General features: G+C 66.7%; 102 protein-coding genes, 2 tRNA genes, 3 rRNA genes and 1 pseudogene (2 of these 108 only partly in view). 63 read left to right on the forward strand and 45 right to left on the reverse strand.

The window, feature by feature from the left end; genetic code table 11:
• Both WHX56_RS26530 and WHX56_RS26535 read left to right on the forward strand, forming a co-directional pair.
• On the forward strand, positions 1-1,170 hold the 3' portion of the coding sequence (locus WHX56_RS26530) for an LLM class flavin-dependent oxidoreductase (RefSeq protein ID WP_338879433.1). 177 nt of this gene lie to the left of the window's left edge; the window shows 1,170 of its 1,347 coding nt (coding positions 178-1,347); the start codon falls outside the window, past its left edge; it ends in the stop codon at positions 1,168-1,170.
• Positions 1,167-1,808 (forward strand): GntR family transcriptional regulator, encoded by a 642-nt coding sequence (locus WHX56_RS26535; protein WP_338879434.1) that lies wholly within the window; start codon positions 1,167-1,169, stop codon positions 1,806-1,808. The genes WHX56_RS26530 and WHX56_RS26535 overlap by 4 nt, the downstream gene beginning before the upstream one ends.
• Here the strand turns inward: WHX56_RS26535 and WHX56_RS26540 are convergent.
• The 6 genes from WHX56_RS26540 to WHX56_RS26565 all read right to left on the reverse strand — a co-directional run bounded on the left by WHX56_RS26540 (position 1,798) and on the right by WHX56_RS26565 (position 8,386).
• Positions 1,798-3,303, reverse strand: coding sequence for a PepSY-associated TM helix domain-containing protein (locus tag WHX56_RS26540; protein ID WP_338879435.1), 1,506 nt, complete (start codon positions 3,301-3,303; stop codon positions 1,798-1,800). The genes WHX56_RS26535 and WHX56_RS26540 overlap by 11 nt on opposite strands.
• The gene (locus WHX56_RS26545; RefSeq protein ID WP_129241118.1) at positions 3,300-3,575 is read right to left on the reverse strand and encodes a hypothetical protein; all 276 of its coding nucleotides are present in this window, start codon (positions 3,573-3,575) and stop codon (positions 3,300-3,302) included. Before WHX56_RS26545 ends, WHX56_RS26540 begins: the two co-directional genes overlap by 4 nt.
• Complete coding sequence (locus WHX56_RS26550) at positions 3,569-6,067, reverse strand: TonB-dependent siderophore receptor (RefSeq protein ID WP_338879436.1); 2,499 nt, start codon at positions 6,065-6,067, stop codon at positions 3,569-3,571. The genes WHX56_RS26545 and WHX56_RS26550 overlap by 7 nt, the downstream gene beginning before the upstream one ends.
• Before the next feature lie 103 nt (positions 6,068-6,170).
• Positions 6,171-7,127, reverse strand: a complete 957-nt coding sequence (locus tag WHX56_RS26555; RefSeq protein WP_338879437.1) for a FecR family protein — start codon at positions 7,125-7,127, stop codon at positions 6,171-6,173.
• A complete protein-coding gene (locus WHX56_RS26560) occupies positions 7,124-7,639 on the reverse strand; it encodes a sigma-70 family RNA polymerase sigma factor (protein WP_287755857.1) in 516 nt (171 codons plus the stop codon). The genes WHX56_RS26555 and WHX56_RS26560 overlap by 4 nt, the downstream gene beginning before the upstream one ends.
• An 81-nt stretch (positions 7,640-7,720) precedes the next feature.
• A complete protein-coding gene (locus WHX56_RS26565; protein ID WP_338879438.1) occupies positions 7,721-8,386 on the reverse strand; it encodes a pyridoxamine 5'-phosphate oxidase family protein in 666 nt (221 codons plus the stop codon).
• 246 nt (positions 8,387-8,632) lie between these two features.
• On the opposite strand from WHX56_RS26565, the gene WHX56_RS26570 reads away from it, so the two are divergent.
• Complete coding sequence (locus tag WHX56_RS26570) at positions 8,633-10,033, forward strand: NfeD family protein (protein WP_422393676.1); 1,401 nt, start codon at positions 8,633-8,635, stop codon at positions 10,031-10,033.
• Between the two features lie 51 nt (positions 10,034-10,084).
• Positions 10,085-10,852, forward strand: coding sequence for a slipin family protein (locus WHX56_RS26575; RefSeq protein ID WP_129241113.1), 768 nt, complete (start codon positions 10,085-10,087; stop codon positions 10,850-10,852).
• 30 nt (positions 10,853-10,882) lie between these two features.
• Here WHX56_RS26575 and WHX56_RS26580 read toward each other — a convergent pair whose 3' ends face one another.
• Entirely contained in the window at positions 10,883-11,563 is a 681-nt protein-coding gene (locus WHX56_RS26580) for a GntR family transcriptional regulator (protein ID WP_129241112.1), read from the reverse strand.
• Between the two features lie 273 nt (positions 11,564-11,836).
• On the opposite strand from WHX56_RS26580, the gene WHX56_RS26585 reads away from it, so the two are divergent.
• From WHX56_RS26585 to WHX56_RS26665, 17 genes are all read left to right on the forward strand, one after another.
• Positions 11,837-13,063, forward strand: a complete 1,227-nt coding sequence (locus tag WHX56_RS26585) for a pyridoxal phosphate-dependent aminotransferase (RefSeq protein WP_287755860.1) — start codon at positions 11,837-11,839, stop codon at positions 13,061-13,063.
• Between the two features lie 29 nt (positions 13,064-13,092).
• A complete protein-coding gene (gene pxpB, locus WHX56_RS26590) occupies positions 13,093-13,815 on the forward strand; it encodes a 5-oxoprolinase subunit PxpB (protein ID WP_287755861.1) in 723 nt (240 codons plus the stop codon).
• Positions 13,812-14,813: a biotin-dependent carboxyltransferase family protein gene (locus WHX56_RS26595; RefSeq protein ID WP_338879439.1), complete on the forward strand. Its 1,002-nt coding sequence runs from the start codon at positions 13,812-13,814 to the stop codon at positions 14,811-14,813. The genes pxpB and WHX56_RS26595 overlap by 4 nt, the downstream gene beginning before the upstream one ends.
• Before the next feature lie 43 nt (positions 14,814-14,856).
• Positions 14,857-15,609: a 5-oxoprolinase subunit PxpA gene (locus tag WHX56_RS26600; protein ID WP_338879440.1), complete on the forward strand. Its 753-nt coding sequence runs from the start codon at positions 14,857-14,859 to the stop codon at positions 15,607-15,609.
• Positions 15,610-15,682: 73 nt separating this feature from the next.
• The gene (locus tag WHX56_RS26605) at positions 15,683-17,287 is read left to right on the forward strand and encodes an ABC transporter substrate-binding protein (RefSeq protein WP_129241107.1); all 1,605 of its coding nucleotides are present in this window, start codon (positions 15,683-15,685) and stop codon (positions 17,285-17,287) included.
• Positions 17,288-17,365: 78 nt separating this feature from the next.
• Positions 17,366-18,352: an ABC transporter permease gene (locus WHX56_RS26610; protein ID WP_287755865.1), complete on the forward strand. Its 987-nt coding sequence runs from the start codon at positions 17,366-17,368 to the stop codon at positions 18,350-18,352.
• 11 nt (positions 18,353-18,363) lie between these two features.
• Positions 18,364-19,203, forward strand: coding sequence for an ABC transporter permease (locus WHX56_RS26615; RefSeq protein WP_129241105.1), 840 nt, complete (start codon positions 18,364-18,366; stop codon positions 19,201-19,203).
• Between the two features lie 4 nt (positions 19,204-19,207).
• Positions 19,208-20,902, forward strand: a complete 1,695-nt coding sequence (locus WHX56_RS26620; RefSeq protein ID WP_287755866.1) for an ABC transporter ATP-binding protein — start codon at positions 19,208-19,210, stop codon at positions 20,900-20,902.
• Positions 20,899-22,185, forward strand: a complete 1,287-nt coding sequence (locus tag WHX56_RS26625; protein WP_338879441.1) for a Zn-dependent hydrolase — start codon at positions 20,899-20,901, stop codon at positions 22,183-22,185. The genes WHX56_RS26620 and WHX56_RS26625 overlap by 4 nt, the downstream gene beginning before the upstream one ends.
• Positions 22,186-22,197: 12 nt before the next feature.
• Positions 22,198-23,202: a hydroxyacid dehydrogenase gene (locus tag WHX56_RS26630; protein WP_129241102.1), complete on the forward strand. Its 1,005-nt coding sequence runs from the start codon at positions 22,198-22,200 to the stop codon at positions 23,200-23,202.
• The gene (hutG, locus tag WHX56_RS26635; protein WP_338879442.1) at positions 23,199-24,002 is read left to right on the forward strand and encodes an N-formylglutamate deformylase; all 804 of its coding nucleotides are present in this window, start codon (positions 23,199-23,201) and stop codon (positions 24,000-24,002) included. Before WHX56_RS26630 ends, hutG begins: the two co-directional genes overlap by 4 nt.
• Before the next feature lie 13 nt (positions 24,003-24,015).
• Positions 24,016-24,417 (forward strand): acetyl-CoA carboxylase biotin carboxyl carrier protein subunit, encoded by a 402-nt coding sequence (locus WHX56_RS26640; protein ID WP_165360161.1) that lies wholly within the window; start codon positions 24,016-24,018, stop codon positions 24,415-24,417.
• A 1-nt stretch (position 24,418) separates the two neighbouring features.
• Entirely contained in the window at positions 24,419-24,880 is a 462-nt protein-coding gene (locus WHX56_RS26645; RefSeq protein WP_338879443.1) for an acetyl-CoA carboxylase biotin carboxyl carrier protein subunit, read from the forward strand.
• Positions 24,870-26,228 carry an acetyl-CoA carboxylase biotin carboxylase subunit gene (gene accC, locus WHX56_RS26650; RefSeq protein WP_338879444.1) on the forward strand — a complete coding sequence of 453 codons (1,359 nt, stop codon included), beginning with the start codon at positions 24,870-24,872 and terminating at the stop codon, positions 26,226-26,228. The genes WHX56_RS26645 and accC overlap by 11 nt, the downstream gene beginning before the upstream one ends.
• 39 nt (positions 26,229-26,267) lie before the next feature.
• The gene (locus WHX56_RS26655; protein WP_338879445.1) at positions 26,268-27,491 is read left to right on the forward strand and encodes a pyridoxal phosphate-dependent aminotransferase; all 1,224 of its coding nucleotides are present in this window, start codon (positions 26,268-26,270) and stop codon (positions 27,489-27,491) included.
• 15 nt (positions 27,492-27,506) lie between these two features.
• Entirely contained in the window at positions 27,507-27,890 is a 384-nt protein-coding gene (locus tag WHX56_RS26660) for a RidA family protein (protein ID WP_129241096.1), read from the forward strand.
• Positions 27,891-27,937: 47 nt separating this feature from the next.
• Positions 27,938-28,873 (forward strand): dihydrodipicolinate synthase family protein, encoded by a 936-nt coding sequence (locus WHX56_RS26665; protein WP_338879446.1) that lies wholly within the window; start codon positions 27,938-27,940, stop codon positions 28,871-28,873.
• A 31-nt stretch (positions 28,874-28,904) separates the two neighbouring features.
• Here the strand turns inward: WHX56_RS26665 and WHX56_RS26670 are convergent, their stop codons facing one another.
• Positions 28,905-29,801: a LysR family transcriptional regulator gene (locus tag WHX56_RS26670; RefSeq protein WP_338879448.1), complete on the reverse strand. Its 897-nt coding sequence runs from the start codon at positions 29,799-29,801 to the stop codon at positions 28,905-28,907.
• A gap of 71 nt (positions 29,802-29,872) precedes the next feature.
• Between WHX56_RS26670 and WHX56_RS26675 the strand changes: the two genes are divergently transcribed.
• From WHX56_RS26675 to WHX56_RS26685, 3 genes are all read left to right on the forward strand, one after another.
• Positions 29,873-31,120 carry a CaiB/BaiF CoA transferase family protein gene (locus WHX56_RS26675; protein WP_287755875.1) on the forward strand — a complete coding sequence of 416 codons (1,248 nt, stop codon included), beginning with the start codon at positions 29,873-29,875 and terminating at the stop codon, positions 31,118-31,120.
• Entirely contained in the window at positions 31,117-31,596 is a 480-nt protein-coding gene (locus WHX56_RS26680; protein WP_129241092.1) for a MaoC family dehydratase, read from the forward strand. The genes WHX56_RS26675 and WHX56_RS26680 overlap by 4 nt, the downstream gene beginning before the upstream one ends.
• An 82-nt stretch (positions 31,597-31,678) precedes the next feature.
• Complete coding sequence (locus WHX56_RS26685) at positions 31,679-32,644, forward strand: tripartite tricarboxylate transporter substrate binding protein (protein WP_338879449.1); 966 nt, start codon at positions 31,679-31,681, stop codon at positions 32,642-32,644.
• A gap of 448 nt (positions 32,645-33,092) precedes the next feature.
• Here WHX56_RS26685 and WHX56_RS26690 read toward each other — a convergent pair whose 3' ends face one another.
• From WHX56_RS26690 to WHX56_RS26710, 5 genes are all read right to left on the reverse strand, one after another.
• The gene (locus tag WHX56_RS26690) at positions 33,093-33,467 is read right to left on the reverse strand and encodes a tautomerase family protein (protein ID WP_287752066.1); all 375 of its coding nucleotides are present in this window, start codon (positions 33,465-33,467) and stop codon (positions 33,093-33,095) included.
• A gap of 109 nt (positions 33,468-33,576) precedes the next feature.
• Complete coding sequence (locus tag WHX56_RS26695; RefSeq protein WP_129241089.1) at positions 33,577-34,833, reverse strand: quaternary amine ABC transporter ATP-binding protein; 1,257 nt, start codon at positions 34,831-34,833, stop codon at positions 33,577-33,579.
• Entirely contained in the window at positions 34,830-35,687 is an 858-nt protein-coding gene (locus tag WHX56_RS26700) for an ABC transporter permease (protein WP_129241088.1), read from the reverse strand. The genes WHX56_RS26695 and WHX56_RS26700 overlap by 4 nt, the downstream gene beginning before the upstream one ends.
• Before the next feature lie 232 nt (positions 35,688-35,919).
• Positions 35,920-36,921 carry an ABC transporter substrate-binding protein gene (locus WHX56_RS26705; RefSeq protein ID WP_129241087.1) on the reverse strand — a complete coding sequence of 334 codons (1,002 nt, stop codon included), beginning with the start codon at positions 36,919-36,921 and terminating at the stop codon, positions 35,920-35,922.
• Between the two features lie 459 nt (positions 36,922-37,380).
• Positions 37,381-38,643 carry a class I SAM-dependent methyltransferase gene (locus WHX56_RS26710; RefSeq protein WP_338879450.1) on the reverse strand — a complete coding sequence of 421 codons (1,263 nt, stop codon included), beginning with the start codon at positions 38,641-38,643 and terminating at the stop codon, positions 37,381-37,383.
• Positions 38,644-38,847: 204 nt separating this feature from the next.
• Between WHX56_RS26710 and WHX56_RS26715 the strand changes: the two genes are divergently transcribed.
• The 3 genes from WHX56_RS26715 (at position 38,848) to rpmG (ending at position 40,786) form a co-directional block, all read left to right on the forward strand.
• On the forward strand, positions 38,848-39,996 hold the full coding sequence (locus tag WHX56_RS26715; protein WP_287752599.1) for a Bcr/CflA family multidrug efflux MFS transporter: 1,149 nt from the start codon (positions 38,848-38,850) through the stop codon (positions 39,994-39,996).
• A 348-nt stretch (positions 39,997-40,344) separates the two neighbouring features.
• The gene (rpmB, locus tag WHX56_RS26720; RefSeq protein WP_006223506.1) at positions 40,345-40,581 is read left to right on the forward strand and encodes a 50S ribosomal protein L28; all 237 of its coding nucleotides are present in this window, start codon (positions 40,345-40,347) and stop codon (positions 40,579-40,581) included.
• 37 nt (positions 40,582-40,618) lie between these two features.
• Positions 40,619-40,786, forward strand: coding sequence for a 50S ribosomal protein L33 (rpmG, locus tag WHX56_RS26725; RefSeq protein ID WP_003810296.1), 168 nt, complete (start codon positions 40,619-40,621; stop codon positions 40,784-40,786).
• Positions 40,787-40,865: 79 nt separating this feature from the next.
• Here the strand turns inward: rpmG and WHX56_RS26730 are convergent, their stop codons facing one another.
• Positions 40,866-42,275, reverse strand: coding sequence for an MFS transporter (locus WHX56_RS26730; protein WP_338879451.1), 1,410 nt, complete (start codon positions 42,273-42,275; stop codon positions 40,866-40,868).
• Positions 42,276-42,342: 67 nt separating this feature from the next.
• Between WHX56_RS26730 and WHX56_RS26735 the strand changes: the two genes are divergently transcribed.
• The 4 genes from WHX56_RS26735 to WHX56_RS26750 all read left to right on the forward strand — a co-directional run bounded on the left by WHX56_RS26735 (position 42,343) and on the right by WHX56_RS26750 (position 46,820).
• Positions 42,343-42,741 (forward strand): helix-turn-helix domain-containing protein, encoded by a 399-nt coding sequence (locus WHX56_RS26735; RefSeq protein ID WP_338879452.1) that lies wholly within the window; start codon positions 42,343-42,345, stop codon positions 42,739-42,741.
• Positions 42,742-42,895: 154 nt separating this feature from the next.
• On the forward strand, positions 42,896-44,119 hold the full coding sequence (locus tag WHX56_RS26740) for an ABC transporter substrate-binding protein (protein ID WP_338879453.1): 1,224 nt from the start codon (positions 42,896-42,898) through the stop codon (positions 44,117-44,119).
• A complete protein-coding gene (locus tag WHX56_RS26745) occupies positions 44,119-45,996 on the forward strand; it encodes an ABC transporter permease (RefSeq protein WP_338879454.1) in 1,878 nt (625 codons plus the stop codon). Before WHX56_RS26740 ends, WHX56_RS26745 begins: the two co-directional genes overlap by 1 nt.
• A complete protein-coding gene (locus tag WHX56_RS26750; protein WP_422393624.1) occupies positions 45,993-46,820 on the forward strand; it encodes an ABC transporter ATP-binding protein in 828 nt (275 codons plus the stop codon). Before WHX56_RS26745 ends, WHX56_RS26750 begins: the two co-directional genes overlap by 4 nt.
• Before the next feature lie 12 nt (positions 46,821-46,832).
• Here WHX56_RS26750 and WHX56_RS26755 read toward each other — a convergent pair whose 3' ends face one another.
• The 4 genes from WHX56_RS26755 to WHX56_RS26770 all read right to left on the reverse strand — a co-directional run bounded on the left by WHX56_RS26755 (position 46,833) and on the right by WHX56_RS26770 (position 51,379).
• A complete protein-coding gene (locus WHX56_RS26755) occupies positions 46,833-48,593 on the reverse strand; it encodes a SulP family inorganic anion transporter (protein ID WP_287752586.1) in 1,761 nt (586 codons plus the stop codon).
• Between the two features lie 127 nt (positions 48,594-48,720).
• Complete coding sequence (locus WHX56_RS26760) at positions 48,721-49,593, reverse strand: phosphonopyruvate hydrolase (RefSeq protein WP_129241081.1); 873 nt, start codon at positions 49,591-49,593, stop codon at positions 48,721-48,723.
• 64 nt (positions 49,594-49,657) lie between these two features.
• A complete protein-coding gene (locus WHX56_RS26765) occupies positions 49,658-50,206 on the reverse strand; it encodes a hemerythrin domain-containing protein (RefSeq protein WP_338879455.1) in 549 nt (182 codons plus the stop codon).
• Positions 50,207-50,218: 12 nt separating this feature from the next.
• On the reverse strand, positions 50,219-51,379 hold the full coding sequence (locus WHX56_RS26770; protein WP_287752583.1) for a D-alanyl-D-alanine carboxypeptidase family protein: 1,161 nt from the start codon (positions 51,377-51,379) through the stop codon (positions 50,219-50,221).
• Positions 51,380-51,728: 349 nt separating this feature from the next.
• Here WHX56_RS26770 and WHX56_RS26775 point away from each other — a divergent pair, with 349 nt between their 5' ends.
• The 9 genes from WHX56_RS26775 to WHX56_RS26815 all read left to right on the forward strand — a co-directional run bounded on the left by WHX56_RS26775 (position 51,729) and on the right by WHX56_RS26815 (position 61,357).
• Complete coding sequence (locus WHX56_RS26775) at positions 51,729-52,211, forward strand: HU family DNA-binding protein (RefSeq protein ID WP_129241265.1); 483 nt, start codon at positions 51,729-51,731, stop codon at positions 52,209-52,211.
• 140 nt (positions 52,212-52,351) lie between these two features.
• Entirely contained in the window at positions 52,352-52,873 is a 522-nt protein-coding gene (locus WHX56_RS26780) for a MarR family winged helix-turn-helix transcriptional regulator (RefSeq protein ID WP_129241078.1), read from the forward strand.
• A 74-nt stretch (positions 52,874-52,947) separates the two neighbouring features.
• Positions 52,948-54,168 carry an MFS transporter gene (locus WHX56_RS26785; protein WP_287752393.1) on the forward strand — a complete coding sequence of 407 codons (1,221 nt, stop codon included), beginning with the start codon at positions 52,948-52,950 and terminating at the stop codon, positions 54,166-54,168.
• Positions 54,169-54,270: 102 nt separating this feature from the next.
• The gene (gene leuS / locus WHX56_RS26790; RefSeq protein ID WP_287752392.1) at positions 54,271-56,928 is read left to right on the forward strand and encodes a leucine--tRNA ligase; all 2,658 of its coding nucleotides are present in this window, start codon (positions 54,271-54,273) and stop codon (positions 56,926-56,928) included.
• An 11-nt stretch (positions 56,929-56,939) separates the two neighbouring features.
• Positions 56,940-57,602 (forward strand): LPS assembly lipoprotein LptE, encoded by a 663-nt coding sequence (gene lptE / locus WHX56_RS26795; protein ID WP_129241075.1) that lies wholly within the window; start codon positions 56,940-56,942, stop codon positions 57,600-57,602.
• The gene (holA, locus tag WHX56_RS26800) at positions 57,603-58,658 is read left to right on the forward strand and encodes a DNA polymerase III subunit delta (protein ID WP_338879456.1); all 1,056 of its coding nucleotides are present in this window, start codon (positions 57,603-57,605) and stop codon (positions 58,656-58,658) included.
• 117 nt (positions 58,659-58,775) lie between these two features.
• Positions 58,776-60,056 (forward strand): glutamate-5-semialdehyde dehydrogenase, encoded by a 1,281-nt coding sequence (locus WHX56_RS26805; protein ID WP_129241073.1) that lies wholly within the window; start codon positions 58,776-58,778, stop codon positions 60,054-60,056.
• A gap of 127 nt (positions 60,057-60,183) precedes the next feature.
• Positions 60,184-60,564: a hypothetical protein gene (locus WHX56_RS26810; protein WP_165360158.1), complete on the forward strand. Its 381-nt coding sequence runs from the start codon at positions 60,184-60,186 to the stop codon at positions 60,562-60,564.
• A gap of 4 nt (positions 60,565-60,568) precedes the next feature.
• Positions 60,569-61,357 (forward strand): 2-keto-4-pentenoate hydratase, encoded by a 789-nt coding sequence (locus WHX56_RS26815; protein WP_338879457.1) that lies wholly within the window; start codon positions 60,569-60,571, stop codon positions 61,355-61,357.
• On the opposite strand, the gene WHX56_RS26820 is transcribed toward WHX56_RS26815, so the two are convergent.
• Positions 61,354-62,769, reverse strand: a complete 1,416-nt coding sequence (locus WHX56_RS26820; protein ID WP_338879458.1) for an amidase family protein — start codon at positions 62,767-62,769, stop codon at positions 61,354-61,356. The genes WHX56_RS26815 and WHX56_RS26820 overlap by 4 nt on opposite strands.
• 96 nt (positions 62,770-62,865) lie before the next feature.
• On the reverse strand, positions 62,866-63,735 hold the full coding sequence (locus tag WHX56_RS26825; protein WP_338879459.1) for a LysR family transcriptional regulator: 870 nt from the start codon (positions 63,733-63,735) through the stop codon (positions 62,866-62,868).
• A 109-nt stretch (positions 63,736-63,844) separates the two neighbouring features.
• Between WHX56_RS26825 and WHX56_RS26830 the strand changes: the two genes are divergently transcribed.
• From WHX56_RS26830 to WHX56_RS26845, 4 genes are all read left to right on the forward strand, one after another.
• On the forward strand, positions 63,845-65,242 hold the full coding sequence (locus tag WHX56_RS26830) for an MFS transporter (RefSeq protein ID WP_338879460.1): 1,398 nt from the start codon (positions 63,845-63,847) through the stop codon (positions 65,240-65,242).
• A gap of 99 nt (positions 65,243-65,341) precedes the next feature.
• Entirely contained in the window at positions 65,342-66,289 is a 948-nt protein-coding gene (locus WHX56_RS26835) for a 3-hydroxyacyl-CoA dehydrogenase NAD-binding domain-containing protein (RefSeq protein ID WP_338879461.1), read from the forward strand.
• 79 nt (positions 66,290-66,368) lie between these two features.
• Positions 66,369-66,641 carry a GNAT family N-acetyltransferase gene (locus WHX56_RS26840; RefSeq protein WP_129241067.1) on the forward strand — a complete coding sequence of 91 codons (273 nt, stop codon included), beginning with the start codon at positions 66,369-66,371 and terminating at the stop codon, positions 66,639-66,641.
• 19 nt (positions 66,642-66,660) lie between these two features.
• Positions 66,661-67,065 carry a YchJ family protein gene (locus WHX56_RS26845; RefSeq protein WP_129241066.1) on the forward strand — a complete coding sequence of 135 codons (405 nt, stop codon included), beginning with the start codon at positions 66,661-66,663 and terminating at the stop codon, positions 67,063-67,065.
• Between the two features lie 10 nt (positions 67,066-67,075).
• Here WHX56_RS26845 and WHX56_RS26850 read toward each other — a convergent pair whose 3' ends face one another.
• Positions 67,076-67,948: a LysR substrate-binding domain-containing protein gene (locus tag WHX56_RS26850; protein WP_338879462.1), complete on the reverse strand. Its 873-nt coding sequence runs from the start codon at positions 67,946-67,948 to the stop codon at positions 67,076-67,078.
• A 108-nt stretch (positions 67,949-68,056) separates the two neighbouring features.
• Here WHX56_RS26850 and WHX56_RS26855 point away from each other — a divergent pair, with 108 nt between their 5' ends.
• On the forward strand, positions 68,057-68,773 hold the full coding sequence (locus WHX56_RS26855; RefSeq protein ID WP_129241064.1) for a haloacid dehalogenase type II: 717 nt from the start codon (positions 68,057-68,059) through the stop codon (positions 68,771-68,773).
• Positions 68,774-68,817: 44 nt separating this feature from the next.
• Positions 68,818-69,558 carry an aldolase gene (locus WHX56_RS26860; RefSeq protein ID WP_338879463.1) on the forward strand — a complete coding sequence of 247 codons (741 nt, stop codon included), beginning with the start codon at positions 68,818-68,820 and terminating at the stop codon, positions 69,556-69,558.
• A gap of 149 nt (positions 69,559-69,707) precedes the next feature.
• Here WHX56_RS26860 and rrf read toward each other — a convergent pair.
• The 6 genes from rrf to WHX56_RS26890 form a co-directional block, all read right to left on the reverse strand.
• A 5S ribosomal RNA gene (gene rrf, locus WHX56_RS26865) occupies positions 69,708-69,820 on the reverse strand.
• Between the two features lie 196 nt (positions 69,821-70,016).
• Positions 70,017-72,900, reverse strand: a 23S ribosomal RNA gene (locus WHX56_RS26870).
• A gap of 288 nt (positions 72,901-73,188) precedes the next feature.
• Positions 73,189-73,264: transfer RNA gene (locus WHX56_RS26875), tRNA-Ala, on the reverse strand.
• A 24-nt stretch (positions 73,265-73,288) separates the two neighbouring features.
• Positions 73,289-73,365 (reverse strand) — tRNA-Ile (locus WHX56_RS26880).
• Between the two features lie 133 nt (positions 73,366-73,498).
• Positions 73,499-75,029 (reverse strand): 16S ribosomal RNA (locus tag WHX56_RS26885).
• Together the 16S, 23S and 5S rRNA genes with 2 tRNA genes alongside form the textbook arrangement of a ribosomal RNA operon.
• An 875-nt stretch (positions 75,030-75,904) precedes the next feature.
• Positions 75,905-76,231 (reverse strand): hypothetical protein, encoded by a 327-nt coding sequence (locus WHX56_RS26890; protein ID WP_287754889.1) that lies wholly within the window; start codon positions 76,229-76,231, stop codon positions 75,905-75,907.
• 124 nt (positions 76,232-76,355) lie between these two features.
• On the opposite strand from WHX56_RS26890, the gene WHX56_RS26895 reads away from it, so the two are divergent.
• Complete coding sequence (locus WHX56_RS26895) at positions 76,356-77,294, forward strand: LysR substrate-binding domain-containing protein (RefSeq protein ID WP_338879464.1); 939 nt, start codon at positions 76,356-76,358, stop codon at positions 77,292-77,294.
• A 27-nt stretch (positions 77,295-77,321) separates the two neighbouring features.
• Here the strand turns inward: WHX56_RS26895 and WHX56_RS26900 are convergent, their stop codons facing one another.
• Positions 77,322-78,839, reverse strand: a complete 1,518-nt coding sequence (locus WHX56_RS26900; RefSeq protein ID WP_338879465.1) for an acetyl-CoA hydrolase/transferase family protein — start codon at positions 78,837-78,839, stop codon at positions 77,322-77,324.
• 245 nt (positions 78,840-79,084) lie between these two features.
• Here WHX56_RS26900 and WHX56_RS26905 point away from each other — a divergent pair, with 245 nt between their 5' ends.
• Together WHX56_RS26905 and WHX56_RS26910 are read left to right on the forward strand one after the other, a co-directional pair.
• Positions 79,085-79,993, forward strand: a complete 909-nt coding sequence (locus WHX56_RS26905) for a LysR family transcriptional regulator (protein WP_129246889.1) — start codon at positions 79,085-79,087, stop codon at positions 79,991-79,993.
• Between the two features lie 176 nt (positions 79,994-80,169).
• Positions 80,170-82,590, forward strand: a complete 2,421-nt coding sequence (locus WHX56_RS26910) for a DUF3772 domain-containing protein (RefSeq protein WP_338879466.1) — start codon at positions 80,170-80,172, stop codon at positions 82,588-82,590.
• Positions 82,591-82,626: 36 nt separating this feature from the next.
• On the opposite strand, the gene WHX56_RS26915 is transcribed toward WHX56_RS26910, so the two are convergent.
• Both WHX56_RS26915 and WHX56_RS26920 read right to left on the reverse strand, forming a co-directional pair.
• Entirely contained in the window at positions 82,627-83,301 is a 675-nt protein-coding gene (locus WHX56_RS26915; RefSeq protein WP_129246893.1) for a hypothetical protein, read from the reverse strand.
• A 44-nt stretch (positions 83,302-83,345) separates the two neighbouring features.
• Complete coding sequence (locus WHX56_RS26920; RefSeq protein WP_129246895.1) at positions 83,346-83,816, reverse strand: hypothetical protein; 471 nt, start codon at positions 83,814-83,816, stop codon at positions 83,346-83,348.
• Between the two features lie 477 nt (positions 83,817-84,293).
• Here WHX56_RS26920 and WHX56_RS26925 point away from each other — a divergent pair, with 477 nt between their 5' ends.
• Positions 84,294-84,584, forward strand: a complete 291-nt coding sequence (locus tag WHX56_RS26925) for an antibiotic biosynthesis monooxygenase family protein (protein ID WP_129246898.1) — start codon at positions 84,294-84,296, stop codon at positions 84,582-84,584.
• Between the two features lie 41 nt (positions 84,585-84,625).
• Here the strand turns inward: WHX56_RS26925 and WHX56_RS26930 are convergent, their stop codons facing one another.
• From WHX56_RS26930 to WHX56_RS26955, 6 genes are all read right to left on the reverse strand, one after another.
• Positions 84,626-84,976 (reverse strand): nucleotide pyrophosphohydrolase, encoded by a 351-nt coding sequence (locus WHX56_RS26930; protein WP_338879467.1) that lies wholly within the window; start codon positions 84,974-84,976, stop codon positions 84,626-84,628.
• A gap of 27 nt (positions 84,977-85,003) precedes the next feature.
• Positions 85,004-85,624, reverse strand: coding sequence for a 3'-5' exonuclease (locus tag WHX56_RS26935; protein WP_129246903.1), 621 nt, complete (start codon positions 85,622-85,624; stop codon positions 85,004-85,006).
• Between the two features lie 4 nt (positions 85,625-85,628).
• Positions 85,629-85,853: a DUF1653 domain-containing protein gene (locus WHX56_RS26940; protein ID WP_129246906.1), complete on the reverse strand. Its 225-nt coding sequence runs from the start codon at positions 85,851-85,853 to the stop codon at positions 85,629-85,631.
• Between the two features lie 107 nt (positions 85,854-85,960).
• On the reverse strand, positions 85,961-87,322 hold the full coding sequence (locus tag WHX56_RS26945; protein ID WP_338879468.1) for a methyl-accepting chemotaxis protein: 1,362 nt from the start codon (positions 87,320-87,322) through the stop codon (positions 85,961-85,963).
• 180 nt (positions 87,323-87,502) lie between these two features.
• A complete protein-coding gene (locus WHX56_RS26950; RefSeq protein WP_287755199.1) occupies positions 87,503-88,213 on the reverse strand; it encodes a glutathione S-transferase in 711 nt (236 codons plus the stop codon).
• Entirely contained in the window at positions 88,210-89,337 is a 1,128-nt protein-coding gene (locus tag WHX56_RS26955) for a GlxA family transcriptional regulator (protein WP_338879469.1), read from the reverse strand. Before WHX56_RS26955 ends, WHX56_RS26950 begins: the two co-directional genes overlap by 4 nt.
• 138 nt (positions 89,338-89,475) lie before the next feature.
• Here WHX56_RS26955 and WHX56_RS26960 point away from each other — a divergent pair, with 138 nt between their 5' ends.
• Genes WHX56_RS26960 through WHX56_RS26980 form a run of 5 tightly spaced genes read left to right on the forward strand, consistent with a single transcriptional unit; the run spans position 89,476 to position 94,278 of the window.
• Entirely contained in the window at positions 89,476-90,528 is a 1,053-nt protein-coding gene (locus tag WHX56_RS26960) for an ABC transporter substrate-binding protein (protein WP_338879470.1), read from the forward strand.
• Between the two features lie 13 nt (positions 90,529-90,541).
• Positions 90,542-91,594, forward strand: a complete 1,053-nt coding sequence (locus WHX56_RS26965) for an ABC transporter ATP-binding protein (RefSeq protein ID WP_129246914.1) — start codon at positions 90,542-90,544, stop codon at positions 91,592-91,594.
• The gene (locus WHX56_RS26970; RefSeq protein ID WP_338879471.1) at positions 91,591-92,439 is read left to right on the forward strand and encodes an ABC transporter permease; all 849 of its coding nucleotides are present in this window, start codon (positions 91,591-91,593) and stop codon (positions 92,437-92,439) included. Before WHX56_RS26965 ends, WHX56_RS26970 begins: the two co-directional genes overlap by 4 nt.
• The gene (locus WHX56_RS26975; protein WP_338879472.1) at positions 92,436-93,227 is read left to right on the forward strand and encodes an ABC transporter permease; all 792 of its coding nucleotides are present in this window, start codon (positions 92,436-92,438) and stop codon (positions 93,225-93,227) included. Before WHX56_RS26970 ends, WHX56_RS26975 begins: the two co-directional genes overlap by 4 nt.
• A gap of 37 nt (positions 93,228-93,264) precedes the next feature.
• Positions 93,265-94,278 carry a proline racemase family protein gene (locus WHX56_RS26980; RefSeq protein ID WP_287755196.1) on the forward strand — a complete coding sequence of 338 codons (1,014 nt, stop codon included), beginning with the start codon at positions 93,265-93,267 and terminating at the stop codon, positions 94,276-94,278.
• Between the two features lie 202 nt (positions 94,279-94,480).
• Here WHX56_RS26980 and WHX56_RS26985 read toward each other — a convergent pair whose 3' ends face one another.
• The 4 genes from WHX56_RS26985 to WHX56_RS27000 are packed head-to-tail and all read right to left on the reverse strand — an operon-like array spanning position 94,481 to position 98,769.
• Positions 94,481-96,076 carry a GMC family oxidoreductase gene (locus WHX56_RS26985; RefSeq protein ID WP_338879473.1) on the reverse strand — a complete coding sequence of 532 codons (1,596 nt, stop codon included), beginning with the start codon at positions 96,074-96,076 and terminating at the stop codon, positions 94,481-94,483.
• A gap of 29 nt (positions 96,077-96,105) precedes the next feature.
• Positions 96,106-96,909, reverse strand: a complete 804-nt coding sequence (locus WHX56_RS26990; RefSeq protein ID WP_338879474.1) for a shikimate dehydrogenase — start codon at positions 96,907-96,909, stop codon at positions 96,106-96,108.
• 15 nt (positions 96,910-96,924) lie between these two features.
• On the reverse strand, positions 96,925-97,911 hold the full coding sequence (locus WHX56_RS26995; protein ID WP_338879475.1) for a transketolase family protein: 987 nt from the start codon (positions 97,909-97,911) through the stop codon (positions 96,925-96,927).
• Positions 97,912-98,769, reverse strand: a complete 858-nt coding sequence (locus tag WHX56_RS27000) for a transketolase (RefSeq protein ID WP_338879476.1) — start codon at positions 98,767-98,769, stop codon at positions 97,912-97,914.
• 126 nt (positions 98,770-98,895) lie between these two features.
• On the opposite strand from WHX56_RS27000, the gene WHX56_RS27005 reads away from it, so the two are divergent.
• A complete protein-coding gene (locus tag WHX56_RS27005; RefSeq protein WP_287755190.1) occupies positions 98,896-99,600 on the forward strand; it encodes a GntR family transcriptional regulator in 705 nt (234 codons plus the stop codon).
• A gap of 9 nt (positions 99,601-99,609) precedes the next feature.
• Positions 99,610-100,680, forward strand: a complete 1,071-nt coding sequence (locus tag WHX56_RS27010; protein WP_338879477.1) for a glycerol dehydrogenase — start codon at positions 99,610-99,612, stop codon at positions 100,678-100,680.
• A gap of 44 nt (positions 100,681-100,724) precedes the next feature.
• Here the strand turns inward: WHX56_RS27010 and WHX56_RS27015 are convergent, their stop codons facing one another.
• The 3 genes from WHX56_RS27015 to WHX56_RS27025 are packed head-to-tail and all read right to left on the reverse strand — an operon-like array spanning position 100,725 to position 103,391.
• The gene (locus WHX56_RS27015; RefSeq protein ID WP_338879478.1) at positions 100,725-101,660 is read right to left on the reverse strand and encodes a 3-keto-5-aminohexanoate cleavage protein; all 936 of its coding nucleotides are present in this window, start codon (positions 101,658-101,660) and stop codon (positions 100,725-100,727) included.
• Entirely contained in the window at positions 101,653-102,609 is a 957-nt protein-coding gene (locus WHX56_RS27020; RefSeq protein WP_338879479.1) for a 3-hydroxyacyl-CoA dehydrogenase, read from the reverse strand. Before WHX56_RS27020 ends, WHX56_RS27015 begins: the two co-directional genes overlap by 8 nt.
• The gene (locus tag WHX56_RS27025) at positions 102,609-103,391 is read right to left on the reverse strand and encodes an SDR family oxidoreductase (RefSeq protein WP_129241622.1); all 783 of its coding nucleotides are present in this window, start codon (positions 103,389-103,391) and stop codon (positions 102,609-102,611) included. Before WHX56_RS27025 ends, WHX56_RS27020 begins: the two co-directional genes overlap by 1 nt.
• A 329-nt stretch (positions 103,392-103,720) precedes the next feature.
• Here WHX56_RS27025 and WHX56_RS27030 point away from each other — a divergent pair, with 329 nt between their 5' ends.
• The 6 genes from WHX56_RS27030 to WHX56_RS27055 all read left to right on the forward strand — a co-directional run bounded on the left by WHX56_RS27030 (position 103,721) and on the right by WHX56_RS27055 (position 110,179).
• Complete coding sequence (locus tag WHX56_RS27030) at positions 103,721-104,920, forward strand: ABC transporter substrate-binding protein (protein WP_287755185.1); 1,200 nt, start codon at positions 103,721-103,723, stop codon at positions 104,918-104,920.
• 112 nt (positions 104,921-105,032) lie between these two features.
• Positions 105,033-105,899, forward strand: coding sequence for a branched-chain amino acid ABC transporter permease (locus WHX56_RS27035; RefSeq protein ID WP_129241624.1), 867 nt, complete (start codon positions 105,033-105,035; stop codon positions 105,897-105,899).
• A 22-nt stretch (positions 105,900-105,921) separates the two neighbouring features.
• Complete coding sequence (locus WHX56_RS27040; RefSeq protein ID WP_129241625.1) at positions 105,922-107,703, forward strand: ABC transporter permease subunit; 1,782 nt, start codon at positions 105,922-105,924, stop codon at positions 107,701-107,703.
• Positions 107,696-108,400 carry an ABC transporter ATP-binding protein gene (locus tag WHX56_RS27045; protein WP_338879480.1) on the forward strand — a complete coding sequence of 235 codons (705 nt, stop codon included), beginning with the start codon at positions 107,696-107,698 and terminating at the stop codon, positions 108,398-108,400. The genes WHX56_RS27040 and WHX56_RS27045 overlap by 8 nt, the downstream gene beginning before the upstream one ends.
• Before the next feature lie 19 nt (positions 108,401-108,419).
• A complete protein-coding gene (locus tag WHX56_RS27050) occupies positions 108,420-109,415 on the forward strand; it encodes an NAD(P)H-quinone oxidoreductase (protein WP_338879481.1) in 996 nt (331 codons plus the stop codon).
• A complete protein-coding gene (locus tag WHX56_RS27055; RefSeq protein ID WP_129241628.1) occupies positions 109,412-110,179 on the forward strand; it encodes an SDR family oxidoreductase in 768 nt (255 codons plus the stop codon). The genes WHX56_RS27050 and WHX56_RS27055 overlap by 4 nt, the downstream gene beginning before the upstream one ends.
• Before the next feature lie 6 nt (positions 110,180-110,185).
• Here the strand turns inward: WHX56_RS27055 and WHX56_RS27060 are convergent, their stop codons facing one another.
• Both WHX56_RS27060 and WHX56_RS27065 read right to left on the reverse strand, forming a co-directional pair.
• Positions 110,186-110,845, reverse strand: a complete 660-nt coding sequence (locus WHX56_RS27060) for a thiopurine S-methyltransferase (RefSeq protein ID WP_129241629.1) — start codon at positions 110,843-110,845, stop codon at positions 110,186-110,188.
• A 115-nt stretch (positions 110,846-110,960) separates the two neighbouring features.
• Positions 110,961-111,528, reverse strand: a pseudogene (locus tag WHX56_RS27065) (YoaK family protein); its annotated part runs 212 nt beyond the window's last position; the annotation flags it as partial.

Consider the following 111,528-nt stretch of genomic DNA (forward strand, 5'->3'; position numbering starts at 1 on the left):
TTCCTGGCCTACACACCGCGCATCCGGCAAAGCATACGGTGGGAACTGGAACCCCTGACCCTGCTGGCCGGCGTCGCGGCGGTGACCGAGCGCATCGGCCTGGTGGCGACCGGCTCCACGCTCTATACCGAACCCTACAACCTGGCGCGCAGCTTCGCCACGCTGGACCATCTGAGCGGCGGACGGGCGGCCTGGAATATCGTCACCACCGGCGAAACCGCGACCGCGGGCGACTTCGGCCATGCGCAGGTCGTGCCCCACGATCAGCGCTACGCCCATGCGCACGAATATACCGCCTTGATCCGCGAGTTGTGGGATAGCTGGGACGATGCCGCGCTGGTGCCGGACCGCGACCATGGCCGCTATGCCGACCCCGCCCGGGTGCGGCCGCTGGACTACGACAGCGGGCGGCATCGTGTCGCGGGCGCCTTGAATCTGCCGCGCCCGCCGCAAGGGCATCCGGTGCTGGTGCAGGCCGGCTCGTCCGAAGACGGCCGCAACTTCGCCGCGGCCCACGCCGAGATGGTGTTCACGGCCCAGCCCACGCTGGATTACGGCCAGGCCTTTTACCAGGACATGCAGCGGCGCGTGGCGCTGGCCGGACGCAGCCCCGGCAGCCTGAAGGTCGTGCCGGGCCTGCTGACGGTGATCGGAAGCACGGATGAAGAAGCACGGCGCCTGCGCAATCAGTTGGACGATCTGCTGGTGCCGTCGGTGTACGCGAATCTGCTGGGTTCTTTCGGGATCGATCTTTCCAGGTTCGACCTGGATGATCCCGTGCCGGAAAACCTGGGCAGCGTGGCGGGCTTTGAAGGGATCAAGAGCCGCCTCGCCATCATCGAGCATCTGGTGCGCCATTGGGGCGACAAGCCGACGATACGCCAGCTCATCCGCCGCCTGGCCGGCAGCCGCGGGCATTTCGCCGTCACCGGCACGCCCGGGAAGATCGCCGCTTCCATGCAGACCTGGTTCGAGCAGGGCGCGGCCGACGGCTTCATCATCAAGTACTCGCACCTGCCGGGCGGCATCCGCGAATTCGTCGACGAGGTCGTCCCGCTGCTTCAGCGGGCCGGCATCTACCGCAATGACTACGAAGGCACTACCTTGCGTGAGCACTTGGGGCTGGCCCGCCCCGATCGCGCGCAGGCACGGGAAAGGCAGGTCGCTTGAAGCCCACCGTGGCGCTGGACCAGCAACTGCGGGACCGGATCGCCTCGCAGGAAATCCCTCCCGGCGCCAAACTGCGTGAAAGCGAGGTGGCCGAGCGCTTCGGCGTATCGCGTGCAGCCGTGCGCGATGCCTTCGGCATCCTGGCGCAGCGCGGCTTGATCGAGCGCATTCCGAATCGGGGCGCGGTCGTAAAGCGGCTGGGCCACGAACAGATCGTCGAGATCTTCGCCGTGCGCGAAGTGCTGGAAGGGCTGGGCGCGAGGCAGGCCGCGCAGAAGGCGCCGCGCGCATTCTGGGACCGGCACGTCGCGGCGCTTGGCGAGCCGATGGAGGACTATGTCCGCGACGGCGACTTCGAGTCCTTCCTGTCTAGCTACGACGCGTTCCGCCGGGACATCATCGTTGCCGCCGACAATCAGTTGCTGACCGACATGCTGGATGGCATGCGCGAGAAAATCATGGTGCTGGCGCGCCGCATCATCATTCTTCCGGGCCGGGCGGCCCAGGCCCTGCAAGAGCACCGCGCCGTGCTGGACGCGCTTTGCCGCGGGGATGCGGAGGCGGCCGAAGTCCTGCGCAAGGAAAATATGCGCAGCGGCCTGCGCTGGCTGGAGCGTTACCGGAATTTCATCCTGTAGGCAGCCGCGCGGGGCGGCAGCGCCTGGCGGCGTAGCGGCAAGCCAGGGCCGCGGCCGCGCACCCCGCCCAGACCGTCCAGTGCAGCGGCGCGGCCAGCGCGGGCCGCAGTTCGGCGTCGCCCGCCAGCGCCAGCAGGTCGGCGGGCATCACCGCCAGCCACAGCAGCGCCGCGGCGCGCCACTGTTCCGGCCAGAGCCTGCGCCCGCCGCGCATCAGCGCGTGCAGCCCGCAGGCGCCCCAGGCCAGGAAGAAGGCCGCCACCTCGCGTTCGTGCAGTCCCGGAGAGGCCGGCCATGCCAGGCGGTTGGCCAGCAGATACGCGGCGCAGGCGCATACCGGGCCGCAGACCATCGCCACGTTCAAACGATGCGCCGCCCGCCCGAACGGGGACGCGGCCGCCGCCGGCCTGGCCACATACAGCACCAGGCCCGTGGCGATCATCGCGGCGCCGGACAGCGCCAGGAGAAAATACAGCGCGCGCAGCAGCGGCGCGGCGTAGTAGCCGTAATGCAGTCCGCCCAGCGTCCGGATCAGCCGCAGGGATCCCGGATACTCCGTCCGGACGTCGAGGATTTCCGCCGTGCTCGCGCGCAGCGACACGCGGTCGGGAAACGCCAGCAGGCGGTCGTCGAAGCCGCGCCACGCGTCGGCGATCGACGCTTGCGTGCCGGGCCGCCTGATCTCGATCGCGGCGACCTTGCCTTCGCCCAATACGGACTCGGCCCGCTGCGCCAGCGACGCCAATGGAACCATGGCCGCCGCGGGGCCCGGCGCGGACAGCGGCGGAGGACGCGGAAAGACCTCGGCCACCATGGCCGCCACGTCCCCGCCGTAGCGGCTGTGCATGCCCGCCGGCAGATAGGCCAGCAGCAGCGTGCTCAACGCGGTCAGGACGATCATGCAGTGAAACGGCAGCGGCAGCACCGACAGCGCATTGTGCGCGTCCAGCCAGGCTCGGCCCGGCGAGGCGCGCGGCCGGAACGTGAAGAAATCCGCGAACAGCCGCCGGTGCACGATCACGCCGGACACCAGTGTCACCAGCAACGCCAGGCTACAGGCTCCCACCAGCCAGATGCCGGCCTGCCCGGCATGCAGGCTGTAGTGGAACTCCACCAGGAACTCGCCGCCTTCCGTATCGCGCGGGACTATCTCGTGGCCGCTGGCGGGGTCCAGCATCGCGCCGCCCTCGCCTCCCTCGCCATGCCACGACAGCGCCAGCAAGGGGTGGCGCGCGTCCGGCAATTCGACACGCCACGACGCAGCGTTGCGCGCATGGCGTTCCAGCCAGTCCTGCGCCGTGGCCAGGGCCTGGCTGCGGCTGGCCGGGCCGGCCGCCGCGCTCTCGGGCGTCATCCAGCGGCTGAGTTCCGGCGCATAGACGCTCAGGGCGCCGGTCAGGAATACCGCGAACGCGATCCAGCCGAACAGCAGGCCGACCCAGGTGTGCAGCCAGGCCATGCGCTGGCGCAGGCTTCCTTCCGGAAAAGGGCTCATGCCGCGAGTCCCCACCGCAAGCCCAGGGCGCCCAGGCAGCCGGCGGCGATGGCGACCCACACGCGCCGCGGGCTCGCCGCCGCGAAGCATCCTATCGCCAGGGCGACGTGCGCGGGAATCGCCAGCAGCGCCGGATAGAGAATGGCGTCCGCCGGCGCCCAGGGCAGGAGCGCCGCCGCCGCGACCGCGGCCGACACCAGCGCGTAGGCGCCCAGCGTGGCCGCAAGCGCGCGCGCCAGCGTCCCGCGCCAGCCGCCGCGCCGCGTCACCATGCGTACTTCAGCGTGGCCAGCACCAGCCGTCCCGCGCCGTAGGTGCAGGCGGTCGCCGTCACGCAAGTGCCCACGTAGGTCCGGTCGAACAGGTTGCTGGCGTTCAGCGCCAGGCTCACCCCCCGCAGCTCGGGCCGCATCTGGCCCAGGTCGTAGGACAGCGCGGCATCCACCAGCGTCACCGACGGGATGCGCAGCGTGTTCGCCGCGTCGCCCCAATCGGCGCCGATGTAGCGCACGCCCGCGCCCAGTCCCAATCCCTGCAAGGGCCCGTCCTGCACCTTATAGGCCAGCCACGCCGCCGCCTGGTGCGCCGGCGCGTAGAACTGTTTCTTGCCTTCGCGCGATTGCGGCGCGCCATCGATGACATCGACGTTGGCGCTCTTGGTCACGACGGCATCGACGTACGAATAAGAGGCGATGAGATCCCAGCCGCGAGCCAGGCCGGCCTTGCCTTCCAGTTCGATGCCGCGGGCGCGGGTCTCGCCGGTCTGCGCCTGGAAGCCCGGCGGCCGGCCCGGCGTGGTGTCGCTGGTCAGCACGTTGGTCTGCGTCAACTGGTACGCGGACAAGGTCACCATGCTGTCGCTGCCTGGCGGCTGGTACTTCAGCCCCGCCTCGATCTGCCGGCCCTTGGACGGCTGGAACGGATTGCTCTCGTAGTCGGTGCCACCGGTGGGCGCGAACGACGTGGAATAGGCCACATAGGGCGCCAGGCCGTTCTCCAGCACATAGGTCAGCCCCGCGCGGCCGGTGAAGGCGGAATCGCTCTGCGCCACCTTGCCGGAGGTCAACTGGTTGCGGGTGGTGCTGCGCGCCATGTCGTAGCGTCCTCCCAGCGTCAACAGCCAGTTGCCGTACGAGATCTGGTCCTGCGCGTAGACGCCGGACTGTTCGGTGCGCTGGACGGCGTCGATGCGCGGGATCAGGTCGCGCACGCCCGGCCGCGGCCGGCCGTAGACCGGGTCGTAGAGATCCAGCGGCGGCACCCCGGCGATGACGTTGGCGAATTTGTAGGTATCGCGCATGTCCAGGTAATCGAACCCGGCCAGGAACTCGTGCCCGACCGCGCCCGTGCGGAAACGCGCGACCGCCTGGGTATCGACGCTCAGCGTCGTGCCAGTGCCCTGGCCGCGCGCCATGGTGCGCGACCAGGTCCGCATGTCGACGGGGTCGAGCAGGTAGCCCACTGTGGTGCGCGCCTCGCCCCGCATGTGGCTGTAGCGCAATTGCTGCTTGACGGTCCAGGTGTCGTTGAACTGGTGCGAGAACAGGTAGCCGGCAGAATATTGCTCCCGGTCGTAGGCATCCCAGCCCGGTTCCCCCGCGAATCGGTCGCGCGGGATACGGCCGTTGGGATTGGAATAGAGCGTCCCCGCCGCCGGCAGGTTGCCGTACAGCGGCACCTGGTGGTCCTTCTGGTAGAAGCCCAGCAGGGTCAGCGAGGTGGCCGCCGAGGGCCGCCACGTCAGCGCCGGGGCGACGAAGGTCCGGTCCTCTTCGGAATAATGCGCGGACTGGGCCGCGTCGCGCTCAAGCGCGACCAGGCGGTAGCTCCACTGCCCCGCCTCGTCCACCGGACCGCCCAGGTCGAAGGCGGCTTGCGCCCGGCCGTAGCTGCCGGTCTGCAATTCGATCTCGCGCCGCGGCGTTTGCGTTGGCAGCTTGCTCACCATGTTGATCAGGCCGCCCGGCGTATTCTGGCCGTAGAGCACCGACGAGGGCCCTTTCAGCACCTCGATTCGCTCCAGCCCGTAGGGCTCGATCTGCAGCATGCCGAAACTGTAGGCGCCGTAGGGCAGCCGGGCGCCGTCCAGATTGTTCCGCGCCGCATAGCCGCCGCGCAGGTAGATGTTGTCGTAGCGCAGGTCCGCGCTGCCGCCCGGCGCATAGACGCCGGGCGTATAGGCCAGCGCCTCGACCACGCTGCGGGCTCCGCGCATCGCGATCTCGTCGCGCGTCACCACGTTCACGGTCTGCGGGATTTCCAGGATCGGCGTATCGGTCTTGGTGCCGGCGGCGCTGCGCCGCGCGACGATGCCATCGGCCTCGCCCCGGGCCGACTCGTCCGCGCCTTCCACGCGCACCGCCGGCAACAGCGCCGCCGATTCCTGGGGCAGCAGCCGCAGGGTGTAGACGTTCGCGCCGTCGCGCCGCGCCACCAGCGGCGTGCCGGCCAGCAGCCGGGCCAGCCCCGCGTCCACCGTCCAGGCCCCTTGCAGCCCCGCCGTGCGCCGGCCCTCGGCCAGCGCCGGATCGAAGGAAAGATTGATGCGCGCCGCGCCGGCGAACGCGGCCAGCGCCGGCCCCAGCGGACCGGCGGGAATATCGAATCGCGGCAATGCGGCGGCGCCCGACGAGGTGCCGGCGGGCTGCGCCAGGACGGCGGGCGCGGCCACCGCCCATCCCAATGCGGCGCATAACGCGCCCGCGGCCGCCCGGCGGCTCGCCCAGTTGGGCGGCCAGGCTACTGTGTGCTTGCTTGAAACCATGCTGATCCCGACAGAGTGCTAGCGAAGGTGCTATATGGACTTGTCGGCCGAGACAGAAAAAGGTGACAAAGGGTTGTTGCCCCCCCGGGGCAACCGCTCGCCGTCAGGCTGGAACGACGGTCACCCAGTACCGGCTGCGGAAGACCAGCCGCACCGGCAGGCTGCGCGATACGGCCAGCAGCACGGCGTCGGTGTCGTCCACCTGGAACCCGCCGGAAATGCGCAGGCCGGCGACCTCGGGATCGCAGCGCAGCAGGCCGGGGCGGTAGCGCGACAGTTCTTGCAGGAAATCCGCCAGCCGCATGCCGTCGGCGTACAACACCCCGTCGAGCCAGGCTTGCGGAGGATGCTGGCTGGCCTGCGGCGGCTGCACCTGGGTGGCGGAAAAATCGGCGTACTGCCCGGCCGTCAGGACGACGTCGGCTGGCGCCGCGCGCGGCAGCAGGCGCACCCGCCCTTCGATCACGGCGACCCGGCTGCGCGCATCCAACTGCCGGACGCTGAAGTAGGTGCCCAGCGCCTGCGCGCTGCCCTCGGCGGTGCGCACCAGCAAAGGCCGGGGATCGGGCGGCGAGGCGTGGGCGGTGCGCAACAGGATTTCCCCTTCCCTGAGCAACACCAGCCGCTGCGCGTCCGAATAGTCCAGGTCCACGGCGCTGGCCGTGTTGAGCACCAGCAGGCTGCCGTCGGGCAGCTCGATCCGCCGGCGCTCGCCGCTGCGCGTGGCGTAGTCGGCCGTCCAGGCCTGCCAGGGCGCCGCGCGCCATGCCAGCCAGCCGGCTGGCAGCGCGACGATCAGGCCGGTCAATACGCGCATCCCCGCCCTGCGCGACGCCCCCGCGCCCAGCGCGGCGCGCCCCAGGCCCGGCGGCAGGCCGCCGAGCTTGGCCAGCACGGCTTGCGCCCGCGTCCAGGCGCGGTCGTGCTCGTCGCTGCGCTGGCGCCAGCGCTCACAGGCCTGCCGGTCGGCTTCGGAAAACCGGCCCGAATGCAGCCGCACCAGCCAATCGGCGGCTTCGCCCGCTATCTTGGGATCGATGGTGTCCGGCACGGACGTCATGGCGCCGCCAGGATGCAGTGTTTGAAGGCGTCGGCCATGTAGCGCTTGACCGTGCGCACGCTGACGCCCATCTCGACGGCGATCTGTTCGTACGTCAGCCCGTCCAGTTGCGAGAGCAGGAACGCGGCGCGGACCTTGTCCGGCAGGGCCGCCAGCAAGGCGTCCACTTCGCGCAGGGTCTGCAGTACCGCCAGGCGCTGCTCTTCGGACGGGGCGTGCCGCGCCGGCATGGCGGCCAGCGCCTCCAGGTAGGCTTGCTCCAGCGCATGGCGCCGGTACAGGTCCACCATGAGGCGCTTGGCGATGGTGGTGAGGTAGGCCCGCGGCTCGTGCAGTTCCGGCATGGCGCGGCGCCGATAGGCGCTCAGCAGCCCGACGAACGTATCCTGGGCCAGATCGGCTGCGTCGGCGCTATTGCCCAGCCGCCGGCGCAGCCAGCCGAACAGCCAGCCGTGATGCGCGTCGTAGAGACGCTGCACGGCGACGGCGGAAGTCTGCTCGGGGAAAGGCATGGCAAGGCGCGGTCCAATTTTCAGTAATGGGAATTAATCGCAATTATCGCCACAAACCCGCATGCCGGCAATGCCGCGCCCTCAGTACAGGTTGCGCTTCGCGTCCTGCTTCAACGCGAAGTCGATCAGCCGCGCCGGAAAGACGGTCTTGAGCTGATCCCGGAACATCTGCCCCAGCGAGGGCAGCGCCGAGCGCGGCACGCGCTTGTCCGGGTTCCAGAGGTCGGCCCGCTTCAGCGCCTTGCTGCAATGCAGGTAGACCTCCCGGGCCTGCACCACGACCACCGAACGCGGCCGCCTGTCCTGCACCACGAAGCGCCGCATCAGGCCCTCCTCGACCGATACCCGCGCCACGCCATTGACCCGCAGCATCTCGTCGATGCCCGGAATGAAGAACAGCAGCCCCACCGCCGGCGCGTGGACCAGGTTGGTCAGGGTGTCCAGGCGGTTATTGCCCGGCCGGTCGGGAAATGCCAGGTGCCGGTCGTCCAGCACGTGCGCGAACCCGGGTTCCCCGCCGCGCGGGGACACGTCGGCCAGCGCCCCCGGCCGGCTGCTGCCGATGCAGAAGAAAGGCGACAGCGCGATGAAGCTGCGGGCGTGCTCGTCAAGCCGGTCGATCGTTTTGTTGACCACCGCCGCGGGCGGCTTGGTGTAGACGCCGCGCAGCGCGGCCTCCGATTCGAGATCGTGCTCGGCGGCAGGCGTCGTCGCCCCTTCGGGGCCGGCAATTGGCGATCCGTTCATCGACTGCTCCTGGTGTGGGCGTAGGCGGGAATCCGCCGCTGGTGCGGTAAATTATAAATGAGAACCAATATCGTTTGTTGTCCATCACACCCCTGGAGCCCTGAAATTCTTACGATTTTCTGAATCCGGGCGTAAAGGGTGTACCCTGGACAGGCAGGGACGGCGGTTCCGCCGCCGGCGCTGCCCGTCGGAGGAGACCCGCTCATGGCTGCCCTATTCCAGAGCCTGACGTCCGGAACCTGTTCGATGCTGCGCAGGCTTTGCGGCCTTGCCGCGCTATTGGCGGCGGCCGCCATCGCTGCGGCCGGCGTGCACGCCCAGCCCCCCGGCGACGGCCCCAGGGTTGCCGTCGTGCTGTCCCTGGACGGCATCGTCGGCCCCGCCACGGCGGATTACCTGATCCGCGGACTGGCCGCCGCGAGCCAGCAGAATGCGGCGGTGGCGGTGCTGCGCATCGACACCCCCGGCGGCCTGGACGCCTCGATGCGCGACATCATCCGCGCGATCCTCGCCTCCCCGATCCCCGTGATCGCCTACGTGGCGCCCAACGGGTCGCGCGCGGCCAGCGCCGGCACCTATATCCTTTACGCGAGCCATCTCGCGGCCATGGCGCCCGCGACGAATCTGGGAGCGGCCACGCCCATTTCGCTGGGCGGCAATCCTGCCCGGCCGCCGGACCCGGCCAGCGGGAAACCCGCGACGGACGACGACAAAAAGCAGCCGCCCTCGCCGCCCAAGGACGCGAGCGAATCCAAGGCGATCAACGACGCCGTTGCGTACATCCGGTCGCTCGCCGCGCTGCGCGGGCGCAACGCGGACTGGGCGGAGCAGGCGGTCCGCTCGGCGGCCAGCCTGTCGGCCGGCGAAGCGCGCGCGCAGAATGTGATCGACCTGATCGCCGACGACCTGCCGGACCTGCTGGACAAGGCGGACGGACGCACTGTCAAGGTGGGCAACAACGAGGTGACGCTGCATACCAAGGGGCTCACGCTCCAGGAGCGCGAGCCGGATTGGCGCACGCGCCTGCTGGGCGTCATCACGAACCCCAATCTGGCGCTCATGCTGCTGATGGTGGGGGTGTATGGACTGATCTTCGAGTTCATGAGCCCGGGCTCGCTGTTTCCGGGCATCCTGGGCGCGATCTGCCTGCTGATCGGTCTGTACGCCTTGTCCGCGCTGCCCCTGACTTATGCCGGCGTCGCGCTGGCGGTGCTGGGCATGGCTCTGATGGTGGCCGAAATCTTCACCCCCTCCCTCGGCATCCTGGGCATCGGAGGCGCAATCTCCTTCGTGCTGGGCGCGCTCCTGCTGATCGACACCGATACGCCGGCGTACGAGGTTTCGCTACCGATGGTGGCGGGCGTCGCCGTGGCGAGCCTGGGGATGACCTTCCTGATCGGCCGGCTGGCACTGCGTTCCCGCCGGGCCCCGATCGTCAGCGGCGTCGAGGCGCTGGCCGGCCAGCCCGCCAGGGTGCTGAGCTGGACCGGCGCGCAAGGCTATGTGTCCGCCGCCGGAGAACGCTGGCGCGCGGTCGGTCCGGCCGGGCTGGCGGCCGGCGACACAGTGGTGATCGCGTCGGCCGAAGGACTGACATTGCACGTGCGGACGGATGCCGGCCCGCCGCCGCCCCGGGAGCCCGCGTAGCGCCCCGCCCCTGTCCGGCGACGCCGAACCCTCACTTTTCAGGAGTCTGCCATGTTGATGAACCTTGCCTTCTACGGCCCCATTCTCGTGCTGGCCCTCGCGCTGTTCGCGCTGGCAGTCCGCATCCTGCGCGAATACGAGCGCGGCGTGATCTTCACGCTGGGCCGCTTCACCGGCGTCAAGGGTCCCGGGCTGATCCTGATGATTCCCGTGGTCCAGCAGATGGTGCGCGTGGACCAGCGCATGGCCGTGTTCGACGTGCCCAGCCAGGACGTGATTTCGCGCGACAACGTATCGGTCAAGGTGAACGCCGTCATCTACTTCCGCGTGATCGACCCGGAACGCGCCGTGATCCAGGTCGAGAACTTCCGGCAGGCGACCAGCGAACTGGCGCAGACGACCCTGCGCTCCGTGCTGGGCAAGCACGATCTCGACGAAATGCTCTCGGAACGCGACAAGCTGAACAACGATATACAGGAAATCCTCGATTCGCAGACCGACGCCTGGGGCATCAAGGTGGCGAACGTGGAGATCAAGCACATCGACCTGAACGAGGGCATGGTGCGGGTCATCGCCCGGCAGGCCGAGGCGGAACGCGAGCGGCGCGCCAAGGTCATCCATGCCGAGGGCGAAGAGCAGGCCGCGCAGATGCTGCTGAACGCCGCGCGCACGCTGTCGCAGCAGCCCGAAGCGATGCAGTTGCGCTACCTGAGCACGCTGGCCATGATCGGCACGCAGAACAACTCGACCATCGTCTTCCCCTTCCCCACCGAGCTCGGCCAGATATTGCGGAACCTCGCCGCGAAGGGCGAGGCGTAAGGGCGGCGCGGCCAGGCGCGGCCCGCCGCGCTACATGCCGGCCAGCTTGTCGATGATGGACTGCCGTATGTTGTCGATGTGGCGCATCGTTTCGGCGGAGGCGGCCTCGGCGTCTCCTCTGGCCAGCGCGTCGATCATCGCCATGTGCTCGCCACAGACGGGCACCATGCGTTTTTCGAGCCGCTTGAGCGAGAACATCCGCGTCTTCTGCCGCAGATTGGCGATCATGCCGGCCAGCAACTCGTTGCCACAGTATTCGGCGATCAGCCCATGCAGCTCCGCGTCCAACTGCTGGTGCAGCGGATCCGCCGGAGAATCCATGTTCATCAAGGCCTCTATGCGCTTGCGCAGGTCGGCCAGCTTGTCCGCCGGCACGTTGCCGGCCGCCCGGGCCGCCGCGTCCGACTCCAGCATCCTGCGTATATAGAGCCCCTCCATGAGCTCCTGCAGCGTGACCTGGCGCACGAACAGGCGGTTATTGGACTTGCGTTCGAGCATCCGCTCGCCTTCGAGCCGGTGCATGGCTTCGCGCAGCGGCGTGCGCGACACGCCCAGCCTTTGCGCGAGCATGCGCTCCTGCACTTGCTCGCCCTGTTTCAGCTCACGCGACAGGATCAGGTCGACCAGGGCGTCGTACGCCTGATTCGCCAATCCCTTGCCGTTGCTTTCGGCCTCCTGGCCATCTTGTTCTGTGAGTTGACCCGTAGTCATGGCTCCTGTTCGCGCCCGATTCCAAAAAATGCAGTTTGGCACATATTCGTCAAAAGCAATTCCAGCCCGCTCCGTCCCGGAAAGCCTGTGCCGGTCGGCTGCCCGGTGCCGCTGCGCGCAATGGGAAAAGCCATGCCCCCCCGTTTTTCAGCGCAAAACCTTAAAGCAACTCCAATGTTATCAAATATAGGTATATAGGTGGTATACCGGATGTACTTGTTCTTGTATACCACGCAAGATCAGGTTTCCATCCACGCCGTTCCCGGGTTCCACATGACCACTGCCCACCTCGATTTGCGTTTGTCCGACCGTCTTTCCGCGGCCAGCCCCTCGGCGACCGGCGCGGTCAGCGAACTGGCCCGCCGCCTGGCCGCCCAAGGCCGCTCCATCATCAGCCTGAGCGAAGGGGAACTGGATTTCGACACCCCCGCGCATATCCAGCACGCGGCGATCAAGGGAATCGTGGACGGCCATACCCGCTATACCGGCGTGGGCGGTTCCCCGGCCCTGAAGGCCGCGATCGTGCGCAAGTTCGCGCGCGACAACGGGCTCGACTACACCGAATCGGAAGTGATCGCGGCCACCGGCGCCAAGCAGATCCTGTTCAACGCCATGCTGGCGACCATCGACCCCGGCGACGAAGCCATCATCGTGGCGCCGTTCTGGGTTTCCTACAGCGAAATGGTGAAGATCGCGGGCGGCGAGCCCGTCGTGGTCACGCCCGGCGAAGGCCGGAACTTCAAGATCACGCCCGAAGAGCTTGCCGCCCGCATTACGCCGCGCACGCGCTGGCTGATCCTCAACGCCCCGTGCAACCCGTCGGGCGCGCTCTACACGCGCGACGAGCTGCGCGCCCTGGCGGACGTGGTCCGCCGGCATCCGCGGCTCATGGTCCTGTCGGACGACATCTACGAGAAGATCGTGTACGAAGGCGAATTCACCTCGTTCGTGCAGGCCGCGCCCGACATGCGCGAACGCACCCTGACCGTGAACGGGGTCTCCAAGACCTACGCCATGACCGGCTGGCGCTTGGGCTACGCGGGCGGCCCGGCCTGGCTGATCAAGGGGCTGGAATTGCTGCAATCGCAAAGCACCAGCAACCCATCATCGGTCAGCCAGGTCGCCGCGGCCGCGGCCCTCGACGGCCCGCAGGAATTCCTGGACGGCTGGCGCGACCGGCTCCGCGCCCGCCGGGACATGGCCCTGTCCATTCTGCAAGGGGCCGCTCCCCTGCTGACCGTCGCACGTCCGCCGGCGGCCTTCTACCTGTTCGCCAATTGCGCCGGCGCCATCGGCGCCCGGACGCCCAAGGGAGACCGGATATCGACCGACTCCGACCTTGCCCGCTACCTGATCGAAGAGGCGGGCGTGGCGGTCGTCCCGGGCACGGCGTTCGGGCTGGCGCCCTACCTGCGGCTGGCGTTCGCCCTGTCCGACGAACGCCTCAAGCTCGCCTGCGAGCAGATCGTCGCGGCGTGCGCGCTGCTCACCCGCGACTGACAGACATCGTGCTCCCCACAGCCCCCTCCATGAAACCCGCGGCCTTGCGCGATGCGCGGATCGAGCCGGTCGGCGACCGTTGCCTGCTGATCCGCCTGGGCGAACAGGCCGACGTCGAGACCAGCCGGGCCGTGCACGCCGTCGCCGCCCTGCTGGCCGCCAGCAAGCCGCCGGGTGTGATCGACGTGGTGCCCGCCTTCACCACCGTCGCCGTGCATTTCCAGCCGGCGGCCTTTCCGAAAGGCCCGGAGCTTCCTTCCGCGCAATTGACGCGCCGTCTCGAATCCCTGCTGGCGCAGGACTTGCCGGTGCTGTCCACCGAAGGCCGCGCCATCGAGATACCGGCCTGCTATGGCGGCGAGTTCGGTCCCGACCTGGAGGATGTCGCGCGGCATTGCGGCCTGACCGTGGACGAAACGATCGAACTGCATTGCGGCGCGCCGCTCACGCTCTATGCCTTTTTCTTCTCTCCCGGCAATCCCTTCGCCGGGCCGCTGGACCCGCGCCTGAAGATCGGACGCCGGAGTTCGCCGCGCACGCGCGTCGAGGCGGGTTCGGTCGCCATCGCCAACGGCCTGTCCTCGATTTACCAGGATGCATCGCCCGGCGGCTGGAACGTCATCGCGCGCACCCCGTGGAATCTCTTCGACGTGCGGCAGGATCCGCCGACGCGCCTGCGCCTTGGAGACCAGTTGAGATTCAGGCCGATCACTCCCGACGAATTCCGGGATCTGCTGGAGCCGCGTCCATGAGAACCATGCTCGTCGAACGCCCCGGCATGTTCAGCACGCTGCAGGACACGGGGCGCCTGGGACACCAGCAGTACGGCGTATCCGTCAACGGTCCGATGGACGAATGGTCGCATCGCGCGGCCAATGCGCTCGTCGGCAATCCCGAGGACGCCGCCGTGCTCGAATGCACCCTCAACGGGCCGCGCCTGTCCTTTTCCGAACATACGCTGATCGCCCTGTGCGGCGCCTCCATGAACGTGACCGCCGACGGACAGCCCGTGCCCTATGGGCAGGCGGTGCTGCTGCGCCGCGGGGTGGTCCTGGACATCGGCGCGCGCACCGCCGGCGCGCGCCTGTACCTGGCGGTGCGGGGCGGCCTGGCGCCCGAACCCGTGCTGGGCAGCCGCAGCACCAACGTGCGCGCCGGATTCGGCGGCTTCCACGGCCGGCCGCTGCGCAAGGGCGACCACGTGCCGCTGAGCGCCCAGCGCCGGACCGCCCCCGCCCTGCCCATCGAACGCCGGATGGTGCAAAGCGGGCTGCCCATGCTGTCGGCCCTGCCCGTGGACGTGTCGCCGCCGGCCAGGCCCGCAGGATTGCTGCGCGTCATCCCCGGCCCGCACTGGCAGGCGTTCACGGCGGCCGCCCGCGCGGACTTCGAAAGCCGGCAATACCAGGTCACGCCTCAATCCGACCGCATGGGAATACGCCTGCAAGGCCCGGCCCTCAAGCTCGAACAGCCGATGGAGCTGGTTTCGGAAGCCACGGTCTTCGGCACCGTGCAGGTCCCTCCCGACGGCCAGCCGATAGTCCTGATGGCGGACCGCCAAAGCGCGGGGGGCTACCCGAAGATCGGCTACGTCGCCAGCGCCGACCTGCCGCTGCTCGCCCAGGCCATGCCGGGCGACGGCCTGCGTTTCGAAACCGTCACGCAGGCGGACGCCGAAAACGCCTGGCGGGACTTCGAAGAACGCTTGCAGCACCTGCGCCACGCCGCCGCGCAGGCGCTGGAATCCTGACCCACCCGTTTCCGCGCCTCTGACGATCCCAGGAGAAACCACTATGCCATCCATCGATATCAACTGCGACATGGGCGAAAGCTTCGGGCCTTGGGTCATGGGCCAGGACCTGGAACTGTTTTCGCACGTCACTTCCGCCAACATCGCCTGCGGCTTCCATGCCGGCGATCCCGACGTCATGCTCAAGACCGTCCGCGCGGCCATCGCGGCCAACGTCGCCATCGGCGCGCATCCGGGGCTGCCGGACCTGCAGGGCTTCGGCCGCCGGGCCATGGCGATGACGCCGGACGAAGTCTATGCCCTGGTGGTCTACCAGGTCGGCGCGCTGGACGCCTTTGCCCGCTCCCAGGGCGGCCGCCTGCACCATGTGAAGACGCATGGCGCCCTCTACAACATGACCGCCCGCGATCCGGAGCTGGCGAACGCGGTGGCGCGCGCGGTGCACGACCTGGATCCGACGCTGCCGATCTACGTCGCCAACGCCGCGATCGCGCGGGCCGCCCGCGATTTCGGCCTGCCCGCGGTCTTCGAGGTCTACGCGGACCGCACCTATCAGGACGACGGCACGCTCACTCCCCGTTCCCAGCCCAACGCCATGATCGAGGACGTCGGGCAGGCCATCGCCCAGGTCAGGCGCATGGTGAAGGAAGGCGTCGTGCGCTCGCTCGCGGGCAAGGACGTCCCCATCGCAGCCGACACCCTATGCATACATGGCGACCAGCCCGGCGCCGTGCAGTTCGCAAGCCAGATCCGCACCGCCCTGGAGGCCGAGGGCATCGCGGTCAAGACAATCTGACGAAACGCAGCACCGGCCACATTCCGCTCATCCTGAAGGCGAAAGCCCAGTCCCCTCTCAAGGAAAGACCCGCATGTACTCTGCCCTGGCTACCTCATCCCTGGCTCCCTCCCGCGGCAAGCGCCCCCTCCTGGCGCTGGCGCTCGCGGCCGCCCTCGCCTTCGCCGGCAACAGCGCGCAGGCGCAGACCCAAGGCGGCACTCTGCGCGCCATCGTCCAGCCCGAGCCGCCCATGCTCATGCTGGGCCTCAACCAGCAAATCCCGACGCAATACGTCGCGGGCAAGATCTACGAAAGCCTGCTGACCTGGACGCCGGCGCTGGAACCCGCCCCGGGGCTCGCCAAATCGTGGTCGGTCTCCGACGACGGCAAGGTCTATGTCTTCGAGCTGCAATCCGGCGTCAAGTGGCACGACGGCAAGCCCTTCACCGCCGACGACGTCGTGTTCTCCATCGACAAGTTCCTGCGCGAGGTACACCCGCGCGCCCGCGTCATCATCACCCAGTTCGTCGAATCGGTCACCGCGGTGAACCCGGAAAAGGTGGAGATCCGCCTCAAGCAGCCCTTCGCCCCGTTCCTGAAGGCGTTCGTCAGCGACAACATGCCGATGGTGCCCAAGCACATCTACGACGGCACGGACTACAAGACCAACCCCGCCAACCAGACGCCCATCGGCACCGGCCCCTTCAAGCTGAAGGAATGGAAGCGGGGCTCGTACATCATCCTGGCGCGCAATCCCGACTACTGGCAAAAAGGAAAGCCCTACCTGGACGAGATCGTGTTCAACGTCATTCCCGACGCCGCCTCGCGCGCGGTGGCATTCGAGCGCGGCGACGTGCAGGTGCTGCGCAGCGGCGACGCCGACAGCGTCGACGTGCGCCGCCTGAAGGCCCTGCCGAACGTGCAGTACACCACCAGCGGCTGGGAGATGTTCTCGCCCCAGGCCTACATGCAGATGAACCAGCGCAAGCCGCCCTTCGACAACGTGCTGGTGCGCCGCGCCGTGATGGCGGCCGTCAACCGGAAGTTCGTGGTCGACAACATCTTCTTCGGCCTGGGCAAGATCGCCACGGGCCCGATTTCGTCCGGCACGCCCTTCTACGACGCCAAGGTCCCGCCGTACCAATATGACTTGAAAGCCGCCCGCGCGCTGATCAAGGAGTCCGGCGTGGATCTCTCGAAGACGCCGATCAAGATTCTTTCCTATCCCTACGGAGCGGTATGGGACCGGTTGGGCGAGTACACCCGCCAGAGCCTGGAGCAGGTCGGCTTCAAGGTGGAGATCGAGCCCGCGGACGCCGGCACGTGGTCCAAGCGCGTCTCCGACTTCGACTTCGATCTGACCTTCAGCTTCACGTCGCAGTACGGCGACCCGGCGCTGGGCGTCTCGCGCCTTTATCTGGAGCGCAACATCGTCAAGGGATCCGCCTTCGTCAACAACCAGGGCTACAAGAACCCGGCCGTCGACGCCCTGTGGGACAAGGCAGCGACCACCACGTCCAATGAAGAGCGCCAGAAGCTCTACGACGAGATCCAGCGCCAACTGGTCGCGGACGTGGCCAATGGCTACCTGTTCGAAATCGAGAACCCCACGCTCTACAGCAGCAAGGTCCACAACCTGGTGAAGTCCGCCATCGGCCTGCACGACACCTTCGCGGACGTGTACCTGGACAAGTAACAACCGGCGGCCGCGCGGTCCCGCGCCCGCCCCAGGGCGCGGGACCCCCGAACGCCAGAACACCGTGGAATCGAACGCATGCAGAAATTGTCCTTCCTGGTCTCGCGCCTGGGCAAAGCCCTATTCGTCATCCTGGGCGTGGTGATCATCAACTTCATGCTGATCCGCATGGCGCCCGGCGACCCGGCCGCCGTGCTCGCCGGCGAATCGGGGTCTTCGGATCCAGCCTACGTCGAGCAATTGCGCCAGCAATTCGGCCTGGACAAGCCCGTCTACGTCCAGCTCGCGACCTACCTGAAAGGCGTGGCGCAGTTCAACCTCGGCTATTCCTACCGCGAACGGCTGCCGGTCTTCGACCTGATCATGGACAGGCTGCCCGCCACCCTCCTGCTGATGGCCTGCGCATTCGTCTTCGCGCTGCTGTTCGGCGTGCTGTTCGGCATCGTCGCCTCGCGCTGCCGCTACCAGGGCAAGCATCCCTGGATCGACAGCGTGCTGATGACGGCATCGCTGCTGATCTACGCGACGCCCCAATTCTGGCTGGCCCTGCTCGCGATCATCTTCTTCTCGCTGCAACTGGGCTGGCTGCCGCCGTTCGGCATGGAGACGGTAGGCAGCGGCCTGGCGGGCTGGGCCAGGGTCAAGGACATCGCCACCCATCTCGTCCTTCCCACGGTCTCGCTGGGCTGCTTCTTCATGGCGGTCTATGCGCGCCTGACGCGCGCCTCGATGCTCGAGGTCCTGGGCATGGACTTCATCAAGACGGCGCGCGCGAAAGGCGTGCCCGTGAACCAGATCATCCGCCACCACGCGCTGCGCAACGCCCTGCTGCCCGTCGTCACCTTCGCCGGGATCCAGTTGGGACAGATGGCCGGCGGAGCCGTGCTGACCGAAACCGTTTTTGGCTGGCCCGGCATCGGACGCCTGATGTTCGACGCCCTGCTGCAGCGCGACTACCAGCTCCTGCTGGGCGTTTTCCTGATCACGTCGACCATGGTCGTGGTGTTCAACCTGCTCACCGATCTGATCTATCGCTTCGTCGATCCGCGCACCCAGGAAAGCTGAAGGACACCGCCATGAAGAAATTCCTGAACAGATTCCTTGCCAACCGCGGCGCCGCCGCCGGCACGCTCCTGCTGCTGATCGTCATCGCGGTCGGCGCGTCGGCGTCGGTCCTCTATGAAGAATCGCCGTGGATGATGGTGGCCCAGCCCCTCATCAAGCCCTTCACCGATCCCGCCTATCTCCTGGGAACGGACATGCTGGGCCGCGACATCGCCGCGGGACTGGCGTATGGCGCCCGCGTCTCCCTCATGATCGGCGTCATCTCGACCCTGGTGGCGGTGTTCGTCGGCATTCTGGTGGGCGCGCTCGCCGGGTACTACGGAAAGTGGGTGGACGACGCCCTGATGCGCGCGACCGAGTTCTTCCAGACGGTGCCTCAGTTGGCGATGGCCATGGTGCTGGTGGCGATATTCAAGCCCTCCCTGTATTCCATCGTCGGCGCGATCGCGATGGTCTCCTGGCCGCCCGTCGCCCGCCTGGTCCGCGCCGAATTCATGACGCTGAAGACGCGCGAATTCGTGCAGGCCGCCGTCGTGATCGGCCAGCGGCCCAGCCGCATCATCCTGACCCAGATCCTGCCCAACACGGCCTCGCCCATCATCGTGACGGCATCGCTCATGACCGCCACCGCCATCCTGACCGAATCGGCGCTGTCGTTCCTCGGCCTGGGCGACCGCAATCTCATGAGCTGGGGCTACATGATCGGCGCCGCGCGCACCATGCTGCGCGAATCGCAGTGGATGAGCCTGTGGCCAGGTCTCGCGATCATGCTGACCGTGCTGGCCATCAACCTGATCGGCGAGGGTCTGAACGACGCTCTCAACCCGCAACTCCGCAAGCGTGGAGCCTGACCCCGTGACCAAGCAAACATTGCCCCCTTCCGATCCGCCGCTGCTCTCCATCAGGAACCTGAGCATCGCCCTCCCCGCGGGCGGCGACCGCCCCTATGCCGTCCGGGACATCTCCTACGACATCCACGCGGGCGAAATCCTGTGCATCGTGGGAGAGTCCGGTTCCGGCAAGTCCATGAGCGCCAATGCCATCATGGGCCTGCTTCCCCACTATCTCCGTCCCGAAGGCGGGCAGATCCTGCTGGGCGGCCGCGACTTGCTGGCGCTGGACGAGGACGTCCTGCGCGGCATGCGCGGACGCGACATGGCCATGATCTTCCAGGAACCGCTGTCCGCGCTGAATCCCCTGCTGACCGTCGGCGAACAGATCGCGGAAGTCATGCGCGTCCACGGCGCCTACCCGGGCGAAGCCAGGGAAAAGCGCGTGCTCGAATTGCTGGAACTGGTGGGCCTGCCCGATCCCGCCGCCATCCGCCACGCCTGGCCCTTCCGGCTGTCGGGAGGCCAGCGCCAACGCGTCATGATCGCGATGGCGCTGGCGCTCGAACCCAAACTGCTCATCGCCGACGAACCCACCACCGCGCTGGACGTGACCACGCAGGCGCAGATTCTTGCGCTGATCGCCCGCATCCAGCGCGACAAGGGCATGGGCGTGATGTTCGTCACCCATGACTTCGGGGTCGTCGCGGAGATCGCCGACCGGGTCGCCGTCATGGAAAAAGGAATACTCGTCGAGCAAGGCACGGCGGAACAGGTTCTGAACCGTCCGCAGCACCCCTATACCCGCAGGCTCATCGGCGCCGTTCCCCGCCATCGCGCGTCGCCCTCCGAGCGCGCCGCGCCGGCGGGCGGCTCCGTCCTGCGGGTCCAGAACCTGCACAAGACCTACGCCGTGGGCGGCGGGCTGTTCCGCAAGGGCCGCGTCGTCCACGCCGTCAATGACGTGAGCTTCACGGTCCGGCGCGGCGAAACCCTGGGCATCGTCGGCGAATCCGGGTCTGGCAAGTCCACCATCGGGAAATGCCTGCTCAAGCTCCTGGACATCGACGGCGGCCAGATGCTCTTCGACGGCCAGGACATCGCGCCCTTGTCCGAGGCGCAGTTCAGGCCAAAGCGGCGGAACATCCAGATGATCTTCCAGGATCCGTTCGCCTCGCTCAATCCGCGGCAAACGGTGGGCCGGATCCTCTGCGACGGGCCTCTCGCCAGCGGCGTTTCGCGCCAGCAGGCCGAAAAGCGGGCCCGCGAACTGCTGCAACTGGTGGAACTGGATCCTTCCGCATTCGACCGCTATCCCGGGGAGTTCTCCGGCGGCCAGCGCCAGCGCGTGGGCATCGCGCGCGCCCTGGCAATGGAGCCGAAGCTGATCGTGGCCGACGAATCCGTCTCCGCGCTGGACGTCTCGGTGCAGGCGCAGGTGCTCAAGCTGCTGCACGACGTCCAGCAGCGGCTGCAACTGGCGCTGATCTTCATTACCCACGACCTGCGCGTGGCAGCGCAGATCTGCGACCACCTGCTGGTCATGCACCGCGGCCGGGTGGTCGAGCAAGGCCCTCCGGCGCAGATTTTCGACGCGCCCCAGGACGCCTATACGCGGCAGCTCATCGCGGCCATGCCCGGGCGCGGCTGGGATCCCGGCGCCGCCATCCTGAATTCCGAATCCCTGAACGACGCGGCCCTGGCCCCCCAACTCCCATGATAGAACCCGACATGGCCCTGGCCGCGCGCCTGTTCGAACAACTGCACGCATTGAGCTTCGACGGCACAGGCATCACCCGAGACACCTACGGCGCCGGCGAACAGCGCGCCCACGCCCTGATGGCGGACACCGCGCAGCGCCTGGGCCTGGAAATCCGCCGCGACGCGGCGCTCAACCTGTACCTGACTCTGCCGGGACGGCACCGGGACAAGCCCGTCGTCATGACGGGCTCCCACCTGGACTCCGTTCCCAGGGGCGGGAACTATGACGGCGCCGCCGGCGTCGTCGCCGGCCTGGCGGTCCTTGCCGGATGGATCAGGGACGGCGCCCAGCCCGACCGCGACGTCACGGTCATGGGCGTCCGGGCCGAGGAAAGCGCCTGGTTCCCGGTTTCCTACATCGGCAGCACGTCCGCGTTCGGCCTGCTGAGCCCGCAAGCCCTGTCCAGCCGCCGCGCCGACACCGGCCGCACGCTGTCGGAGCACATCGGCGAACTAGGCGGGCAGCCCGAGGCGATGGCCAGGGGCGAGGCCGCGCTGCGCCCGGAGGCCATCGACTGCTTTGTCGAACTGCACATCGAGCAGGGCCCGGTCCTGGAGGGAGAGGGCCATGCCCTCGGCGTGGTGACCGGCATCTGCGGCAGCCACCGCTACCGGCAGGCGCAGGTAAAGGGCCGGTATGCGCATTCCGGCGCCACGCCGCGCACCCACCGCCAGGATGCCGTCGTCGCGCTGGCGGCCCTGATCGAACGCCTCCAGCGCGAATGGCGCGACCTGGAAGCCGCGGGCCATGAGCTGACCTTGACCTTCGGCCAGGTGAATACGGATGCCCGGCAGGCCGATTTCAGCAAAGTGCCCGGGCAGGTGAGTTTTTGCGTCGACATGCGCTCCCGCAGCGTCGACACCCTGCGGCTGCTGGATTCGCTGCTGCTGAAGACGGCCGGCGAACTGGAAGCTTCGCATGGCGTGCGATTCGAATGGGGGCCGGTATCGGGCAGCCAGCCCGCGGTCATGGACGAAGCCCTGCAGCAGGCGCTGCGCGATGCCGCGCTCGCGTCGGGCGTGCAGCCCCGCCTGCTGCCCAGCGGAGCGGGGCATGACGCCGCGACCTTCTCCAACCGGGGGATTCCCACCGCCATGCTGTTCGTGCGCAACGCCAACGGCAGCCACAACCCGGACGAGGCCATGGATATGGATGACTTCGCCTCGGGCGTCCGGAGCCTGGGCCGGGTGCTCGCCCTCCGCGCCGGACTGGCCGGACCACACAACCGCTCCCCCATCTGAGGATCTTTCATCATGCCGATTTGCGTCATAGCGCAACCCATCCATCCCATAGGCGCGCAGATCCTGCGCGACGCGGGCGTGGAGGCGCGGCTATCCCCCGGCCCCGGCCTGGACTCCCTGCGCGAAGCCATCGCCGATGCCGACGCGGTCATCGTCCGCGACAGCCTGCCCGCGGCCCTCATGGATGCCGCGCCGCGCCTGTGCGTCATCGCCAACCACGGCACGGGCACGGACAAGATAGACGTCGCCCACGCCGCTTCGAAGGGCATACCCGTCGTTTTCACTCCCGAGGCGAACGTGCGCTCCGTCGCGGAGCATGCGCTGATGCTGATGCTCGCCACCGCCCGCCAGGCCGTGCAGGCCGATGCCGCGACGCGCGCGGGCCATTGGCGCTTCAAGTACGAGCAACCCATGTTCTCGCTCTGCGGAAAGACGTTGGGCATCGTGGGCTGGGGCCGCACCGGCCGCCTGCTGTGCGGCATGGCCGCGCAGGCGCTGGGCATGCGCGTGATCGTCTGGTCGCCCAGCCTGCCCGCCGACGGCTCGCAGCTCTCCGGCGCAACGCGGGTCGAAACGCTGCAGGAACTGCTGCGGGCGTCGGACGTCGTATCGCTGCATCGCCCGCTGCGCGACGACACCCGGCACACGCTGGACGCGGCCGCGCTGCAACTGATGAAGCCCGGCGCCATCGTCGTCAATACGTCCCGGGGCGGGCTCATCGATGAATCCGCGCTGGCGGACGCACTACGCGGCGGACGCCTGTTCGGCGCCGGCCTGGACGTCTTCGAAACGGAACCGCTGCCGGCGGGATCGGCGGTGGCAGGGCTTCCCAACGTCGTGCTCACGCCCCACGTCGCCGGCTCCACGCAGGAGGCCCTGGAGGCCACCGCCAGCCAATGCGCCGAACAGATTCTTTCCGTGCTTGCCGGCCGCCAACCGCCTCACCTCGTGCATCCACAGGCCTGGGACCGCCGCCGGCGCCCCGCCACTTCCCTCCTTTCCGAGCGCCAGCCATGACTCTCCCCATCGTCAGCCTGACCCAGGGCCATCTGCCCCTGCTCATTTCCATTCCCCACGGCGGCGAGTGCCTGCCCGAGCCGTTCAAGCGCCGCATGACCCCGGCCGCCCACAAGATCGCGGATACCGACTGGCATCTTGCCCGGCTCTACGATTTCGCCCGGGCGATGGGCGCTTCGGTGCTGCAGGCCAACTATTCGCGCTACATCATCGACGTCAACCGGCCCGCCGACGGCGCCAGCCTTTACCCCGGCACCACCACCACCGGCCTGTGCCCCACCGAGAGCTTTCTCGGAGAGGCCCTGTACCGCGACGGCGCCGATCTGCCGGATGAAGCAGAGACCGCGCAGCGCGTCGCACAGTATTGGCAGCCCTACCACGATGCGCTGCTGCAGGAACTGTCGCGCTTGCGGGAGAAGCATGCCCACGTCCTGCTCTGGGAAGCGCACTCGATCGCCAACATGCTGCCCCGACTGTTCGAAGGCCGGCTGCCCGACCTGAACATCGGCACATTCAGCGGCGCCGCATGCGCGCCCGCGCTGCGCGAAGCCGCGGTCGCGGCGGCCGGCGCCGGTCCGTTCAGTTGGGTGGCCGACGCGCGCTTCAAGGGAGGCCACATCACGCGCAACTACGGCCGCCCCGGGTCCGGCGTGCATGCCGTGCAACTCGAAATGTCGCGGCACCTCTACATGGACGAAGCAGAGCCGTACGCCTATCGCGAGGACTTGGCGGCCGCGGTGCTGCCGACCGTGGAAAGCATGGTCAGGAACACCTTGCGGGCGCTGGATGGCCTGCAATGAACGGACGGCTGCCATGACGACCCTTTCCGACATCCGCGCGTACGCGCGCCGGCTGCACCTGCGCGGCATCGAATCGGTGGAGATCCAGGAGGGAGACCGCCTGGTCAGCATCCGGATCGAGACCGGCGCGCCATGCGCGCCGGAGGCCGCCTCCAGCGCCGACGCCTCCTCCATCGCCGTGCGCAGCGCCACGCTGGGCCTGCTGCGGCTCGTCCACGACGACAGGCTGCCCGTCCGGATCGAACCGGGCGACGAGGTGGCGGAAGGCCAATTGCTCGCGCTGGTGGCGCTGGACGAAAGCCTCGCCCCCGTGCATGCGCCCGCGGGCGGCACGATAGACGCCGTGCTCGCGGCCGATGGCCAGATCGTGGATTACGGCATGCCCCTGTTCCAACTCAAGCCCACCCGACGCTGAGATGACCCAGAATACCCAATTGATCCACGACATGATCGACCTCGCCGCCGAAGAGCGCATCGCCGAGCTTTATGTCAGCGAGCCGGCCTTCAGCGTCCGCGTCCGGCGGCGCGCGGACGGCGCGTGCTCCGCGCAAGCCCGAGAGGCCGCCCCCCTTGCCGGCGGCCCGATTCCGGAAATGCCCGCGGCCGACGCGGCGAAGGCCCCGCATACGGTCGCCGCCCCGATGGCGGGCACCTTCTACCGGGCCGCCAGCCCGGGCGGCGAACCGTTGGCGCGCGAGGGAAGCCGGGTGGCGGCCGGCGCGCCCCTGTATGTCATCGAAGCCATGAAGATGTTGACCGAGGTTGCCGCCGGACAGGACGGCACGGTCGCGCGCGTGCTCTGCGAGGACGGACAGATGGTCGAACAGGGCCAGGCGCTGTTCATCGTCGAACCGGGAGAGGTGCCGCATGTTTCGTAAGATCCTCATCGCCAATCGCGGCGAAATCGCCTTGCGCATACAACGGGCGTGCCACGAACTGGGCATCCAGACCGTCGTCGTGCATTCCGAAGCGGACCGTGACGCGTCTTACGTGCGGCTGGCTGGAGAGGCGCTGTGCATCGGGCCCGCGCCCTCGGCGGACAGCTATCTGAATGCGTCCGCCATCCTCGCCGCCGCCAGGCTGACGGGCGCCCAGGCCATTCATCCCGGCTATGGGTTCCTCAGCGAGAACGGGGACTTCGCCGACGCCGTCGAGGCCGCGGGCATGGCCTTCATCGGCCCGACACCGGCGGCGATCCGCAAGATGGGCGACAAGGTCCAGGCCAAGCAGGCCATGCTGCGGTCGGGCGTGCCCTGCGTGCCCGGATCGGATGGCGTGCTGTCCACCGACGCCCCGGCCATCGCGCAGCAGGCGGAGCGCATCGGCTTCCCGCTGATCGTCAAGGCGGCGGGCGGCGGCGGAGGCCGGGGCATGCGGGTGGTCGAATCCGCAGACGCCCTGCAGGCGGCGGTCGAAACGACGCGCGCCGAAGCCCTGGCGGCCTTCGGCAACCCGGACCTGTATATGGAACGGTTCCTGCAGAAACCCCGGCACATCGAAATCCAGGTCCTCGCCGACCATCACGGCCAGGCCGTGTGGCTGGGCGAGCGCGACTGCTCCATGCAGCGGCGGCACCAGAAGGTCGTGGAGGAGTCTCCCGCCCCCGGGGTCGACCGCCAGGCGATCGAGACGATCGGCGAGCGCTGCGCCAGCGCCTGCAGGTCGATCGGCTACCGGGGCGCGGGCACCTTCGAGTTCCTGTATGAAGACGGCGAGTTCTACTTCATTGAAATGAATACGCGCCTGCAGGTCGAACACCCCGTCACGGAACTGACCACCGGCATCGACATCGTGCAGATGCAGATCCGCATCGCGGCCGGAGAGCCCCTGCCCTGGCGCCAGGACCAGATCCGCCGCCAGGGCCACGCTATCGAATGCCGGATCAATGCCGAAAACCCTGCCTCGTTCCTGCCCAGCCCGGGCCGCATCACCCATTGGCGGCCTCCGGGCGGGCCCGGCTTGCGGGTCGATTCCCATGCCTACGCCGGCTATGCGGTGCCGCCGCACTACGATTCGATGATCGGCAAGTTCATCGCGTTCGGCGACACGCGCGAGCAAGCCCTGGCCCGCATGCGCGTCGCATTGCGCGAGACTGTCGTGGACGGCATCGACACCAATCTCCCGCTGCACCGCGACTTGTTCGCGGATCCTGTATTTTGCCTGGGCGGCGCGGGTATCCATCACCTGGAATCCTGGATAGCATCACGGCAAGCCGCCCGGCATTAGTCACCGCACGCCATTTCCACTCTACTGAAAGGAAATCCCATGAGCTTGATCGAACAGAAATTCGCCCGACTGGCCACCGACAACGCGCCCGGCCAGGAAGTCCGCCAGCGCGGAGAGGGGCTGGATGCCCTGCTGAAAGGCGACGTCCTGCCCGGCACGCCGGTGGACTTTTCACACGGCGATGTGAACGAAAACGCGTTCGCGCCCACGCCGGGTTCCCTGGAAGCCTTCGTCGCCGGCGTGGAGAGCGGCGGCGAACAGGCCTATACGGAATATCGCGGACGCGCCGATCTGCGCATGCAGGTGGCGGAGCACCTGGCCCGGTTCACGGGCAGTCCGGTCTCGGGCGCGGACGAACTCATCATCACCCCGGGCACGCAGGGCGCCCTGTTCCTGTCGATCGCCTCGACCGTCGCGCCCGGCGACAAGGTGGCCATCGTGCGGCCCGACTACTTCGCCAACCGCAAGCTGGTCGAGTTCATCGGCGGCGAAATCGTTCCCATCGAAATGGATTACCTGAACCATGCCGACCGGGCGGGCCTGGACCTGGACCAGCTCGAGGCGGCCTTCAAGGCAGGGGTGAAGACCTTCCTGTTCTCCAATCCGAACAATCCGGCCGGCGTGGTCTATTCGAAGGACGAGATCGGGCAGATCGCCGCGCTGGCCAACCGCTACGGCGCGACCGTCATCGTCGACCAGTTGTACTCGCGCCTGCGCTATCCGGGCGTCGAATATACGCACCTGCGCGCAGCCGGCATCGACCCCGGCAACGTAATCACCATCATGGGGCCGTCCAAGACCGAATCGCTGAGCGGCTACCGGCTGGGCGTGGCTTTCGGCGCCCCGAAACTGCTCGACCGCATGGAAAAGCTGCAGGCCATCGTCTCGCTGCGGGCGCCCGGCTACTGCCAGGCCGTGCTGCGCACCTGGTTCGAGGAGCCCGACGGCTATATGCAGGAACGGATCCGGCAGCACCAGGCCATCCGCGACGACCTGCTGCAAGTGCTGCGCGCCGTCGACGGCGTGGCGGCGCGCACGCCCGAAGCGGGAAGCTACCTGTTTCCAAGGCTGCCCAGGCTGACCGTGGCCCCCCAGGATTTCGTGCGCATCCTGCGCCGCCAGGCCGGCGTGACAGTGACCCCGGGCACGGAGTTCAGCCCGGACGCCGGCGACAGCATCCGCCTCAACTTTTCGCAGAACCGGGCCGCCGCGCTGCACGCCATCGAGCGGACGGCCGAACTCGTCCGCCGCTACCGCGCTTGAATCCAGGAGACTTCCATGACACGCCAGGCTTTTTCCAGCGACCGCACCCCGCCGCCCGCCGGCACCTATAGCGTCGCCATCCAGGCCCAGGGCCTGGTTTTCCTCTCGGGGCAGACCCCGCGCGACATCCACAATGTCCGCCACGGCGACAAACCGTTCGCAGAACAGGCGCGGATGGCCCTGGACAATCTCCAGGCCGCGGCGGAGGCGGCGGGCCTGTCGCTGCGCGACGCGGTCAAGGTGAACGTATTCCTGAAGAACCCGGCGGATGCCAAGGAATTCGACGCGATCTACGCCGGCTACGTCGGCGATCCGCCCCCCGCGCGGACGCTGACCCAGTCCAATTTCGCGGGATTCGACATCGAAGTGGACGCGGTGCTGCTCGCCCGCCAGGCGTAGCCGGACGGCGCGGGCAGAACATTCCAATCCAGGAGGAATTTCCAATCATGAGCGCACCCAGCGGGCTCATCAACGAGACAACCAAAGGCGTCTACGTCATCGCCGCCACTCCGTTCGCCGACAACGGCGAACTGGACCTGGAAAGCGTCGACAGCCTGACCGACTTCTATCTGGAGAAAGGCGTAACCGGCCTCACGATACTGGGCATGATGGGCGAGGCGCCCAAATTGAGCGAGGCCGAAACCACCACGGTGATGCAACGCGTGCTGAAGCGCGTCGGCGGCGGCGTGCCCGTGGTCGTGGGCGTCAGCGACGCGTCGGACCGCAACGTCGAGCGCCTGTCGCGCGAGGCGATGTCGCTGGGCGCTGCCGGCGTCATGGTCGCGCCGGTGCCGAACCTGAAGACGGACGACCAGGTCTACGCGTACTACGCCAACGTCGCCACGCAGTTGGGCAGGGAGATTCCGATCTGCCTGCAGGATTTTCCCCAGTCCACGGGCGTGCACACTTCCGTGTCGGTGATACATCGCCTGGTCGATGCATTCCCGCAGATCGTCATGCTCAAGCACGAGGATTTTCCCGGCATGCGCAAGCTGAGCCAGGTCCGCGAACAAAGCGCGGCCGCTGGCAGGCGGCGTATCAGCATCCTGGTGGGCAACGGCGGCCTGTTCCTGCCGCAGGAAATGCTGCGCGGCGCCGATGGCGCCATGACCGGATTCGCGTATCCGGAAATGCTGGTGCAGGTCTGCCGGCTATTCCATGCCGGCGAGCCGGAGCAGGCGGAGGATCTGTTCAACCTCTACCTGCCCTTGCTGCGCCATGAGTTCCAGTACGGAATCGGGCTGGCCCTGCGCAAGGAAACGCTGCGCCGGCGCGGCGCGATCCGTTCCGCCTATGTCCGCCGTCCCGGTCCGGTGCTGGACGCCACGGACCATGCCGAATTGGGCCGCCTGATCGGCAGGCTGGAGGCCGCGCTGGGCTGAAGGGCCGGGGCTGACGCCGCGCCAGGCGTCGTCAGGCGGCGCGCGACAGCATGCTGTCGCGCAGCCGCAGCACCGACGCGCACGAGGTATCGCGGTGCGTCACCAGCGACAGCGACAGCGCGCCCCGCGCATCGGCGTCGGCCAGGGGCACGAACGCCACATGGGGCGTGGAATAGGCGCGCGTCACGCCCGGCACCAGCGCCAGGCCCATGCCGCTGGCCACCAGGCTGACCAGCGTCTGCACCTGGATCGCCTCCTGGCTGATGCGCGGGGAAAAACCCGCCCGGCGGCACAGCGCCAGCGCCACGCCATGCAGGCCCGGCACCTTGAGAGGCGAATAGAGCACGAAGTTCTCGGCGCGCGCCCGTTCCAGGCGGACCGGGCCGCCCGAGGCCAGCGGATGCCCCGCTGGGACCGCCAGGATCAGGTCGTCGCGCTCCACCACCCAGGAATCCAGCGCCGCGTCTTCCGCCAGAGGGCCCCGCACCAGGCCGGCGTCGATATCGTTGGCGCGCAGCATCGCCACCAGCCCGACCGTGCTGTCCTCGCGCAGATCGAGCTGCAAATCCGGATATTGGGCCCGGAATGCCGGCAGGCAGCGCGGCAGCAGCATGTACGTGGCCGACCCGACAAAACCCAGCCGCAGCGTTCCCCACTCACCCAGCGCCACGCGACGGGCCGCCTGGCGCGCCTGGTCGGAATGAAACAGCGCGCGGCGGGCATCGGCCATCAGCGCCTGTCCCGCGGGCGTCGGGGTCACGCCCTTGGCGCCGCGCACCAGCAGCGGCACGCCCACCGCATGCTCCAGCTTCTGGATCGAGACCGATAGCGCGGGCTGCGCGATGTGCAGCAGGTCGGCGGCGCGCCGGTAGCTGCCCTGTTCCGCAATGGTCACGAACTGCCGAAGCTGCCGTAAATCGATAGCCATAACAAATTCCATATCACCCAATACCTAAGCCATATTAGACGCGTATGCGTGAGGCCGATAGCATTTCCGCCATGACAGCCTCTCCCCTCTCCCAAGCCGGCGCGCTGGGCGGCGTGCGCATCCTGGACCTGACATCCGTGGTGTTCGGTCCCTATGCGTCGCAGATACTCGCCGACTACGGCGCCGACGTCGTCAAGGTCGAAGCGCCGTCCGGCGACTCCACGCGCCGCACCGGCCCTACGCAGGAACCGGGGCTGGCCGCCATTTTCCTGGGCCTGAACCGCAACAAGCGCAGCATCGTGCTGGACCTGAAGCAGGCCGCGGCGCGGCAGGCGCTGTTGACGATGGTGGACCAGGCCGACGTGCTGATGCACAGCATGCGTCCCGCCAAGATGGCCGCGCTCGGGCTGGATCCGGACACCCTGTGCGCGCGCAACCCGCGGCTGGTGTATGCCGGCCTGTACGGCTTCGGCGCGGGCGGCGCCTACGACGGCCGGCCCGCGTATGACGACATCATCCAGGGGCTGTCCGGCTTTGCCGATCTCGTGGACCGCCAGACAGGCACGCCGCGCTACCTGCCCACGGTGGCCGCCGACAAGACCTGCGGCCTGATCGCCGCGCACGCCATCCTGGCCGCGCTGTTCCAGCGCGAGCGGACCGGCGCCGGGCAGCGGCTGGAAGTCCCCATGTTCGAGAGCATGGCCTCGTATGCGCTGGTCGAGCATTACTACGGCAGGCACCTGTCCGACGAACCGGGCGAGGCCGGTTATCCGCGCGTGCTCACGCCCTGGCGCCGGCCGTGCCGGACGGCCGACGGCCACGTCTGCCTGATGCCCTATACCGACACGCATTGGCGCGATTTCTTCATCGCGGCGGACCGCCGGGATCTGGCGGAGGACGCGCGCTTCTCCGATATTTCCGCGCGTACACGGCACATCGAGGCGCTCTACGAACTGCAGGCCGAAATCGTCGCCGCGCACGACACCGCCTATTGGCTGGACCTGTGCGAACGGCTGGAGATTCCCGCCGCGCCCGTCAACCGGATCCAGGACCTGGAAACCGATCCGCACCTGCAAAGCGTGGATTTCTTCGTGCCGCTGGAAAGCGCGTCGGGCAGCCGCTACCGCTTTCCCCGCAACCCCGTGCGCCTGCAGCATTCCCAGGTGCAGGCCACGATGCCGCCGCGCCTGGGCGAGCACACGCTCGAGGTGCTGCGCCAGGCGGGCCTGGACGAGGCCCGCATCTCCACGCTGCTGGAAACGGGCGCCGCCCGCGCCGCGCATTCCGCCCCCATAGCCAACGACAAGGACCCCGCATGACCGCAGACCGCAACCCCGCCATCGCACAGCTCGGCCAGGGTTATTACTGGCAGGACCTGGCCGTGGGCCAGCGCTTCCACACGTTCCGACGCACGGTCACCGAGACCGACATCGTGAATTTCATCAGCGTCACCGGCATGCTGGAGACGATTTTCATCGACGCCACCTATGCGCACGGCGCCATCCAGGGACGCCCCGCCCCCGGCGCGCTGACCTATGGCCTGATCGAAGGCCTGATCATGCAGGGCATGGTGCAGGGCACCGGGCTGGCGCTGCTGGAAGTCCACAAGAAAATGCTGGCGCCCGTGGTCGCGGGCGACACCATCTGGGCCGAGATCGAAGTGACGGGCGTGCGCCCGACCTCGCAGCACAACCGGGCGGTCGTCACGTCCGCCATCGAAGTCCGCAACCAGCATGGCAAGCCGGTGATGTCCTACACGGCCACGCGCATGCTGGCGGGCAGGCCCGGGGCCTGAGCTTGCGGCAAAGCGCCCCTCGCAGAGGGCGCCGCCGCCTGGACGCGATCCGCGTTACTCGAAAAACACAAGGAGACAAACCATGAAGAAAGCATTGCTGGCGGCCAGCCTGGCCGTCCTGGCGCTGGGAAGCGCCGCAGGCGCCCAGGCGGCCTGGCCCGAGCGCCCCATCACGATGGTGGTGCCCTTCCCGCCTGGCGGGCCGACGGACCTGGTGGCGCGCGTGCTGGCCAAGCAGTTGACCGATCAACTGGGCCAGACCGTGGTCGTGGAAAACAAGGGCGGCGCCAACGGCAACATCGGCATGCAGTACGCGGCGGCCGCCAAGCCCGACGGCTATACGGTGCTGTACAACACGTCTTCCATCGCGCTGAGCCCGAACCTCTACCGGTCGCTGGCGTTCGACCCGGTCAAGGATTTCGCGCCGGTCTCGACCACGGCGGTCATCCCGCTGGTGCTGCTGGTCCATCCGTCGGTGCCGGCGCAAAACGCGCAGGCGTTCGTCGAGTACGCGCGCCAGCATCCCGGCAAGCTGTCGTATGGCTCGGCGGGCGCCGGCAACGTCACGCACCTGGGCGCGCTGCTCCTGCTGCGTTCGCTGCAGATCGACGCGGTGCACGTGCCGTATCGCGGCAGCGCACCCGCCATGACGGATCTGGTCGGCGGGCAGGTGCAACTGATGACCAACACCTTGAATGACTCGCTGGGCTTCATCCGCGAAGGCAAGCTGCGCGCGCTGGCGGTCACCAGCCCCGAGCGCAGCGATCAGCTTCCCGATGTGCCGACGGTGGCGGAAACGGTGGCTCCCGGGTTCGGGATGGGCGCATGGCAGGGCGTGGTGGCGCCGGCCGGAACGCCCGCGCCCGTGGTCGATAAGCTGAACGCCGAAATCCGCCGCGCCCTGCAATCGCCGGAAATGCAGAAGCAGCTCAAGGCGCAAGGCGCCCAGGCGCTGGGATCGACGCCGCAGGAGTATGCGGCTTATATCAAGAGCGAGATCCAGCGCTGGGGCGAAGTGGTGAAGGCCGCGGATGTGAAGCTGGACTGAGGTCGTTAGCCGCGCTGGGTGTCAGACACCCGGCAGCGCTGGCCTCGGCTCGCGCGAGCGTCTCGTATGGGTGTCTGACACCTGCATTAGCTGAGCCGCGCCGGGGTGTCAGACACCCGGCAGCGCTGGCCTCGGCCCGCACGAGTGTCTCGTACGGGTGTCTGACACCTGCATTAGCTGAGCCGCGCCGGGGTGTCAGACACCCGGCAGCGCTGGCCTCTGCCCGCACGAGTGTCTCGTACGGGTGTCTGACACCTGCATTAGCTGAGCCGCGCCGGGGTGTCAGACACCCGGCAGCGCTGGCCTCGGCCCGCGCGAGCGTCTCGTACGGGTGTCTGACACCTGCATTAGCTGAGCCGCGCCGGGGTGTCTGACACCCGGCAGCGCTGGCCTCGGCCCGTACGAGTGTCTCGTATGGGTGTCTGACACCTGCATAAGCCTTCTTTTTTCAGCGGCCGGCGGCCTTGGCGCTGATGCCGTTGGCCACGCCCATGTCGACCTTGGGCACGTCGCGGATCAGCACGCGCACGTCTTCGCCCGAAATATCGATGCTGGCGCAGACCGCCTGGTTCAGCGCGGCGATCAGCGCCGCCTTCTTGGCTTCGTCGCGGCCTTCGATCAGCGCCACGTCCACGCGCGCCATGCGCTTGCCGATCTCGCCGCCCACGATCACGTGCTCGGCGGGCACTTCCTGCAGCACGATGCGCACGCTGGGCAGCGGTGCGGCGATGCTCTCGACGACGGCGTTGGACGCCGCGTTCAGCAAGGTCGTTTTCTGGGCGGCCGAGTGGCCTTGCATGATCTGGACATTCAAAATGGGCATGACGGCTTCCGATATTCCGAATAAGGACGAACCGGCCATGGCGGCCGGCCGACCATCATATCCGGACTTTGCCCATGCACAGGCACAGTCCGGATACGGGTCTTCCCTGTCAAGCCGCCTTGTCGTGGTGCTCCAGTTCCGGCTCGGATTCCTGCGCGGCAGGCGTCTCGTCCACCGGCGCCGGCGTGTCGGCCAGGGCCGGCGTGACCAGTTCCACGACCTTCTTGCGCGACAGCATGCCGATGAACTCGTCGTCCTCGCCGGTCACGGCGACGGGCTGGTCGCTGTGCACCAATTGGGCCAGCACTTCGCCCAGGCCCGCCGTGGCCGGCACGGACGCCAGGTCCTCGACGTAGCGGGAGACGTCGCGCACTCCATCCTGGATGGCCTGTTCGGCCGCCTTGGCGGTCAGCACGCCGGCCAGGCGCTTGCCGTCCAGCACGGGCGCATATTCGTAGTCCAGCGCGCGCATGCGGTCCATGGCGTGCGCGGGACGCGAGCGCATGGTCAAGGTCAGGCGCGCCGGGTTCACGGCATGCGTGGCGTTGAGCACCTTGGTGCGGTTCACGTCCTGCAGGAACGACTGCACGTAATCGTTGGCCGGGTTCAGCAGGATGTCTTCCGGCGTGCCTTCCTGCACTAGTTCGCCGTCCTTCAGGATGGCAATGCGGTTGCCCAGGCGCAGGGCCTCGTCCAGGTCATGCGTGATGAACACGATGGTCTTGTTCAGCTTGGCCTGCAGTTGCAGCAACTGGTCCTGCATTTCGCGGCGGATCAGCGGGTCCAGCGCCGAGAACGCTTCGTCCATCAGCAGGATCTCGGCGTCGGTGGCCAGGGCCCGCGCCAGGCCCACGCGCTGCTGCATGCCGCCGGACAACTGGTGCGGATACTGGTTCTCGAAGCCCGACAGGCCCACCTGTTCCAGCCAGTCGCGGGCGCGGCGCTCGCGCTCGGCCCGGCCCACGCCCTGCACGGTCAGGCCGTAGGCGGCGTTGTCCAGCACGGTGCGGTGCGGGAACAGCCCGAAACGCTGGAACACCATGCTCATCTTCTTCTGGCGGAATATTTCCAGTTCGCGCTTGTTCAGGCTGACCACATCGACGCCGTCGACCAGGATGTGGCCGGCGCTGGGTTCGATCAGTCGATTGAAGTGGCGGATCAGCGTGGACTTGCCGGAACCCGACAGGCCCATGATGACGTAGATGCTGCCTTCTTCTATCGACAGGCTGATGTCGCGCAGGCCCAGCGTGTGGCCGCTTTCGGCCAGCAGTTGTTCCTTGCTCATGCCGCCCTGGGCGGCTTGCAGCCATTTCTTCGGATGCGCCCCGAAGATCTTGTAGATGTTCTTGACCTCGATCTTGCTCATCGCTGGCCTCCCATGCGCATGCGCTGTCCATACGATTGCGTGATCCGGTCGAACAGCACGGCCAGCACCACGATACCCAGCCCGGCCAGCAAGCCGCGGCCCACCTCCAGGCGATTGATCCCGAGCAGCACTTCATAGCCCAGGCCGCGCGCGCCGATCATCGACGCGATCACCACCATCGACAGCGCCATCATGGTGGTCTGGTTGATGCCGGCCATGATGTTGGGCAGCGCCAGGGGCAATTGCACCCCGAAGAGCTGCTGCCGCGGATTGGCGCCGAAGGCGCGCGACGCTTCCAGCACTTCGCGGTCGACCAGGCGGATGCCCAGGTCCGTCAGGCGGATCAGCGGCGGCACGGCGTAGATGACCGTGGCGATGATCGCGGGGATCTTGCCCAGGCCGAACAGCATGACGACAGGAATCAGGTACACGAAGCTGGGCATGGTCTGCATCACGTCCAGCACGGGCAGCATGCCGGAACGCAGCCAGTTGATCCGCGCCATCAGCACGCCCAGCGGGATGCCGATCAGCACGGACAGGCCGGCGGCCATGATCATCAGCGCCAGCGTCTGCATGCCGGCGTCCCACAGGCCCAGCACGCCGATCACGCACAGCAGCGCGCCCATCGCCAGGCTCAGGCCGATGCGGCGGCTCACGCCCCAGGCGATCGCGATCGTGGCCGCGACCACCGCCCACCAGGGCGAGTTGCGCAGCAACTGCTCCAGCCACACCAGCGCATGCAGGACGGGCTGGGACAGGGTTTCCAGCGTGTCCGCGTAGTTGGTGACCAAATGATCGACGAAACCGTCGATCGCCCCCCGGACCTGCCGGGCGGGAATAATTTCAGGAAACATTCGTTCTACTCCATTCTGGCGCGCTCACCGCCCGTGCCGCCGCCGCGGGACGCGGCATTGCGCAGGGCAATGAAACCAAAGGGCTTCCGGGCGGAAGCGGCCTGCCCAGCCGGCGGCACAGGCGCATCGGACCGGGCGCTCGCGCCCGGCCGGCGGCCATCCCGGCAAAGCAGTCCGGCCCGAGGGAGGGCCGGTACGCGCCGCTGCGGCGCGCAGCCAGGCACATGGCCGATTACAGCGCGCTCTGGACGCGCCCGGCGACGTCGGCGGGGACCCACTTGGTCCAGACGTCGGGCTTGTTCTTCAGGAACCACTTGGCCACGGCGCCGGCCTCGTCGCCGGATTCTTCCATGTGGGCCAGGGTTTCGTTGATCACCGGCAGCGGCACCGACACCTTGGACAGGAATTCGGTGAGCTTGGGAGCTTCCTCCGAGAACTTGGTGTTGACCGCGGTGAAGACGGGATTGTCGGGATAGGCGCTGGGCTCGGGATTGGCGCACTTGGCCGAGGTCAGGCACTTGTGCTTTTCCGCGTCGTAGGGCGGCATGTCCAGCTTGACCAGGTCCATCGAGCCGACCAGCGGCGTGGGCGACCAATAATAGAAAACGACGTTCTGCTTGCGCTTGTAGGCCGACATCAGGGCCGCCTTCTGCGCCGCGCCCGTGCCGGGCGAATACAGCGTGTAGGAGTCGTCCAGCTTCAGGGCATGGAACAGGTTGTTGCTGGTCACTTCGCAGCCCCAGCCTGCCGGGCAGCCGTAGAAGCGGCCCTTGCCGGGCTCTTCCGGATCCTTGAACTTGTCCTTGAACTTCGGCAGGTCGGCCGCGGACTTCAGTTCCGGCAGGCGCTCGGCCGTGTAGCGGGGGATGTACCAGCCTTCGGCGCCCATGTAGAGATCGCCGATGCGCTTGACCTTGCCGGTCTTCTCGGCGCGCTCCCAGGGATCGGCGACGCTGTTCAGCCAGATCTCGGTATTGATGTCCAGGTCGCCGCGCTCAAGAGCGGCCAGGGCGGGCAGGGTTTCGGTAGGCAGGGTCTCGGTTTTGCAACCGTAGCCCTTTTCCATGATGAAACGTTCGACGTCGACCAGGACCAGGTTGGATTCCCAGTTCATGGCGCCGAAATTGACTGGCCGCTTGAGCTCGCACTGGACGGCGTCGGCGGCCTGGGCCGAACCGGCGAATGCAAGGAACACGGCCGCGGCGGCCAGGGTCTTGACAGGGGTAAAACGCATTGGCTTTTGCCTCCATAGGTTCAGGGACACACGCTGGGCTTGGCCCGAGGGTGCCGTGGAGCTAAGGGGGGTGTGCGGAAGACGGGCAGAACCGCCAATACAAACCGACACTAGCAACAAGACCGTCCGCGAGGATGCGGGATCTTGCAAGACAGGAGTTTCAAAAACGCGGTTTTTGAAAACCCACAGAAAGTGAACAAACTGAACGAAGAAGCCAGCATCTTAAACGAAATTGATGCTCACCCCAACCCCTGCCCTGAACAAAACGGATACATTCCGGGGGAAAAACACCCGGGATAACCCCGATCGACCATGGGGAAATCGACGTTTTCCCCTACGGAACTTCAACTCGGAATTAAAGATACATTCAGTTAATAATATATTCTTATTAATACATTCTGGTGGTTTCAAAACCGCCGGAAATGCCCGTTCCGGCGGTTTGCATGGACGTAGCGCGCCCTAGCGGCCCGCTTCGTACATGTAGTCCCGCCGCCACGGATAGGCCAGGTCCGGCGGATTGTCGAGTTCGTCGGGGCGCCCGGTCGCGGGCGGCTGGGCCAGTATCTGGTGCAGCGCGATCCAGCCATGCTCGAACCCCATGGCGCATCCGGCCAGATAGAGCCGGTACGCCCGCAGCGAGCGCTCGCCCTGCTCGCCGCCGAGGATCCGCGCGGCTTCGGGCAAGCGGGCCTCCAGCGCATCGCTCCATGCCCACAGGGTGCGCGCGTAATGCGGCCGGAGGTTTTCCACGTCCACCTCTTCCAGGCCGCCGTTGGTCATGGCTTCCATCACGACGCTGATGTGGGTCAGCTCGCCGCCGGGAAAGATGTACTTTTCGATGAATTCGCCCATGCCGTTGCCCAGCTCGGCGTTGTAGACGCCGGCCGCGGTGATGCCATGGTTCATGATCAGCCCGCCCGGCTTGAGCAGGCGGCGCAGCTTGGCGAAGTATCCCTCCAGTTGCGCCCGCCCCACGTGCTCGAACATGCCGACCGACGCGATCTTGTCGTAGGGAACGGATTCGTCCAGCTTCCGGTAATCGAGCAGTTCGACGCGGACGCGCCCGGCAAGGCCCTTTTCCTCGATCAGCCGGCTGACGTGCGCATGCTGGTTGCGCGACAGCGTAATGCCCGTGGCGTCCACGCCGTAGTTCTCGGCGGCCCAGAGCAGCAGCCCGCCCCAGCCCGCGCCCACGTCCAGGAAGCGTTCTCCTTCGCGCAGCCGCAGCTTGCGGCAGATGTGGTCGAGCTTGGCCTCCTGGGCCTGCGCCAGCGTCATGTCGGGCCAGCGGTAGTAGGCGCAGGAATAGACCCGGCGCGGGTCCAGCCAGAGCCCGTAGAAATCGTCGGACAGGTCGTAGTGGAATTCGATCTGCTTCGCGTCGCGCTCCACCGAATGCCGCCAGACCGACACGACCTTGCGGACCAGCTCGGTCAGCCAGCCGCCCCGGGCCGCGTCCACCGGCGACCCCGGCAGCAGCGCCGAGGCCGCGGCCATGACGTCGCGCATATTGCCTTCGATATCGACGCGGCCTTCGACGTAGTCCTGCCCCAGGACGCCGACGGCGCCTTCGGCCAGGTGCGCCAGCGCGGCCTTGTCATGCGCCACGAAACGGACGCGGGGATCGGGCGGCCCCAGCACGGTGCCGTCGGGCAGCACCAATTGGGTGGTCACGGGCAAAGCCTGCAGCTTGCGTTCCACCACAGACAACAAAGGATTCACGGCTACTCCCCTGGATGCTTACGGACGCCAACGACTTTATCGGAAAACGGCCGAAACCTGCACGTCAGGTTATGCGTGATACAGTCGCTGACTTGGCCCAAAACATGCAACAAACCGCATCGGCGCCCTGTCCTGCGCTTTACCGCGATCCACATGCCCCCATCACATTCTTTCCGCAGCGGTCTGCCCGGCTGGCTCATTCTCATGGGCGCGCTGACGGCCATCGGCCCGTTCGCCATCGACATGTACCTGCCCGCGTTCCCCACGATCGCGGCGAACCTGGGCGTGTCCCGCGGCGACGTCGAGCGCACCCTGGCGGCCTATCTGATCGGGCTGGCGATGGCGCAGGTCTTCTACGGCCCCATGGCCGACCGCTACGGGCGCAAGCCGCCGCTGCTGGTGGGCCTGGCGCTGTTCATGGTGGCGTCCCTGGGTTGCGCGCTGTCCGGATCGGTCGAAACGCTGACCGGCTGGCGCGTCGTGCAGGCCATGGGCGGCGCAGCCGGCATCGTCATCCCGCGCGCGGTCATCCGCGACCACTATGAAACCCATGAAGCCGCCCGCGCCCTGTCGCTGCTGATGCTCATCATGGGCCTGGCCCCCATCCTCGCGCCGCTGATCGGCGGACAGTTGCTGGCCGTCGCCAGTTGGCGCAGCCTGTTCTGGGTGATGCTGGCGGGCGGGGCGATGCTGATGGTGGCGGTCCTGAAAATCATGAAGGAGTCGCTGGCGCCCGAACGCGCGGTGCCGCTGCGCTGGAACACGATCCTGCGGAACTACCGCGATCTGTTCGCGCATCGCGGCTTCATGGCGCACAGCCTGGCCGGCGGCTTCGGCCAGGCCGGCATGTTCGCCTACATCATCGGTTCGCCGCGCGTCTTCATCGAACTCTACGGCGTGCCGCCCCAGTACTACGGCCTGCTGTTCGGCACCAATGCGCTGTCGCTCATCGTGTGTTCGCAGATCAGCGCCCGGCTGCTGCGCAGCCACACGCCGCGGCAGTTGCAGCGCCGCGCGCTGACCTCGCTGGCCTGCGCCAGCCTGGCGGCGGTGGCGCTGACGCTGGCCGGCTGGATGACGCTGCCGCTGCTGATGCTGTGCCTGGTCGGCTACATGGGCAGCCAGGGCTTCGTGAATCCCAATTCCGCGGCGCTCGCGCTGGCGGACCAGGGCAAGCGGCTGGGCGCGGCGTCCGCGCTGTTGGGGACGCTTCAATTGTCCTGCGGCGCGCTCGCCGGCTTCGCGGTCAGCGCCTGGCAGGCGGACAGCGCCCTGCCCCTGACCACCACGCTCGCGGTCTGCGCCTGCCTGTCCTGGTTCTCCGGCCGCGTGGCGCAATTGCACAGCCACTAGCCGGGCCGCTTGATTTATTTACGTTTTTCGTATTAGAATCTACGTCTTCACATGAAGTTTCCCGTGCAGGACTACTATGCTTTGTAGTTCGGCACTCTGACCCCAACCGCGTAGGCGTCAAGAAATTCCAGCCCATTTTGAGAAATTTGGGAATCCAGGAATTTTTGCGGGTGGCAGGCAGCGGGTATAAGCACAGGGCGGGCCTGAATGGTCTTCCCCATCCACTAAGACTGGGTGGCCGGCAAAGCAGCATCGCGACAGGTTCGCGGTGCCCACAGCCCGGCGGCTGAACCCCCGTCTACTCCCCCCAAGCGATGCGCGTAAAGAACGACACAAAGAGGTGCATCCATGGCACGCGTATGCCAAGTGACCGGCAAAGGCCCGATGGTGGGCAACAATGTTTCGCACGCGAACAACAAGACCAAGCGTCGCTTCCTGCCCAACCTGCAATCGCGCCGGTTCTGGGTTGAAAGCGAAAACCGCTGGGTCCGCCTGCGTGTTTCGGCCAAGGCCATCCGCACGATCGACAAGAATGGCATCGACGCCGTCCTGGCCGACATGCGTGCCCGCGGCGAAATCGCCTAATCGGCCCTCCCGCCAATCTACATACTAGGAGCACGACATGGCCAAAGGTATCCGCGAAAAGATCAAGCTCGAGTCGACCGCCGGCACGGGTCATTTCTACACGACCACCAAGAACAAGCGCAACATGCCCGAGAAGATGCTGATCAAGAAGTTCGATCCCGTCGCTCGCAAGCACGTCGACTACAAGGAAACCAAGCTGAAGTAATTCAGCCGGTATCCCGGAAAGTCCGAAAAAAGGCCCTGCATCGCAGGGCCTTTTTTCATCGTCCCGCGCGGCCTCCCCGTCACAGGGGTTGATGGCCTCTTTGCCCGAAACGTCCGCCGATGGACACGACGACGGCAAACACAATCAGTCCGGCGCCGGCCAGGAATGTGGCGGTGAACGCCCTGGCGACTCCCTCCGCCGCCGCCCCCGCTATGCCCTGCGGCCCCAGGACGGCGGCAAACACGCCGGGCATGAGGGAGGCGCCGGCCATGAAGCCCAGGTTGCGCGACAGCCCCAGCAACCCCGACAGCATGCCGCGCTGCGCGTCGGCCGCGCCCAGCATGACGGCCGTGTTGTTTGCGGCGAGGAAAAGCTGGAATCCGGGCGTAAGCAGCATCAGGGCCACGGCATAGCCCGCGACGCCCAGGAATCTGGGAAGAAAGGCCAGGCAAACCAGGCCGACGATGGTCTGCAGCAGGCCGAGCAGCAGCGTGCGGGGCGCGCCGAAGCGATCGGTCATGCGTCCCGCGGGAATCCCCGAGACGGCGGCAACCAGCGGCCCCACCGCCATGACGAGGCCGGTCAGGACTTCGTTCAAACCGAGACCGAATGCCAGGAAGAACGGCCCGACGACCAGCACGGCCATCATGACCGTGGACATCAGCAGATTCATCGCCAGCGACGCAGCCGTCATCCGGTCGCGCAGGTGCGCGATGGGCACCAGGGGCAAAGCCGACCGCGATTCGACGAAAATGAAGAGCCCAAGCGCCGCGATACCCAGCGCCGCCAGCAGGCCGGGGTTCAGCGCTACGCCGGTCTTGCCTCCGACGGTGGCGAGCGCATAGAACACCAGCGCCATGACCAGCAAGACCGCGCCCGGCCAATCCAGGGATCGGGCCGGGGCAAGCTTGCGCGAGGCCGAGGCCGGGATCGCCCACGCGGCAAGCATCCCGACGCAGACGCCCAGGCAGGCCAGCAGGATGAACGCCGCCCGCCACCCCAGACCGGTAATCAGCACGCCGCCCAGGGAGGGACCCAACGCGGTGCCTATGGCCGACATCGTGCCGAACAGGCCCATCGCCGAGCCGATCCGTTCCTTGGCGACCACTTCCCGCGCCATCGAGAGCGGCAAGGCCATGAGGATCGCGCCGCCGATGCCCTGGATCGCCCGACCCGCGATCAGCGCGCCCAGGGTCGGGGCTGCCGCGCACAGCAGCGAGGCGGCCGCGAACGCCATCAAGCCGGCCATCAGCACGCGGCCGTGTCCGTAGAGGTCGCCCAGTTTTCCGGCCAGCACGATCATGACGGTGATCGAAATAAGATAGGCAAGCACCACCCACTGCACGGACGAGACCGATGCGGAGAATGCCTGCGCCAAGGTCGGCAGCGCCACGGTGACGATGCTGACCCCCAGCGATGCGAGCAGCATCGCGCCCGCGAGCGCCGCCAGCGCGGGCGGTGTCTTCTTCCTGTGAAATAGCGTTGCCATGGGGGTTTCCTTGCAGGGATAGGGGATGGCAACTACTATGCAACTTCAAGTCAACTTGAGGTCAAGCATGAGTCTTCTCGATATCGGCGTGCTGTCCAGGCGCAGCGGCGTGCCCGCCTCCACGCTGCGCTACTACGAAGAAGTCGGGCTGATCCAATCGCGCGCCAGGCGCGGCCTCAGGCGTCAGTACGGAGAGGAAACGCTGACCCAACTGATGTTGATCTTCCTGGGGAAAACAGCGGGCTTTTCCCTGCAAGAGATCGGGGAAATGTTCGACAAGGACGGCGCCCCCAACCTGCCCCGCCCCGTCCTGCACGAGCGGGCGGACGCGCTGGAGTGCCAGATCCGCCGATTGGCCGCCCTCAAGGACACGCTTCGGCACGTGGCCGATTGCCCGGCGCCCAGCCACATGCAGTGCCCGCATTTTCAGAAGCTCTTGCGCATCTCGCAAAGAGAGCTGGACTAAGCTATTGTGCTGTCAGGGTTTTTCCCGCGCCGCCGTTGCGGGGAATATTGAAAACGGACAGCGCGTTATTGCGGCACGGCAAAGACACATGCTTCAATTGGGCCGCCGCCCTCGCCCCGAGGCGCCCGATTCCCTCTCCAAGCGAATACCTGCCATGCTCCGTCCCTGCCTTACCCTGCTGCGCCGCGCCCTCGCGCCGGCTCTCCTGGCCCTGGCGCTGGCTCCGGCCGTCTCCGCCAAAGACAAGGAGCCGCCGATCCGCATCGGCGAGATCAACAGCTACAAGGCGATCCCCGCCTTCCTGGGCCCCTACAAGAAAGGCTGGCAGCTCGCGCAGGAACAGGTCAACGCCGGAGGCGGCGTGCTGGGCCGGAAACTGGAAGTCATCTCGCGCGACGACAACGGCAATCCCGGCGATTCGGTGCGCGCGGCCCAGGAATTGCTGGCCCGCGAGAAAGTCGACCTGCTGTTCGGGGGCTTTCTTTCCAACACCGGGCTGGCGCTGACGGATTTCGCCAAGCAGCAGCAGGTCTTCTTCCTGGCGGCCGAACCGCTCACCGACAAGATCACCTGGCAGGAAGGCAACCGCTATACGTACCGGCTGCGCCCGTCCACCTGGATGCACGTGGCGGCCCTGGCCCCCAAGGCGCTGGCCCTGCGCAAGAAGCGCTGGGCCATCGTCTATCCCAATTATGAATACGGGCAGTCGGCCGTGGCCACGTTCAAGGCCATGATGACGGCCTTCCAGTCCGACGTGGAATTCGTGGCCGAGCAGGCCGTGCCGCTGGGCAAGGTGGACGCCGGCGCTGTCGTGCAGGCCCTGGCCGACGCCAAGCCCGACGCGATCTTCAACGTGCTGTTCGCCGCCGACCTGACGCGCTTCGTGCGCGAAGGCAATACGCGCGGCCTGTTCGAGAACCGCGCGGTCGTCTCGGTGCTGTCCGGCGAACCCGAATACCTCGAGCCCCTGGGCGCCGACACGCCCACGGGCTGGATCGTCACCGGATACCCCTGGTACGCCATCGACACGCCGGCCAACACCGCCTTCGTCGAGGCCTACAAAAAACGCTACAACGAAACGCCCAAGGTGGGATCGGTGGTCGGCTATGCGTCGCTCATGTCCATCGCCGAAGGCCTGAAAGCGGCCGGCGCCGTGGACACCGAAAAGCTCGTCGACGCGTTCGCCGGCCTGAAGGTGGAGACGCCCTACGGCCAGATCCAGTACCGCAAGATCGACCACCAATCGACCATGGGCGTCTACGTGGGCGTGACCGCGCTCGAGGACGGCAAGGGCGTCATGAAGGACTTCGCCTATATCGACGGCGCCCGCCTGCAACCGCCCGACGAACAGGTCCGCAAGATGCGTCCGGCGCGCTGATGAGCTTTTCCGGACTGCTGCTGCAGCTACTCAACGGCCTGGCGGACGCCAGCGCGCTGTTCCTGGTGGCCGCCGGCCTGTCGCTGATCTTCGGCGTGACCCGCGTGGTGAACTTCGCGCACGGCTCGTTCTACATGCTGGGGATCTACCTGGCCTGGACCTTCACCGGCTGGTTCGGCGACGGCGCGGGCTACTGGGCGGGCCTGCTGCTGGCCGCGCTGGCGACCGGCGCCATCGGCGCGGCCGCCGAATGGCTGGTGCTCAAGCGCCTGTACCAGGCTCCCGAACTCTTCCAACTGCTGGCCACGTTCGCGCTGGTGCTCATCATCGGCGACGCCGCGCTGGCGGTCTGGGGCCCCGAGGACCTTTTCGCGGCCCGCGCGCCGGGGCTGTCCGGCGCCGTGCAGATCCTCGGCCGCCGCTATCCGCAGTACGACCTGCTGCTGATCGCGGCCGGCCCGGTGGTGCTGGGCCTGCTCTGGCTGTTGCTGATGCGCACCCGCTGGGGCCGGCTGCTGCGCGCCGCCGCGGAAAACCGCGCAATGCTGGCCGCGCTGGGCGTCAATCAGGCCTGGCTGTTCACCTCCGCCTTTACGCTGGGCGCCTTCCTCGCCGGCCTGGGCGGCGCGCTGGCCGCGCCGCGCGTGCCCGCCACGCTCGGACTGGACCTGGAAATCATCGCCAGCGCCTTCGTGGTCGTCGTCGTGGGCGGCCTGGGGTCCATTCCCGGCGCCTTCCTGGCCGCCCTGCTCATCTGTTCGGTCAAGGCCGTGTTCGTATTCCTGGGACAGGTGCAACTCGGCCCGTGGGTCTTCAACCTGTCCAAGCTCACGCTGCTGGCGGAATTCGCCGTCATGGCGGTGGTGCTGGTAGCGCGGCCCTGGGGCCTGCTGGGCAAGCCGCCCGCGCCGTCGTCCCACGCCGCCGCGCCCGAGCGTCCCATCGCGCCCGCGGGCCGGCGCCTGCGGCTGGCCTATGGCCTGCTGCTGGCCCTGCTGGCGCTCGCGCCGGTGGCGTCCATCCAATGGCCCTATCTGGGCATCCTGCTGACCGAAATCCTGATCGCCGCGCTGTTTGCCGCCAGCCTGCACTTCCTGACGGGACTGGCGGGCATGACGTCGTTCGGCCACGCCGCCTGGTTCGGCCTGGGCGCCTATGGCGCCGCGCTGCTGCTGAAACTGGCGGCCGTGCCGATGGAAGCGGCGCTGTTGCTCGGCCCCTTCGCCGCGGCGCTGGGCGCCCTGCTGTTCGGCTGGTTCTGCGTGCGCCTGTCGGGCGTGTACCTGGCGATGCTGACCCTGGCCGTGGCCCAGATCCTGTGGGCGCTGGCCTATCAATGGGACGACGTGACGGGCGGCAGCAACGGGCTGATCGGCCTGTGGCCGTCGGCCTGGCTGGCGCGCGGGCCGTGGTTCTACTACGTCACGCTGGCGCTGTGCGCCGCCGGCATCTGGTGGCTGCGCCGCCTGGTGTTCTCGCCGCTGGGCTACGCGCTGCGCGGCGTGCGCGATTCTTCCCTGCGCGCCGAGGCGCTGGGGATGGACACCCGGCGCGTGCAGTGGGCGGGCTTCGTGGCGGCATCCTTCGCCGCGGGCCTGGCGGGCTCGCTCTACGCGTTCTCCAAGGGCAGCATCGCGCCCGACGTGCTGGCCGTGAGCCGGTCGGTCGACGGCCTGGTCATGGTGCTGCTGGGCGGCTTGCAGACCCTGGCCGGCCCGCTCGTGGGCGCGGCGTCCTACACCTGGCTGCAGGACGCCGCCGCGCGCAGCACCGAGTACTGGCACGCCGTGCTGGGGCTGGCCATCCTGGCCCTGGTCATGGCCTTTCCCGAAGGCCTGGCGGGCGCCGCCGCGCGCTTGCGCGGGAGGCCGGCATGAGCCCGCCGGGCCGCCCCGAGGGCGAATACCGGAATGCGCGGCATGAAGGCAGCCCAGTGAACGCCGCCGATCCCTTGCTGCAAGTCCGCGGCCTGCGGAAATCGTTCGGCGGCATCGACGCGCTGGCCGGCGTGTCGTTCACGCTGGAGGCCGGCCGGATGCTGGCGCTGATCGGGCCGAACGGCGCCGGCAAATCCACCTGCTTCAACGTGCTGGGGGGCCAGTTGCGCCCCGACGCCGGCTCGGTCCGGATGGACGGCCGCGAACTGGTGGGCCTGTCCGCCGGCAGGATCTGCCGGCTGGGCGTGGGCCGGACCTTCCAGACCGCCGCCACCTTCCGTTCCATGACGGTGCGGGAAAACGTGCAGACGGCGCTGCTGTCCCGCGACCGGCTGCTCTTCAACCCCTGGCGCCGGGCCGGCCGGCACGCGGTCGACGAAGCCATGGCCCTGCTGTCCCAGGTGCGGATGGCGGACAAGGCCGCCGAGCCTTGCGGCACGCTGGCCTACGGCGACGTCAAGCGGGTCGAGCTGGCGATGGCGCTCGCGCACCAGCCGCGCCTGCTGCTGATGGACGAACCCACCGCGGGCATGGCCACCAACGAGCGCCACGCGCTGATGCGGCTGACCCGCCAGTTGGCCGACACGCAGCGCATCGCCGTGCTGTTCACGGAACACAGCCTGGACGTGGTGTTCAAGCACGCCGACCGCATCGCCGTGCTGGTGCGCGGCAGCCTGCTGGCGGAGGGCGATCCCGCGGCGATCGCGGCCGATGAACGGGTCAAGGCCGCCTACCTGGGCACGGACGCGCCGCAGCCGGCCTGAGCGCCGACCGCCTCAGCCCCCGCTTTGCGGGCTGTCCGGCTGGCATTCCCAGAAGATCCTGGCCTGGCAGCCCGCGCAGATGCCGCGGTCCAGCCTGGCGTAGATGGCATGCAGCGCCGTCGCCTTGTCGGGGAACACGTGATCCTCGCCCAGGCGGCCCAGGAATCCCGTGCGGCGCCACATCTCCAGCACCTCGGGCCGCGGCCGATGGAAATACAGGTCGCCGCCCATGGCCCTTCTCGCGGCCAGCTCGTCTTCCCAGACCTGCGCGCCGGCCAGGTCGATGAAATTCATGCTCTTGGCCATCACCAGCAGATGGCGAGGCGCGCCCGGCGCGGCGCGCAGTTCGTGCAGGCGCTGCGCCACGTGCGCCGCGGCGCCGAAATAGACGGAGCCTTCCATGCGCAGCAACTTCAACTGGGGACATTCCGGCAACGCGTCCCGCTGGTGCTCCAGCACGACGAAGCGCCGCTCCAGCCCGCGCGAATCGAACCCCATCGTGCGCATCGCGGGGCGCGAAGTACGGTGCAGGTAGACCATCAGCGACAGCACCGTGCCCAGCAGGATCGCCACCTCCATGCGGATGGTGATGGTGGCGGCCAGGGTCGCGCCGGCGATGACGCACTCGCTCGGCTGGGTGCGGATCAGTTGCCGCCAGCGGGGAATGTCCAGCAAGGTCCAGGCGACCAGCAACAGCAGCCCGGAGATGGCGGCATGGGGAATCCTGGCCAGCAGGGGCGCCGACAAGGCCACCAGCACCATCAGCAGCAGCGCCGAAAACACGGAGGCAAGCGGCGTCTTCGCGCCCGCCTCGTAATTGGGAACCGACCGGTTCAGCGACCCGCAGGACAGGTAGCAGGAAAAGAACCCGCCCACGATATTGGAGAGCCCCTGCCCCACGAACTCGCGGTTCGCGTCGATGCGCTGGCCCGAGCGCGTGGCCACGGCCTTGGCGATCGAAATCGATTGCGCCAGGGCCACGATGGTCAGCGCGAAGGCCAGGCTCAGCAGGTCGGGCAAGGCGCGCCAGTCGACGCTGGGCACATGGAAGGGAGGCCAGGGCTGGGCGATGGCGCCCAGCACCGACACCGGCTTGCCGTCGGCCAGCGCATTGAACGCCGCGGCCGCCAGCACGCCCGCCGCCAGCCCCGCCAGCATGTACGGCTTGCGCTTGTCCAGCCGGCGCACCAGCAGGGCCACCGCCAGCGTCGCCAGCGTCACCAGTACCGCGCCCCAGTGCGCCTGCCCGATGTTCGCGCCCAGGCTCGCCAGCAAGGCGCCCGCGCCGTGCGAGCCGGGCGCCGGCAGCCCCAGCGCGTCCTTCAAGGCGTGCACGGCAATCAACAGGGCAGCGCCGCTGGTAAAGCCGAACAGGGCCGAAGGCGAAATGAAATGCGCCAGAGATCCCAGCCTCAGGGTGCCCACCAGCCATTGCATCGCGCCGACCAGCACCGTCACGGCCAGGGCCAACTGGATGTACTCGGGGCTGCCGGCGGCCGCCAGGGGCGTCAGCACCGCATAGAGCGCCAGCGAATTGGCATTGGTGGGGCCGGACATGACGTGCCGGCTGGAGCCGAACAGCGCGGCGACGATACAGGGAACGATCGCGGAATACAGGCCGTACTCGGGCGGAAGGCCCGCCAGCATGGCGAATGCGACGCCCTGCGGCAGTACCAGCAATGCGCCCAGCAGGCCCGCGGCCAGATCGGCGCGCAAGGTCGGCGCGTTGACATCGTCGACCCACGGGCCGAACAACCGGCGCGCAACGTTCATCCCCCCCTGCATCATTCCTTCTCGTCCCCAGGCGTCTGCTCTTGAATCGGCCCCGCCTCCGGCCGGTCGGGCGGGAGGCAGGGCCGTCTAGCGTAATCGCTAGCCCCGGCGCGCGCAACGCGCCCGCCTACTTCAGATAGCGGCGCTCCAGTTCCCGCATGCCCGCATCGCCTTGCAACCCGATGATTTCCTTGACCGAAGGCAGGCCGGCGTCGACCTCGTGGATGCCGCCGTCGCGCCGGATGCGGGCGAAGACGTCGCGCATCGCGCCCACCGCGGCCCGGATGGCGTGGTTGCCGTAGATCACCAGCCCGACCTTGCCCAGCGCCTGGATGTCGGACTCGCGCAATTGCGGATAGGCGGTGGGCACCAGCACCAGCGGCACCCGCCCCCGCCATGCCGCCACGAAGGACAGGATCTCGCCGGGCTCGCTCTGCCTGGAATGGATCAGGATCGCATCCGCGCCCGCGGCCTCGTACGCCGACGCCCGAGCCAGCGCCTCCTGTTCGCCCGCCCCCGCGATCAGCGCCTCCGTCCGGGCGATCACGCAGAAATCCGCGTCGCGGCGCGCGCCGCAGGCGGCTTCGACCTTGCCCTGGAATTCCTCGATCCGCACCAGTTCCTGCCTGCCGGCGGCGCGCAGGCTGGTGTCCTTGGGAAAGGTCTTGTCCTCCATCACCACGGCCGAACAGCCGGCCGCTTCGTACTGCGGCACGATATAGGACACGTTGACCGCGTTGCCGAAGCCGGTGTCGATGTCGGCGATGACGGGAACGTCCACCGCGGCCGCGATCGCCCGCATCATGTCCAGGTGCTGCGAGTGCGAAAGGATGTTGGCGTCGGGCACCGCGTAGCTGGCCGAGAGCTCGAAGCCGCTGCCCCATATGGCGTCGAACCCGGCCTCGGCCGCCAGCCTGGCGGACAGGGGATTGTGCGCCGACATGGCGTGCGTCAGGACGGAATCCTGCAATTTCTGGCGGAAGCGGGCGTTGCGATTCATGGCGGACGTATCTGCGGAACGGGACACCCCGCATCGTAGCGCCAATCGGACTTGCGCCGCGGCCTCAGCCCGCCTCGCCCCCGCGCCGCGATTTCATGGCCTGGCCGATCGCGGCCAGCGCATCGTCCGATATCAGCCGTGCCGCCATGGGCAGCAGTTCGTCTTCCTCGCGCCGGATGTGCGCGGCGTAGGCATCGGTGAAATCCTTGATTTCATGCGCGGGCAGATCGGCGGGCCGCCCGTCGGCGATCTCGGAAAGCGCCCTGCGCAGCGGCTCCCAGCGCCGCGCCAGTTGCCGGTGCTCGGCGACCAGCCCGTCCACGAGCGCATGCAGGCAGACCGCGTCGGAGCCGGCCATGGAATCGATCAGGGCCGGGAACAGGTCCTCTTCCTCGTCCTCGTGATGATGGACGGCCGCGGTATCGAAGTACCGCAGGACGCTGGCCGCGGCAGTCTGGGCCGCCGCGTCGCTGCCGTGCGTGGGCAGGTGCGCGGCCAGCCGCCCGAGCGTGGCGCATTGGCGGGCGATGCGCCCGTGACAGGCCGACAGCAGGGCCAGCGGATCGTTCGCTCCCGGCGCCGGCGCCGGACCTCCAGGAAAACTCACCGCCATCGCACACCTCCGTTATCCCGCGTGGCCGCGCCACCACAAGCGGATGGAATCCCACGCGCGCCCCGCGAATCCCGCCTCGGCCACCGGCTCCAGCGCCACCACGGGGAACTGCATGGCGGGCTTGCCGTCGACCAGCACGCGCACGGCGCCCACCGTGGCCTGCGCCGCGATCGGCGCGACCAGCGGCTCCTGCGGCGTCCAGACCGGCTCCACCTTGGCGCCGGCGGGCACCGTCACGTAGGCGTCGCGCACGAACCCGGCCTTCAGGCTGTCGGCCTCGCCCTTCCAGACCTCGGGCGTCGCCACCGCTTCGCCGCGGGCGTAGAGCTTGATGGTATTGAACCCCTGAAAGCCCCACTCCAGCAACTCGCGGCTTTCCTGGGTGCGCAGCTTGTCGGACGCCGTTCCGACGACCACCGTGATCAACCGGCGCTCGCCCGCGCCGTTGGGCCGTTTCGCGCTGGCCACGATGCAATAGCCCGCCGATTCGGTATGCCCCGTTTTCAGGCCGTCCACGCTGGGATCCAGCCACAGGAGCCTGTTGCGGTTCGGCTGCGTGATCTTGTTGTAGGTGAATTGCCTGGCGGAATCGTAGGTCTTGTAAAGCTGGGGATAGTCGCGGATGAAGCGCGCGGCCAGGACCGACAGGTCGCTCGCGGTGGAATAGGTGCCCGGGTCCGGCAGCCCGTGCGGGCTGGCGAAGCGCGTGGCGTGCAGGCCCAGTTTCGCGGCGGTGTCGTTCATCCGGACCACAAAGGCCTCGACGCTGCCCGACACCGCCTCGGCCAGGGCGATGGCCGCGTCGTTGCCCGACTGGATCATCAGCCCGCGCAGCAGGTCGTCCACCGACACCTTCGAGCCGGGCTCGAGGAACATCTTCGAACTGCCCGCCGGCACTTTCCAGGCGCGCGTCGAAACGGTGACCATCTGGGCGGCCGACAATTCCTTCTTGCTCAGGGCCTCGAACACGACGTACGCGGTCATGATCTTGGTCAAGGACGCGGGTTCGATCCGCGCCGCCGCGGCATGCGAGGCGATGACCTGCCCGCTGGTCTCGTCCAGCAAGAGCCAGGCCTTCGCCGACAACGCCGGCGCGGGCATGGGCTGCGCCATGGCGCCCGAAACACACGCGGCCGCAACGATCAGGCTCGCCGCCAACTTCTTCATCGACATATAGCTGCTTCACTTCCATGCATGGTTTTCTCTCGCGCGGGAGCCGGCGCAAACGCCTTCAGGCAAGCCTCCGGCCGCCTGGCGCGCTCCCGCGCCGCCCGCAATTGGAACATGCGCGGCGCGGTTGGTTCACTGGCCGCGGCGCGTGAAAGAATGGGCCATGGATGTCACTACATCTTGCAGGAACCCTTGCAGAAAGCACTTTCTGCGCCGAAAACAACAAACAACGACTGAAAACCCGCTGGAAAGCCGCATTTACCGCCACTCTTCCGCTATCATCGGGCGCGTAGCGTCAAATGCCGATAACCGGCACGCGCTGCTCCATGTCCTCAACATACGGATTTTGACCATGGCCACGAAAGCAAAAGCTCCTGCCAAGAAAGTCACCAAGCCCGCCGCCAAGGCGCCCGCGAAGAAGGCAACTGCCGCCAAACCCGCTGTGAAGCCTGCTGCAAAGCCCGCTGTGAAGCCGGCAGCGAAGAAGGTCGTCGCCGCCAAGAAGGTCGCCGCTGCCCCCAAGGCCATCAAGGCTGCTCTGAACAAGACCCAGCTCATCGCCTACCTGGTTGAGCAATCCGGCGTCGAAGCCAAGGCCGTCAAGGCCGTCCTGGCCAGCCTGGAAACCTCGGTGCTGGGTTCCGTGGACAAGAAGGGCGCCGGCGAATTCACGCTGCCCGGCCTGTTCAAGGTCTCCGTGCAGAAGGTTCCCGCCAAGGCCAAGCGCTTCGGCAAGGATCCGTTCACGGGCGCAGAGCGCTGGTTCCCCGCCAAGCCGGCTTCGGTCAAGGTGAAGGTTCGCCCGCTCAAGAAGCTGAAGGACGCCGCGCAGTAATTCCGCGCGAGTATCCGGTCAAGCCGGAAGGGCCCGCCTCGCAAGAGGCGGGCCCTTCTTTTTTAATCGCGCGCATTGCGCGTTCCGGCATGCCGCTGGTAGAATTTATCTTCACGTAAAGATACTTTATATGGAAATAAATGGCGCCCGCGAACGACCTCGTCGATCTGGTGATCTCGCAATGGACCGAGGAATGTCCCGGCCAGGACTTCTCGCCCATGTCCGTCGTCACCCGCGTATTCCGCCTGAATGCCCTGGCCACGCGCAACGTGAACCGCGGCTTTCGGCGCCACACCCTGCACCAGGGCGAATTCGACGTGCTGGCCACGCTGTACCGCAGCGGCGCGCCCTATGCCCTCAATCCGCAGAAACTGGTCGAAGCCCTGCTCCTGACCTCGGGCGCGATGACCAACCGGCTGGATCGCCTGGAACAGGCCGGCCTGCTTGTCCGCAGCCCCAATCCGGACGACCGGCGCGGCGTCATCGTCTCGCTCACCGCCGAAGGCCTGCGCCTCATCAAGGCGGTGCTGAAGGACTATATGAAGGACCTGAACGAATTGCTGGAGCCGCTATCGGCCAGTGAGCGCAGGCAATTGGCCGGCCTGCTGAAGAAGATGCTGATCAGACTGGACCAGGAAACGCCCGGCGGCATCGAGGCCTGAGCCCGCCGCCCCCGAATGCATCCCGCCGCCGCCCGCGCCCTGGGCGCAACGCCGTTTTTCCCCGCCCGAGACCCATGAACTCCGCTTCCCGCTCCCCCCAGGCGCCAGCGCTGACCGCGCCGATCATTCTGCTGATGTCCGTCGCCACTGGCCTCGCCGTCGCCAGCAACTACTATGCGCAGCCGCTGCTGCACACCATCGGCGAACAATTCTCGCTGTCCACCGCCGCCGCCGGCGCCATCGTCACCACCGCGCAGCTAAGCTACGCGGTCGGCCTGATGCTGCTGGTGCCGCTGGGCGACATGTTCGAGCGCCGCGGCCTGATCGTACTGATGAGCCTGCTGTCCTCGGGCAGCCTGCTCATTTCGGCCTTCGCTCCCAATATCTCCGTCCTGATCGTGGGCACCGCCCTGACGGGCATGCTGTCCGTGGTGGCGCAGATCCTGGTGCCCTTCGCCGCCACGCTGGCCGCCCCCCACGAACGCGGCAAGGCCGTGGGCACGGTCATGAGCGGGCTGCTGCTGGGCATATTGCTGGCCCGCACCGTCGCGGGCGCGCTGGCCGACGTGGGAAGCTGGCGCACGGTGTACTGGGTGGCGGCCATCCTGATGCTGATCATGTCCGCCGCCCTGTGGCGCGTGCTGCCCCGCTACCAGAGCCCCGCGGGCCTGAGCTACCCCCGCCTGCTGGCCTCCATCCTCCGGATGTTCGTCGAAGAACCGCTGTTCCGCGCCCGCTCGCTCCTGGGCGGGCTGCTGTTCGCCGCCTTCAGCATGCTGTGGACGCCCCTGACCTTCCTCCTGGCCAGCCCTCCCTATCAATACAGCAATACGACGATCGGCCTGTTCGGGCTGGCCGGCGCCGCGGGCGCCTACGCCGCCAACCGGTTCGGGCGCCTGGCCGACCGCGGCCTGGGCAACCTGGCCACCCGCGTCGGGCTGCTCCTGCTGCTGGGTTCGTGGGGATTGATGGCGTTCGGCCAGGTATCCGTGATCGCCCTGCTGCTGGGCATCCTGGTGCAGGACCTGGCGATCCAGGGCGTGCACGTCACCAACAGCAGCGCCCTCTACCGGATGCGCCCCGAGGCGCGCAGCCGCCTGACGGCCGGCTACATGACCAGCTACTTCATCGGCGGCGCATCCGGTTCGCTGGTATCGTCCTGGCTGTACGCCCATTTTGGCTGGCCCGGCGTGGTCACGGCGGGCGCCGTTCTCGGAGGGATTACGCTGGCGTACGGCACCCTGGCGCCAAGCGCGCGCATCCCCGAAACGGCCCCGCCCCCTGCCCGCGCCTAGCACCTCCTATAATTAGGGGTTTTGACCGCTCCCGCATCCGGCCGCCCGCGCGCCCGGCGCGGCCGGGCGGCTCACCCTTTTTTTGCCACCGTGCACGAGCCCATGCAGGAACGTTACCTCCCCAATATCGTCGAAGCAGCCGCCCACCAAGACTGGCAGGCCCGCGACGTCTACCTGGTCCACGAACACGCGACGAACGCCGACGGCTCCGAAAAGCCGAAGTTCTACGCCTGCTCGATGCTGCCCTACCCCAGCGGCAAGCTGCACATGGGCCACGTGCGCAACTACACCATCAACGACATGATGGCGCGCCAGTTGCGCATGCGCGGCTACAACGTGCTGATGCCCATGGGCTGGGATGCCTTCGGCATGCCGGCGGAGAACGCCGCCATCAAGTCCAAGGTGCCGCCGGCGAAGTGGACCTACGACAACATCGCCTACATGAAGAAGCAGATGAAGGCGATGGGCCTGGCGATCGACTGGTCGCGCGAAATGTGCGCCTGCGATCCCCAGTACTACAAGTGGAACCAGTGGCTGTTCCTCAAGATGCTGGAAAAGGGCGTGGCCTACCGCAAGACCCAGGTCGTCAACTGGGATCCGGTGGACCAGACCGTGCTGGCCAACGAACAGGTCATCGACGGCCGCGGCTGGCGTTCGGGCGCGCTCGTCGAAAAGCGCGAGATCCCGGGCTACTACCTGCGCATCACCGATTACGCCGACGAACTGCTGGGCGCCGTCCAGAACGACCTGCCCGGCTGGCCCGAGCGCGTGCGCCTGATGCAGGAAAACTGGATCGGCAAGTCCGAGGGCCTGCGCTTCGCCTTCCCGCACAAGATCGCCGGCCCGGACGGCCAGCCGATCCAGGACGGCAAGCTGTACGTCTTCACGACCCGCGCCGACACCATCATGGGCGTGACCTTCTGCGCGGTGGCGCCTGAGCATCCCCTGGCCACGCAGGCCGCCTTGTCCAATCCGCAACTGGCCGCATTCATCGAGCAATGCAAGCTGGGCGGCACGACCGAGGCCGAAATGGCCACGCGCGAAAAGGAAGGCATGCCCACCGGCCTGTTCGTCACGCACCCCGTCACGGGCGCCGAGGTCGAGGTCTGGGTCGGCAACTATGTGCTCATGACCTACGGCGACGGCGCCGTCATGGGCGTGCCGGCGCATGACGAACGCGATTTCGCCTTCGCGAAGAAATACGACCTGCCCATCGTCCAGGTCGTGGACGTGGCCGGCAAGGCCTACTCCACCGACGCCTGGCAGGAATGGTACGGCGACAAGCAAGCCGGCCGCACCATCAATTCCGGCAAGTACGACGGTCTCTCGCACAAGGAAGCGGTCGACGCCATCGCCGCCGACCTGGGCGCGCTGGGCCTGGGCGAAAAGCAGACCACCTGGCGCCTGCGCGACTGGGGCATTTCGCGCCAGCGCTACTGGGGCACCCCGATCCCCATCATCCATTGCGCGGATTGCGGCCCTGTCCCGGTCCCCGAAAAGGACCTGCCCGTCGTCCTGCCCGACGACCTGATCCCCGACGGCAGCGGCAACCCGCTGGCCAAGAACGAAGCCTTCCTGTCCTGCGCCTGCCCCAACTGCGGCAAGCCCGCGCGCCGCGAAACGGACACGATGGACACGTTCGTGGATTCGTCCTGGTACTTCATGCGCTACACCTCGCCGGGCAACGACCGCGCCATGGTCGACGCGCGCAATGACTACTGGATGCCGATGGACCAGTACATCGGCGGCATCGAGCACGCCGTGCTGCACCTGCTGTACGCCCGCTTCTGGACCAAGGTCATGCGCGACATGGGCCTGCTCAACTTCGACGAGCCCTTCACCAAGCTGCTGTGCCAGGGCATGGTGCTGAACCACATCTATTCGCGCAAGACGCCCCAGGGCGGCATCGAGTACTTCTGGCCCGAAGACGTCGAAAACGTCTATGACGACCGCGGCGCCATCGTCGGCGCCAAGCTGAAGTCGGACGGCTCGGCCATCACCTACGGCGGCGTGGGCACGATGTCCAAGTCCAAGAACAATGGCGTCGATCCGCAATCGCTGATCGACACCCTGGGCGCCGACACGGCCCGCCTGTTCGTCATGTTCGCCAGCCCGCCCGAGCAAACCCTCGAATGGTCCGACTCCGGCGTCGAAGGCTCGAACCGCTTCCTGCGCCGCCTCTGGTCGATCAGCTACGCCCGCCGCGACGCCATCGCGCGCGGCCTGGCACATGGCGCCGACTGGTCGCAAGCCCAGGCCGCCGTCAAGGACCTGCGCCGCGAGGTCTACACGCTGCTCAAGCAGGCCGACTACGATTACCAGCGCATCCAGTACAACACCGTCGTGTCCGCCTGCATGAAAATGCTGAACGCCATCGACGACGCCAAGCTGTCCGAAGACGCCGCGTCCGACGCCGCTTGCGCCGAGACCCTTGGCGTGCTGCTGCGCGTGCTGTACCCGGTCGTCCCGCACATCACCTGGCACCTGTGGCAAGACCTCGGTTACGCCAAGGAGCTGGGCGACCTGCTGGACGCGCCGTGGCCGCACGTGGACGAAGCGGCGCTGGTCGCCGACGAAATCGAGCTGATGCTCCAGGTCAACGGCAAGCTGCGCGGCTCGATCCGCGTGGCCGCCAAGGCAGCCAAGGAAGACATCGAGAAGCTGGCGGCCGCGCAGGAAGAGGTCGCCCGCTTCCTGGAAGGCCGTCCGCCCAAGCGCGTCATCGTCGTCCCGGGCAAACTGGTCAACGTCGTAGGCTGATGAGGTCAAGCATGCACTTCGCCGGGCAACAAACGCACTCCTCCCGCCAACCCTGGCTGCTGCGCGGCGCCTGCCTGGCGCTGTTCATGCTGCTCTCCGCCTGCGGCTTCGCCTTGCGGGGAGTCACTCCCCTGCCGTTCGAAACGCTGTACATCGGCATCCCCGACAACACCCAGTTCGGCGCCGACGTGCGCCGCTCGGTGCGCGCGGCGTCGCCGAACACCAGGCTGGTCGAAGACACCAAAGAGGCCCAGGCCATCCTCCAGCAGGTCTCCGACTCGCGGACCTTGCGCGAGGTCTCGCTGAACGCGCAGGGCCGCGTCGAGGAATACGAACTGGGGATCAACTACACGTTCCGTCTCATCGACGCCAAGGGCCGGGCCGTGATTCCGGACACGACGCTGTCGATCTACCGCGAAATGCCCTACGACGACCAGGTCGTGCAGGCCAAGCAGGGCCAGATCGAGACGCTGTACCGCGCCATGCAGCGCGATCTGGTGTCCCGCCTGCTGCGCCGCCTGACCGCTCCGGACGTGAGCAGCGCCTTCGAGAACGCCGAGCGGCGCGGCGAAGAAGGCGAAATCCCGCTGTACGATCCGAACGCGCCCGAACCGCAAAGCACGCCGGCGCCCTGGCAGACGCCGTCCACCACCGACCCGGCCATCCTGCGCTAAATGGCACAGCTCCTGGACGCGGACCGCCTGGCCGAGCACCTGCAAAGGCCGGGCAACCGGCTGGCGCCGCTGTACACGGTGTCCGGCGACGAACCGCTGCTGGTGACCGAGGCCGTCGACGTGCTGCGCGCCTCGGCCCGCAACGCCGGCTATACCGACCGCCTGTCCATGGTGATGGATGCGCGCAGCGACTGGAGCTCGGTCACCGCCGCCACCCAAAGCGTGTCGCTGTTCGGCGACCGCCGCATCCTCGAAATCAAGATCCCCACCGGCAAGCCCGGCAAGGCCGGCGCCGATACCCTGGCCCGGCTGGCCGAACAGGCCGAGAAGCAGGCCGACCCGGACACGCTCGTCCTGATTTCGCTGCCCCGCCTGGACAAGGCCACCCGCGATAGCCGCTGGGCGCAGGCGCTGAGCCGCGGCGGCATAATGGTCGATATCGCCGGCATCGAGCGGGGCCGCCTGCCCGCGTGGATCGGCATGCGTCTCGCGCGCCAGAACCAGCGCGCCGACAACGCCACCCTGCAATGGATGGCCGACAAAGTGGAAGGCAACCTGCTGGCCGCCCACCAGGAAATCCAGAAACTGGGCCTGCTCTACCCCGAAGGCCAGCTTGCGGCGGAAGACGTGGAACGCGCGGTGCTGAACGTGGCGCGCTATGACGTCTTCGGCCTGCGCGACGCCATGCTCGCCGGCGACACGGGCCGCACCATCCGCATGATCGACGGCTTGCGCGCCGAAGGCGAGGCGCTGCCGCTGGTGCTGTGGGCGGTGGGCGAAGAAATCCGCCTGCTGGCCCGCGTCGCGGAGGCCCGCGCCCTGGGGCAGGACGTCAACGGCCTGATGCGCCGCCTGCGCATTTTCGGCGCGCACGAACGCCTTGCCCTGCAGGCCCTGGGCCGGGTCCAGCCGGGCGTCTGGCCGGCCGCGGTGCAGCACGCGCACGAAGTCGACCGCCTGATAAAAGGCCTGTCGGTGCCGGGCCGCCTGTCCGACCCCTGGGAAGAAATGACCCGGCTCGCGCTGCGCGTCGCCGCCGCTGGCGGACGACCGTGAAGGCGGCATAGCCGCCGCCTCCGCCTCGCCCCTCCGGCCGCCTGACCGGAGGTTCGCCCGGCCGTCCGGCCGGATATACACTGATTCTCCAGGCGGCTTCCATGCCGCCCCACATTCATGATCGACGCCGCCATGTCCTCGTCCTCCATCGAACAAGCCATGCTCACCCTGGGCGAAAACGCCCGCCGCGCCTCGCGCGCCATGATGCGCGCCACCGGCGCCGCCAAGAACCAGGCGCTGCTGGCCATGGCCGACGCCCTGGCCGCCAGCCACGACGAACTCAAGGCGGCCAACGAAAAAGACGTCGCCGCCGCCCGCGCCAACGGGCTGGAGCCCGCGCTGCTGGACCGCCTGACCCTGTCCGACAAGACGCTCGCGCACATGGCCGAAGGCCTGCGCCAGATCGCGGCCCTGCCGGACCCGATCGGCAGCATTACCGCCACCACGGTGCGGCCCAACGGCATGCGCGTCGCCCAGATGCGCGTCCCGCTGGGCGTGATCGGCATCATTTACGAATCCCGCCCCAACGTGACGATCGACGCCGCCGCGCTGTGCCTGAAGTCCGGCAACGCCGCCATCCTGCGCGGCGGCAGCGAAGCGCTGCACTCCAACATCGCGCTGGGCCGCATCGTGCAGAAAGGCCTGGCCGCCGCCGGTCTGCCGCAAGACGCGGTGCAGGTCGTGGCCACCGCGGACCGGGCCGCGGTCGGCAAGCTCATCACCATGACCGAGCACATCGACGTCATCGTGCCCCGCGGCGGCAAGGGCCTGATCGCCCGCCTGTCCCAAGAGGCCCGCGTGCCGCTGATCAAGCATCTGGACGGCAATTGCCACGTCTATATCGACGCGGCGGCGGATCCCGACAAGGCGCACGCCATCGCCTTCAACGCCAAGACCTACCGCTACGGCATCTGCGGCGCCATGGAGACCCTGCTGGTCGACGCGGTGGCCGCCGTCTCGCTTCTTCCCGGCCTGGCCGCGGATTTCGCCGAGCACGGCGTCGAACTGCGCGGATGCCCCCGCACCCTGGCCCTGCTGCCGCACGCCAAGCCGGCCACCGAGGAAGACTGGGCGACGGAATACCTGGGGCCCATCCTGGCGGTGCGCATCGTCGACTCGCTGGACGACGCCATCGAACACATCGCGCGCTGGGGTTCCGGCCACACCGACGCGATCGTCACCGAGGACCTGTCCGCCGCGCAGCGCTTCCAGCGCGAGGTCGACTCAAGCTCGGTCTACGTCAACCTGCCGACCTGCTTCGCCGACGGCTTCGAGTACGGCCTCGGCGCCGAGATCGGCATCTCCACGAACCGCCTGCACGCGCGCGGCCCGGTCGGCCTGGAAGGCCTGACCACGCTGAAGTGGGTGCTGAGCGGCGAAGGCCAGGTGCGAGGCTGAGTCCTCCGCGCGGAGACTGACGCGGCCCTGAACACGGGGCCGCGGTCAGCCTTCTACAATACGGCCAGGCAATCCGCCGGCTTCTTGTCATCCGAACGCGGCCTACCGCGCAACTCCGAGACCCCCCATGCATTCAGCCGCCATTTCCATGGCCTTCAGCCTTTTCGTGCTGTGCTTCATCACTTGCTCAATCAGCGGCATCGTCCTGTTCTTCCTCAAGAGCAAGCAGATCAACGCGACGCTGAAGCACCCCTACCTTCAGCATCGTCCGTTCAACCAGTATCCGCTGTCGATCCAGGCGGCGATCATGCTGGATTATTTCTTCCGGCTGATGTTCCCGGACACCCGCTTCTGGCTGATCGGCAACGCCAACGACCTGCTGGGCCACGTCGATCCGAAGAAGACGCCGCTGGCCCTGAAATGGCCGATCGTCGGCTTCTGGGGCTCTTGCTGGCTGGGTTTGATCGCCATGATCGCCCTCTGGATCATGCTGTATCTGGGAGTTTGATCGCATGCAGATCAGAATCGAAGACTATCCCGGTTGCCTGGAAGCCGCCCGCTACCTGATCGCCGCGCGCGAATCCGGCGTCGCCGGCCCCCGCCTGCCCGCCGGCTGCCGCCCGCAATCGCTGGGCCAGGCCTTCGCCGTGCAGCAACGCACCGCGCAGTTGCTGCTGGAAGACCGCCAGGACGGCATCGCCGCCTGGAAAAGCGCGCTGCCTTCGCCCGAGAAGACCGTCGTCGCTCCCATCTATGCGTCCACCGTCGCCTATGCCGAAGCCGGCCCGATCGCCGCGCGGACCGACGTGCTGCGCATCGAACCCGAGATCGCGTTCGAGATCGCTCAGGACCTGCCCGCCCGCACTCAGCCTTACACCGAGGCCGAAATCGACGCCGCGATCGGCGGCGCGCGCCTGGCGCTGGAAGTCCTGGGCTGCCGCTACGCTTCGCCGGAACACGCCAGCCTGCCGGAACTCCTGGCCGACCACATGTTCAACCTGGGGCTGGTGCTGGGCCCGCGCATCGCATCGCCCCATGCAGCGCCCGGCAGCATGAGCATCACGCTGTCCGTGGACGGCGCCGAGATCGAACAGCACGCGGGCATCCACCCGAACGACCGCCCCAAGGCCGGGCTGTACTGGCTGGCCAACTTCCTGCGCGGACAAGGCCTGGGGCTGCGCGCCGGCCAGCATGTCATCACCGGCTCGTACGCCGGCTTCCTGGACGTGCCGGCCAATCGCGACGTGGAGCTTGCCTACGGCGACATCGGCGTCCTGCGCCTGCGGTTCAGCAAGCCCTAGCGGGCCGCGGGCTCGGCGATGCCGACGGCTTCGCCGGCCGCCTCGATGATTTCGCCGACCGCCAGGCACAGGTCCTCGCGGTAGCGTCCCGCCACCACCTGCACACCGACCGGACTCGGGCCCGCGCCGCTCATGGCGGAACCCATCGCGACCGACAAGCCCGGCAATCCCATGAACGGCACGCCAATCTGCGTCATCTGCGCGCGCCAGACCCGGGCATAGGCCTCGTCGCCCTGCAGATCGAGCTTGTCCGGAAAGGGCAGCTCCGCGGACACCGGCAACAGCAGCACCGGATACTCCGCGAAGAACCGCTCCCACAGGCGCGTGAGCGTGGCGCGGCGCGTCAGTACCGCCGAGAAGCCGGCGAGGTCGATAGCGGCCGCGTTGCCGCGCTGGCCGGCCAACGCGACCAGCGCGCCGCGGTCGCCTTCTTTTTCAGCGGCCGCGACCAGGGCGTCGTAACCGTCCGCCAGCCACATGCGGATCTGCAGGTCCGCCGCCTCTTGCATCGGAGGCACGGCATCCAGGGTATCCACCGTCCAGCCGGCCTCGCTGAGCCGGCGCGCCGCCTCCTGCAAGGCCTTGACCACGGCGGGCTCGGTTTCCATGCCGTCGGGATTCAGGCATAGCGCGGCCCGGCGCGGCGCATCGGGCCCCGTCAACGGAGCCGGAACCCACCAGGGATCGCGCGGGTCCGGCGCCGCCAGCGCCGCCAGGCCCAGCCGCAGATCGGCGATGCTGCGCGCCAGCGGCCCCGATACCGCGGTCAGTTGCGCGCCGATGGCGCGTTCAGGCAGCGCCGCGTTGTAGGCCGCCACGCGCCCCAGCGAGGGACGCAGCCCGTGGACGCCGCAGGCATAGGCCGGATAGCGGATGGACCCGGCGATATCGGTGCCGTGCGCCAGGTGTCCGATGCCGGCCGCGACCGCGGAGGCCGCGCCGCCCGACGAGCCGCCCGGCGTGAGCGCCGGGTTGCGCGGATTCAGCGTGTCGCCATGCAGCAGGTTGCCGGTGAACCAGCGCAGCGAAAACGCCGGCGTGTTGGTGCGGCCCAGGATGACCGCGCCCGCCCGCCGCAGGTTGTCCACGACCGGGCTGTTCTCGGCGGCGATCAGGTCCTTCTGCAGGCCCACGCCGTTGGTGGTGGCGAAACCGGCCTGGTCCACGTTGACCTTGACCGTGACGGGCACGCCCGCCAGCGGACCGGCCTCTTCGCCGCGCGCCAGGGCCGCATCCACCTCGGCCGCCTGCGCGAGCACCGTTTCGGGCCGATAGTCCACCACCGCGTTGATGGCGGGGTTGACGGCGTCGAGGCGCTCCAGCGCGCTTTGCGCGGCTTCGCGGGCGGACACTTCACGCTTGCGGATACGGGCGGCAAGCTCAACTGCGGACAAACGCCAAAGATCGGACACGCGCGACTCCTGAGTCAGGGTTTTTGCAGGGTTCGCCCACCTTAGCGCCAGCCGCCGCCGCCCACAAGCCACCCACAAGCCGCCCCGGCCGCGCCGCTACTTGTCCTCTTCGAACACCTCGACGATCGCGTCCGCCACGGCGCGCACGCGGGCCGTGCGGTTCAGGTCTCCGTGCATCACCAGCCAGAGATCGTAGGATTCGCTGCGGGCCGGCCAGATGCGGACCAGATCCGGGTAGTCGGGCGCCATGTGCGTGGGCAGCTCGCCGATGCCCAGGCCCGCCACCACGGCCTCGATGATCATCAGGCCCGAATTCAGTTCCACGCCGAGGCGGCCGTTGCCCGTCGGCTCTCCGCAGAACGCGTCGGACCAGCCCGGCAGCACCGACTGCTGGTAGGTCACCAGCGTGTGCCCCGCGAACGCCGTGCCCGGACGCGGCTCGCCGTGCGCGGCCAGGTATGCCCGGGACGCGTACAGCCCCACTTCCTTGCGCGCCAGGTGCCGGCAGATCAGATCAGGGTTGTCCGGCCTGAGGTTGCGTATCGCCAGGTCCGCCTCGCGGCGCGTCAGATTGCTCATCTGGATCGCCGTGGACAGCGTCACGCGAATGTCGGGATGCTGGGCGTGCACGCGCCGGATGGCCTCCATGATGAAGTATTTGGCCACGGTTTCCGACGTCGCCACCCGCACCGCGCCGGACAGCCGGTGGTCCAGCCCCTGCATCTGGCGCTGCAACTGGTCGGCCGCCTGCTCCATGTGCTCCGCCGCGGCGAAGGCCAGCTCGCCCGCGGCCGTGGGCACGTAGCCGCCCGGGGTGCGCAGGAACAGCCGCGCATCCAGGGACGACTCCAGCGCCGCCAGCCTGCGGCCGGCCGTGGCCTGGTCGATCTGTAGCAGGGCCGCCGCGCCGCGCAGCGTGCCCACCCGGTAAATGGCCAGGAAAATCCTGGCGTTGTCCCAATCCATGCGGAATCCCATAGATGCACTTTTGCATCACTATAAAGCAGTTCTTCGGCTTTTTTGCATCACGCAGAACTCCTACGCTTCATCCCTCGAAAGCCGCTGAGCCCTCACCATGAATTCCGCCTGCCCCCATGCTTCCGCCCTGGATGCCAAACCCGCCGCCGTCACCGGATGGCTGCCGCTCGTCACGCTGGCGATCGGCTTCGTCATGGCCATGCTGGACGTCACCGTCGTCAACGTGGCCCTCCCCAGCATTGCGCTGCAATTCACGGTTCCGCTGACGGACCTGGTCTGGATCGTCGACGGCTATACGCTCACGTTCGCGGCCCTGCTGCTGGTGGCCGGCGCGCTGGCCGACCGCTACGGCGCCAAGACCATCTATCTGGCGGGCCTGGGCGTCTTCACCTTCGCGTCCCTGCTTTGCGGGCTGGCGCCGGACGCGGACATCCTCATCCTGGCCCGCATGCTGCAAGGCCTGGGCGCGGCCCTGTTCATGCCCAGTTCCCTGAGCCTGCTCACCCACGCCTACGACGACGAGCAGGTGCGCAATCGCATGCTGGCGGCCTGGTCGGCGATCGTGGCGGTCTCCGGCGCGGCAGGTCCGCTGATGGGCGGCATGCTGATCCACCAATTCGGCTGGCGCGGCATCTTCCTCATCAATATCCCGCTGGGGATCGCGGGCCTGTGGCTGGCTCGCCGCCGCATCCAGGCGGCGCCCCGCCGGCCGCGCGCGCTCAATCCGCTGAGCCACCTGCTGGGAGTCATCGCCCTGTCTTCGCTGTGCTTCGTGCTGATCCAGGGCAACGCCTACGGCTGGTCCTCCAGCCCGATCGCGTTCGCGGCCGCCCTGTTCCTGGGCGCGGCGGCGCTGCTGGTCCGCCGCGAACGCGGCCACGCCGAACCCATCATTCCCCGCGAGCTCTTCGCGACCGCGCAGTTCGCGGCGGCCAACGGCATCGGCTTTCTGATCAATCTGGCCGCCTACGGCCAGCTCTTTCTGCTCAGCCTGTTCCTGCAGCAGGCGCGCGGGGCGGACGCCCTGCAGACGGGCATCCAGTTGGTGCCGATGCTGGCGGTGTTCTCCATCGGCAACCTGATCTCCGGCCGCATGTCCGCGCGCTGGAACGTATCGGCCTCGCTGATCGGCGGCGTATCGCTCGCCGCGGCCATGAGCGCGGTCGCCATCTTCGCGGTCACGCCCGCGACCGCCTACTGGCCTTTCGCCATCATCATCGCGCTGGCCAACCTGGGCGTGGGCATCGCCGTGCCCGCGATGACCAGCGTGGTCATGCAAGTATCGGGCAAGCGCCACGCGAACAGCGCCGCGGCGGCGCTGAACGCCAACCGCCAGTCGGGCGCGCTGGTCGGCGTCGCCCTGATGGGGACCATCCTGCATCTGCTGTCCGATTGGCGCGATGCCCTGCCCGCCGCCTACGCCATCATCGCCGCAAGCTACCTGCTGGCCTCCGCGCTGGGATGGCGGCATCTGCGCCGCGCCCGCAATGCCTGAACGCCCGCGGGCGGCGCGGCCGGCGGCAGCGCCCGCGCGCATGGCAAGGGGCCGGCGTTTGCTTCACAATGCTCCTATTCACCCGACCAGGAGCCTTGCATGTCCAGTTCCGCCACGCCCCTTCCCGCCATCCGCAGGGTCGCCATCGTAGGCGCCGGCACCATCGGCGCCAGTTGGGCCGCACTGTTCCTCGCCCGCGGCCTGGAAGTGGTCGTCAGCGACCCGGCCGCCGACGCCGAATCCCAGACGCGCACCCGCGTACAGGAAGCCTGGCCGGTGCTGGCCGAACTGGGCCGCGTTGCGCCCGGCGCCTCGCCCGACGCCCTGCGGTTCGAACCCGACCTGGAGGCCGCGCTGGCCGGCGCGGACTTCGTGCAGGAAAACGCGCCGGAACGCGAAGACTTCAAGACCGGCCTGTTCGCGCGCATCGACGCGGCCCTGCCCGCGCACGTCATCGTCGCCTCGAGCTCGTCCGGCCTCATCATGAGCCGCCTGCAATCGCGCTGCGTGCACGCGTCCCGCTTCGTCATCGGACATCCGTTCAATCCGCCGCACCTGATCCCGCTGGTCGAGGTCGTGGGCGGCGACCAGACCTCGGCGGACACGATCGACCGCTGCATCGCCTTCTACCGCAGCATGGGGAAATACCCGATCCGGCTGAACAAGGAAGTGCCCGGCCACATCGCCAACCGCCTCCAGGCCGCGCTCTGGCGCGAAGCCATCCACCTGGCGGCCGAAAACGTGGCCAGCGTCGCCGATATCGACGCCGCGGTCTCACAGGGGCCCGGCCTGCGCTGGGCGCTGTTCGGCCCGCACATGACGTTCAACCTGGGCGGCGGCGCGGGCGGCCTGGCGCATTTCATGGACCACCTGCTCGGCCCGGTGCAGACCTGGTGGGACGACCTGGGCGCCCCGGACGTTACGCCCGAATTGCAGCAGCGCCTCATCGAAGGCGTCGACGCCGAAGCGGGCAAGCGCAGCATCGCGGACCTGGTCCAGGCCCGGGACGCCCAACTCACCGCCCTGCTCAAAACCCTGCAACGCTGACCCGGCGCGCAGGCCGCGCATCCGCAAATCCCGCCGGCGGCGCGCCGCCGGCGCACTCGAACCCGAGGAATCCTTCCGCATGATTTCAGTGACGCAAGACACAGAACGTTCCCGCTACACCGCCACCGTCGACGGCGTGCTGTGCGTGCTCGACTACCAGTTGCAGGACAACATCCTGACGATCACCCACACCGGCGTGCCCAGCCAGGTGGGCGGGCGCGGCATAGCCGCCGCGCTCACGCGCCACGCCCTGGATGCCGCGCGCGCCAACGGCTGGAAGGTGCGGCCCCTGTGCTCGTACGCCGAGGTCTACATGCGCCGCCATCCTGAATACAACGATCTGCTCGCCTGACGGCAACGGCGCGCTCATCGTGGCAAAACCCTCACAGAACGCGGCCGCGGCCTGCCCCTGTGGCGGCCCCGGCGCCTACCCCGAATGCTGCGGCCGCTGGCATGAAGGCCCGCTCGCCATGCAGGCGCCCAGCGCCGAAGCGCTCATGCGCTCGCGCTACAGCGCCTTCGTGCTGGACAAGCTGCCGTATCTGCTGGCCACCTGGCATCCCAGCACCCGCCCCGCCTCGCTGGAGCCCAATCCCGCCGACCTGAAATGGCTGGGGCTGGCGGTCAAGAAAGCGCTCGTCCAGGATGCCGACCACGCCACCGTGGAATTCGTCGCCCGCAGCCGCCAGGCCGGCCGGGGCCATCGCCTGCACGAGGTCAGCCGCTTCGTCCGCGAAGGCGGGCGGTGGTATTACGTGGATGGCGACCTGAGCTGAATCCGGTGCTTCAGGCGGCGGGCACGGCCAGGCTGTCGTGTCCGATGGCCTGTTTCAGCGCCATCACCAGATGCTGTTCGGCCGCGGTCAGCGCGCGCTGATTCCCGACAATTGCCAGTTCCGTCGGCGGCGCCGGCGCAAAACCCGCGTCCTCGCCCAGCACCTCATGCGTGTCCAGGCGCGCGAATGCCGGCAACAGGCTCACGCCCAATCCGGCCGCGACGGCAGCCTGCACCCCGGCCAGACTGTGGCTGTGGTAGGCGATATGCCATGGCCTGCCCGCGCTTTCCAAGGCGTAGATCGCGCGCTTGCGATAAATGCAGCCTTGCGGGAAAACGACCAGCGGCACCGCGGCGCCGTCGGGAACCCGCTGCCTGCCGCCCACCCAGACCAGGCGTTCCGGCCATGCGGCCAGGCAGGGCCCGTCGCCCGGCTCGCGCTTAACCAGCGCCAGGTCCAGCTCGCCCGAGGCCAGCCCGCCGCGCAGGTCCGTGCTCATGCCGCTGCTGGTTTCAAGGCGCACGTCGGCATGGCTCGCGGCAAACCCGGCCAGCAGCACGGTCAGCCGGGACACGTCGAAATCCTCCGGTATGCCCAGCCGCAGCACGCGGGCCGCGCGAGGCGCCGACAGCACGTGCTCGGCCTCGCCGGCGATGGCCAGCAAGCGGCGCGCATACGCCACCATGAGTTCGCCGTCCTCCGTCGCCGACACATTGCCGCCCGCGCGGTCCCTCAACAGCAGCGTCTTGCCGACGCTCTGCTCCAGCTTGCGCACCTGCTGGCTGACGGTCGATTGCGTGCGATGCACCCGGTTGGCCGCGCGCGTGAAGCTGCCTTCGTCCACGACGCACACCAAGGTCCTGAGCAATTCCAGATCGAGCATGGCGGGGATGATATTTGATAATCAACTGAGGTGAGTTCAATAATTAATTTTACAACTTATCTGCGCGCCCCTACGCTGGAAGCATCCCCATCCGTTCAAGGAACCGACATGCCCCTGGCCCAATTGCCTCGTCCCCAATGGCTCACCTTCGATTGCTACGGCACCCTCATCCAGTGGGACGAAGGCCTGCAGGCCGCCGTTGCCCGCATCCTGGCAACCGACAGCGATACGGGGCGGCATGCGCCCAGTCCCGCGCAGTTCCTGCACGTCTACGATGGCCACGAACACCGGCTGGAGCACGCGCGGCCGCATCGCAGCTTCGCCGACATCAGCCGCGAATCGCTGCGGCTGACCATGCAGGAACTGGGCCTCGAATACCGGCCCGAGCACGCGGAGATGCTGGTCGGCGGCATCTCCGCCATGCCTCCCTTCCCGGAAGTGGTGGAGACGCTGGCGGTACTGAAGCAGGCCGGCTTCCGGCTGTGCATCATCTCCAACACCGACGACGGCATCATCGCCGGCAACGTTGCGCAATTGGGCGGCCACATCGACCGCGTCGTCACGGCCGAACAAGCCGGCGCCTACAAGCCGTCGCGCCAGATATTCGCTCACGCCCACGACGGCCTCGGCGTCACGCCCGACGAGGTCGTGCACATTTGCGCCAGCCCCCATCTGGACCTTGCGGCCGCTCGCGATATCGGCTTTCGCTGCGTCTGGATCGACCGCGGCACTGGCCGCAAACCCTTGCCCGACTATCGGCCGGACGCTACCGTAGCAACTTTGGACCGCGTGCCCGACCTGTTCCGCGACGCCGGCTGGCTATGACGGGCGCGCGCCTTCCCTCAAATCTCCACTTCCGAAAGGCAGCCATGAACCAGGAACCCCATTTCGCCGATGCGCTCTTTCACGCCGAACCCGTCGCCGCGCTGCGCGCCGATCTGGCGCTCGCGCTGCGGGCGGCGGCGGCCCATGGATTGGGGGAAGGCGTCTGCAACCATTTCAGCGTGGCCCTGCCTGGCAACCCGGATCATTTCCTGCTCAATCCGCGCGGATTGATGTGGCAGGAAGTACAGGCCGACGACATCGTCCTGATCGACGCCCAAGGCAACAAGCTCGCCGGCCGCCATGAAGTCGAGCCCACGGCGATGTTCATCCACGCCGCCATCCACCGCATCGCCGGCAAGGCCTGTGTCCTGCACACGCATATGCCCTACGCCACCGCGCTGACGCTCATTTCCGATCGGGCGCTGGACACCACGCTTTCCCAGAACGCCATGCGTTTTCACGGGCGCCTGGCCATCGACGAACACTACAACGGCCTGGCGCTGGACGTCAGCGAAGGCGAACGCATCGCCCGCGCCATGCAGGGCGCGGACATCGTCTTCCTGGGGAATCATGGCGTCGTCGTCTGCGGCGACCGGCTGGATTACGCCTACGACGATCTCTTCTTCCTGGAACGCGCCTGTACGGCCCAGGTGCTGGCGCAGTCCACCGGACGGCCCCTGGCTCCGGCCGATGCCGGAATTGCCGCCAAAGTGGCCGCCCAGATCCAGGGCGAGCGCCTTCAATCCGAACTGTTCTTCGCCGCGCTGCGCCGGCAGCTACGTTAGGATCCCTTTCCAGCCTGCCAAAGCAAAACCCCTCGCGGCGCTATGGCCGCGAGGGGTTTTTGTTTGTGCATGGGGCTAGAGGCAATCCATTGCGGCGCCCCAAAGACAAAACCCCACAGGTATAACCTGTGGGGTTTTGCGGAATAAAAGCCTGACGATGACCTACTTTCACAGACGTCCGTCCACTATCATCGGCGCAAAGTCGTTTCACTGTCCTGTTCGGGATGGGAAGGAGTGGGACCAACTCGCTATGGTCGTCAGGCGTAACTGGTTGAGCGGCTGCTAACGCAACCGCTCCAATCTGGGAAGAAACACAACGCGTGGTGACCAGAGTCGAACTCGATGATCACGCACGAGGGGGTGTAATTGATGTTGGCTGGCTGCCGACGGTGCAGCCAGATTTTGGTTTGAACGACACTTGGAACGCTACATCACCAGGTCATAACCATCAGTGTTATAGGATCAAGCCTCACGGGCAATTAGTATCGGTTAGCTTAACGCATTACTGCGCTTCCACACCCGACCTATCAACGTCCTGGTCTCGAACGACCCTTCAGGGGGATCAAGTCCCCGGGATACCTTATCTTCAGACGAGTTTCCCGCTTAGATGCCTTCAGCGGTTATCTCTTCCGTACTTAGCTACCCGGCAATGCCATTGGCATGACAACCGGTACACCAGAGGTACGTCCACTCCGGTCCTCTCGTACTAGGAGCAGGCTCCGTCAAGTATCCAACGCCCACGGCAGATAGGGACCAAACTGTCTCACGACGTTTTAAACCCAGCTCACGTACCTCTTTAAATGGCGAACAGCCATACCCTTGGGACCGGCTACAGCCCCAGGATGAGATGAGCCGACATCGAGGTGCCAAACACCGCCGTCGATATGAACTCTTGGGCGGTATCAGCCTGTTATCCCCAGAGTACCTTTTATCCGTTGAGCGATGGCCCTTCCATTCAGAACCACCGGATCACTATGTCCTGCTTTCGCACCTGTTCGACTTGTCAGTCTCACAGTCAAGCACGCTTATGCCATTGCACTATCAGCACGATTTCCGACCGTACCTAGCGTACCTTCGAACTCCTCCGTTACACTTTGGGAGGAGACCGCCCCAGTCAAACTGCCCACCATGCACTGTCCCCGATCCGGATAACGGACCAAGGTTAGAACCGCAAACAAACCAGGGTGGTATTTCAAGGTTGGCTCCACGCGATCTAGCGACCACGCTTCAAAGCCTCCCACCTATCCTACACAGGCCGGTTCACAGATCAATGCAAAGCTACAGTAAAGGTTCATGGGGTCTTTCCGTCTAGCCGCGGGTAGATTGCATCATCACAAACACTTCAACTTCGCTGAGTCTCAGGAGGAGACAGTGTGGCCATCGTTACGCCATTCGTGCAGGTCGGAACTTACCCGACAAGGAATTTCGCTACCTTAGGACCGTTATAGTTACGGCCGCCGTTTACCGGGGCTTCGATCAAGAGCTTGCACCCCATCACTTAACCTTCCGGCACCGGGCAGGCGTCACACCCTATACGTCGACTTTCGTCTTTGCAGAGTGCTGTGTTTTTAATAAACAGTCGCAGCCACCGATTCTCTGCGACCCCATCATGCTCAGCGCGCAGGCGCGTCACACTACCGGGGTATACCTTCTCCCGAAGTTACGGTATCAATTTGCCGAGTTCCTTCTCCTGAGTTCTCTCAAGCGCCTTGGAATATTCATCCCGTCCACCTGTGTCGGTTTGCGGTACGGTCTCGTACAGCTGAAGCTTAGAGGCTTTTCTTGGAACCACTTCCAATCACTTCGCAAGCCATGCTCGCTCGTGCCATACCCTTGATTTACGCGCCCGGATTTGCCTAAGCGCCATCTTCGATACAGCAACAGGGACATCCAACACCCTGATGATCTTCCGCAATCCGTCCCCCCATCGCACTGTACGACGGTGCTGGAATATTAACCAGCTTCCCATCAGCTACGCATCTCTGCCTCGCCTTAGGGGCCGACTCACCCTGCGCCGATGAACGTTGCGCAGGAAACCTTGGACTTACGGCGAGGGGGCTTTTCACCCCCTTTATCGCTACTCATGTCAGCATTCGCACTTCTGATACCTCCAGCAGCCTTTACAAGCCACCTTCGCAGGCTTACAGAACGCTCTCCTACCGCGTGCACAAAGTGCACACCCGCAGCTTCGGTTTATCGCTTAGCCCCGTTACATCTTCCGCGCAGGACGACTCGATCAGTGAGCTATTACGCTTTCTTTAAAGGATGGCTGCTTCTAAGCCAACCTCCTGACTGTCTATGCCTTCCCACTTCGTTTCCCACTTAGCGATAATTCGGGACCTTAGCTGGCGGTCTGGGTTGTTTCCCTCTTGAGTCCGGACGTTAGCACCCGGTGCTCTGTCTCCCAAGCTGTACTTGCGGGTATTCGGAGTTTGCCATAGTTTGGTAAGTCGCCATGACCCCCTAGCTATAACAGTGCTCTACCCCCCGCAGTAATACTTGAGGCACTACCTAAATAGTTTTCGGAGAGAACCAGCTATTTCCAGATTTGTTTAGCCTTTCACCCCTATCCACAGCTCATCCCCTAATTTTTCAACATTAGTGGGTTCGGTCCTCCAGCACGTGTTACCGTGCCTTCAACCTGGCCATGGATAGATCATCTGGTTTCGGGTCTACACCCAGCGACTAAAATCGCCCTATTCGGACTCGCTTTCGCTACGGCTTCCCTATTCGGTTAACCTTGCCACTGAATGTAAGTCGCTGACCCATTATACAAAAGGTACGCAGTCACCCCACAAGGAGGCTCCTACTGTTTGTATGCATACGGTTTCAGGATCTATTTCACTCCCCTTCCGGGGTTCTTTTCGCCTTTCCCTCACGGTACTGGTTCACTATCGGTCGATCACGAGTATTTAGCCTTGGAGGATGGTCCCCCCATCTTCAAACAGGATTTCACGTGTCCCGCCCTACTTGTCTTACGCTTAGTTCCACACACAAGATTTCATCTACAGGGCTATCACCTGCTACGGCCGGGCTTTCCATCCCGTTCGACTATCTTGCATGCTAAAACGTAAAGGCTCTTCCGATTTCGCTCGCCACTACTTTCGGAATCTCGGTTGATTTCTTTTCCTCGAGCTACTGAGATGTTTCAGTTCACCCGGTTCGCTTCCACTGACCTATGTATTCAGTCAGGGATACCGCATTGCTGCGGTGGGTTTCCCCATTCGGATATCTGCGGATCAAAGCTTGTTTGCCAGCTCCCCGCAGCTTTTCGCAGGCTACTACGTCCTTCATCGCCTGTGATCGCCAAGGCATCCACCATATGCACTTAGTCGCTTGATCCTATAACGCTGTAGGCTATAGGACCTGAGTATTAGCGTTTGTGCCGTTCATAAGTTTCAAAGCAGTCTGAGGTTATTCACCCCAGTCTTGAGAACTTGGAACAAAATTAATGCAATCACAACCCGTACTTATCTTCTTCGACTTGCGCCGAGTACTCGATAAGTACATTTCGTTGTGCTTCTTCCAGATTGTTAAAGAACAAATATAGCTGTTGGGTAAAACCCAACTCATAAGACTGCAAGCAGCATTATGAGTTGGCCTCTACGGCACCACCAGGTGTTAGGTACTTGGTGGAGGTGAACGGGATCGAACCGATGACATCCTGCTTGCAAAGCAGGCGCTCTCCCAGCTGAGCTACACCCCCATACCCTGCTTGACGCAGAATACCTGGTGGGTCTGGTTGGATTCGAACCAACGACCCCCGCCTTATCAAGACGGTGCTCTAACCGACTGAGCTACAGACCCAAAACCTTCTCGGATCAGCACTCAGGAGTCATGGGCGCAGGGAGGAGTCCCTCTACCCAAGCCCACAACCGATCCCAGCTATATATCAAACAACCGATAAGAGTGGACGCTTAACACGAGCACTTGAGCTCTGAAAGGAGGTGATCCAGCCGCACCTTCCGATACGGCTACCTTGTTACGACTTCACCCCAGTCATGAATCCTACCGTGGTAATCGCCCTCCTTGCGGTTAGGCTAACTACTTCTGGTAAAACCCACTCCCATGGTGTGACGGGCGGTGTGTACAAGACCCGGGAACGTATTCACCGCGACATGCTGATCCGCGATTACTAGCGATTCCGACTTCACGCAGTCGAGTTGCAGACTGCGATCCGGACTACGATCGGGTTTCTGGGATTGGCTCCCCCTCGCGGGTTGGCGACCCTCTGTCCCGACCATTGTATGACGTGTGAAGCCCTACCCATAAGGGCCATGAGGACTTGACGTCATCCCCACCTTCCTCCGGTTTGTCACCGGCAGTCTCATTAGAGTGCCCTTTCGTAGCAACTAATGACAAGGGTTGCGCTCGTTGCGGGACTTAACCCAACATCTCACGACACGAGCTGACGACAGCCATGCAGCACCTGTGTTCCGGTTCTCTTGCGAGCACTCCCAAATCTCTTCGGGATTCCAGACATGTCAAGGGTAGGTAAGGTTTTTCGCGTTGCATCGAATTAATCCACATCATCCACCGCTTGTGCGGGTCCCCGTCAATTCCTTTGAGTTTTAATCTTGCGACCGTACTCCCCAGGCGGTCAACTTCACGCGTTAGCTGCGCTACCAAGGCCCGAAGGCCCCAACAGCTAGTTGACATCGTTTAGGGCGTGGACTACCAGGGTATCTAATCCTGTTTGCTCCCCACGCTTTCGTGCATGAGCGTCAGTGTTATCCCAGGAGGCTGCCTTCGCCATCGGTGTTCCTCCGCATATCTACGCATTTCACTGCTACACGCGGAATTCCACCTCCCTCTGACACACTCTAGCCCGGTAGTTAAAAATGCAGTTCCAAAGTTAAGCTCTGGGATTTCACATCTTTCTTTCCGAACCGCCTGCGCACGCTTTACGCCCAGTAATTCCGATTAACGCTTGCACCCTACGTATTACCGCGGCTGCTGGCACGTAGTTAGCCGGTGCTTATTCTGCAGGTACCGTCAGTTCCGCGGGGTATTAGCCCGCGACGTTTCTTTCCTGCCAAAAGTGCTTTACAACCCGAAGGCCTTCATCGCACACGCGGGATGGCTGGATCAGGGTTTCCCCCATTGTCCAAAATTCCCCACTGCTGCCTCCCGTAGGAGTCTGGGCCGTGTCTCAGTCCCAGTGTGGCTGGTCGTCCTCTCAAACCAGCTACGGATCGTCGCCTTGGTGAGCCGTTACCCCACCAACTAGCTAATCCGATATCGGCCGCTCCAATAGTGCAAGGTCTTGCGATCCCCTGCTTTCCCCCGTAGGGCGTATGCGGTATTAGCCACGCTTTCGCGTAGTTATCCCCCGCTACTGGGCACGTTCCGATACATTACTCACCCGTTCGCCACTCGCCACCAGACCGAAGTCCGTGCTGCCGTTCGACTTGCATGTGTAAGGCATCCCGCTAGCGTTCAATCTGAGCCAGGATCAAACTCTTCAGTTTAATCTCTGTATTTGTTCGTATTTCTTAACCCCCGAAAGGGTCGAGTCATACGTCGCTACTCAAAGGAAGTGAGGTATGTGCTTAGACTTGACATCTAAGGTACTTCACTTCTAGTGAGCACTTGATTTCATTGTGCTTGTGATAAAGCTGAGGTTTAAATCCCAACCCATCACCGCACCCGCATCAAGCGCCCACACTTATCGGTTGTTTAATTGTTAAAGAGCGGTACTGCTAAGTTCTTTACTGCCTGCCGACTGGCCCGGCGCTTTCGCGTCGTTCGCTGTGTCAGCAGCAGAGAAACGAGATTATGAAGAAGTTTTTATCGCTTGTCAAGTCAGCTTCGCGGGGTTCGCTACGCTTTCTTGCCGCGGCCTCTTCAAGACCCTTTCCTCTTTAGCAGCTATCGAAACATCAGGGTAAACCCTGAATTTTCGGCAACCGCCAAGCCCGAAACTATAACACGACTTTTGCAGATTATGCAACCGGCTTTTGCCTAATTTGCATCCTATCTTGCAACCCGCGGCGCCGCTGAACCTCCAGCCTCGCCATCGCCCTGAAACCAGGGGCCGGTCACTTCAGGTGGCTAATGATTCGTAAGGGTAAACCCTTGGTTCGCTTCACCAGCCAAGCCCAAGACTATAGCATATTGTTTCGAACGGCGCAACTGACTTCTGTCTGATTCGCACTATCCATGCAATGATGCCTGCCTGGCCCCGCGCTTCGAAAAACTGCCCGAACCGCGAAGGAGCGAGACTATAGCACAAGTTTTCACAACGGACGCGGCCCCTTCCGCTGGGCCCACCTTCTATATATATATATATAGAGAGAGAGAGGGGAACGGAAGGGGCCGCGGCACGGCGGCGGCAGGCCTGCGTTTACCAGCGCAGGTAGTTCACGTCGCGAAGCCGCGTCAGGTCCCGGTCCACGGCGGCTTCGTTGACCAGCCAGTTGGGCGCGCCTACATCCCGCAGCATGTGTTCATCCAGCTCTTTCGCCAGGCTGCGCAGCCGTGCTTCGTTGCGATGTTTGCGATAGGCGGCCCATATCCGGCCGAGGAAACCGCCGCCGGAGGACGCCGCCTGTTCCAGATCCGCGCGGGCCGCCGTGGCGGCAATGCCGTTGCCGTGCAGGGCGGGCTGGTTCCGCTCGGTGGGCAGCGGCATGAATGAAGCGGAAGATGAGGGGCAGGTTTGCGCTGACATGGTGGGCTCCGTATGGAATACGCGTTTGGTAAGCGTAATAGCCCAACCTTCTGATGAAAATCGAATTGTTCTCGGGTTATCGGTAAGGTATGCTGACCAATCAAGTCATCCTCGGATCGCCCCCATGCGTTTGCCTCTGAATACCCTCCCCGCTTTCCGCGCGGTGGCCGAATTGCAGAACCTGCGTGCGGCAGCGGAACGGCTGCACCTGACCCACAGCGCGGTCAGCCAGCAGATCAAGGGGCTGGAAGAACAACTGGGCTTTCCGCTGTTCGAACGCAGCGGGCGGGGCATCGTCCTGAATACGGCCGGAGCCGCCCTGCTGTGCGCAGTCCAAGGCGCTTTGGCTCAATTGGATGAAGGGGTGCTTGCGGCGTCGGCCGCCGCCACCGGCAGCGAACAGCGCTTGCGGGTGTCGGTGCTGCCTTCTTTCGCGCAGCGCTGGCTGCTGCCGCGGATGGCCCGGTGGCGGACCCGCAATCCCGGCCTGGCGCTGGAGATCGACTCTTCCCAACAGGTCGCGGATCTGCTGCGCGACGGATTCCACGCGGCGCTGCGTTTCGGACGCGGCCCCTGGGCGGGCGTGGAATCGGAACCCCTGTTCGACATGCCGTTGCCGCTGATTGTCCTGGCGTCGCCGGAAACGGCGGCCGCGCTTCCCGACAATACGCCGGAAACCCTCGCGCGGCAGCCCCTGCTGGGCGAACGCGAGGTCTGGCAACACTGGTTCAACGCCGCCGGACTGCGCACGCCCGTCACGCCGGTGGCGTCGTTCAATGACGCGGGCATGATGCTGCAGGCCGCCGAGCAGGGACTCGGCATCACGCTGGGACGCGAACTGCTCGCCGCGGACGCGCTGTGCGCCGGGCGGCTGGTGCAGGTTTCCCCGGTGAGCGTCCATTATGAACAGGCGCAGACGTATCACCTGGTCTATCGCCCCAGCCTGCGCGACTGGGGGCCGCTGGTCGCGCTGAAGCAATGGCTGCGCGACGAGCTGGAAATGTCCCGCCGCAGCCTGGTCACTCCCGATCCCGGGCCGGACCAGGAGCCACGGGCAAAGTAACGGCGGCGCCAGCCGCCGGGCCTGGCCTCAGGCCACCTTGCGCGCAGCCGGCTTCGAAGGCTGCATCGAGTCCGTTTCGTTGAACCGCTGGTGCCACGAGAACGCTTCCTCGAGCAGGTGCGGGGTCTGGCCGCCACATTCACAGGCGCGATCGAAATAGTCCTGCAGGGCGTCGCGATAGGACGGGTGCACGCAATTCTGGATGATGGCGCGCGCCCGTTCGCGCGGCGCCAGCCCCCGCAAGTCCGCCAGCCCGCATTCGGTGACCAGCACGTCCACGTCGTGCTCGGTGTGGTCCACGTGGGACACCATGGGCACCACGCTGGAAATGTCGCCGTTCTTGGCCATGGACTTCGACACGAAAATCGCCAGATGCGCGTTGCGCGCGAAGTCGCCCGACCCGCCGATGCCGTTCATCATGTGCGTGCCGCCCACGTGCGTGGAATTCACGTTGCCGTAGATGTCGAATTCCAGCGCGGTATTGATCGCGATGATGCCCAGCCGGCGAACGATCTCCGGCGCGTTGCTGATCTCCTGCGGGCGCAGCACGATGCGCTCGCGGTAGTGCTCCATGTTGGCCAGGATCTTCTCGTAGACGGGCTTGGACACCGTGATGGAGGACGCCGAGGCGAACGCGAGCTTGCCTTGGTCCAGCAGTTCGATCGCGCTGTCCTGCAGCACTTCCGAATACATGGTCAGGTTCTGGAAGCTGGACGATTCGAATCCATGCAGCACGGCATTGGCGATGGTGCCGATGCCCGCCTGCAGCGGCAACAGGGAATCGGTCAGGCGGCCGGCATCGACTTCACGCCGCAGGAAGGCATTGATATGGCCCGCGATGGCATTGGTTTCCGCGTCGGGCGGCAAGGCGTTGGATGGGCTGTCCGGTTCGTGCGTGATGACGATGGCGGCGATCCTGGCCGGGTCCACCTCGATGAAAGGCTGGCCGATGCGCTGGTCGGCCGACACCAGCCCGATGGGCTGGCGCGCCGGCCTGTCGCCGGGCACGTAGATGTCGTGCAGGCCTTCGATGGAGCCGGGCATGCCCATGTTCAGTTCGATGATGATCTTGTCCGCCTGTTGCGCGAACGAGGCGGAATTGCCCACCGACATCGTCGGCACGATCGCGCCGGTCTCGGTGATCGCCGCGGCCTCGAGGATGGCCACGTCGATCGGGCCGATATGGCCCGCGCGCAGTTGTTCGACGGTCTCGGACAAGTGCTGGTCGATGAAGGCGATTTCGCCCTGGTTGATCTTGCGGCGCAAGGTCGTGTCGACCTGGAACGGCATGCGGCGCGCCAGGGCGTTGGCCTGCGCCAGCATCTTGTCGGTGTCATGGCCCAGCGAGGCGCCGGTGATCAGGGTGATGGAGAGCGGCTCGCGCTCGGCGCGGGCCGCCAGCGCCGCGGGCACCGACTTGCAGTCGCCGGCGCGCGTGAAACCGCTCATTCCGACGGTCATGCCGTCCTGAACCAGCAGGGCCGCCTGATCGGCGGAGGTGATCTTGGCGCGCAGCCCAGGGTGGCGGATACGGTCGAGATGCATGGTGTCTCCAGATTTAAGGGCCAACGGCTCGCGGCCGGGCGCGGCGATGCCGCCTCTGCGCCCAGGCACCGTCTGACGCGGCGTTTCCCGAGGTCCCGCGGCCGGATCCTGCCGGCGCCGGGACGAATTTTCCGCAGTATAGGAAGGCCGGCTCAAATCTCGTAATGACTTAAAATCATCCAAATCAGTCGTTTTTTTCATCGTTTGCTTGTTTGCGCGCATCGCGCGAAGGGAGGCCGCCGGCCATGGACGTGCGCGCATTGCGGTATTTCGTGGAAACCGTCAGGCATGCCAGCTTCACCCAGGCGGCCAAGGCGCTGTTCGTGACGCAGTCGACCGTCAGCAAGATGATTCGCCAACTGGAGGAGGAAGCGGGCACCCCGCTGTTGATCCGCGACGGCCACACGGCCCGTCCCACCGACACCGGCCAGGTCATGTACCAGCGCGGCTTGCAGGTGCTGGAGACCATGCGCCAACTGGCCGAGGAATTGCGCCAGACCACCGACTTGCGCCGCGGCGCGCTGGAAGTCGGCATCCCGCCCATGATCAACCTGCTGTTCACCCCGGTTGTGAAACGCTTCCGCGAACGGCACCCGGGCATACACCTGACCTTGCGCGAAGGCACGGGCCAGGCCGTCGAAGGCCTGGTCGCCAGCGGCGAACTGGAAGTCGGCGCGACCATCCTGCCGATCGCGCCCGACGGCGGACTGGCCGCCCAACCCTTCGGCAGCTACCCCATCTGGGTGATCGGTCCGCCCGATGCGCCCTGGGCGGGCAAGACTTCATTGCCGCTGAGCGCGCTGCGCGACGCGCGGCTCCTGATCCCCACGGACGACTTCGCCATGACGCGCCGCTTGCGGCAAGCCTTCGCCGACGCCGGCTTCCAGCCCGGCATCGCGGCGCAGAGCGCCCACTGGGATTTCCTGGTGGCCATGGCTTCCGCCGGCCTGGGCGTGGCGCTGCTGCCCGAACCGCTGATGCAACGCATGAAGACGCGCGGGCTGAGCACGGCGAAACTGGCCAAATCGGGCCTGCAATGGGAAGTGGGCCATATCTGGCAGCACGCCGGCTACCTGTCTTTCGCCGCGCGCGCCTGGCTGGAAGTGTGCGACGAGGTGCTGGGCAAGCCGAAAAAGGCGCCGGCCCGGGCCTGAGTTGAATCCAAACGTTGGCCTCGTAAACTTGGATTGCGGGCAACGGCGCCCGCAAAGCGGCCTTTCGCCGGGATCGCGGGCCGATTCAAATGGGGCCAAAGCAGCAGTTTTGTTGCAACGGGCGGGACGGCGGCTTGTTATGCTGCCGCCTCGATGCGAGCCACTCGCCCAAAAACATGACACCGACCACCCATCTCCTGCCCTTGCGGGCCCGACGCGCGCGCGCGTCTTTCTTTGCCGCGTCGATCGCGGCATTGCTGCTGGCGCTGTTCCTGATGCCCGCCTTCGCGGCGGCGCCGCCCACGCCCGCCGACACGGAAACCATGCTGGCCTCGGCGCGCAAGCAGATCGACGACATCCGCAAGCGCGTCGCCGACGAAACCGATGACGCCAGCCTGGTGAAACAGCGCGGCGATGCGCTGGACATCCAATCCAAGGCCGATGCGGCGGCCGAGGCCCTGACGCCGCAACTGGCCAGCGTAACGGCCAAGCTGAGCGAATTGGGTTCGCCGCCGGAAGGCGTCAAGGAAACGCCCGACGTGGCTGCCCAGCGCATGCAACTGGAAAAAAGCAGCCGGGCGCTGGATGCGCAGATCAAGCTGGCCAGGCTGCTGTCCGTGGACGCCGGCCAGGCCGCCGAACAGATCTCCGCCCAGCGGCGCACGCAGTTCCAGGCGCGCCTGGGAGAACGGCGGGACTCCTTTCTCTCCGACGCGTTCTGGACGGAATTCCGGGAAGAATTCCCGCGCGATCTCGATCGTTTGAAAGCCCTGGGCGACGACCTGTCGGCCGCCGTCGGGCAAACGCCGAAATGGGGCTGGCTGCTCCTGGCGACGGCGGCCGCGCTGGCGATCGCCCTGCGCGTCTGGATCGGCCGCATCCTGCTGCGCCTGACCGCCACTCGCGTTCCCCCCGGCCGCCTGCGGCGCTCGTTCCTGGCGGTCGCCCACGTGGTCCTGGCCGTGGCCACGCCCGGCGTCATCGCGCTGCTGATCCACATCGGGCTGGACTGGAACTCGCAGTTGACCGACAACACCTCGTCCCTGCTGGCGAACCTGGTGGCGACGGTCTGTTTCGGCGGATACGTATCGGGACTGGGCTATGCCCTCTTGTCCTCGAACCGGCCGTCGTGGCGCCTGCCCCCGATCAGCGACGCCGTGGCGACGCGGCTGCGCTGGCTGCCCGGCGTGCTGGGCGTGCTGGTGGTGATGATCTGGCTGGCCGAGCGCCTGCCCGTGCTGCTCAACGCCAGCCTGACCACGACGATCACGCTGACCGGAATCGTCGCCGTCATGACCATGGCGATGATAGGCGCGGTGCTCGCCATCGGCCGCCGGCTGCGCCGGCAGGCGATGCAGGAAAACGATGCGCCCATCCCGTTCTGGCTGTCGCTGCTGCTGACCGCCATCTGGACCGTGCTGGTCCTCAGCCTCGCCAGCCTGCTGGCCGGATACGTGGCGTTCGGCAGTTTCCTGGTCAAGCAGGTGCTGTGGGTGCTGATCGTATTGGCTTCCGCCTACCTGGCGTCCACCTTGATCGAAGATGGTTTCGGCACGCTGCTGGGCAGTTCGCACCGCGACGGCGGCGAACAGGAAGCGCCCAGCATGCGCGACCAGGCCGCGGTGCTGCTGTCGGGCGTCGGACGGGTGGCCGTCGGTCTGCTCGCCATCGTCCTGCTGCTGGCGCCTTTCGGCGAAGCGCCGATGGATCTGCTGCAGCGCTTCGACCAGTTGCGCAAAGGCCTGGCGATCGGCGAAGCGCAGATCCGCCCCGGCGCCGTCCTGCAGGCGCTGCTGGTTCTGGCGCTGTCCCTGCTCAGCGTGAAGGTGCTGAAGCGGTGGCTGTCCAACCGCTACCTGCCCACCACCGAACTGGATCCGGGCATGCAGTTGTCGGCCGCCACGCTGTTCGGCTATGCGGGCTTCGTGGTCGCCGTGGCGCTGTCGCTGTCGGCCGCGGGCATCGGGCTGGAACGCGTGGCGTGGATCGCCAGCGCGCTGTCGGTGGGTATCGGTTTCGGCCTGCAGGCGGTCGTCCAGAATTTCGTTTCCGGCCTGATCCTGCTGGCCGAACGTCCGGTCAAGGTGGGAGACTGGGTCTCCCTGGGCGGCGTGGAGGGCGACATCCTGCGCATCAACGTCCGCGCCACGGAAATCCAGATGGGGGACCGCTCGACGGTGATCGTCCCGAATTCGGAGTTCGTCACCAAGACCGTGCGCAACGTCACCCGCTCGAATCCGCTGGGCCTGGTGCAGATCAAGATGCCCCTGCCGCTGTCCACCGACGCGGAACACGTGCGCGAACTGATCCTGCAGGCCTTCGCGGACCACGAGGACGTGCTGGACGCGCCGGCGCCCAATGTGTTCCTCGACGGCATCGAAGGCGGCCACCTGATCTTCAACGCCAAGGGCTACGTATCCTCGCCCCGGGCGGCCTACGGCGTGCGCAGCGCCTTGCTGTTCACCGTGCTCAAGCGGCTGCACGACGCGGGACTGGAAGTGTCGTCCCCGCCCACCATGCTGCTCGCGCCGGCCCCGCAATCGCCGGCGGCGCAGGCGGCGGCTCCCGCGGCGGTTCCGCCGCCGGCCGCCCCCTAGACGCCGCGCGGTTCCGGCCGGACATGGCGTCCGGCCTCAACCGGGGGAATACAGGTCGGCGAAGGTCTGCCTGTCGAGCCGGGGATTGCGCAATGGCGGCGACGCCAGCGCGGCGCTCTGGACGGACCGCACCGGATAGGCCTGCGCCGTGGGCTGCGAGGGCGGGGGCGTCTCGGCCAGGACCGGCGCCGACGGCGCGACCTGGGCGACCGCGCCGTTGTCGAAACGATGATCGGCGGTGGTCAGCGCGGGATTGGTGCACAGCCCCTGCGCCACCAGCGCGGCCTTGGTGCGGTCGTCCGTCTGGCACAGGATGTCGATGGCGGCGGTTTCCAGGCGGCGCGCGCGGTCGGCGTCCTTGGTGGACGCGGCGGCCTGCATGGTGCGTTCGAAGTTGCGCCGCAAGCTGCACTTCTGGTCCTCGATCGGGACGGCGACGTTCATGCCGAAGCCCACCACGGAACCGCCTCCCCCGGCGGACACCATGCAGCTATCGGATGAAAAAGAACCATAGAAACTCTGGCCGCCCACGGGCGGCGCCGAGCGCAGGGTGCTGGATCCGCTATTGTTGGAGTTGAGCGTAATGCCCTGGTTGTTGCCGGCATTGGTCGAACCCGACGATGCCGAGGTCGTGGCGCTGGAACTGCTGGTCTGGGCCCCGGCGGAAAACGCCGCCAGCGACAGGGAAATGGCAAGCACTATAGTCTTCATGATGTTCCCTCGCCCGGACGGCCGAAGCCGTCCGGATAATTGGGTCAGTGATGGAACCCTGCGACATGGCCCACCGCGCCAATGCCGTGTATCGACCCGAACCCACCCACATTCGCCGCATGGAACGACCCCGTGGCCGACGCGCTGGTTTCCGTCTGCCCGAACGTGGCGCCGCCGTTGGCGATGCTGTCGCCGACCATGATGGGGGCATTGCCCGATACATGGCCGTATGACTCGCTATTGGCGTACTGGCGCGTGCTGGTCACGACTTGCGTGCCGTCGCGGCTGAAGGTTCCGCCGACTTCCGCGATGCCGCCCGTGCTGCCGAACGATGTCTGGCTCGAAAAGCCGTAGCCGTTGATCTGGGTGGACACCGCGGAACTCCCGGTGGAAATGGATGACGCGGTGCCGTTGATGGCGCCGGCATGGCCCGTCACGGACCCGCCGACCGGGCCGGTGGCATAGGCCGTGGCGGCAAACAAGGACAACGCGGCGATTGCTGCGAGCTTTTTCATTTGAGCTCCTCCTGATCCGTGCGGGCACGGATACACGGTTGCCGGTGGCCGACCGGCGCGGACCGTTACCTCCCAGCCATGCGTGCAATGACGAAAGGCTTGGGACTTTCGTATTGGTACGGAATGATTGCGCCGTCCTAGGCATGTCGATATCGGCTAAACGGGCGACCGAATCCTGCTGGACGAGCGGAGGCGGTAACACTTCCGGCCAAATGCGCGGATAACGCGCGCCGCGCCATGCATATGGACGACGCGCAATGCGCGGGACGAATCGCGCACGCGGAGGAACTCAACTTTATGGATGGGAACGGCGGCCCGCGGCTCGGGCAACTTCCCTAGCGCGCCCGAGCGACTCGGCCCGGCGGAATCGGCGCCCACCGGGCTCCAGCCTTTCGGCGGGCTGAATGCGGATTTTTAGGCCATACTATCCCCGCCGCCGGGCGCTACCCGGCCCATTCGTCGCACGGAGACAGAATCATGATCCAGGAGATTGCCGGCATCCACGTCCGCGAAGGACAGGAAGCGCTGTTCGAAGCGGGCGTCGCGCAAGCGAAGCCGCTATTCTTGCGGGCCCGCGGATGCCACGGCATGGAGCTGTACCGCAGCATCGAGCAGCCGCAGCACTACACGCTGGTCGTGGACTGGGAAACGGTGGAAAACCACATGGTGGATTTCCGCGAGTCCACGGATTTCCAGGAATGGCGCAGGCTGGTGGCGGGCTTTTTCGTCGAGCCGCCGCAGGTGCATCACGAACAGAAAGTGCTCTGACGCCCGGGCCTGCGCGCAACCCCTTTCAGCGTGAACAGGCCCTAGAGCGGATCGTTGTATTTGCGCGCGCTGCCGCGAAAACGATCCGCCGGATATTTCCGCGCGTTCTTCACCATCTTGCCCGCCACGGCATCGGCGATATCGATGCCCAACTGGTCCGCCAGCGCGACCAGGTACATCTGCACGTCCGCGATCTCGTCGGCCGCTTCAGCCAGCCGCTCGGGCGGCATGCCGCGCGATTCGGCCTCGCTCAGCCACTGGAACAGCGACACCAGTTCCCCCGCCTCGCCCGCCAGGGCCATGGCCAGGTTCTTCGGCGAATGGAAGGGCTGCCAATCCCGTTCCGCCGCGAAGCGGCGGACGGCAAGCCTGATCTGTTCCAGGTCGGACATCGCGGCTCCTGAGTTGAAATGGGCGCGTCAGGCCGCCGCCAGCCGCGCGCTGGCCGCCAGCGCGACGGCGACCGTGGTGCGCACGTCGGCCAGCGCCCGGTGGGTGGGATCCGAGGCGCCGACGTGGCGAGCCAGGATCTCCAGCTTGTGCGAAGGCAGTTCGGGCCAGGCGCGCCGCGCCAGCGCCAGCGTGCAATGGGTGGCGTTCGAAAACGGCAGGCCGGTCTGGTCCGCGGCGGCCCCCAGGAAGCGCCGGTCGAAAGAGGCATTGTGGAAAAACACGGGCAGGTCCTCCACGAAATCCAGGAAGGACGAAAACGCCTGCACCACGGGCACGCCGTGGCGGTCGACTTCCGCCTGCGTGATGCCGGTCAACCGGGTAATGAAAGACGGGACCGGGCCGCGCGTGCGCACCACCTGCGTGTATTCCCGCTCGTGCGCGCCCGACGCGTCCACGCGGACGGCGGCGAACTCCAGGATCTCGCAGGTGGCCGTGGACAGGCCGGTGGTTTCCAGGTCGGCCACGATGAATGGGCCGCGCAAGGCCCGCAGCGCCTCGGCCAGCGCCTCGGTTCCCGCCTTGCGCCCCGCCGCCGCGCGGACGGGCCCCGCGCCGCTTGCGCGCGGCCGCCGGTAGAAGAACGTCACGGCCTTACTCCGCCGGCCGCAAAGGCGCGAAACGGGGCGAGCCGTCGGCCAGTTGGCCGAAGAACAGCGCCGCGGGGCGCACCCACAGCCCGCGCTCGTGAGGCCACAGATGTTCGTACACAACCATCGATTCCTCGGTTTCGGAATGGCGGGCGGTGCCCTGGTAGAGATAAAGGCCGCCCTTGTAATGGCGGTGCGAGGCGAGAGCCAGGGCTTCGGATTCGGTCATGGACGGTTGCCGCAAATGGCGCGGCCCGGGCGGTAGGGTTCCTGCCCGGGCCTGCGGGTTCAGACAATACCGTCTTTATAGCGCATCGGGCCGGCGCGGTCCGGCCGTCAGCAGCGCACGTACTGCAATTCGGGCGGCGCCGCGCGCCCCGGCTCGCCGGCCCGCTGGGTAATGTCCTCCGTGACGTCGCCGAGCTTGGCGGACTGGGCCAGGGATTCCTCCACCACCGCCGCCATGATTTCGGTGACGCGGCGGGACGAGGCCACGATATCGTCCATGGTAGTGCCCGCCGATTGGACCTGGCGCGCCCCGCCCTCGATCTGCTGGACCGACGACGTGATCAAGCCCTTGATTTCCTTGGCCGCCGCCGCGCTGTTCTGCGCCAGGCTGCGGACCTCGGCCGCCACGACGGCGAACCCCTTGCCATGCGAACCGGCCCTGGCGGCCTCGACGGCGGCGTTCAACGCCAGGATGTTGGTCTGGAAGGCGATCCCGTCCATGACCCCGATGATTTCCGAGATGCGCCGCGAGCTTTGGGTGATGTCGCCCATCGTCTTCACCACCTCCTGCACGGTATGGCCGCCCTGTTCGGCCACCCGGCAGGCGTCCAGCGCCAGTGTATTGGCTTGCCCGGCGCGGTCGGCGTTCTCGGTCAGCCCCTGGACGGCGACGCGCAAGGTCTGGGCGGCGGTAAAGCGCCTGGTGATGTCGGTGGCGTACTTCACGATCTTGAACGGGCGGCCTTCGGCGTCGAAGATCGGGTTGTAGCTGGCCTCGATCCAGACCTGGCGGCCGCCTTTGCCAAGGCGCAAGTACTGCCCGGTGTCGTATTCGCCGCTGCGCAGCTTGCGCCAGAATTCCTTGTACGCGGCGCCGCGCGCCTCCTCGGGCGGGACGAACATGCTGTGGTGCCGCCCGCGCACCTCGTCGGCCCGGTAGCCCACCGCGTCCAGGAACAATTCGTTCGCGCGGATGATGGTGCCGTCGAGCTCGAATTCGACGATGGCCTGCACTTTGGAAATCGCCGCCAACTGGCCTTCGACGTCCGCCTGCCGCTGCTGCTGCCCGGTGATGTCGACGGCATACTTGACTACTTTCATCAACCGCTGGCGATTGTCGAAAATAGGGTTGTAGGACGCCTGCAGCCAGACGTCGCGCCCGTCCTTGCAAATCCGGCGGTAGCGCCCGGCATCGTGCGCGCCCTGCCTCAGCTTGTTCCAGAATTCCGCGTAGCCAGCCGACTCGCGCTCGTCGGGATCGACGAACATGCGGTGGTGGCGCCCCACGATTTCGTCGAGCGTATAGCCCAGGGTGTCCAGGAAATTCCGGTTCGCGGCCAGCACGTGGCCGTCCAGATCGAACTCCACGACGGCCTGGACATTATTGATCGCCGCGATCTGCCCATGCATGTCCGCCTTCTGCAGGCCGCGGTCCGCGCGGAACAATGGGCCGAGGGTGATCCATTTCATGGTGGCGTCTCCTGCCGGGGTCTGCCAGGCCGGCTGCCGCCCGACCACGCCGTTATGACACAAATGGATATATTGGCGTATCAATTAGCAAACATTTAATCCTAAAAATGAACGGCCCTCAAGGTATTCCAGACGTCTCATGAAAAAACGGCGTCCGGCAACACCAGGGTTAACACGGACTCAGGCCGCGTCCAATTCGCGATAGCGGCGAAAAATACCTTCCCCGAAAGGCAGGCGCCTGCCGCTTCCGAAGTAGGCCTGCAACGCTTCCAGCGCCGCCACGCGCGCATGCAGCGCCATGACGTTCGGATAGCGCACCGCCAGGGTGGCCATGCGCTTGGGGAAAGCGTAGAGCAGGCCGTCGACCAGGTGGAACAAAGACAGATCCACGTAGGTCCAGCGCTTGCCGCCGGCCAGCCAGGCCTGGGGCCCGTCCAGCACCCGTTCGAAGTACTCCAGGAATTTGGGCATCCGCTCTTCGCGAAAGCCGCTCGCGCGCCGCGCCGCCTCTTCCTTCTGGTCTTCGTAGTATTCGCTGGCGGAGATGGGATGATGGGTATCGTGCGCTTCGGCCACCATGTCCGCGATGGTGAGCTGCAACTGGTTCACCCATAGGCGGCCTTCGAGGGAATCCGGCGCCAAGCCGTGCTTTTCCCCGAGGAACAACAGAATGTTGGCGGTCTGCCCCAGCGTCATTTTTCCCGCGACCAGGTAGGGCGGCGCGAACGGCGGATGCCTGCGGTCGGAACGCAAGTCCTCGACCAGCGTGTTTTCGTCCGCGCCGGGCTCGCGCGCGCATTCCCGGTACGGAATGCCGCCCGCCTCCAGCGCCAGGCGCACGAACTCCCCGCGCCCGGGAATGCCGTCCCAATACCAAAGGTCGTAAGTCATGCCGTCTCCTTCCTGTCGATGAAGGCCTGGGTTTGCTCGTCCTGGGTGGGAAATACGCTGATCTCGCCTTCGTGTCCGGCCGCCAGCACGCCGCGTGCCTGCTGGTACTGCCTGGGGGACAGGCCGAAATGCGCGCGGAAGTCGCGCGAAAAATGCGCGCCGTCCGCGAACCCGCAGTCCAGCGCGATCTGGGTGATGCTGCCGGGATTGTTCAAAAGTAGCCAGCTACCGTACTCCAGCCGCAACTGCCGCTGGAACGCCATGGGCGACATGCCGGTGGCCACGCGGAACGCGCGCTCTAGCTGCCTGCGCCCCACGCCGACATACCGGGCGATCGCGTCCAGCGGCGGCGGGCTGTCGATGCGCTGCTCCATGAAGTGCGCGGCCTGGCGGACCCGCAGGTCCTGGATGCCCGACAGGTCCGTATGGAAATGGGCCTGCGGCACGCGTCCGGACCGCGCGCCCTGCAGCATCATGTGCCGCACGGCCTGCTGGGCCTTGTCGCGCCCGCAATGCCGGGCCACCAGATACAGGGCCAGGTCGATGGCGGCCGTGGATCCCGCGCAGGAAATCAGGTCGCCCTCGTCCACGAACAATCGGTCCACTACCGCGCGGGTCTGCGGAAACCGCTCGCGGAAAGTGTCCAGCACATTCCAATGCACGCAGACCGTGCGCGGCCCGATCACATCGGCCTGCGCCAGCGCGAACGTGCCGGTGCAAATGCCCAGCAGCCGCACGCGTTGCGCGGCCGCCCGCCGCAGCCAGTCGCGCAGGCGCTCGGGCATGCGTTCATTGAAATAGTCGTTGCCGCCGCAAACCGCCACGTAGTCGAACTGGGACAGATCGTCGGGCAGGCTGTCGGCGACGTCTATCGTCAGGCCCGCGCTGGAGCGGCGCGGCTTGCCGTCCCAGCTCATGACGCGCCATGCCGTGTGGATCTGGCGGCTGCGCCCGCCGTGGTCGCCCGCCAGCCGCAGCACGTCCACCAGTCCCGCGAAGGCCGCCAGCGTGAACTGGTCCAGCAGCACGATGCCGACGGTCAGTGCGGGTTTCCCCTGGGATGGCTCGCGGGCGCCGTCGTCATAGGGAAAAGGCGCGGGCGCGGCGAATGTGGCGGTATCCATGTCGCAATTATTCAAGTTTATGTCCCGCGCCTTCAAGCTGGTTTTCCCTGGGATCGCCCAAGATGCGCTTGTAGCACCGTATCCGCGCCCGCCGGGAAGCACCGGAGCGGGCCGGCAAATTCACAAGGGGATACCGACATGACAACACTTACCCGCAGCGCCGTCCGCGCCGCCCTGATGGGCGCCGGACTGCTGGTGGCCAGCCAGGCGCTGGCGCAGCAGCAGAAAATCACCGTCGCCTGGTACGGCGGCAATTGGGGCGACGCCTTCCGCACCTGCGTCGCCGAACCCTACACCAAGGCGACGGGCGTGGCCGTCGTGCCGGAGGTCGGCACCTCAACGACGACGCTGGCGAAATTGCAGCAGCAGAAGGGCGCGCCCACCATCGACGTCGCCTGGATGGATGGCGGCATCAGCGAACTGGCCGCCGAGGCCGGCGTGCTGGATGCGCTCGACCCCGCCGCCATCCCCAACCTGAAGAACGTGATCGATCAGGGCGTGTACCGCGGCGGCGACGCGGCCTACGCCGTCAGCACCGGCTACTACTCGCTGGGCGTAGCCTACAACACCAAGGAAGTGCCGCAGCCGCCGACCAGTTGGAAGGACCTGTGGAAGCCCGAGTACGCCGGCGCCGTCGCCATTCCCTCTCCGGCGAATTCGTCCGGCGTGCCGTTCGTGTTCTTCCTGGCCCGGGTCTTCTCCATCGACCCGTCCAACCTGGCGCCGCTGTATACCAAGCTCGCCAGCCTCGACACCGCGCTGTTCTTCGACAGTTCCGGCGCCGCCACCAACGCCTACCAGAGCGGCGAAGCCATCATCGGCGCGCACTTCAACGTGGGCGCCTGGGACCTGATCGACAAGGGCCTGCCCATCGGCTTTGCCGTGCCCAAGGAAGGCGCCTGGGCCACGGATGCGCGCCTGCACCTGGTCAAGGGCGCGCCGAACAAGGCCGCGGCGCAGAAGTTCATCGACGCCGCCCTGACGCAGGACGCCGCCGCATGCCTGGCCGCGCGCCTCTACCTGGGCCCGGCGGTCAAGGACGTGCAGGTGCCCAAGGACGTCGCCCGCAAGCTGCCCTGGGGCGCGGACGGCTCGGTGAAGAACCTCAGCCTGTTCGACTGGAACCTCATCAACAGCCGCCGCGCCGAGGTCACGGACGCCTGGAACCGCCAGGTCGCCCGCAAGCGCTAGACCGGGGCCGAACATGTCCGCTTTGCTTACCATCGAAGCCGTGTCGATGCGCTTTGGCGCCTACCAGGCGCTGGACCGCATCGACCTGGAAATCCAGCAGGGTGAATTCGTGGCGCTGCTGGGCCCCAGCGGCTGCGGCAAGACCACCCTGCTGCGCTCGATCGCCGGATTCCTGCAGCCTGAGTCGGGCCGCATCCTGATCGAGGGCCGGGACATCAGCCGCCTGGCGGCCCATCATCGTCCGCTGAACACGGTATTCCAGAACTACGCGCTGTTCCCGCACATGAGCGTGCTGGAGAACGTGGCCTACGGGCCGCGCCGCCGGGGCGCCTCGCGGCCCGAGGCGGCGCAGCGCGCCCGCGCGGCGCTGGACATGGTGGGCCTGGCGGACTTCGGGGCGCGCTATCCCCGCGAAATGTCCGGCGGCCAGCAGCAGCGCGTGGCCCTGGCCCGCGCCATCGTGAACCAGCCCAAGCTGCTGTTGCTGGACGAGCCCCTCTCCGCGCTGGACCTGAAGCTGCGCAAGCGGATGCAACTGGAACTCAAGCACCTGCAGGCCAGGCTGGGCATCGCCTTCATCTTCGTCACGCACGACCAGGAAGAGGCCATGACCATGGCCGACCGGGTGGTGGTCATGCACGCGGGCAAGATCGAACAGACGGGCACGGGCACCGATATCTACCGGCAGCCCGCGACGCGTTTCGTGGCCGAATTCATCGGCGACGCCAATTTCATGCCCTATACCGCCAGCGGCGACGACACCCTGCTGCTGGATGCCCAGGGACTGCGGGTGCCGCTGCGCGGCAAGGCGGCGCCCGCGCGCGGCGTCGCCGTCCTGCGGCCGGAAGACCTGCGCCTGAGCGACGACCCGGCGGCGGCCAGGCTGACCGGCATCGTGACCGACGTGATCAACGTGGGCAGCCACAGCATGATCCACGTGGACATCGGCGGGCAGACCGTGGTGGCCCGCCACGGCGGCATCGCGCCCTCCGGACTGGTGCCCGGCGCCCCGGCCGGCCTGGCGTTCGCGCCGGAAAGCCTGCACCTGATCGGTGAACGGCCATGACCGCCCGCGCCTGGCGTTCGCCCGGCCTGCTGCTGGCGGCCCCCGTGCTGTTCTTCGCGGCGTTCTTCCTGGCGCCGCTCGCGGTGGTGGCGCTGGCCAGCCTCACCGGCGGGCCCGACGGCCTGACGCCGACCGCGCAGCAGTACCTGCGCGTGCTGGCCGACCAGTACCACTGGGACGTGATCCTGGTGACCTTCCGGCTGGCCTTCTTCACCACGGTCGCCTGCGTGGTCCTGGGCTATCCGCTGGCCTGGTACCTGGTGCGCGTGGTGCGCTGGAAGGCCTGGCGCCGCTTCTGCGTGATCCTGCTGGTGGTGCCGCTGTTCACCAGCAACATCGTGCGGGCCTTCGGCTGGATGGTGCTGCTGGGCCGCAACGGGCTGGTCAACCAGGCCCTGGTCGGCGTGGGCGCCGCGGACCGTCCGGTGCGCTTCATCGGCACGGAAACCGGCATCCTGATCGGCATGGTCTACGTGCTGCTGCCCTTCGTGGTGCTGGCGGTGGGCAATGCGCTGGCCCGGGTCGACCCCGCCTGCGAACAGGCCTCGGCCGACCTGGGCGCCAGCCCCGCGGCGACGTTCTTCCACATCACCTGGCCGCTGACGCTGCCCGGCGTGGTGTCGGGCGCCATCATCGTCTTCACCCTGGCCGTCAGCGCCTACGTCACGCCGGCCCTGCTGTCGGGCGGACGCGTGTCGGTGCTGTCCATGCTGATCTTCCAGCAGTACAGCACGGTGTTCGACTTCCATTACGGCGGCGCCCTGAGCATGGTGCTGCTGGTGTTCACCCTGATCCTGGTCGCGCTGGCGAACCGCGCCGCCGTCCTGCCTGGAGCCGCGCGATGATCCTCCGCCACCTGATCCGCCTGTTCGCGCTGGGCGTGCTCGCCTACCTGGCCCTGCCGCTCGTGGTCATCCTGGGCTCCTCGTTCACGGCCACGCCCTATCTGGCGTTCCCGCCCCAGGGCTGGACGCTGGAGTGGTACCGCACGCTGCTGATCGAAGCCGGCTACGTCGCCGCGTTCACGACCAGCACCGTGCTGGCGCTGGCGGCCACGGCCGCGGCGGTGCTGCTGACGGTGCCGGCCGCCCTGGCGCTGGCGCGGTACGAATTCCCGGGCAAGGCCGCGCTGGCCTCCGTGCTGATGTCGCCGCTGGTGCTGCCGCACATCGTGCTGGGCGCGGCGCTGCTGCAATACGGCGCCTACTTCGGCCTGACGCGCAGCTTCCTGTCCCTCCTGATCGGGCACGTCGTCATCATCGCGCCCTTCGTGCTGCGGTCCACGCTGACCCTGCTGACGCCCGAACAGCGCGCCCTGGAAGAGGCGTCCGCCGACCTGGGAGCCAACCCCTGGACCACGTTCTTCCTGGTGGTGCTGCCCCAGATCCGGCCGGGCATCGTCACCGGCTCGATCTTCGCGTTCATCTCTTCCTGGATCAACGTGGAGCTGTCCATCTTCAACACCACGGCGGACCTGAACACCATCCCCGTGAAGCTCTTCAACTATGTGCAATACACGATAGATCCGACCATCGCGGCCGTATCGGGCGCCACGATCGTGGCCGCGGTGATCGCCATCGTCATCCTGGATTTGACCGTCGGGCTGGACATGCTGTCCGAACGCGGCAAATAAACCTTCTTCTCTTTCCTACTTGTCTGGAGCCACAGTCATGCGCAAGCAAGACGCGTTCGATGTCATCTATACCCATACCGAAGGCGAGCCCCTGTGCATCGTGCACAGCGGCATTCCCTATCCTCCCGGATCCACCATCCTGGAAAAGCGGACGTTCCTGGAACAGAACTACGACTGGCTGCGCAAGGCCTTGATGCGCGAGCCCCGCGGGCACAAGGATATGTTCGGCGTGTTCCTCACGCCGCCGTCCAGCCCGGAATACGACGCCGGCCTGATCTACATCGACGGCACCGAGTACTCGCACATGTGCGGCCACGGCACGATCGCCGTCAGCATGGCCATGGTCGCGCACGGCCTGGTGGCGCGCGGCAAGGACGGCATTACCAAGATCCGCTTCGAAACCACCGCCGGCCTGGTCGTGTCGGAAGTGGCGTCCGAAGGCGACAACGTGCTGTGGACGCGCTTCGAGAACGTGCCGGCGTACGTGGCCGCGCAGGACATTCCCGTGGAACTGCCCGGCTACGGCAAACTGTCGGCCGACATCGTCTGGGGCGGCAACTACTTCGGCATCGTCGACCTGTCCGGCTGCGACCTGCGGATTTCTCCCGACAACGGCACCGAGCTGTCCCGCATGGGCCTGATCGTGCGCGACCAGTTGAACGCCCGCCAGCGCATCCAGCATCCGACCGAGGCGCATATCAACAACCTGAACTTCATCACCTTCTGGCACCAGCCGACCATCGAAGGCGCGTTCTACAAGAACGTGCACGTCTTCAGCGCCGGCCAACTGGACCGCTCCCCCGGCGGCACCGGCACCAGCGCGATGATGGCCATGTTCGAGGCGCGCGGAAAGATGGGCCTGAACCAGCCGATCAAGTCGGAAGGCCTGCTGGGCAGCGGCGTATTCGAAGGCTGCCTGCTGGGCGAGGTGGACCTGAACGGCACCCGGGCCGTGCGCCCCACTGTCAAGGGAACGGCCAGCATCCTGGGCACGGCGCGCTGGGTCATCGACAAGAACGACCCGGTGGGCGCGGGGTTCCTGATCCGCTGAACGTTCGGCTCGATCCGGGTGTCGGGCACGACGGACATGCCGGCATGCCAGTGTCTGACACCCGTACGAGATGCTCATCAAGCTGAAACGGCGTACCCGGGTGTCAGACACCCACGCGGCACCGGAGCAGAGTGCGGGCCATCTCCTCGGGTGTCAGACACCTGGCATCATCTCGCACGGGTGTCAGACACCGGAATAAGCACTACCGTGCGGCATCCTCCAGGATCATCTCCGCGCCGCGCTCGGCCACCATCATGACGGCGGCCTGTGTGTTGCCGGACACCATCTTCGGCATGACCGACGCGTCCACCACCCGCAGGCCCGACAGGCCGTTCACGCGCAGGCGCGCATCGGTGACCGCGGCGGGGTCCGAACCCATGCGGCAGGTGCCGATGGGATGGTAGATGGTCTGGCCGTTGCGCCGGGCGAAATCCAGCCATTCGTCGTCGCTTTCGACGCCCGCCCCCGGGCTGACCTCCGCTTCCACATAGGGCCGCAGGGCCGGCTGGCCGACGATGCGCCGCGCCGCCCGCATTCCGCCCACCAGACTGTCGCGGTCCACCTGGGCGGACAGGAAGTTCGGGCGGATCGCCGGCCCGGCAAGCGGATCGGCGGACTTGATGTGGATGGATCCGACCGATTCGGGCCGCAATTGCGCCACGCCGATCGTCATGCCCGGATGCCGGTCCAGGATGCGCTCGGCCGCGTTCGCGTAGCTGGCATGCACGAAGAAGAACTGCACGTCCGGCGCGGGCAGGTCCGGCGCGCTTTTCACGAAGCCGTGAACCAGCCCCGTGCCCAAGGTCAGGATGCCCTTGCGGCAGGCGTAATAGCGCGCCACTTGCCGCGCCAGCCGCCAGCCGCGCGACATTTCGTTCAGCGTCACCGTCCCCTTCACGCGCCAGTTCATGCGCGTGGCGAAGTGGTCGATGTAGTGCTCGCCCACCTGCGCCTGCGCATGCACCAGCGGAATGCCGAAGGATTGCAGCAGCGCCGGATCGCCCACGCCGGACAGCTCCAGCAACTGCGGCGACTGCACCGCCCCCAGGCACAGCAGGGTCTCGCGCGCCGCCCGGACCGTATGCTCCCGCCCGTTCTTGCGGTACGCCACGCCCACGCAGCGCTTGCCCTCGAAGAGCAGCCGCGTCACGTGCGCCCCGCATTCCACGCGCAGGTTCTTGCGGCCGGCGGCGGGCCGCAGGTATCCGTCCACCACGCTCCAGCGCCTGCCCCGATGCTGCAGCACCTGGTAGTAGCCCACGCCCTCCTGGCTGCCGCTGTTGTAGTCGGCGTTCAAAGGCTGGCCATCTTCCTGCGCGGCGCGCAGGAACGCGTCCGACACCGGAAATCGCTCCGCCACCTCTTCCAGGCGCATGGGGCCGTTCTTGCCCCGCCCCTCTCCTCCGCGCTCGTAGCATTCGATCTTGCGGAACACGCGCTCGGCCTGGCTGGCGCCCCAGCCGGTGGCACCGGCGACTTCCCAGCCGTCATAGTCCCGCGGCGTGCCGCGCACGTAGATCATGCCGTTGATCAGCGTCGACCCGCCGACGCCCTTGCCCCGGGGCACGGCTATCGTCCGGCCGTACACGTTGTCCTCCGGCTCGGTGGCGAAACGCCAGTTGTAGTCCGGGTTCACCAGGAGCTTGGAAAAGCCCGCCGGGATCGAAATCCACATGCTGCGCGCTTCGTGCCCGGCCTCCAGCATCAGCACGCGGTACTTGCCGTCCGCGCTCAGCCGGTTGGCCAGGATGCAGCCGGCCGTGCCGCCGCCCGCGATGATGAAATCGTAGTCGCCCATTTTTCTAGAGTCCGGATAGCTGCGCGGCCTTACTCGGCATCCGCCACGCCCAGCATCTGCGCCATCAGTTCGATCTGGCAGGCCAGCATGGGCGCGCCGTAGTGCACCTTGCAGCCACGGGCCTGCGCCGCCAGCAGCAGCGCGGTATCGCGCGGCTGCATGATGACTTCGCACACCAACTGTTCCGGCGTCAGCCGGCCGGCGTCCAGCGGCAGCGCGTCGTCCGGCTTCATGCCCAGCGACGTGCCGTTGACGACCAGGTCATGCCCCGCGGGGTCGGGCGTGCCGATGGCGATGTCGGCGCCGGGATGCAGGGACAGGATCCGCGCCTTCAGGTCTTCGGCCTTGGCCACGGTGCGGTTGGCGATGGTCAGCCTCGACACGCCGGCCTGGACCAGCGCGAAGCCGATCGCGTTGGCCGCGCCGCCCGCGCCCGCCAGGTAGGCGCTTTTGCCTTCCAGGGACACGCCGGCCGTCTGCAGGCCGCGCACGAAGCCCTCGCCGTCCAGCATGTGCGCCACCAATCGCCCGTCCGCCTCGCGGCGCACCACGTTCGCGGCGCCGATCTTGCGCGCCACCGGCGTCGCGTCGTCGACCAATTCCAGGATGGCGGTCTTGTGCGGGATGGTGACGATGACGCCGCCCAGGTTTTCCAGGCGGCGCAGCCCTTCGACCACGGCCGCCAGATCGTCCGGCCGGGCGTGGAACGGGACGCACACGCCGTCGAAACCGATCCTGGCGAAATGCTCGTTCATGCGCTGCGGCGTCTTCACATGATGGATCGGGTCGGCCAGGATGCCGAACAGGCGGGTATTTCCGGTGATTTCCTTCATTGTTTTCTCCGTCGTTCAGGCCTTGAGCAGTTCGCGGGCGACTTCGCCGATGCCCGCGGCATCGAGTTTGTAGTGGGCATACAGCGTGGTGGGCGGCGCGATCAGGCTGTACTCATCGTAGATTCCGTGGCGGCGCAGGCGCGTGCCGGCGCCCGCGTCGGCCAGCACTTCGGCCACGGCCGAGCCCAGCCCGCCCAGCACGTTGTGCTCTTCCACCGTCATCAGCATGCCCGAGCTGCCCGCGGCCGCCAGCACGGCATCGCGGTCCAGGGGCTTGATGGTGGGCATGTCGATCACGCCCACGGACAGCCCCTCCGCGCGCAGTTGCCCGGCGGCGGCCAGGGCGGCGTGCACGGTGATGCCGCAGGCGATGATGTTCAGGTCGCTGCCGGTGGAGTGGACGATGGCGCGGCCGAACTCGAAGGGCGCGCCGTCTTCATAGACCTGCGGATCGCGGCCGCGGCCGATGCGGAAATAAATGGGTTCCGGCCAATCTACCGAGGCCTTGATGGCGGACGCCAGTTGCGGCCCGTCGGCGGGCGACACGACCGTCAGGCCGGCCAGCGCGCGCATCGTCGAAATGTCTTCCGTGGCATGGTGCGAGGTGCCGTAGAAACCCAGGCTGATGCCGGTGTGGTGGCCGATCAGGCGCACCGGCAGCCTGGTGTAGGCCACGTCCATGCGGATCTGTTCGCAGCACAGCAGGCCCAGGAACGAGGCGAAGGTCGCGACGAACGGCATCATGCCGGTCGTCGCCAGGCCGGCCGCCGCCGACACCATGTTCTGCTCGGAAATGCCGAACTGGATGTAGCGGTCGGGGTAGGCCTGCGCGAAACGATTCAGCCCGTTGGAATATTGCAGGTCGGCCGACCCGGCCACCACGGGATGCCCCTCGGCGGCCAACGCGATCAGCGCGTCCGAAAGATAGGAAAGCCCGGGATTCACCGCGTTCAGCGCGCGGTACTGCCAGGAATCGGGGGAAAGCGTCTGTGAATGTGCCATTCAGATCTCGCGGGACATGATTTCGTCGATGGCGCCCTGCGCGTCTTGCGGCGCCAGGTAACCCAGGTGCCAGCCGGGTTCCGTCTCCATGAAGGAAACGCCCTTGCCCTTGACCGTCCTGGCGATCACGCAGGCCGGCTTTTCGCGCCCCTCGTCGGCGCGCAGGCGGCGCAGCAGCGCGGTCAGCGCCGGCAGGTCGTGGCCGTCCACTTCGTGCACTTCCCAGCCGAAAGCCTGCCATTTTTCCCGCAGCGATTCCACGCCCATGACGTCGTCGACCTTGCCGTCGAGCTGATAGCCGTTGCGGTCGACGATGGCGATCAGGCGCGACAGGCGGTTGTGCGCGGCGAACAGCGCTGCCTCCCAGACCTGGCCTTCCTGCATCTCGCCGTCGCCCAGCATGACGAACACGTTGAAATCGCGCTGGCCCATGCGGCCGCCGACCGCCATGCCCACGCCGTTGGACAGCGCGTGGCCGATGGAGCCGGAACTGAAATCGATGCCCGGCACCTTGCTCATGTCCGGGTGGTCGCCCAGCGGGCTGCCCAGCCGGGTGTAGCCGTCCAGCAGTTCCCGTTCGATGAAGCCATGGTCGGCCAGCACCGGGAACAGGCCCACGGCCGCGTGGCCCTTGCCCATGAGGAAGCGGTCGCGGTCGGGCCATTGCGGTTCGCCCGGACGCAGGCGCATGACGCCGTAGTACAGCGCGGCGAAGATTTCCGCGCACGAGAACACCGAACTGTAGTGCCCGACCTTCGCGATCTCGATCAGCCTGATCGTCTCCAACCGGATGAAGCGGGCCTTTTCCCGCAATAGCCGGACCTCCTCTTCCGAGGGGGCCTCCCTTTCCTGGCGCATGGGCGTCTCCTGTTGCTGTTAGGATATATGATATATAATATACCCATTGAGCTTGAATTGGCCATGGCGGGCTAGAATTCATCCCGAATCCACCCGATCCATCAATACAGCAAGCCCGCAACCGTTATGTCGAGCCTTAAACCGGTAAAAAAAGAGAACCTCTCCGTCAGGGTCTACAACGAAATCCGCAATGCCCTGATCAACGGGCAGTACGAACCCGGAGAGCGCCTCATCATTGGCGAACTGGCCCAGGAAATGGGGGTGTCCATCACGCCCGTGCGCGAGGCCATCTTCCGGCTCATCAGCGAGCAGGGCCTGGAAATGCAGGCGGCCACCGCCGTCTACGTGCCCTACGTCAATTCGGAAAAACTGCGCGAGATCCAGCAGATCCGCTTCCACCTGGAAGGCATGGGCGCGGCCGAGGCCGCCCAGAACATCACGCGCAAGCAACTGGACAACCTGAACGCCCTGCAGCGGGATTTCATCTCCTGCACGGCCACCGATCCCAAGCGCGCCAGCTACCTGAACCGGAAATTCCACTTCGCCATCCTCGAAGCCAGCAACAAGCCCATCCTGCGCAACACGGTGGAATCGTTCTGGGTGATTACCGGCCCCATCCTCAAGGTGTTCCACGTCAAGACGTCGGGGCTGGACTACTCGCAGGACGAGCACCGCCACGAGGCGGTGCTCCAGGCCCTGGAAGCGCGCGACTCGGAAGCGGCCAGGCAGGCCATCCAGGCCGACCTCGTCTGGGGCGGCAAGATCATGATCGATTGGCTGGTCGAGCGTGAAAAAGAGCTCGACTACCGCCCTCCGCAGCCCCGCAAATAGGAAGATCCGATGCTGAAGATTTTTGGCGCCCCCTGCCGCTACATACAGGGGGCCGGCGCCCTGGACACGCTCGGCCAGTACGCCGCCCTGTTCGGCCGTCGCGCCGCCCTGGTCATCGACAGCTATGTCCACGGCGTATTGGGGCCAAGAATCGAAGCGCTTTGCGCCGCGCACCAGGTAGCGCTGGTTCCGCTGCCGGTCGAGGGCGACCTGACGCCCAAGGTCATCGCGCAATTGCGCGCGCAAGCCGCGCCGGCCGGCGTGGACATGGTGATCGCGGTGGGCGGGGGCAAATCGCTGGACGCGGGCAAGGCGGTGGCGAAGTCCTCGCACTGCCACCTGATCACCGTGCCCACCGTCGCGTCCAACGACGCGCCGACCAGCAAGAACTACGTCCTCTACGATGCCCATCACAACCTCCTGGCGGTGGAGCACATGCTGTTCAACCCCACGATCGTGCTGGTGGACACCGCCGTCATCGCCACCGCGCCCGCGCATTTCTTCCGCGCCGGCCTGGGCGACGCGGTCTCGAAGAAGTTCGAGGCCGAGCAATGCCAGCGCAACGGCGGCAGGAATATGTACGACGCCACGCCCCCGCTGACCGCGCAATTCATCGCCGACGGCTGCCTGCGCACGCTGCTGGCCGACGGCGCGGACGCCGTCGCGGTGGCCGGCAGCGGCCGGCCCACGCCGGCGTTCGAGCGGGTGGTGGAAGCGATGATCCTCATGAGCGGTCTCGGTTTCGAAAGCGGCGGCCTGTCCATCGCCCATGCGCTGACGCGCGGGCTGCCCAAGATCGACGGCCTGGCCACATCGCCGCATGGCCTGCAAGTTGCCCTCGGCCTGCTGGTGCAGCTTGACCTGGAACAACGCGCCGACGGCATGCTGGCCGACCTGAGGCAGTGGTACGCGCAAGTGGGACTGCCCACCACCCTGCGCGAACTGGGCGCCCCCGGCACGCCGTCCGACGCGGAGCTGGCGCTGGCGGCGGAACTGAGCCTGAAGGCCCGCCACGCCGCCAACTTCGACCGCGCGCTGGATACCGGCGCCCTGGCCGCCGCCTTGCGGCGCCACGCCTGAACAGTCAGCGGCTGGCCAGGCGGAAATGCCTGGCCGCCGGGCCGTCAGAACGCGACGTTGTCCCTGCCCTTCAGGCCCAGCTTCGCGCGCGCCTCGTCCGGCGTGGCGATCTCCAGGTTCAGCGCCTCCAGGATCGTGCGGATGCGTTCCACCTGGACGCGATTGGACTCCGCCATCCGGCCCGGGCCGATCCACAGCGAATCCTCCAGCCCCACCCGCACGTTGGACCCCATGGCGGCGCCTATGGTCGCCAGTTGCATCTGCGCGCGGCCGGCCCCCAGGATCGACCATTCGTACTCGTCGCCGAAGAGGCGGTCCGCCGTGCGCTTCATGTGCATCAGATCTTCGGGATGCGGGCCGATGCCGCCCAGGATGCCGAACACCGACTGGATGAAGGGCGGCGATTTCACCAGGCCGCGGTCCACGAAATGCGCCAGGTTGTACAGGTGGCTGATGTCGTAGCACTCGAACTCGAAGCGCGTGCCGTTGGCGTTGCCCAGCGTCAGGATGGATTCGATGTCCTGATAGGTGTTGCGGAAGATCAGCGACCGGCTGTTCTCCAGGTGCTCGCGCTCCCAGTCGTGCTTGAACTCCTTGAAGCGGTCCAGCATGGGGAACAGGCCGAAATTCATCGACCCCATGTTCAGCGACGCCAGCTCCGGCTTGAAGGTAGTGGCCGGGCGCATGCGTTCTTCCACCGTCATGTGCGGGCTGCCGCCGGTGGTGATGTTGATGATGGCGTCCGTTTCGTTCTTGATCCGCTCCAGGAACGGCTTGAACAGCGCCGGGTCCTGCGACGGCTTGCCGGTCTCCGGGTCCCGCGCGTGAAGGTGCAGCACCGCCGCCCCGGCCTGGGCCGCCCCGATGGCCGCTTCCGCGATCTCGTCGGCCGTGACCGGCAGGTGCGGCGACATGCTGGGCGTGTGGATGGCGCCCGTCACGGCGCAGGTGATGATGACTTTCTGTTTGGGTCTAGCCATTGTCGTCTCCGTTGTCTTGCTTGTGGCGCATCAGGCGCATCAGTTTTTCGTCGCGCCAGAAGCGGCGCTTGGCAAGGTCTTCCGTGGGCAGCAGGGAACGCCGCTCGTCCGACAGGGCGTCCACCAGCGCGCCCTCCCAGGCGACGCATTCGCCCTGGCTGGCGCCGATGGACCGGTACAGGCCGCCGTAGCGCGCGCAATAGTCGGCAATGCCGCCGGGCGCGTTCAGGTCTATGGTCTCGAACGGGCCCATGAACGACCAGCGCAGCCCCAGGCCGTCCTTCACGGTCGCGTCGATTTCCTCGGCGCTGGCGATGCCCTCGCTGACGAGCCGGAAGGCCTCGTGCAACAGGGCGCCCTGCAGGCGGTTGAGCACGAAGCCTTCGATTTCGCGCTTGAGCAGCACCGGCTTCTGGCCGATGTCCAGCATCACGGCGCGGGCGCCGTCCAGCGCCTGCTGGCTGGTCCAGGGCGCCGGGCACAGTTCGACGACCGGGATCAGGTAAGGCGGGTTGACCGGATGCGCCACCAGGCAGCGATGCCGGCCAGGCAGATGTTCCGTGAACTCGCTGGCCGGGATGCTGGAAGTGGAGCTGCCGATGATGGCTTGCGGCCCCGCCGCGGCGTCCAGTTCCGAGAACAGCGCGCGCTTGATCTCCAGCTTCTCGGGCGAGTTTTCCTGGATATAGCTGACGCCTTTCAAGGCGTCCGGCAGGCTGCCGGCGACGTGGACGCGCTCGATGATGGCGTCCGCGCCCGTCAGCAGCCCATGGCTTTCCAGTTCGTTCAACTGTTGCCGTATCAGTCCTTTGGCCTCGGCCAGCATGGCGGCGTTGACGTCGTACAGCCGCACGTCCCAGCCCTTGCGGGCAAACACGATGGCCCAGCCCTGGCCGATCAGGCCCGTGCCGATGATGGCGGCGCGGCGCGCCGGTTCGCCGGCGCCCATCAGTAGAGCTTCTGCGTGAAGCCGTCCACCACGATGGCCTGCCCCGTCACGCTGCGGGCGGCCTCGCTGGCATTGAACAGCACCATATTGGCGATGTCGCGCGCCGTGACCATGCGGCCGAGCACGGCCTGGTTCTCGTACTGCGCCGCGATCTCTTCCACCGGACGGCCCAGCGTCTCGGCCTTCGCCGCGATCACCGCGCGGATGCGCGGCCCTTCGACGGCGCCCGGAAGAATGGCGTTGACCCGGATGCCATAGCCGCCCAGTTCGATCGCCAGCGATTTGGTGAATCCGATCACCGCCCACTTCGACGCCGAATACACCGAACGCCCGGCGAATCCCAGGTGGCCGGCGGCCGAGGACAGGTTGATCATCACGCCCGCCCGGGATTCCTTGAGCAGGCCGATCGCCTGCCGCGCGCACAGGAACTGCCCCGTGATGTTGACGGCCAGCGTGCGGTCCCAATCGGCCTTGGACAGGGTTTCCACGTACCCGGTGGGGCCGGCCACGCCCGCGTTATTGACGAGGATGTCCAGGCCGCCCAGCTTCTGGCGGACCTCGGCGAACAGCGCGGCCACGCTGTCCTCGTCCGACACATCGGCCACGGCGGTATGCACGCCGGGCAATTCCGCCGGCAGCGCGGCCAGGCGCGCTTCATTCACGTCGCACACGAACACCGTGGCGCCGGCATGGTGGAACACCTTGGCCATTTCCAGGCCCAGCCCATCTGCGCCGGCGGTGATCAGCACCTTTTTGCCGGCGAAATCCACTTCCTCGAACATGCGTCTGTCTCCTGGATTCTTCTGAAAAGCGCGCGTTTGATGATATACGATATATGAACAAAACCGATATCTTCCAGCACTTTCGGCAATGATTCCGTCCACCGGAAGTTATCGCCCAAGGGCAGGCCAGAGCTAGTCGTTTACCCTGATTATTGCCCGCTAAGTCTTTATTCATGCGGCTTTAGGGAATTCCCCGATTCGGTGGGTTACGACCCCAACTAGAATCCAAGGCGGGGTTTCTTACCCGGCCGGCAGATATATCATATATTTAAAAAAAGACGGGCAATACAAAAAGTCCGCATCCCCATACCGACAAAGGAGCGTAGACAGTGTTCAAGTTCAACAAAATTGTTTTGGCGCTGGGCGTGTGCGGCGCGCTGGCGGCCGGCAACGCGGCGGCCGACATGAAGGTGGGCGCCCTCTTTCCGTTCAGCGGCGCTCTCGCGCTCCTGGGCCAGGAGAGCTATCGCGGCCTGGAGCTGGCCGTCAACGAGATCAATGCCGCGGGCGGCGTCAACGGCGAGAAGATCGAAATCATCAAGGCCGACGCCGTCGACCCGACGCAGGCGGTATCGGAAACCAAGCGCCTGATCTCCTCCAACGTCGCCGGCGTCTTCGGCAGCTACGCGTCCGGCATTTCGTACGCGGCCTCGCCCGTCACGGAACTGGCCGGCGTGCCGTACTTCGAACTGGGCGCCACCGCGCACAAGATCACCACGCGCGGCTACAAGTACCTGTTCCGCAGCAACCCCAACACCGCGCTGTACGGCGTATCGGTGGTCAACGCGCTGCACGACACGATCGCGCCCGGCATGGGCCTGAACCCCAAGGACATCAAGATCGGCATCATCCACGAAGACGGCCCCTACGGCACCGACGTGGCGGCGACCGAGAAGAAGCGCGCGCAGGAGCTGGGCTATACCGTGGCGGAGGTGCTGCCCTACTCCGCCAAGGCGGTCGACCTGTCCTCGCTGATCCTGCGCCTGAAGGGCGCGAAGGTCGACGTGGTGCTGCAGACGGCCTACCAGAACGACGCCATCCTGTTCTTCAGCCAGGCGCGCGCCGCGGGCTTCAAGCCCAAGGTGATCATCGGCGCGGGCGGCGGCTATTCGCTGGCCGACACGGCCAAGGCCGTGGGCGCCGACATGAACGGCGTGTTCGACCTGGACTTCCCCCAGTCCTCCATCAATCCGGCCGGCGCGCCGGGCCTGGACAAGTTCCTGGAAGCCTATAAGGCAACCTACAAGAGCGACCCGCAATCGGGCCACAGCCTGACCAACTACGTCGGCGCCAAGGCCTTCTTCGAAGCCATCGGCAACGCCAAATCCACGGACAAGGACAAGATCCGGGAGGCGGTGCTGGCCTACAAGAAGCCGGCCGGCCAGACGGCCAACGGCTGGGCCTTCGATTTCGGCGAAGACGGCCAGAACAACGCATCCACGTTCTATGTGATGCAGTGGCAGGACGGCAAGCTCGTCACCATCGCGCCCAGCAACCTCGCACTCGGCAAACCCGTTTTCAAGAAATAAGCCCAGTGCTCAGGCGCTCGGGGGCGCCTGACGTATCCCGGGGTCCGCGCGCCCCGGCCTCGCCGACAGCACGGCCGGGCCGGGGCCGCCACCCGCTCTAAGAGGTTGCAACATGGAACTATTCATTCAACTGGTCATCAACGGCCTGTTGCTGGGCGGCGCGTACACCATCATCAGCCTGGGGCTGACGCTGATCTTCGGCGTCGTGCGCGTCGTGAACTTCGCGCACGGCGAGTTCCTGATGATAGGCATGTACATGGTCTATCTGATCGCCGCGCAATTCGGCGTCCACCCGTACGCGGGGCTGGTGCCGGTCGCCGTCATCCTGTTCGCGCTGGGCGCGCTGACGCAGAAAGGCATCATCCAGCCGCTGCTCAACGCCGACCAGCACATCCAGATCTTCGCTACGGTGGGCGTGTCCACCATCCTCCTGAATCTCGCCCTGGTGATCTTCGGCGCCAACGTCTACCGCGCGCCGGTGGAACTGGGCACCAGCGCCATCGACGTGGGCCCGTTCACGATGGTGACGGGGCAGCTCATCACTTTCGCGGTCGGCCTGAGCCTGGCCGCGCTGCTGCACCTGTTCATGCACCGCACCTACCTGGGCCGCGCGTTGCGCGCGGTCGCGCAGCACCGCTACGCCGCCACCCTGATGGGCGTGAACGTCAACAACGTCTATGCCATCGCCTTCGGCCTGGGCACGGCCTTCGTCGGCATCGCCGCGGGCCTGCTGGCGCCGCAGTACCCGGTATTCCCCACCGTGGGCACGTACTTCGTGCTGACGGCGTTCGTCATCGTCGTGCTGGGCGGGCTGGGCAGCCTGTACGGCGCCGTGGCCGGGTCCATGATCATTGGCATCGTCGATACGCTGGCCGGCTTCTATATCGCCCCCGACCTGAAAGAGGTCGTGTATTTCGGGATCTTCCTCTTGATCCTTGTCCTGCGTCCGAACGGCCTGTTTGGCGTCGGCACCGAGTGATCAGAGCAACAAGGAGCGAGACGTGTTTCCCGATTTTCGACATCCCAAAGCCTACGTCAGCCTTATCCTGCTGATCGCGATGTTCCTCGTGCCGGTGGTCATGGGCACGCCTTTCTGGACCAACATTTTCGTCCTGCTGTTCGTGTTCTCGGCCCTGTCGGTGGCCTGGAACATCGTCGGCGGCTACGCGGGCCAGCTTTCCCTAGGCCACGCGGTGTTCTACGGCATCGGCGGCTATACGGCCACCCTGCTGACGCAGAACTTCGGCATTTCCCCCTGGTTCGGCATGCTGGCGGGCGCGGTTATCTCGGCGGCGGTCGCCATCCTGATCAGCTACCCCACCCTGCGGCTGCGCGGTCCCTTCTTCGCGCTGGCCACCATCGCCATTCTTGAAGTGGTGCGCCTGCTGGTCATCCACGAAGAAAGCTGGACCGGCGGCTCCAGCGGCATCAGCCTGCCGCTGAACATCGGCTGGACCTGGATCGTGTTCCGCGAAAAGATCAATTACGTGATCATCGCGTTCGGCCTGTTCCTGCTGGTGACCTGGGCGTCCTGGTACATCCGCAAGTCGCGCATCGGCCACTACCTGATCGCCATCCGGGAACGCGAGGACGCCGCGCTGGCGGTCGGCATCCACACCGTTCGCATGAAGATCATCGCCGCCGTGGTGTCGGCCGTGCTGACCAGCATCATCGGCACCTTCCACATCACCTACCTGACCTTCGTGGATCCCAGCTCCGCGTTCTCGCTGGAACTGTCGATCCAGGTCGCCATGTTCGCCCTGATCGGCGGCCTGGGCACCGTGACCGGCCCCATCGCCGGCACTTTCCTGGTGCTGCCCATCGCCGAACTGGCGCGGGGCTGGCTCAGTAGCGTGGGCAACGGCATGCACGGCCTGATCTACGGCCTGATCCTGGTGGCGGTGGTGCTGACGATTCCGCGCGGCCTGGCCGGCGCGTTCGGCCCCGCCATCGAGCGCTGGCTGTCGCGGCTGCCCTATCTGGGAACGCCCCGCGCCAAGCGCAAGCTGGCGGACGAAGTGCGCCTGCACAACGCCGTCCGCTCCGAGCAGCCGGTGCTGAAGGCGGAAAAACTGTTCAAGAGCTTCGGCGGCCTGCGCGCCACCGACGACGTGTCGCTGACGCTGAACCAGAACGAGATCCTGGGCATGATCGGGCCGAACGGCGCGGGCAAGACCACGGTGTTCAACCTGCTGTCGGGCTTCCTGTCGCCCGACAAGGGCGGCATCTCCATGCTGGACGCGCAGGGCAACTGGGTCACCTGCAAGACGCCGGACGAGTTCGCGCACCAGGGCCTGGGCCGCACGTTCCAGATCGCCAAGCCGTTCACGGGCCTGACGGTGCTCGAGAACATCATGCTGGGCGCCTTCATCCGCACGTCGGACCGCGACGAGGCCGAGCACATCGCGCTCAAGGTCGCCGAACAGACCGACCTGGTGAAGTCCCTGAACATCGAGGCGCGCAGCCTGACGGTGGGCGGAATGAAGCGCCTGGAGGTCGCCCGCGCGCTGGCGATCAAGCCGCGCATCCTGCTGCTGGACGAGGTGATGGCGGGCCTGAACCCCACCGACATCGAGAAATCCATCCAGATGATCCGCCGCATCCGCGACTCGGGCGTGTCGGTGCTGCTGATCGAACACATGATGCAGGCCACCATGGCGCTGTCGGACCGCATCATCGTGCTGAACGAAGGCGCGGTGCTGGTCAGCGGGGCGCCCAAGGACGTGGTGGAGAACCCCGCCGTCATCGAGGCCTATTTGGGCAAGGAGTACCAGGATGCTTAAGGTTTCGAACCTGTCCGCCGGCTATGGCAAGAGCCAGGTGCTGAACGGCCTGAACTTCGAGGTGCACGCGGGCGAGATCGTCACGCTGATCGGCGCCAACGGCGCCGGCAAGACCACCACGCTCAAGACCCTTTGCGGCGTCATCGGCGCCATGGAGGGCAAGGTCGAATTCGAAGGCCAAGACCTCACCAACCGCAAGCCCTACGACATCGTGGACGCCGGCATCACCATGATTCCGGAGGGCCGCCAGTTGTTCCCGCACTTCACCGTGCGCGACAACCTGTTGATGGGATCCTACAAGCGCGCCGCCCGCCCCATCGTGCAGCGCAAGCTGGACGAGGTGCTGGGCATTTTCCCCCGCGTCAAGGAACGGCTGGGCCAATACGCCGGATCGCTCTCGGGCGGCGAACAGCAGATGGTCGCGATCGCGCGCGGCATGATGGCCGACCCCAGGCTGCTGGTGTTCGACGAACCCTCGCTGGGCCTGTCGCCGCTGCTGGTGCAGCAGATGTTCGACATCATCCGCGGCGTCACCGCGCACGGCGTGACGGTGCTGCTGGTGGAACAGAACGTGTTCCGCACGCTGCGGCTGGCCGACCGCGGCTACGTGCTGGAGAACGGCGCCATCGTGCGCACCGGGACCGGCGCCGAACTGCTCAGCGACCCTCACGTGAAGAAGGCCTATCTGGGCCATTGAATCCAAGGAACGACCTTTTATGTCTTTACGCTGCACATTCATCGACCATGGCAAGGGCGGCGCGCCCGATTGCATGCGCGTCGCAGAACGCGACATGGAGTCGCCCGTCGGCCGCCAGGTGCTGATCGAAGTGGCCTACGCCGGGGTCAACCGCCCCGACGTGCTGCAACGCTCGGGCTCCTATCCCCCGCCTCCGGGCGCCTCGCCCTACCTGGGACTGGAAGTGTCGGGCACCGTCATCGCCACGGGCCCCGAGGCCAGCGCCTGGAAAGTGGGCGACCAGGTCTGCGCATTGACGCCGGGAGGCGGCTATGCGCAGTACTGCCTGGCCGATGAACGCCATTGCCTGCCGGTACCGCGCGGCCTGGACCTGCTGTCGGCCGCGGCCATCCCCGAGAACTACTTCACCGTCTGGACCAATGTATTCGACCGCGCCCGCCTCGCCCCCGGCGAACGGTTCCTGGTGCACGGCGGATCCAGCGGCATCGGCCTGACCGCGATCCAGTTGGCGCGCGCCTTCGGCGCCGAAGTCTGGACCACCGTCGGCAGCCAGGAAAAGGCGAAGGCCTGCCTGGCGGCGGGCGCGCACCACGCGCTGTTGTACCGCGACGCCGACTTCGAGGCCGAGGTGCGCCAGGGCAGCGGCGGGCCCGGGGTGGACGTGATCCTGGACATGGTGGGCGGCGCCTATATCAACAAAAATCTGCGGCTGCTCGCGGTCAATGGCCGGCTGGTGCAGATCGCCTTCCTGGAAGGCAGCAAAGCCGAAATCGACGCCCTGCCCATCATGACCAAGCGATTGCAGTTCACGGGATCGACCCTGCGGCCGAGATCGGACGAGGACAAGGAGCAGATCGCGCGGGCCCTGGCCGAAAAAGTGGTGCCGCTGATGGAAAAAGGGCAATGCCTGCCGCTGATACATGAAGTGTTCCCGCTGGCCGACGCGGCCCGCGCGCACGCGCTGATGGAAAGCAGCAGGCACATCGGCAAGATCATGCTGAAGGTGGGCGCATGAGCGGGCGTTTCAAGGATCAGGTCGCCATCGTGACCGGCGCGGTCGGCGGCATCGGCTCGGCCATCGTCGAGGGATTCCTGGCCGAAGGCGGCCGCGTGGGGCTCATCGACTTCAATTCGCAAGGCGGCCAGGCCTACGAGCAGGCATTGCGCAAGCGCGGCCACGAAGTCTGCTTCGTGCATGCGGACGTGGCGCGCTTCGAAGAATGCCAGGCCGCCTACGGCCGCATCACCGGCGAACTCGGCGCCGCCACCATCCTGGTGAACAACGTCGGCATTTCGCCGAAGACGGACGGGCGCGCGCTGAAGGTCTGGGAGATGCCGCCCAATGAATGGGAAACCGTGGTGTCGGTGAACCTGAACAGCGTCTTCTACATGACGCACCTGGCCACGCCTCACATGGTCAGGCAGCGGCAGGGCCGCGTGATCAATATGTCGTCGGTGGCGGGCAAGGCGTATTGCGATATCGTGGCCGCGCACTACGCGGCGACCAAGGCCGCGCTGATCGGCCTCACGCGACACTGGGCCGCCGAACTGGGCGAACACCAGGTGACGGTGAACGGCCTGGCGCCGGGCCGCATCAGCACGCCGCTGCTGAAGACCGTGCCCAAGGAGATCAACGACGCGGTGGCGCAGGTGACCGCCCTGCGCCGCCTGGGCACGCCGGAAGAAGTGGCGGATGCCTGCCTGTTCTTCGCGTCGGACCAGGCGCGCTTCGTCACCGGCCAGGTGCTGGACGTGGCCGGCGGGTGGCTGATGACCTGAAGCGGATCAGGCCTGCGCGCCCAGGTGGTACACCACCGTATCCAGACGGCTGACGCCGGCCGCGAGGAACTTGGGCTCTTTTTCAAGGATGTCGCGGCGGTCGATGATCCTGGCGGGCGAAACGCCTTCGAACATCGCCTGCACCTCGGTGTCCACCAGGGAAAACGGCGGCCCCGGCATCTCTTCCTGCGGATAGTCCAGCGTGATCAGCAAGCCCTGGTAGGCGGGCGACAACTGGCCGTAGACGTGGCGCACGTAGTCGGCGCGCATGGCCTCGGGCAGGGCCACGAGCGCGGCGCGGTCGTAGGCGCCGACGCAGTGCGACAGGATCTGCGCGTCCAGTTTGAAGATGTCGCCGCAGATGATCTCGATATTGCCCGCCACGTAATGCCTGCCATAGACCGACTGGTGCGTAAGCGGCTTGAGCTCGTTCTCCGCGAAGAACTGCTCCACCGCCAGTTGCGACAGTTCGACGCCCAGCACCGGATTGCCCTGCGCGGCGAGCCAGATCATGTCCAGCGACTTGCCGCATAGCGGCACCAGCACCCTGCCTTCCTTGGGCACGCCCAGCGCCGGCCAGTACTTCTGCAGCAGCGGCGTCACCCGCGTTTGATGAAAGTGCGTGCGGCCTTCGCGCCACCGCTCCAACCAGAATTCCGCGTCCATACCGAGTCTGCTCCTCCTATGAGTCCGCGCCGCGCCCGGTCCGTTCCGGACCGGCGGCCGCGGCGCTTTCGTCCCGCTTGCGCGATTCCCGCGCGCGGGTGTGGAGCATTGTAGTTCGCCGCGCCAGGGCGGCGCGCCAAATGCGCCGCAGGAAGCCGCGGATGTCGTCCACGACGGGCACCGCCGCCAACAGCATCAGCATCAGCGCCAGCGGCAGGGTCGAGCCGAACCCGAAATGGAAGAAGGAATAGGCGCCCGTCACGCCTCCGGCGAAGAACAGCGCGACCAGCAGGCTCAGCACGGTGAGCTTGCCGCGGTCGGCGCGCACGGGCGACGGCGCCTGCGCGTCGGCCCTGGCCAGGTTCCAGTAGAACAGCTTGCCCAGTTCGATTCCGATGTCCGTCACCATGCCCGTAATGTGCGTGGTGCGGATCTCGGACCGCGAGACCTTGGTGATCATCGCGTTCTGCAGGCCCATGATGTAGCAAAGCAGCATGACGGTGCCCGGCACGTAGAACCAGCGCAAGGTTTCCAGGTTGGCGCCCAGCAGGCCGAACCCCAGCAGCAGCACGGCTTCGTACAGCAGCGGCAGCGCGTATTCGCTGGCCAGCCGCGAACGGCGCCCGAAGTTGATCAGGAAGGCCGAGCTTGCCGCGCCGGCCAGAAAGGACAGCAGCGCCGCC

The sequence above is a fragment of the Achromobacter veterisilvae genome, assembly GCF_037619525.1.
Lineage (GTDB): Bacteria > Pseudomonadota > Gammaproteobacteria > Burkholderiales > Burkholderiaceae_B > Achromobacter > Achromobacter veterisilvae.

What these genes read in the sequence shown, in the direction of transcription:
- WHX56_RS26540 (WP_338879435.1), bottom strand. Translation starts at nt 3,303, where the DNA reads ATGAGCCCTTTTCCGGAAGGAAGCCTGCGCCAGCGCATGGCCTGGCTG.
- WHX56_RS26545 (WP_129241118.1), bottom strand. Translation starts at nt 3,575, where the DNA reads ATGGTGACGCGGCGCGGCGGCTGGCGCGGGACGCTGGCGCGCGCGCTT.
- WHX56_RS26550 (WP_338879436.1), bottom strand. Translation starts at nt 6,067, where the DNA reads ATGGTTTCAAGCAAGCACACAGTAGCCTGGCCGCCCAACTGGGCGAGC.
- WHX56_RS26555 (WP_338879437.1), bottom strand. Translation starts at nt 7,127, where the DNA reads ATGACGTCCGTGCCGGACACCATCGATCCCAAGATAGCGGGCGAAGCC.
- WHX56_RS26560 (WP_287755857.1), bottom strand. Translation starts at nt 7,639, where the DNA reads ATGCCTTTCCCCGAGCAGACTTCCGCCGTCGCCGTGCAGCGTCTCTAC.
- WHX56_RS26565 (WP_338879438.1), bottom strand. Translation starts at nt 8,386, where the DNA reads ATGAACGGATCGCCAATTGCCGGCCCCGAAGGGGCGACGACGCCTGCC.
- WHX56_RS26570 (WP_422393676.1), top strand. Translation starts at nt 8,633, where the DNA reads ATGCTGCGCAGGCTTTGCGGCCTTGCCGCGCTATTGGCGGCGGCCGCC.
- WHX56_RS26575 (WP_129241113.1), top strand. Translation starts at nt 10,085, where the DNA reads ATGTTGATGAACCTTGCCTTCTACGGCCCCATTCTCGTGCTGGCCCTC.
- WHX56_RS26580 (WP_129241112.1), bottom strand. Translation starts at nt 11,563, where the DNA reads ATGACTACGGGTCAACTCACAGAACAAGATGGCCAGGAGGCCGAAAGC.
- WHX56_RS26585 (WP_287755860.1), top strand. Translation starts at nt 11,837, where the DNA reads ATGACCACTGCCCACCTCGATTTGCGTTTGTCCGACCGTCTTTCCGCG.
- pxpB (WP_287755861.1), top strand. Translation starts at nt 13,093, where the DNA reads ATGAAACCCGCGGCCTTGCGCGATGCGCGGATCGAGCCGGTCGGCGAC.
- WHX56_RS26595 (WP_338879439.1), top strand. Translation starts at nt 13,812, where the DNA reads ATGAGAACCATGCTCGTCGAACGCCCCGGCATGTTCAGCACGCTGCAG.
- WHX56_RS26600 (WP_338879440.1), top strand. Translation starts at nt 14,857, where the DNA reads ATGCCATCCATCGATATCAACTGCGACATGGGCGAAAGCTTCGGGCCT.
- WHX56_RS26605 (WP_129241107.1), top strand. Translation starts at nt 15,683, where the DNA reads ATGTACTCTGCCCTGGCTACCTCATCCCTGGCTCCCTCCCGCGGCAAG.
- WHX56_RS26610 (WP_287755865.1), top strand. Translation starts at nt 17,366, where the DNA reads ATGCAGAAATTGTCCTTCCTGGTCTCGCGCCTGGGCAAAGCCCTATTC.
- WHX56_RS26615 (WP_129241105.1), top strand. Translation starts at nt 18,364, where the DNA reads ATGAAGAAATTCCTGAACAGATTCCTTGCCAACCGCGGCGCCGCCGCC.
- WHX56_RS26625 (WP_338879441.1), top strand. Translation starts at nt 20,899, where the DNA reads ATGATAGAACCCGACATGGCCCTGGCCGCGCGCCTGTTCGAACAACTG.
- WHX56_RS26630 (WP_129241102.1), top strand. Translation starts at nt 22,198, where the DNA reads ATGCCGATTTGCGTCATAGCGCAACCCATCCATCCCATAGGCGCGCAG.
- hutG (WP_338879442.1), top strand. Translation starts at nt 23,199, where the DNA reads ATGACTCTCCCCATCGTCAGCCTGACCCAGGGCCATCTGCCCCTGCTC.
- WHX56_RS26640 (WP_165360161.1), top strand. Translation starts at nt 24,016, where the DNA reads ATGACGACCCTTTCCGACATCCGCGCGTACGCGCGCCGGCTGCACCTG.
- WHX56_RS26645 (WP_338879443.1), top strand. Translation starts at nt 24,419, where the DNA reads ATGACCCAGAATACCCAATTGATCCACGACATGATCGACCTCGCCGCC.
- accC (WP_338879444.1), top strand. Translation starts at nt 24,870, where the DNA reads ATGTTTCGTAAGATCCTCATCGCCAATCGCGGCGAAATCGCCTTGCGC.
- WHX56_RS26655 (WP_338879445.1), top strand. Translation starts at nt 26,268, where the DNA reads ATGAGCTTGATCGAACAGAAATTCGCCCGACTGGCCACCGACAACGCG.
- WHX56_RS26660 (WP_129241096.1), top strand. Translation starts at nt 27,507, where the DNA reads ATGACACGCCAGGCTTTTTCCAGCGACCGCACCCCGCCGCCCGCCGGC.
- WHX56_RS26665 (WP_338879446.1), top strand. Translation starts at nt 27,938, where the DNA reads ATGAGCGCACCCAGCGGGCTCATCAACGAGACAACCAAAGGCGTCTAC.
- WHX56_RS26670 (WP_338879448.1), bottom strand. Translation starts at nt 29,801, where the DNA reads ATGGCTATCGATTTACGGCAGCTTCGGCAGTTCGTGACCATTGCGGAA.
- WHX56_RS26675 (WP_287755875.1), top strand. Translation starts at nt 29,873, where the DNA reads ATGACAGCCTCTCCCCTCTCCCAAGCCGGCGCGCTGGGCGGCGTGCGC.
- WHX56_RS26680 (WP_129241092.1), top strand. Translation starts at nt 31,117, where the DNA reads ATGACCGCAGACCGCAACCCCGCCATCGCACAGCTCGGCCAGGGTTAT.
- WHX56_RS26685 (WP_338879449.1), top strand. Translation starts at nt 31,679, where the DNA reads ATGAAGAAAGCATTGCTGGCGGCCAGCCTGGCCGTCCTGGCGCTGGGA.
- WHX56_RS26690 (WP_287752066.1), bottom strand. Translation starts at nt 33,467, where the DNA reads ATGCCCATTTTGAATGTCCAGATCATGCAAGGCCACTCGGCCGCCCAG.
- WHX56_RS26695 (WP_129241089.1), bottom strand. Translation starts at nt 34,833, where the DNA reads ATGAGCAAGATCGAGGTCAAGAACATCTACAAGATCTTCGGGGCGCAT.
- WHX56_RS26700 (WP_129241088.1), bottom strand. Translation starts at nt 35,687, where the DNA reads ATGTTTCCTGAAATTATTCCCGCCCGGCAGGTCCGGGGGGCGATCGAC.
- WHX56_RS26705 (WP_129241087.1), bottom strand. Translation starts at nt 36,921, where the DNA reads ATGCGTTTTACCCCTGTCAAGACCCTGGCCGCCGCGGCCGTGTTCCTT.
- WHX56_RS26715 (WP_287752599.1), top strand. Translation starts at nt 38,848, where the DNA reads ATGGGCGCGCTGACGGCCATCGGCCCGTTCGCCATCGACATGTACCTG.
- rpmB (WP_006223506.1), top strand. Translation starts at nt 40,345, where the DNA reads ATGGCACGCGTATGCCAAGTGACCGGCAAAGGCCCGATGGTGGGCAAC.
- rpmG (WP_003810296.1), top strand. Translation starts at nt 40,619, where the DNA reads ATGGCCAAAGGTATCCGCGAAAAGATCAAGCTCGAGTCGACCGCCGGC.
- WHX56_RS26730 (WP_338879451.1), bottom strand. Translation starts at nt 42,275, where the DNA reads ATGGCAACGCTATTTCACAGGAAGAAGACACCGCCCGCGCTGGCGGCG.
- WHX56_RS26735 (WP_338879452.1), top strand. Translation starts at nt 42,343, where the DNA reads ATGAGTCTTCTCGATATCGGCGTGCTGTCCAGGCGCAGCGGCGTGCCC.
- WHX56_RS26740 (WP_338879453.1), top strand. Translation starts at nt 42,896, where the DNA reads ATGCTCCGTCCCTGCCTTACCCTGCTGCGCCGCGCCCTCGCGCCGGCT.
- WHX56_RS26745 (WP_338879454.1), top strand. Translation starts at nt 44,119, where the DNA reads ATGAGCTTTTCCGGACTGCTGCTGCAGCTACTCAACGGCCTGGCGGAC.
- WHX56_RS26750 (WP_422393624.1), top strand. Translation starts at nt 45,993, where the DNA reads ATGAGCCCGCCGGGCCGCCCCGAGGGCGAATACCGGAATGCGCGGCAT.
- WHX56_RS26755 (WP_287752586.1), bottom strand. Translation starts at nt 48,593, where the DNA reads ATGAACGTTGCGCGCCGGTTGTTCGGCCCGTGGGTCGACGATGTCAAC.
- WHX56_RS26760 (WP_129241081.1), bottom strand. Translation starts at nt 49,593, where the DNA reads ATGAATCGCAACGCCCGCTTCCGCCAGAAATTGCAGGATTCCGTCCTG.
- WHX56_RS26765 (WP_338879455.1), bottom strand. Translation starts at nt 50,206, where the DNA reads ATGGCGGTGAGTTTTCCTGGAGGTCCGGCGCCGGCGCCGGGAGCGAAC.
- WHX56_RS26770 (WP_287752583.1), bottom strand. Translation starts at nt 51,379, where the DNA reads ATGTCGATGAAGAAGTTGGCGGCGAGCCTGATCGTTGCGGCCGCGTGT.
- WHX56_RS26775 (WP_129241265.1), top strand. Translation starts at nt 51,729, where the DNA reads ATGGCCACGAAAGCAAAAGCTCCTGCCAAGAAAGTCACCAAGCCCGCC.
- WHX56_RS26780 (WP_129241078.1), top strand. Translation starts at nt 52,352, where the DNA reads ATGGCGCCCGCGAACGACCTCGTCGATCTGGTGATCTCGCAATGGACC.
- WHX56_RS26785 (WP_287752393.1), top strand. Translation starts at nt 52,948, where the DNA reads ATGAACTCCGCTTCCCGCTCCCCCCAGGCGCCAGCGCTGACCGCGCCG.
- leuS (WP_287752392.1), top strand. Translation starts at nt 54,271, where the DNA reads ATGCAGGAACGTTACCTCCCCAATATCGTCGAAGCAGCCGCCCACCAA.
- lptE (WP_129241075.1), top strand. Translation starts at nt 56,940, where the DNA reads ATGCACTTCGCCGGGCAACAAACGCACTCCTCCCGCCAACCCTGGCTG.
- holA (WP_338879456.1), top strand. Translation starts at nt 57,603, where the DNA reads ATGGCACAGCTCCTGGACGCGGACCGCCTGGCCGAGCACCTGCAAAGG.
- WHX56_RS26805 (WP_129241073.1), top strand. Translation starts at nt 58,776, where the DNA reads ATGATCGACGCCGCCATGTCCTCGTCCTCCATCGAACAAGCCATGCTC.
- WHX56_RS26810 (WP_165360158.1), top strand. Translation starts at nt 60,184, where the DNA reads ATGCATTCAGCCGCCATTTCCATGGCCTTCAGCCTTTTCGTGCTGTGC.
- WHX56_RS26815 (WP_338879457.1), top strand. Translation starts at nt 60,569, where the DNA reads ATGCAGATCAGAATCGAAGACTATCCCGGTTGCCTGGAAGCCGCCCGC.
- WHX56_RS26825 (WP_338879459.1), bottom strand. Translation starts at nt 63,735, where the DNA reads ATGGATTGGGACAACGCCAGGATTTTCCTGGCCATTTACCGGGTGGGC.
- WHX56_RS26830 (WP_338879460.1), top strand. Translation starts at nt 63,845, where the DNA reads ATGAATTCCGCCTGCCCCCATGCTTCCGCCCTGGATGCCAAACCCGCC.
- WHX56_RS26835 (WP_338879461.1), top strand. Translation starts at nt 65,342, where the DNA reads ATGTCCAGTTCCGCCACGCCCCTTCCCGCCATCCGCAGGGTCGCCATC.
- WHX56_RS26840 (WP_129241067.1), top strand. Translation starts at nt 66,369, where the DNA reads ATGATTTCAGTGACGCAAGACACAGAACGTTCCCGCTACACCGCCACC.
- WHX56_RS26850 (WP_338879462.1), bottom strand. Translation starts at nt 67,948, where the DNA reads ATGCTCGATCTGGAATTGCTCAGGACCTTGGTGTGCGTCGTGGACGAA.
- WHX56_RS26855 (WP_129241064.1), top strand. Translation starts at nt 68,057, where the DNA reads ATGCCCCTGGCCCAATTGCCTCGTCCCCAATGGCTCACCTTCGATTGC.
- WHX56_RS26860 (WP_338879463.1), top strand. Translation starts at nt 68,818, where the DNA reads ATGAACCAGGAACCCCATTTCGCCGATGCGCTCTTTCACGCCGAACCC.
- WHX56_RS26890 (WP_287754889.1), bottom strand. Translation starts at nt 76,231, where the DNA reads ATGTCAGCGCAAACCTGCCCCTCATCTTCCGCTTCATTCATGCCGCTG.
- WHX56_RS26895 (WP_338879464.1), top strand. Translation starts at nt 76,356, where the DNA reads ATGCGTTTGCCTCTGAATACCCTCCCCGCTTTCCGCGCGGTGGCCGAA.
- WHX56_RS26900 (WP_338879465.1), bottom strand. Translation starts at nt 78,839, where the DNA reads ATGCATCTCGACCGTATCCGCCACCCTGGGCTGCGCGCCAAGATCACC.
- WHX56_RS26905 (WP_129246889.1), top strand. Translation starts at nt 79,085, where the DNA reads ATGGACGTGCGCGCATTGCGGTATTTCGTGGAAACCGTCAGGCATGCC.
- WHX56_RS26910 (WP_338879466.1), top strand. Translation starts at nt 80,170, where the DNA reads ATGACACCGACCACCCATCTCCTGCCCTTGCGGGCCCGACGCGCGCGC.
- WHX56_RS26915 (WP_129246893.1), bottom strand. Translation starts at nt 83,301, where the DNA reads ATGAAGACTATAGTGCTTGCCATTTCCCTGTCGCTGGCGGCGTTTTCC.
- WHX56_RS26920 (WP_129246895.1), bottom strand. Translation starts at nt 83,816, where the DNA reads ATGAAAAAGCTCGCAGCAATCGCCGCGTTGTCCTTGTTTGCCGCCACG.
- WHX56_RS26925 (WP_129246898.1), top strand. Translation starts at nt 84,294, where the DNA reads ATGATCCAGGAGATTGCCGGCATCCACGTCCGCGAAGGACAGGAAGCG.
- WHX56_RS26930 (WP_338879467.1), bottom strand. Translation starts at nt 84,976, where the DNA reads ATGTCCGACCTGGAACAGATCAGGCTTGCCGTCCGCCGCTTCGCGGCG.
- WHX56_RS26940 (WP_129246906.1), bottom strand. Translation starts at nt 85,853, where the DNA reads ATGACCGAATCCGAAGCCCTGGCTCTCGCCTCGCACCGCCATTACAAG.
- WHX56_RS26945 (WP_338879468.1), bottom strand. Translation starts at nt 87,322, where the DNA reads ATGAAATGGATCACCCTCGGCCCATTGTTCCGCGCGGACCGCGGCCTG.
- WHX56_RS26950 (WP_287755199.1), bottom strand. Translation starts at nt 88,213, where the DNA reads ATGACTTACGACCTTTGGTATTGGGACGGCATTCCCGGGCGCGGGGAG.
- WHX56_RS26955 (WP_338879469.1), bottom strand. Translation starts at nt 89,337, where the DNA reads ATGGATACCGCCACATTCGCCGCGCCCGCGCCTTTTCCCTATGACGAC.
- WHX56_RS26960 (WP_338879470.1), top strand. Translation starts at nt 89,476, where the DNA reads ATGACAACACTTACCCGCAGCGCCGTCCGCGCCGCCCTGATGGGCGCC.
- WHX56_RS26965 (WP_129246914.1), top strand. Translation starts at nt 90,542, where the DNA reads ATGTCCGCTTTGCTTACCATCGAAGCCGTGTCGATGCGCTTTGGCGCC.
- WHX56_RS26970 (WP_338879471.1), top strand. Translation starts at nt 91,591, where the DNA reads ATGACCGCCCGCGCCTGGCGTTCGCCCGGCCTGCTGCTGGCGGCCCCC.
- WHX56_RS26975 (WP_338879472.1), top strand. Translation starts at nt 92,436, where the DNA reads ATGATCCTCCGCCACCTGATCCGCCTGTTCGCGCTGGGCGTGCTCGCC.
- WHX56_RS26980 (WP_287755196.1), top strand. Translation starts at nt 93,265, where the DNA reads ATGCGCAAGCAAGACGCGTTCGATGTCATCTATACCCATACCGAAGGC.
- WHX56_RS26985 (WP_338879473.1), bottom strand. Translation starts at nt 96,076, where the DNA reads ATGGGCGACTACGATTTCATCATCGCGGGCGGCGGCACGGCCGGCTGC.
- WHX56_RS26990 (WP_338879474.1), bottom strand. Translation starts at nt 96,909, where the DNA reads ATGAAGGAAATCACCGGAAATACCCGCCTGTTCGGCATCCTGGCCGAC.
- WHX56_RS26995 (WP_338879475.1), bottom strand. Translation starts at nt 97,911, where the DNA reads ATGGCACATTCACAGACGCTTTCCCCCGATTCCTGGCAGTACCGCGCG.
- WHX56_RS27000 (WP_338879476.1), bottom strand. Translation starts at nt 98,769, where the DNA reads ATGCGCCAGGAAAGGGAGGCCCCCTCGGAAGAGGAGGTCCGGCTATTG.
- WHX56_RS27005 (WP_287755190.1), top strand. Translation starts at nt 98,896, where the DNA reads ATGTCGAGCCTTAAACCGGTAAAAAAAGAGAACCTCTCCGTCAGGGTC.
- WHX56_RS27010 (WP_338879477.1), top strand. Translation starts at nt 99,610, where the DNA reads ATGCTGAAGATTTTTGGCGCCCCCTGCCGCTACATACAGGGGGCCGGC.
- WHX56_RS27015 (WP_338879478.1), bottom strand. Translation starts at nt 101,660, where the DNA reads ATGGCTAGACCCAAACAGAAAGTCATCATCACCTGCGCCGTGACGGGC.
- WHX56_RS27020 (WP_338879479.1), bottom strand. Translation starts at nt 102,609, where the DNA reads ATGGGCGCCGGCGAACCGGCGCGCCGCGCCGCCATCATCGGCACGGGC.
- WHX56_RS27025 (WP_129241622.1), bottom strand. Translation starts at nt 103,391, where the DNA reads ATGTTCGAGGAAGTGGATTTCGCCGGCAAAAAGGTGCTGATCACCGCC.
- WHX56_RS27035 (WP_129241624.1), top strand. Translation starts at nt 105,033, where the DNA reads ATGGAACTATTCATTCAACTGGTCATCAACGGCCTGTTGCTGGGCGGC.
- WHX56_RS27045 (WP_338879480.1), top strand. Translation starts at nt 107,696, where the DNA reads ATGCTTAAGGTTTCGAACCTGTCCGCCGGCTATGGCAAGAGCCAGGTG.
- WHX56_RS27050 (WP_338879481.1), top strand. Translation starts at nt 108,420, where the DNA reads ATGTCTTTACGCTGCACATTCATCGACCATGGCAAGGGCGGCGCGCCC.
- WHX56_RS27055 (WP_129241628.1), top strand. Translation starts at nt 109,412, where the DNA reads ATGAGCGGGCGTTTCAAGGATCAGGTCGCCATCGTGACCGGCGCGGTC.
- WHX56_RS27060 (WP_129241629.1), bottom strand. Translation starts at nt 110,845, where the DNA reads ATGGACGCGGAATTCTGGTTGGAGCGGTGGCGCGAAGGCCGCACGCAC.